A 114639-nucleotide genomic window follows, 5' to 3' on the forward strand; every position below is an offset into this window, starting at 1 on the left:
TGGCCCCCGAGGGACCCGGGATGGCAACATCGCCGTCTCGCCACGGGACACAACGCCATGATCACGGCCCCGGCCGAGCTGGCGGATTTGTTGTTGGGGCTCTGACGAGCGTCGCCATCGTGGGTCGCGATCCCTTTGGTCGCGGCCGCCCCAATCGCCTTCCCGTCGGGCTTCAGAACGGACGGTCGTCGGTCCCGTTACCGTTGTCCGGGCCGTCGGCTTCTGGTTCCTGCTCGGCGAGGGCGGCGGCGAGGCGGGCGCGGGCGCCCTCGAGCCAGCTCTCGCAGGTGGTGGCGAGGCGTTCCCCGCGTTCCCAGAGCTGCATGGTCTGCTCGAGGGTGAGGCCGCCGCTCTCGAGTTGGCGGACGACGTTCGTGAGCTCGTCGCGGGCCCGTTCGTAGCTGAGGTCCTCGTCGCGCGGGGTTTCGGTGGTGTCACTGGCGTCGCTCATGCGTTCTCTGCGTTCTCGTCGTTGGTTACGTCGCCCGTGTCGGCGGTGACGGTCAGGCTGTCGTCGGCGAAGCGCACACGGAGGTGCTCGCCCGCCGAAACCTGGGTGGCGGAGGTGACGACGCCGTCGTCGACGCGTTGCACCACGGCGTACCCCCGAGCCAACGTGGTGTGGGGGGACAGGGCCAGCAGGCGCGCCCGGGTGTGGGTCAGGTCGTCGGAGCCACGGTCCAACCCGACCGTGACACAGCGGCGGGCCCGGTCACGCAGACCCTCGATGTGGTCGGCCAGGCGGTCGATCTCACCGACCGGGCTGGCCAGCGCCGGGCGGGACCGCATTCCCGCGAGCCAGGACAGTTCCCGCTCCAGCCCGCCCCGGACCACGCGTCGGGCCCGGTCCCGGAGCTGGCGAACCTGAACGAGCTGTTCGCCGACGTCGGGGACCGCCTTCTTCGCCGCGTCGGTGGGCGTGGAGGCCCGCAGGTCGGCCACGAGGTCGAGCAGGGGACTGTCCTGTTCGTGGCCGATCGCGCTGATGACCGGGGTACCCGCCGCCGCGACCGCCCGCACGAGCGCCTCGTCGGAGAACGGGAGGAGGTCCTCCAGGGGGCCGCCGCCTCGGGCGATGACGATGACGTCGACGTCCGGGAGCGCGTCCAGTTCCTTCAACGCGTTCGTCACCTCGCCCACCGCGCGGTCACCCTGGACCGCTACCTCCCGCACCTCGAAGCGGACGGCCGGCCACCGACGGCGGCCGTTCTCCAGGACGTCCCGCTCGGCCGCGGAGTCCCGGCCGCAGATCAGGCCGACGGAGGTCGGCAGGAACGGCAGGGCGCGCTTGCGCTCGGTGGAGAAGACGCCCTCCGCGGCGAGGGTCTTGCGAAGCTGCTCCAGCCGCGCCAACAGTTCGCCGAGGCCCACGTGCCGGATCTCCAGCGCCGCCAGGGAGAAGGTGCCGCGCGCGACGTAGAAGTCGGGCTTGGCGTGGATGACCACACGGGTGCCGGCCTCGGGGGTGGGCGTGGTCGCCCGAAGGACCCGCACCGGACACACGACCCGAGCGGACACGTTGGCGACCGTGTCGCGCAGGGTGATGAAGACGGTCCCGCCGCGCTGGTTCAGCTCGGCGATCTGCCCCTCCACCCAGATGCGTCCCAATCGTCCGATCCACCCGCCGACCGCCTGCATCACGGCGCGGACCGACTGTGGTTCCTCCGGGGAGCTCTCCATGCCCATGCAGACGACCCTACGGCAGGACGCCGACACAGCGGGCGCGACCAAGCCGCTGTCGGAGCTCACCGAGTGCGACGTGTGTTCGGTCCCGCGTCGGCAGCGGCGGAACCGGTCCCCGGGCCACCCCCGCGTCACCGCCGTGACCTGTCCCGGGAAAGCCGAAACGGCGTGGAGGAGATCCCCCACGCCGATGACGCGGCCGAGCGTGGTCCGCTGCCCGAGTGAACGTGAGCCCCGGCGACGCCGCGGTTGTTCCGTCGGACGTCGCCAGACGCACCGCGACTGGGCTAGCTGTCGCCTTCGCTCTCGTTCTCCAGCTTGGCGATCCGGTTGTCATACATCTTCAGGAAGTCGGCCCGGTCCTCGTTGGCGGCCTCGTAGCTGCGCATGGTGCGGACGTCGTCCAGAGTGAGCTTGCGCAGCCGTGCCCGCATCGACGGCAGGGTGACGGTGCTGTAGTTCGGCACCGGCAGCTCCGACTCATTGGAGGCGGCGACCGCGCGGTCCAGCGAGTCGCGGCTGGCGGCGACGGTCTTGGTGTCCCCCGCCTTCAGCTCCTCGGCGATGGACTCCTTGTCCTCGTCCGCGACGAGAGGGGCCTCTTCGGTGGTATCCGTGGCCTCGGCGGTGTCGTCCCGCTCCTCGGACTCGTTGGCGGACTCACCGCTCTCCGCCGTGGTGTCAGCGCCGTCGGTGGTCTCGGACGTGGCGTCGGCGGGGGAGTCGGTGTCGACCGGGGCGTCTTCGGTCGAGGTCTCGGGCTTGGCGTCGGAGCTCGACGTGGTGTCGGCGTCCTTCTGCTCGGCCTTCTGATCCTCGGGTGCTCTCTGGCCGAAGATTCCCTTGACGAGGTCGACGATCCTGCCAGTGATCGTTTCGTTGGTCATGGGTTCGGGGGCTTCCTTGTAGTCGCGGGCTGGGGGAAATGTCACCCCATGGACGGTCTCGCTCGGTGCTCGCGCCCGGTCGGGTGTGAATCAAGTATCGGTAATACCCGGAGATTAAGCCACAATAGAGTAGTTTGCCGCTTCTCCTCACCCGGCCAGTGCTTGATTATCCTCATGCGTCCCAGTTGGGAGATGCGCCCGTGAAGCGGTGTGTCAAACCCCGCCGCGCACGACGGCCGTGGGCGTCCTGGTAGCCGAGGTGTTACCGGATCCTAGTATGGATGGTATGACTCAATCCTCGCAGCGTGTCCTGCTCGCCAAACCCCGCGGTTACTGCGCCGGTGTGGACCGGGCGGTTATCGCCGTGGAGAAGGCCCTGGAACGGTACGGCGCACCCGTTTACGTCCGCAAGCAGATCGTGCACAACACATACGTGGTGCGCACCCTGGAGGAACGCGGCGCCATCTTCGTCGAGGAGACCGACGAGGTCCCCGAGGGCGCGGTCGTGGTCTTCTCCGCCCACGGCGTTTCGCCGGCGGTCCACGAGCAGGCGGAGCGCCGCAACCTGCAGACCATCGACGCCACCTGCCCCCTGGTCACCAAGGTGCACAAGGAAGCACAGCGCTTCGCCGCCCAGGACCGCGACATCGTGCTCATCGGTCACGCCGGGCACGAGGAGGTGGAGGGCACCAGCGGCGAGGCCCCCGACCACATCCAGCTCGTGGAACGCCCGGAGGACGTCGCAAACCTCGAGGTGCGCGACCCGGACAACGTCTCCTGGCTGTCGCAGACCACGCTCTCGGTCGACGAGACCATGCAGACGGTGGACGCGCTGCGCCAGAAGTACCCCAACCTGCTCGACCCGCCGAGCGACGACATCTGCTACGCCACGTCCAACCGCCAGGAGGCGGTGAAGGCGATCGCCCCGCAGTGTGACCTGGTGCTGGTGGTGGGTTCGGACAACTCGTCCAACTCGCAGCGACTGGTCGAGGTCGCGCTGGACGCGGGGGCGACGGCGTCGTACCTGATCGACGACGCGTCGCTCATGGACGAGGCGTGGCTGCGGGGAGTGGCCACGGTGGGGGTCACCAGTGGCGCCTCGGTGCCGGAGATCCTGGTCGACCGGCTGCTGGAGCGCCTGGCCGAACACGGCTACGCCGACGTGGAGGAAGTGGAGACGACCCGCGAGTCGTTGACGTTCTCCTTGCCCAAGGAGCTACGTAAGGACGCCCGCGCGAGCTAGCTCCGACGTCGGCCGCTGGGCCGTGCCCTCAGGAGCGGTCCTTGCGCAGGTCCGCCCGGAAGCGACCGATCTGCCGCGGAAGACCGCGGAAGACCGCGATCACCAGCACGGCCGACGTGCCGAAGAACAGCCACGGAGCCGCCCCCGCGAGCAGCATCATCAGCGACAGCAGGGCGCTGCGCGCGCCCTCGTCGCCGCCCGCCGACGTCAGGGCGAGGGCGACCAGAGCGCCACCGAGATAGGCGACCGGAGGGCAGACACACATCGGGAGCAGGTCCTTGACCCGAGTGAAGAAGGCGGCGAACACGCTCGCCACGAAGAACCCCAGGCCACTGACGATCGGGGCCCCGCTCCACACCGAGATCAGGGTCGACACCAGGCTGACCGCGACGATCCCGGTGATGGCGCCCCGCGCGGTCAGACGCAGGGGCTGGTAGGTGGGCGTCGACGGCTTGGCCGCGCGCCGGACATGTGGCGGCTGCTCGCTCCCGCGCCGGATACGCGGGGGAGCGGCGCGTTGCTGTTCGCCCCGCACGGGCGCCGCCCTCCGCTCAGTTACGTAGCTCACAGAAGTTATACTGTCACTCTCTGTACCTAATTTCAGTGTCCTGATCGCGCGTCGCGTCATTGAACCCGTGATCGGTGTTATCCCCCGTGAATGCCGCCCCGAAAAGCTCTGTCCGCATTTGGCGGCTTATGTCCGAAGAATGGCCAACGGAAACAGGCTCGGGTTCGGGATCCGGTTCGGTGACTTCCAACGACTCCGACTCGGTAAGCTCCGGCGCGGCCAGGGGGCGGGCGTGACTCTCCACGGGCGACGGCGTCGCGAGATCGGACTCGGTGAGTCCGAGGTCCTTGAACCGGCGCGCCGACACCAGGACCCGGCTCTCCAACGACCCCACCGTCTGGTTGTAGGCGTCGACAGCCCTGGTCAGCGCCTTGCCGAGTCCATCCACTCGGCTCCCCAGCGTGGTGAGCCGCTCGTGGATCTGCTTGCCGAGCTCGAAGACCTCCCGGGCGTTCTCGCTGAGTGCCCGCTGCTGCCACGCGTACTGCGCCGTGCGCAGCAGCGAGATCAACGTGGTCGGCGTCGCGATGTGGACCCGGCGCCCCATCGCGTACTCCAACAGGCCGGCGTCGTGCTCCAACGCCGGAGCGAGGAACGCCTCCCCCGGGATGAACAGCACCACGAACTCCGGCGTCGCGCTGAACGACGCCCAGTAGGACTTGCTCGCCAGTGAGTCCACGTGCTTGCGCAGGTGCCGCGCGTGGTCGGAGAGCCGGGCCGTGCGCAGGTCCGGATCGTCGGACTCCGCCGCCTCCAGGTACGCCGCCAGCGAGACCTTGGAGTCGACCACGATGCTCTTGCCCCCCGCGAGGCGGATCACCATGTCGGGACGCTGCGTTCCCTGGTTCGAGTCGACGCTGACCTGTTCCTCGAAGTCACAGTAGGCGGCCATCCCCGCGAGCTCGGCCACGCGCCGCAACTGGAGCTCCCCCCAGCGTCCCCGCGCCTCGGGCCGCCGCAGCGCCGTCACCAGCGCCTGGGTCTGGCCGCGCAGTGCCTCGGAGCCCTCGCGCAGCAGGTCGACGTGCTTGGTCAGCTCGGCGTGCGCCGCTCTGCGCCCCGCGTCGGCCTCGCGGAGCTGCGTCTCCATCCGCGTCAACGTGTCGCGCAGCGGCGTCACGAGATGTTCGATCGCCTGCCGGCGCTGTTCCAGCTCGCCCGTCGCGTCGGCGTTCACCGCCTTCAGCCGCCCCTCTGCGAGCTCCAGGAACCGGTGGTTGGTCGCGTCCAACGCCTGTGCCGACAGCTCCCGGAACCGTTCCGCGAGCTGGGTGTCCAAGAGGTTCGCCCGCTCCTCAGCCGCGATGGCCCGCGCCTCGGCGTCCCCGTCCGGACTCCGCTGGCCCCGCGCCAGCAGCCATCCGATCAGCGCCCCCAGCAGCAGACCGATCAGCAACGTCACCACAAGGCTCAGACCATCCATCCCACCATGCTCTCAGGCAACGCCGACGCGCCCCGGGAACCCACGCTGAACCGTGCGCGGGGTGTGTGGGATCACGGTCAAGGGGCGGTCACCGGCGATGGATCGACTGGAAGCCCGCTTCGGTGCCCCGCCCGATGCGGTCACACACCGTAGGGCCTAGGATCCTTCGCGCATCGAAACGATCAACGACTCGAAGGCTGAACAGATGAGCGCAGCTCGCCCCCGATCCCGCCTCGGTCTGCTCACCGTGGCGACGTCCGTCGCTCTGTTTGCCACAGCGTGTGGTTCCGACGGCGAAGTGGACGCTGACCAGGAGCCGCCCGACGAGACCGAAGTCGCCGACGAGAAAGACCCCGAGCCCACGTTGGGGGACCCCGGCATCCTGGCCGTGGACTGTGCGGACAACGCGCTCGTGGCCACCCTGTTCTCCGACGAGGACGGGAACGAGCTCGTGAGTCGTTCCTTCGAAGGGCAAGGTCTGACCGGGGAGGAAGTCCCCGACTTCGCTGGAGGGCGCCCGATGGAGAACCCATCGGTGAGCCTCCCCGTATGCCCGGTGGAAGCGGAACTGCAGGGCATGAACAACACCCAGCAGGTCCTACTTCCCGATGCTGAGCTGCTCCTCGTGACCGCGACCGAGGACGTCGGCGGCACGGAGGTGGAGACCGTCGGAGTCCTCGACGCCGAGGGCAACCTCTCCGCACTCACCGAGGACCAGGAGGTGAGCGACTTCGAGACTCCCGCGGAGTTCACCACTCCGCGCTACGACCCCGCCGATGACAGGATCCTCTACCTGGAGCCCGACCCCGAGGACCACCAGGCCGGCATCTTCCACGAGTTCGCGCTCGATACCGGCGAGGCGACGGAAGCGTTCGCGTGCGAGGACTGCAGGAGCCTGTGGGTGGATCAGGCCAGCGGGCTCCTCTCGGTGCGAGAAAGCCCGCTCGAGGAACTGGCCAACGTCATCCTGTCCCCGGACGGGTCCGTGGCGGCGGGAGTCCGTGACAACGCCTACTGGAGTGTCGACGCACCCTCGGTCATCAGCGTCGTCAATGACGCGACCGAAGACGGACCAGTGGATGACGCGCTGGCCCTCGACACTGATGCCGCGCTCCTCGTCGGAAACCCGGAAGCCGACGGGGAGCCCGCGCTTTTCGTGTCCGAGACCGAGATGGTCCTGTCGGACAACGAACTCTCCGTCATCGAGGTGGGGGAATCGGATCTCGCGGCGATCGAGGAGGACGAGCTCTCCATCGCCGGGACCCCGATCCCCATCGCCTACACGCTGGTGCCGGACGGGCCGCGGACCAACGGCTCCCCGGTGCTCGCTCCGGACGGTGACGAGGTGGCGTTCCTGTCCCAGACAGACGCGGGAGACGCGAGCTGGTACCGAGTCCCCACCGACGGTTCGGAAGATCCAACCGAGATCGGCCCCGTCGACTCCGCCGAGGACGAAACCGCCGACTACGTTCCCCTCAGTTGGAACTGACCCACCGCCTCCGGCCGCGGTGACCCCACCGCGGCCGGAGCGCGTTCAGGAGCCTGCCACGACCTGTGCCACCTCGAGCAGTCCGGCCAGCTCCTGGTGCTCGAACTCGTCCACCACCGTGGTCCGGGGGAAGTGCCAGAGACGTTGGGTGTAGTAGGACGAGTTGGACGCCCCCTGCTCAGCGCAGGGCACCAGGAACTCCGCGTAGACGACCGAGGTGCCGTCGATCGTGACTTCGTCCATGAGTTCGGGCTCGGTCGGATTGTCGTTGGTCTCCGACAGCGGAACGATGGAGTCCTCACAGAACGGCGGCTGCTGGCCCCAGGCCAGAGGGAGATCCGGGGTGAGATCTGTCTGTGCATGGGCAGCCCGCCTCACCTCCGTGCTGAGCAACAGGACATGTTCGCACTTCAGTGGAGAGCGGGACGCGGCCATCTCCCAGTTGCACCGGGTCGCGGGATCTGTCGCGATTACCGCGATTTCCCCGTGGACAGCTTCATGCTCAGGGAAATTCACCTGGCGCTGCATCTCATACTCATCCACGTGCACCTCCCACTCCGCGGGCAGCCAGAGGGTGAGTTCCTGGAACTCCACCCGCTGTGCGTCCGGGTGGTCGGAGAGGTCGACGGCCGCGCCGTCGGCGTCCTCGTCATCGTTCCCGGTGGCCTCCGGGGAGTCCTGGGCGTCGGGTCGGCCGGATTCGGTGTTCGGTGGTGAACCGTCTGGCGCCGTGCCCTCGGCGCACCCGAGAACGGTGAGGAGCGCCGCCACGGTGATCATCAAAGGGGGATGAAACTTCATGGTGCGGTAGCCAATTCCACGGAATTCTCGGTGTCAAGCGCGCCGAAAAACATCGCTCTTCGTCGACTGTCACAATAAGGCACAATAATGCCGAACAATTCTCCCGCGTCCTGGTTATAATCCGGCCATGCCAGCACCCGCGGGATTCAGCTACACGGAGCGCTCCGACGGCAGCGTCGTGATCACACACCGCGGCCGTGCCGCGACCACGCTGCGGGGTGCCCGGGCGGCGGAGTTCCTCTCGGAGGTCGACAGTAACCCCCAACTGGTGATGGCTCGCTGGACCGGCAACTACAAGCGGGGCAACGAACGCCAGGCCCGAAGCCACCCCCGAAACCGGGGCCGGTAGGGGAAAACCCATTGCTCGTCGGGTGAGGGTGTGTGATCGTGCGGCGATGACCGATCAACACCACGACGTCCGTCGCGATCCTCTTCCGCTTCGTGGCCGAGTCGCCCTGATCACCGGGGTCAGCCGGCGCGGGGGGATCGGGTTCGCGATCGCCCGCCGGATGGCGGCCTACGGGGCGAGCCTCTTCCTGCACCACTACGCGCCGCACGACCACGACCAGGCCTACGGCGCCGACAACGTCCCTGAGGTGCTCGACGCCCTCCGCGCCGAACTCGTTGACGGGGCGCGCCTGGCCGACGTCCACGCCGACCTGGCCGACCCGGACGCTCCCCGTGCCGTGCTCGGGGAGGCCGTGCGCGGGTTCGGACACGTGGACGTTCTCGTCTGCAACCACGCCCGCAGCGGCGACGACGGCCAGCTCGGAGAGCTCACGGCGGCGCAGCTCGACGGACACTGGGCCGCCGACGCCCGGTCCTGCATCCTGCTCACCCAGGAGTTCGCGAACCAGCACGACGGACGACCCGGCGGGGCGGTCACCTTCATGACCTCGGGCCAGGGGCTCGGACCGCTTCCCGGCGAGGTGGCCTACGGCGCGGCCAAGGCGGCGCTGGCCGGAATCACCGTCACCCTCGCCGACCAGCTCGCCGACGCGCGGATCCGCCTCAACACCGTCAACCCCGGCCCGGTGGACACCGGGTACTTCACCGAGGAGATGCGGCGAGTCTCCCAGCCCATGTTTCCCTTCGGCCGGATCGGCGAGCCTGACGACCCAGCCCGCCTCATCGCCTGGCTCGCCACGGACGAGGCCGACTGGGTCACCGGCCAGGTGATCAACACCGAGGGCGGATTCGCGCGGTGGCGCCCCCGCGGCACCTGACCACACCCACGCTCCCGGCGCCCGCTCAGTGCCCCTCGGATCCGCCCGGGGGGACACGTCGCAACGCCACCAAGACCATCACGGCTGTCACCGCAAGCGTCACGGCGCTCACGGTCACAGCCCACTGGATTCCGTCGGTGAACGCGTGGAACGCGACACCGCGCAACGCCTCTGCGGCGTGGGCGGGCAACTCCTCGGCGATCGCGACGGTCCCCGGCAGTGTCTCCTTGACGACCTCCGTCACCTCGTCAGGGGCGTCATCGGGAGTGTTGTCCTCGACCGAGGACCGGTACACAGCCATCCCGACGCTGCCCAGGACCGCGACCCCCAGCGCCCCGCCCAGCTCGCCCGCCGCCTCCGACAGCGACGACGCGGCGCCCGCGCGCTCCGGCGGCGCCGCTGCGACCACCAGATCCGTGCACAGCGCCGCGATACCGCCGACGAACAGCCCGACCCCGGCCATACCGACCAGCATCGTGGCGGCGGAGAAGTCGGGGGTGACGCTTCGAAGAACCAGCATGCTCGACGCGCCCACGACCAGGGCACAGGCCACGACATACGCCGGGCGCACGACCGCGACGAGAGTCGAGCACAGGACCGCCCCCACGGTCGCCCCGATCGCCACCGGAAGCGTCCACAGGCCAGCGACGAAAGGCCGCATCTCCACCACGAGCTGCAGGTACTGAGCCACGAAGAACATGAAGCCCAACAACGAGAACATGCCCAACACAAGGGTCAGCAGTGAGACACTCAAAGCCGGCACCGCGAACAGTCGAACGTCGATGAGGGGGTCGGGCAGGCGCCGCTGTCGCAGTACGAACCACACCCCGAGGACCAGCCCCCCGACCAGGGCGACGAGCGGCACCGTCTCCACCCCGTCGTCGACGAGCCGCTTGAGGCCGTAGACCGCGGCCAGGACCGCCGTGAGGGACAGCGCGGCGCTGAACAGGTCGAACCGGCCGGGACTGTCCTTCCGGGACTCCGGGAGGAACAGAGGGCCCGCGACCAACAACAGCACCATCACCGGCACGTTGATGAGGAACACCGACCCCCACCAGAAGAACTCCAGCAGCGCGCCCCCGACCAGCGGACCCAGCGCCGTCCCCGCGGTGAACCCCGCGGTCCACAGCGCGATCGCCAGCCGACGCTGCGCGGCGACGCGGAACATGTCCCGGATCAGCGCCAATGTACTCGGCATGAGCGTCGCGCCACCGATACCGAGCACAGCCCGCGCGGCGATGAGCATCTCCGCCGACTGCGCGAACGCCGCCATCACCGAGGCCCCACCGAACGCGACCGCGCCCAACAGCAACAATCGCCTGCGCCCGATCCGATCCCCGAGTGTCCCCATCGTGATCAGCAGACCGGCGAGCAGGAACGTGTAGATATCCATGATCCACAGCAGTTGCGTACCGCTGGGCACCAGATCCGCGCTGAGCCACGGCAGAGCGAAGTTGAGGACCGTCACGTCCATCGAGATCAGCAGAACCGGCAGCATCAACACCGCCAGCCCCACCCACTCCCGCCACCCCGCCGGCGACGGAGCTTCCTGTGTGGTGGATTCCGTGTGCATACGGCTCAGTCAAGGAACCCGCACGCACCGGCCGCGCACCGCGGGCCACGCGCACGCACCGCCAGAGCACCATGGTGCGCGCGTGCGCTCGTCGGAGGGTGCCGTCTGGTTACAGGCCAGGAGGTGGTGTTCGGTACCAGCTAGTGATGACCTTCACCAGGTGCACCAGGTTCTGCGTGCGCATGATGGGAGCTGAGGCGTTCACTTCGAAGTCGGAGTTCGTCTGTCCCCGGCGCCAAAAGCTGGCGTCAGAGACAGGGGCGTTCATGTGGGGGTTGAGTCGGGCGAAGAATGAGATGATCTCTTCGTCGTCCGCGTTGTGGTTCTCCCGTAGCTCGTGGTAAACCCCGGCAAGGACGCGGAGCATTCCCACCGATCCAAGGAGGGACTGTGACCGAAGCTCGATCGGCTTCAGCGTTCCCTCGGCGACAGCGGACAAGTCGGTGAAACCTTCGGCGAGGCAATCGAAGAACCCGTGGACCAGTTCGACCAGAACCTCGTCCGCCAGCTCACGCTCGCGTTGCTTCCCCATCCTGCCGGCGACACCCACCGCGACACCACGGGTGAGGTCCGCGACGTGTTTCGCTCCCATGAGGTTCGGGTTCTTGGCCGTCATCCGATCCTGCTCCAGGTCAACCTTCCCCTTGAGCAGGGCATGACTGACCACCCGATCGAGAATGCGATTGGCCACCTTGCTGCTGTCGAAGCGGGCGCGCAACGCGCTCGAAATCCCCTTCGCGTTATCCGCCACGTCGACGAACATTTGGCGGGCTTGGACATTGTCCGGCTCGAGGTAGATGTCCACGCCCACCGATTCGTTCTCCAACCGCTGAAGCTGCGTCGCGAGTTTCCCACGGGTGGCCCGTAGGGTCTCGACCCGCTCTGGCTTGACCGCCCGTGCGATTTCCCGTTCGATTTTCTTTATCTCTTCGCCGATAGACTTGATCGTCATGTGGACACCAAGAATGCGGTGCTGTCCGTCGACGTTGTACAGGGGTGAGAGTCCCCCCACGGCCCACGGGATGGTGAGGTAGCCGATCCGCCCTTCCGTTCCCGCGATCTCCTCGAATTCGCATCCGCCGTTGTCCCGGGCGAGGAGCGTTGGGGCGACCCAGTTCTCCTCTTGTCTGATGTAGTCGCCGAACGCTTTGGCATGGCGGCCGTCAACCTTGCGATTGTCTGGGTCGGGCTTATCGGGATCCGGTAGCGGAAGGATTACATCGATACTGGTGAGTGGGATCCGGATGGTGTACACGGTACGGCCGCCCTGAGTGGAACGTTGAGCGATGAAGGTGCTCTCGCGGCGGGGGCCGGTGATCTTGTCGCTCTGGATCTCGATCAACACTGTTCCTTGGCTGGGGGATATTGGGCAGACCATACCATTTGGCTGCTTGTCTCCAAGGAATGGTTCTAGAATTGACGAAGTACGCCAATGTCGACCGGACGACCACAAATGTGTGATGTGTGCCAGGGGGAACCCGACGGACCCTGTGGCGCGGTGAAACCTTCGATCCCCTATCCCCGCAGCGTCTCCACCGCCGCGGCGACGGTGGGGAAGAGATCCGCACGGGGGGTCGTGACTCCGGTGGTGAAGGCGACGGTGAACGCTTCGTCGCCCAGGGCCGCACGGAGCGTCTTGACTGTGGTGCGACCGTCGGCGTCGATCACGTCGGTGGCGCCGCGGGTGGCGACGGTGATGCCCAGCACGATAGCGGCGCGCTCCGGCTCGCCGGCCGCGGCGAGGGCGCTAGCGATGACCTCTCCTGCTCCGACACAGGCGAGCAAGTGTGGAGCCGACTGGGGGTTGGCGAGGGCGACGGCGTGACGGCGCGCCGCCGATCTCGGGCCGTGTTCAGACTCGGCGATCCGGTACCGCTCGATCAACACACGGAACTGTCGCCGCCACGCGGGACCACCGACCGAACCCTCGGTCGCGACGTCGCGGGCGAGATCGCACAGCCGCCGCGCCTTCGCCAGGTCACCACGCAAACGCGCGACGCGTGCCGACCCCGTCCGCGCCCACACCATGACCTCACGGGAACCGGCGCGGCGCCCGAACACGGCGGCACGTTCGTACTCCCGGTCCGACTCCTCGAGGCGGCCAAGGCGCTCCAGGGCGTCCCCCCGCATACACGCCAGTTCCCCGGAGTCCTCGATCGCGTCGATCTCTTCGGCGAGCCGCAGTGCCTCGCTGGTGAGTACGAGCGTGCGCTCCGCGTCTCCCCTGCCCGAATACAGGCCCGCGAGCCCCGCGAGCCCCTGGATCTGTCCCCAGGTGTCGCCGAGCGCGCGGAGTCGGTCGGTTCCCTCGCGCAGGTCGGGCTCCGCCCTGGCCGGCTCGGCGATGTGCATGTGGATGTATCCCCGCACGACCTGTGCGGTCGCGCTGGTCCAAGGTTCGTCACTGGAACGGCAGGCATCGACGAACCGCCAGAGGTGGGGTACCTCCCCCTGGGAGCCGCCGTAGAAGGTGGGCCACAGCAAGGTGAGGATCGGCCAGTGTCGGGGGCCCGTCAGTGAAAGGACGACGTCCGCGACGCGGTCCAGGGTCCCCTCCGCGAGGTCCGGGGCGCCGGGGCCGGCGGCCATGGCGTTGAGCGCGCAGAGGACGTATTCCTCCTCCAAGCCGGTGGGCGGTGTCCCGCCCACCTTCCGCAGCAACGTGGCCCCGAGCGCGTTCCACTCGTGGCGCTGCCCCCGCATCCACATATGCAGGGTGGCCGCCGCGATGAGACGCAGCGCGGTCGCCGTGTCGTGTTCGACCGACCACCGCAGTGCCGCGTGCAGATTCTCCTGCTCCGGGGACAGCGTCCGAAGCCACGTCGCCTGATCGGCGCCGCGCAGGTGCCGTTCGGCCTCGATGGAAAGCGCGAGGAAATGGGCCGCGTGGGCCGAGCGGACGTCCCGTGTCTCCTCGGCCTCCGCGAGTCGTTCCGTCGCGTAGGTCCGGATCGTCTCCAGCATGCGGAACCGATGCCCGCTCACCTGGAGGAACGACTTATCGACCAGGTCGGCGAGAGTGTCGGCGACGTCCGAACCGCCACACGTCGCCTCCACCGCGTCCAGCGTGGCGCCCCCGGAGAAGACGGAGAACCGCCGGGCCAGGCGTTGTTCCTCGTCGTCCAGGAGATCCCAGCTCCACGACACAGCGGCGCGCAGAGTTCTGTGTTTGGGGTGGGCGACCCGGTTCCCACGGGTCAGGACGTCGAACCGGTCGGCCAGTCGCTCCGTGACAGTGCTCAGAGACAGAGCCCGCAGACGTGCCGCCGCGAGCTCTATCGCCAGCGGGAGTCCGTCCAACGTCCGGCAGATCGTGACGACGTCGCCCACGGTGGTGTCATCCACCTGGAATCCGGGCCGTACCGCCCGGGCCCGCTCGGCGAACAGTCGGACCGCTGGGGAGGCGGCCGCCGCCTCGGCCGGGGACCCCACGTCCGGGAGGGCGAGGGGCGAAACGGGGCGCAGCACCTCGCCGGTGACGCCGAGATGCTCCTGACTGGTGGCGAGGACTCGTAGCGCGGGACACGACGTCAGCAGCGTGTGGGCGAGTGAGGCGACGTGGGGGAGTACGTGTTCACAGTTGTCGAAGACCAGGAGCGTTGCCGTGTCCGAGAGAGCGGCCACCAGGCGCGACGTCGGATCGTCGGGCTCCTCGACCGCGCCGCCCGCCGAGGCGCTGAGCCCGCCCGCGCGGATGTCCATCGCGTTCACCACGACCTGGACGACCTCGGCGTCGGTCCGCGCGTCGGCGAACTCCGCGACGCACACCGCCCCCGTCACCCGCGTCGCCACCTCCAACGCGCGCCGGGTCTTGCCGACACCGCTCGGCCCGACCAACGTCACGAGGCGTTCGGTCTTCAGTAGCTCCACCAGGTCATCCAGCTCGGTCACGCCACCGACGAAACGCGTGATCGGTGTGGGTGCCGGACGGGGAAGCTTCGGGCCTCCAGTCGCTGGTGAGGGGACGTGCGGTGAGGGAGCGGGGGCCGACGCCGCACCACGCAGCACCTCCAGGTGCGCCTCCGAGAGCTCCGCGGACGGGTCGGCGCCGAGCTCGTCGGCGAGCCACGCCCGTCCCTCCTCGAACAGTGCCAGTGCCTCCGCCTGGCGCCCTACTGAGGCAAGCGCGCGCATGGTGAGACCACGCAGGCGTTCGCGCGACGGATGTTCGGCCAGCAGGCTCTTCAGCGGTGTGATCAGGTCCGATGGGTCACCGATGGCGAGTCGCGCCGCATAACGGCTCTCCATGGCGGTGAGGCGGGTTTCGTCCAGTCCCTGCCTCCGTGCCGACACGAACGGTGCCTCGCCCACATCCGACAACGCCTCACCTCGCCACAGGGAGAGCGCCTCGTCGAGTACGGGCGCGGCCGTGTGGGGATCCCCGTTGGTCAGGGCGCGCTGGCCCGAGGCGGCGAGGCGTTGGAACAGCAGCGCGTCGACGTCCTCGGGCGCCACCGCGAGCCGATACCCGCCCGGGTGTGACTCCAGCAGATGTCCGCCGTCGACGGACCGCAACGTGGCGCGAATTCGCGAAATCTGGGACTGGAGGGCGTTCGCGGCATACGCTGGTGCCCCCGTGTCGTAGACGTCGTCGAGAAGTCGCCCGACCGGAACGACGCGCCCCGCTTCGACGGCCAGGCGAGCCAACAGCGCTCGGCGGCCAGACCCCCCAGATGGCAGAACCTCGCCATCGTCCGTCCACAACTCGGTGGAGCCGAGGATCCCGATCCGCATCGTTCCATTATCTCTGAGAACCAGGTGGGCCCCGCTGTATGGAGTGTGAGGTGCGCGCGGGCGATCCCGCGCGGCAGGTGGCTGGCCACCGGCGTCCACCGCACGACCCACACCCCTCCACCGCCATTGTGGTCAGTCCGATATCTGGGGAGAAAAGCTCCGGTAAAGAAATTTCCGGGAGCGCTCCCACGAATCGCTTCCCTCACACCGCCCGGGTACTTACGCTAGCGAGAACGCCGACGCGTGCCCCGGTGCGACCCAGAACCGACAAGGAGCCACACGATGGCCGAACAGCCGGCGACCCCTGCTGAGGCCGGGCGGGAACAGTGCGTCACCGAGGCATTGGCGAAGCTTGACCTTCCCGCCAAGATCGCGCTTCTGTCCGGGGCGACCACGTGGAGCCTGCCGGCCGAGCCGGAGATCGGTCTCCGGCCGTTGGTCATGTCCGACGGCCCCGCCGGGGTGCGGGGCGAGCGGTGGGCGCCCGAGGACACCGCCGTCCAGCTCCCCAACGCCTCCGCTCTCGCCGCGACCTGGGATCCCGAGCTCGTGCGTACGGCGGGGCGGCTACTGGCCCAGGAAGCGCGACGCAAGGGCGTCCACCTCCTCCTCGCGCCGACGATCAACCTGCACCGAACGCCGCGCGCCGGCCGGCACTTCGAGTGCTACTCCGAGGACCCCCTGCTGACCGCCGAGATCGGTATCGGCCTCGTCCGCGGGGTCCAGGACGGCGGGGTGGGTGCGACGATCAAGCACTTCGTGGCCAACGACTCAGAGACCGACCGTTTCACCGTGGACGTGCAGATCGACCACCGTACGTTGCGCGAGATCTACCTGGCGCCCTTCGAGGCGATCATCCGCTACGCGTCCCCCTGGGCGGTGATGTCCGCCTACAACGCCGTGAACGGCACCACCATGACGGAGAACGCGGCCCTCAACGCCGTGCTCCGCGAGGAGTGGGGGTTCAGCGGGGTCATCGTCTCCGACTGGCACGCCGCCCGCGACACCGTGCGCGACGCCCTGGCCGGAATGGACGTGGCCATGCCGGGCCCCGACACCGTCTACGGCGACAAACTCCTCGCCGCAGTGAAGGAGGGCGTCGTTCCGGAGCCGCAGATCGACCGGATGGCGACCCGAGTGCTGCGTCTCGCCGCCCGGACCGGGGCTCTCGAGGGGGCGTCGGTCGAGGCCCCCTACGACGGCGTGGTCGACGGGCACGCGTTGTCCAACGAGCTCGCGGCCCGCTCCATGGTGCTGCTGCGCAACCACGTGGAGCCCGGCGGCGGCCCCACCCTCCCGCTCAACCCCAAGGGCCTGCGCCGCGTCGCTGTCCTGGGCGCCGCCGCGGCCCACCCCCGAACCGGTGGCGGGGGAAGCGCTCGGGTGTTCCCCCCGTACCGGATATCCCCGCTCCAAGGACTCCGCGACGCCCTCCCACCCGGAGTGGAGGTGAGCTACGCCGAGGGCTCCAACCCGCGGCTGTCCCTGCCCGTCATCGAGGGCGCGGTCCGGGCCGAACTGTATGACGACGACGGCTCACTGCTCTCCGGGGCGGACCTGTCCCAGGCATCCACCAACGGACTGCCCGAACTGCTCGGGGATGTCGAGGTCGAGGACGTCCGCGCGGTGGAGCTCTCCGGAACGGTCGACGTCGCCGAGCCTGGACGCCACGTCTTCGAGGTGCGCGGTCAAGGCCGCCTCACACTCATCGTCAACGGCAAGGAGCGCTTCAGCGGGACCCTCACCCTGGCCGACCCCGAGAACCCCGGTGCGGCCCTGCTCGCGCCCGCGCGCAAGCGGGTCGAGATGCACCTGGAACCGGGCACGGTGTCGTTCGCACTGGTCAAGACCGACATCGACCCCGCGAACCTCGAGTTCGCCCTGTTCAGCCTCGCCTACAGCGAACCCCTGCCCGACCCGCAGCGGCAACTCGACGAGGCTGAGGACCTCGCCAAGAACGCCGACGTGGCGATCGTCGTGGTGGGGACGTCGGAGGACGTCGAGTCCGAGGGGTTCGACCGCGAGTCCCTTGCCCTCCCCGGTACACAGGACGAGCTGGTACGTCGCGTCGCCAGCGTCAATCCGCGCACCATCGTGGTCCTCAACTGTGGCGCACCGGTCCTCACTCCCTGGCGCGAGGACGTGTCCGGCATCCTGCTGGGCTGGTTCGGCGGGCAGGAGATGGGGGCGGCGGTCGCCGACGTCCTGCTCGGAGTGCGTGAGCCGACCGGCCGTCTTCCCACCACCTGGCCCGACCGTGAGGACGACGCCCCCGTGCTCGCCACCAGGCCGAACTACGGGGAACTCGTCTACGAGGAGGGCGTGTTCGTCGGGTACCGCGCGTGGGAGAGAGCCGGACGCACGCCCGCCTACTGCTTCGGGCACGGACTGGGCTACACCGAGTGGCGCTACGACTCCGTCGCGGCGGGGCCGGGGCTGGACGACACCGAGCTGGCGCGGGTCCGGGTGCGGATCACCAACGTGGGCACGCGCCCGGGGCGGGACGTGGTGCAGGTCTACCTGTCCGCTCCCGACCGCGCCGACGGCCCGGACCGCCCCCGCTTCTGGCTCGCCGGGTTCGCCAGTGTGACGGCGGAGCCCGGCGACGTCGCCCAGGCCGACATCGTCCTGCCGCGCCGCGCGGCCGAAGTGTGGACGGACGAGGGGTGGCGGCTGCCTCCGGGGAGTTACCAGATCCTGGCGGGTGCGTCCTATCGGGACATTCGCCTGGCCGCTGCCCTCCCGATCACCTGACCGGGCGCGTTCCGGGGGCGTGCGGGGTCAGCCCGTGGGCGCGAGCGGTTGGCAGAGCCCGAGCGCGGCCCGCCACTCCTCCACGCGCGACCAGAAGGCGTCGGTGGGCTCCACCGGGGCGAACAGCCAGACGGGTCGTTCGGTGTCGCCGACGATGACGGGCTGTGCGGGGGCCGGGGTGCGCCTGCCGAGGCAGTGCCAGGTGTACTCCAGCGGCTCCAGCAGGGCCATCAGCCGGTCCGCCACGTCGCGCTCCGGGCGGACCTCGCACACCACCCACGGCCGGAACCTGCGGAGTATCTCCAGGGCCCCGGCGACGACGTCGGGTTCGGTCGACTCGGTGTCGATCTTGATCACGGAGGGGGCGATGGTGGCGCGGTCCCGCCAGCGGGCCAGGGTGTCCACCGGCACCTGGAGCCGGCCGATCTCCGGATAGGGTCCCTCCACCAGGGAGTTCGAACCTTCGGTGACTCCGGACAGGCGCAGTGTTCCCGTGCCTGTGTGATTGCTCAACGCGAGCTCGACAACGGTGTAGTTGAGGTCGTTGTCGACCGCGATGTCCCGGGCCACCTGTGCGACCGCCGGGGTGGGTTCGAAGGCGAAGACCGGGCGTTGGGACCGTGCGCTGGCCAGCGCGGCGTAGAGGCCGATGTTCGCGCCGACGTCGAGCACCGCGCCGGGAGGGGAGAGTTCGATGGCCGCGAGGAAACAGGCGATCCCCGACCGTTCGTAACCCACGAGCCCCTCGGCCTGCAGCCGGCTGGGAACCCAGTAGTCTCCGGGGGCCCGGATTCGCAGCGTCGAGCGCTCCGGGGTCTCGGCGTCCGGCCGGTGGGGTAACGCGAGCTCGAACTCGCGCACGCGCGGAGGGATACGTTCGCGGTCCAAACCTCCCCACGACTCGGGAAGTCGGACTCGCAGTTGACGTGCCGCGTAGCGCACAACTGGATGGCGGCGCACAAAAGCCCGCACCGACTCATTGACCACTCTGGATTATCCCCCCCGATGGTGTCCGAGACGCATTAGGGGCTGATCCACGAAACATGCCCCAGAGACGTCCCAGGCGAGACGACGTTACCGCCATAGTGGGTGGTGGGTCCCGTTTTCCCGAATGTTTCCTTCCGTGGAGTTACCCACGGTCCGCGCCCGGGATGTGTCCGAGCCTAGAACGCTTGCCGCTCGGGATAAACGGCCAGGTGGGGCCAGGTAACCGGATTCTTTCGAGCTTCCTACCGACAGCGAGTTCGCCGGCACGGACAGTGGTGTTCCCGGGGGTTCGGTGGCCCCGCCGTGCGCGCAGCGCACGGAAACGAAAGCCCCTCCCACAGCACCTAGACTTGGTCGGCGTGAGTCTCTCCATCGGGATCGTGGGACTGCCCAACGTCGGCAAGTCCACACTGTTCAACGCCCTGACCAAGAACAACGCGCTCGCCGCGAACTACCCCTTCGCGACGATCGAACCCAACGTGGGGGTAGTGAACGTTCCTGACCCCCGGCTCGGCACGCTGGCCGAGGTGTTCGGGTCGGCGAAGATCCTTCCCGCGACCGTGACGTTCGTCGACATCGCCGGCATCGTGCGGGGCGCCTCGGAGGGTGAGGGCCTAGGCAACCAGTTCCTCGCGCACATCCGCGAGAGCGACGCCATCTGCCAGGTCATCCGGGTCTTCGACGACGGCGACGTCACCCACGTGGACGGCGGCATCGGTCCGGAGCGCGATATCGAGACCATCAACACCGAGCTCATCCTCGCCGACCTCCAGACCGTGGAGAAGGCGCTGCCGCGTCTGGAGAAGGACGCCAAGCGTAACGCCAAGGACGCCGCGGCCAAGGAAGCGCTGGAGACCGCGCGCAAGGCGCAGGAGATCCTGAACGAGGGCACCCCACTGTCCACCGGAGCCCCGGCGGCCGGCCTGGACCTGGCGCCGATCCGTGAGCTCAACCTGCTGAGCATCAAGCCGCTGCTGTACGTGTTCAACCTGGACACCGACCAGCTCACCGACGACGCGCTGCGCAAGCAGCTCTCCGAGCTGGTCGCCCCGGCCGAGGCCATCTTCCTCGACGCCAAGATCGAGGCCGAGCTGGTCGAGCTCGACGCCGATGAGGCCGCCGAGCTCCTGGAGTCCATGGGCCAGAGCGAGGCCGGCCTCGACCAACTCGCCCGCGTCGGCTTCAACACCCTCGGCCTGAGCACCTACCTCACCGCCGGCCCCAAGGAAGCCCGCGCCTGGACCATCCCCAAGGGAGCCACCGCCCCCGAGGCGGCCGGCGTGATCCACACCGACTTCCAACGCGGCTTCATCAAGGCCGAGGTCGTGTCCTTCGACGACCTGACCAAGGCCGGCTCCATGAACGACGCCCGCGCCGCCGGCAAGGTCCGCCTGGAGGGCAAGGACTACGTCATGCGCGACGGCGACGTGGTGGAGTTCCGCTTCAACGTGTAGTCACGCGGCGCGAACATCTCCCGCTATTCAGTGGACGAGCCCGGTGAGACGCTCGCTGATGCGGCGCAGCTGCGCGCGTGCATCGGTGTCGTACGCCTGCGGATGCATCCGGCTTCTGCGCGTGCCGTCGAAGTAGTGCCCAGTCGTGTCCGCCAGCGAGGGGTCGGTCGCCAGTCGGTACACGGCCTGCGCTCCTTGGTCTGCCGAGCCGGATGGGGCGATGCCTGCGGCTCGGACCATCGTCGTATCGAGGTGCGTTCCGGGATGCAGGCAGTTCGCGGTCAAGACACTGGTTGCATGCTCCTGGGCGAGATCGAACGTGAGCATGCCGAGTGCGACTTTGCTCTGACCGTAGGCACGAGTGCCGCTATAGCCGCTATTCAGCATGAGGTCATCGAAGCTGATGCTGCTCTGGCCGGCCGAGACGACGTTGACGATGCGGGACGGCCGCGCAGCGCTGAGCGTCGGCAGTAGGAGCCGCGTCATGAGGAACGGTGCGAGGTAGTTCACCGCGAGGTGTCGCTCGAAGCCCTCTGGGGTCTGTTCGCGAGGTCCACCGGGGACCGAGATGCCGGCGTTGTTGACAAGGATGTCCAGCTGGTCGCAGGTGTCGAGGACGGTGTGGGCCAGCACTCGTACGTCGTCGAGCGAAGCGAGGTCGGCGGGCAGAAAGTGTGCCGAAGCGCCCGCCGATTCAGGGCTCATCGCAGTTGAGGGTGTAGCGGCTGGTGGCGGGGTGGGCGCGTCGGTGCAGCGATAGACGTCGAGGTCTCCCGATGATGGAAGTTCTCACGCTCGCCATCTGGAAGACCTCGACATGCCCAACGCTACCTTCTTGTCCCCAGATCTCGATGCTTTCTGTGGGCTGGGCACGCTCGGTCTCACGGCCACCGGCCAGCGCGTCGAGCCCGACCACAGCGTCCTGGAATGTCGGGTCCTCGAGGACGATCGGTGGTGCCATCGCTGCGGTCAGACAGGTGTGCCTCGAGGGACGGTGACCAGGGCGATCGTTCACGTCCCGCTCGGATGGCGGCCGACGATACTGCAGGTCAGAGTGCGCCGCTACCGCTGTCCGGACTGCTGCACGTCGTCCAGTGTCATGAACCGCGCTGGCGAGGTGTTCTGCGCGTGGTGGGTCATCGCTTCGGGGTCCTCTCGTCGGGATGATCGTCGCATGCGCGGGGGTGGGGTGGGTTATCTGCTCTGGTCGAGGTGTGGGCAGGTCGCCCAGGCGCCGGCGCCTGCGGTGCGTGCGGCGAGTGGTGGCGTTACTGCCGCGCCATCGCCAACCAGCCGACCGTTTGCCCGGAGCGCTTCGCGTTGCGCGCTGTGATCACGAGGTTGCACCGAGGTGCCGCCAGGCCCACGCCTCGAAGCTGGTTGTGGGAATCCCGAGCGCGTGCGCATACTCCGGTCGGGCGGGCTGCCCGAAGGCGTTCAGCCATCGGTGGGAGGTTCCCATGGCCGGCATGCCGGCCTCGACCGCTTGCTCCTCGCTCATGTCCGGCGCGGGGATGGTCAGTCCGAGTACGTGCGAGAGGGTCTCCGCGATCTGAGTCATCGACCGGTAGTCGCTGGCCAGTTCCAGCTCTACGCCGTGGAAGCGATCCGCATTGGCGAAGGCAGCCGCCGCCGCGCGGCCGATGTCTTCCACCGCGACGAGGGCGAGGTGAGTGTCCGGCCGGAGCGCGGTGATCAGTCCGCCTTCGAGGCCGCGGGGGAACATGTAGGCGGCGGAGGGCAGAAAGTTCTCCATGAACGTGCCAGGCTTCAGGATTGTCCAGCGATCAAGGCCGGCCGCACGCACCCGGTCTTGGATGGCGCTTTTCGCGTCGAGCGAGTCCGCGGTCATGCCCCAGTCGCCTTCGGCCCACCCAGGCGCCGTGGAGTGCTGTCCGGCTCCGCTCACAGAGGTATGGACGAGCTGCTGCACACCGGCCACCTTGGCGGCCTCGATCAGGTTGACGGCCTGACGCATCTCGCCTTCGAAGTCGACGCCGTCGGCGCTCATGCTCGGCATCTGCACGGAGAAGATGCCGCGGGCGCCTTGGGCGGCCCGGATGACCGATTCGCGATCGTGCAGGTCGCCGACCGCGAGTTCCGCTCCGAGTCGCTCGACCGCGGCGCCTCTCTTCGGATCGCGGACGAAGGCGCGGACCGGGATGCCGGCCTCGATCAGTGCATGGACCGTCGCGCCCCCTTGCTTGCCTGTCGCGCCGGTAACCAGAACGGGGGCTGTGCTCGATGGCGACATGGGTCTCCTTCGCTAGAGTGGGAATGAAACGGCGGAGCCCGCCACTTCTGACAACGACGATACGGCGGACCCCGCCGTTTAGCAACCAGGAGGCCTCGATGCCCGAGCGCCAGCGAGCCGACGCGCGCCGCAACTACGCGCGTATCCTGACGGTGGCCGAGGCAGAAGTAGCTGCACACGGGGCTGAAGCCTCCCTGGAGAAGATTGCTCGGGTGGCCGGCGTCGGCTCCGCCACGGTGCGCCGACACTTCCCGACCCGGCGGGCTCTGATGTATGCCGTCTTCCAGCAGCGCATCGATGGGCTATGCAGCTCGGCCAGGCTCCTCGCCGCGGAGGAGGAAAGCCGCCAGGCGTTGCTGACATTTCTCAGCCAGGTCCTGAGCTACTGCATCGACGCCCGAGGGTTCGCTGCCACTTTGGCTCATGATGACGCCGTCTCCGGCCCCGTCTACGCGAACGGCTGCGCGCGCGAATTGGCAGAGGCGACAGACCCACTCCTCAACCGAGCGGTCGCCGACGGCAGTGTGCGCGAAGGTGTGACCGCTGAGGATCTCATCGCCACGGTCGTCGGTATCGCCCTCGCGACGGAGAACCATCCCGATCCGGCGACCCAGGCGAACCGCCTGTTCTCCCTGGCCATCGAGGGCATCAGCCCGCCGCCCTGATCCGCATCCTCCACCAGCGCGGCGGCCCCAGCGGTTCGCATGGTTGGCAGCGGCGCCGGTGGGCAGGTTGCTTCGGGTATCGACGAATCAGCATGATCAGAGTGTGATCATCCCGAAGGCAGGAGGTCTCACTCGATGAGGCCGCTGCGGAAGCATTCTCATCATGTCGCTGCCGAGTCGATCAGCCAGTGATGGCGCAGTCGGGTGGCTCGTTCGTACCCAGCCAGGATCATTGCGATGTTTGCCCAGGCGGGAAGACTCACCGGTGAGTTGAAGGTGCCGATGTGCTCGGTAACCGGTGGTATCGCGGTGATCGACTCGACACCTTGCAGGATGCTCAGGCTCAGCGCGATGAGCAGAACCACTAGCGAGACCAGCCCCACACCTCTGCTCATCGCAGGATGCCGGTCGGCGAACTTCGCGCGACGTCCTTCTTGGGATCGAGGGTCGGGGTGCAGCATGTGCTCTGCGCCGGTGTCGTCGGGGATGTAGTGCATGCGTTTGACCCCGAATCCGCTGGTGGCGACCTGGATCGTCCCGCTGGGCACGGTGAAGATGGTGGGCACATTGGATCGGGCAATCTGCACCCCGTCCCGGTAGAGCGCGGCGGGAGCTGTGCCTTTGCCCGCTTCATGGTCGGACTTGGACTTGGCATCGGTCATATGGTGAACGTCCACCGCGTAGAGGTGCGGTGTGCCGGTCTGGTCGATCAGCCGGATGTAGAACAGGCACCTGCTGAGCAGTTGCCACCAACGAAAGGGCTTGAGAATGCTTCCGTCGCCGCGCCGAACTTTGCCCATCTGCCACCGGCGCTTGAAGTTCTTGATCACGGGGTGTCCGCTTTCCGAGAGCGTTCGCGCCACCAGACCCCGCCCACGACGGCCACGTTGACGGCTCATCGCATTTGAAGGTGTAGCAGGGGTCTGAATCCGCCGGTGTCGAGGAGAGACCGGAGGATGTGGTGGGCGAGGTTGCGGAAGCCCAGCGCGGCGCCGCGGAGGTGCTCGAGGCGGCCATTGATCGCTTCGGTGGGTCCGTTGCTGGTGCCGGGGCGGTCGAAGTAGGCCAGCACGTCCTCGGCCCGGCGTTTCAGGGTGCGGCCGAGCGTGATGACCTCGGTCAACGAGGCTGGAACGTCGCCTGCGAGGTCCTTGATCACTGCTGCGAGTTGCTGCTTCGCAGCAGCGCGATCAGGGTTGCGGTAAGCCTCCACGATCCGCTGGTAGATGCCCCAGGTGGCGTAGACCGCGGCATGCTCGTCTGCGGCGAACACGCTGTTCAGACGGTCGCACTGGCGATCGCTCAGGAGGCCTGCGCCAGTGCGGAGGACTCGACGTATCCCGTAGAGAGGATCCCCAGAGCGACCGCGGTGCCCGCAGGTGGCCTGTTGGATCCGTTGCCGGCAGCGGTCCAGTGCGTCACCGGCCAGGGCGACGACGTGGAAGGGGTCCATCACCGCTTCGGCCTGTGGGATCTCTTCCGCGGCGGCGGTCTTGAAGCCGGTGAAGCCGTCCATCGCGACGGTCTCGATCCCGTCCCGGAAGGTCTGTTCCTGCTGGTCGAGCCAGGTCTTGAACACCTTCTTCGAGCGTCCTGGGACCATGTCCAGCAGCCTCGAGGGGCCGGTGCCATCGCGGACCGGAGTCAGGTCGATGATTACGGTGACGTACTTGCTGCCGCCTCTGGTGTGGGACCAGACGTGCTCGTCAACGCCGAGCACGCGGACCCCGTCGAGCCGCGCAGGATCGTTGATGAGGAGCTGGGTGCCGGCCTCGAGGACCGCGTTGTTCACGGTGTGCCAGGCAGTGCCGAGGTTCTCGGCGACTCGTGCGATCGACATCCGGTCGATGACCACGCTCTTCAGCGCCCACAGCACTGCGTCGCGTGACAGCTTCGTGCGTGGCGCGGCAGCGGTCGTGGTGTCCTGGCGCCACACGGTGCAGCAGTCCGGACAGCGGTAGCGGCGCACTCTGACCTGCAGTATCGTCGGCCGCCATCCGAGCGGGACGTGAACGATCGCCCTGGTCACCGTCCCTCGAGGCACACCTGTCTGACCGCAGCGATGGCACCACCGATCGTCCTCGAGGACCCGACATTCCAGGACGCTGTGGTCGGGCTCGACGCGCTGGCCGGTGGCCGTGAGACCGAGCGTGCCCAGCCCACAGAAAGCATCGAGATCTGGGGACAAGAAGGTAGCGTTGGGCATGTCGAGGTCTTCCAGATGGCGAGCGTGAGAACTTCCATCATCGGGAGACCTCGACGTCTATCGCTGCACCGACGCGCCCACCCCGCCACCAGCCGCTACACCCTCAACTGCGATGAGCCCGATTCAGCCTCGGCGACCGTGTCAGCTCCTCGACGAGCATCACGGCCGTGGAGGAGCAGGTGGTTCCCGGGGCGCGCGAACCGCGTGGCGAGTCGACGTCCGATGCCGTCTGTTGCTCCAGTGATCAGGACGGTGAGGTCGGGCATGGTGCTCCTGACTCGAAACGGAGGGATACTACGGATTGTGATCCGTAGTGACTCTACGCTTACGCTGGGTCGATGGGAAGCGTTGTGCCATGAGTCCGCCCACTGGCCGTAGGCCGCGCGCCGACGCGCAACGCAACCGGTCTCGGCTCATCGCCGCCGCGCGAGCGGTCGTCGACGAGGACGGCGGTCTCGGCAGCTTGGACCGCGTTGCGCAAGAGGCCGGCGTGAGCATTGCGACGTTGTATCGGCACTTTCCTCAGCGTGACGCGTTGATCGAAGCGATCTACACCGAGGAAGTCGACGCTCTCGTGACCGCGGCCCGAGAGCTTGGAGCCGAACGCGACCCGATCGAGGCACTTCGCGAGTGGTTGCTGCTGTTCGTCGAGTTCCTCGACACCAAGAGGGGGATGTCGGAAGTCCTCGGCACGCTGTTGCGTGGCCCTGACGCGCTCTTCCGTGACTCGACCGAGCGGTTGTCGTCCAGCGTCGCTGAGCTGGTTCTTCAGGCTCAGAGCTCTGGGCAGTTGAGTGCTGGTATTGACCCGGTCGATCTGTTGCGCGCGCTCGGCGGTGTCGCGTCGGTGAATCCCAGCGAAGCGTGGCGGGCCTCTGCGGTCGGACTCGTCGATGTCCTGCTGCGAGGACTTCAGCATCGAGACGACGCCGGGAACGAGACGCGGCCGTGATGGCCGCTTCAGCGGGCTGGGCCAGCTCGCTGTGCTAACTGGATGGCCGGCAAGGCGTGACTCTGCAGATCGAGCCCGGCGTAGCCAGATGGTTCTACGTGCTGGAATTCGGTGGAGTTTAGATTTTCAAATTAACCTCTGAGGTCATCCGCAGGAGAAGGCTTTAGTCCTCGCACGTGAAGTCGCAACGCGTTTGCAGCGAAACTTGCGGCCTCCGGGGTTCCGAAGGCGACATGGAAGTCGGGGTTCGTTTCGTACTGGTCTGCGAGACCACGGATCATGTCGACGGACTTCGCCGTGTCGCCTGCATGGGTAGGAGTTCCCGGAATCTCCTTGAACCACTCCACGTGAACGGCCGCGTGCTCCTGCGCTATCGCGGAGTCCAGTTCATGCCCTTCCTGCTGGATCACACGCCACCGGGTGAGTAGGGCGTCGGCTCTGACTTTCCATGCCTTTTGCTGCTGGACCGATTTCCCGTGCCACCACTGATTCGATGCGTCGAATGCGTCGCGGCCCCAGCGCTCGACGACCTCAACCTCATATCGGTCGTTGAATCCCTCGAGCATGACATCCATGCGAGGTTCGCGGCCCTGGCGACGCATGGACAAGGTGTGCTCCACCGCGTTGATGCGTCGATTCAGAGAGTCGCGTTCCCTAGCTGTGATGTCCAGGGACGTTGTTTCGGCGACACGGCCGTGAACAGCTGAGAGGTGAGGGCCTCCGGTTGTGAAGTGGAGCTGTTGAGTTCAACCGCTTCACGTACCAGGAGGCCCTCGTGTCCCACGCTAACGCTGCCCTGACCCCGCGCGCTCGACTCCGCCTGGCGCGCCTGATCGTCGAGGACGGCTGGTCGCCGCAGGTCGCGGCGAAGATGTTCATGGTCTCTCCCGTCACGGCCCGAAAATGGGCGGCTCGGCTGAGGCTGGAGGGCCCCGCCAGGATGACCGATCGTTCGAGTCGGCCGCGATCGATGCCGACGAAGACGCCACTGCCCGTGGTCAAGCGGATCGTGAAGCGGCGGTGGCGGGGCCGTCTCGGCCCGGCCCAGATCGCCGGTGAACTCGGGCTGCCCGCCTCGACCATCCACGCAGTGCTCGTGCGATGTCGAATCAACAGGCTCAGCCATATCGATCGGGTCACGGGAGAACCCATCCGACGATACGAGCACGACCATCCCGGCTCGCTGATCCATGTCGACGTCACGAAGTTCGGCAACATCCCCGACGGCGGCGGATGGCGGTTCGTCGGCCGCGTCCAGGGCGAACGCAACCGGGAGGCCACCGCGACCCGTCTGCAAAGCAGGAACCACCGCTATGAGCCCCGGTTGGGCACCGCGTTCGTCCACACCGTCATCGACGACCACTCCCGTGTTGCTTACGCTGAGATCTGCTCTGACGAGAAAGCGCAGACGGCGATCGGCGTCCTGCGTCGTGCTGTCTCATGGTTCGCCGCCCGGGGTGTCCCCGTCGAGCGTGTCCTCTCGGACAACGGCTCCGCCTACAAGTCCCACGCCTGGCGCGATGCCTGCGCAGAACTCGGGATCACGGCGAAGAAGACCCGCCCTTACCGGCCGCAGACCAACGGGAAGATCGAACGCTTCCACCGCACCCTCGCCGACGGCTGGGCCTACGCCCGGTTCTACGGATCAGAAGCCGAGCGTCGCATGGCGCTACCAGGCTGGCTGCACTTCTACAATCATCACAGGCACCACTCCGCAATCGGGGCCCCACCCATCAGCAGAATCCAAAACAACCTGCCTGGACATCACACCTAGCGAGATGCTCCAAGTGCCCGGTGAGCGCTTGGACTTCCACCTCAGGAGTTGTGGGCACATCAAGTACGTCCGCGATGTCGGCCAGCGGCATGCCCGTTTCTCGCAACAGCAGGATTCGCTGTAGGCGGGAGACTGCGTCGGGCCCGTAGTACCGGTAACCGTTGGACCCGACGCGGTCTGGCTCGAGCAGCCCAATCTGGTGGTAGTGACGCAGCGTTCGCCCGCTGATGCCCGCACGTTCTGCGAGCTCGTGCACGGTCCACTCCACGGACTGCCTCCAGCTGGTTGACGTCGTTCTCATTCTTCCCGATTGAGGCGCAAGCCCAGTTGAGGCGCGGCGACACGCAGAACCTCGTCCACAGGCACGGCAATGCTCTGTGCCGCGGTGGCTCCTGTGGCATCGAGGTAGGCGCGAACTAGCCGTATGCCGGCTGCGTAGCCAGCACCCGTGGGCAGGCCAACTGGCTCTGCGCCGAGGAGGCGCGCGCTCGCGTCACCATGCACCCACGCCGTGAAGTTCTGCATGCCTGTGACGTGCAGCCCGCTTGCGACCTTCGCAAGGACTTCGGCATCGTTGTGGGTGCTTTCACTGACGAAATGCGTGTACCCGCGGTCGCCGAACAGCTCCGCAGCGAACACGTCCGCAAGCCCTTCCGAGATTACCTGCTCGCCGACGGTGACCGTCATCGGGTCCCATACGACTCCGCCCGGCGAGTACCGCACATTGTGGTGCAGTTCATGAACGGCAATCGCTTCGAGTCGCTCCAGAACCTGGGGCGTGGGCCAGACGGTGATGGTGATGTAGCCGCTGATTCCACCGAATGCGGACAGCCCCTGGATCTCGTCGACGAAGTGCTTGTTGTCGGGATCGCCTAACACGAGGAGCACCTGCAGATCGGGCACCTCGATGCCCGGGGCAGCTGCCCGGAGTGCCGCGGCTCCGGACTCGAGCGCCGTAGTGATGCGGTTCCAGGCGTCTGCCTCGACGAGACGCTCGAGGGCCCCCTGGATCGGTTCGGTTGCGCCCTCCCAGTCGAAGCCGAAGTTCTGTCGGTGCACGTTGGCCATGTCGACCCCTCCCGGGATGAAGTGGTACATCCCAGCCAGGGGAGACCACATCTCACGGACCAGATCGGCGCGGTCATCGGGTGTCGCTGCGAGCACTCGGCGCATGCTCGACGCGCTGTCAATCACTGAAATAGTCATAGCAAGAGACGGTAAACCTTGCCGTTACGACAAGGTCAAACCCGGGGAGTAGCTAACTTCTCCAGAGGTTGGTATCTGCGGCGACGTGGTGGAGTTCCGCTTCAACGTGTAGTCATAGCGATGATCGCCTCGAAGCCTTCACCGGACCCGAGGCGATCTCTCTATCTGTTGTCGGGCCGGCCGCGGGATGCTCAAATGTTCCCGTCGAGCGCGGCTCGTACTCGGCGCTCTTCGGCATCATCGAGGCCTGTCCGCCGTGCGCCACCGCGACGGTTCTCGTATGCGAGGGCGTCGCGCAACGTATCCAGAAGCGGCCGTGTCACCAAACCGTTCGCGCGTGCTCGAGTCGTGTCGAGAGTGGCGAAGCCGCGCCAGTCCGGTTTGTCGATCCACAGGGGCAGTGACGCGGGCCCCATCCAGCACCCGACGCCGAGTTCCGCGAGCCGTGCGGCGGGCACGGGGCGGGCCGGCACCTGACTGCGTGCTGCCTGTGCCGAGACGGCGAGAACTTCCCCCAGGGAGATCGTGGGGCCGGTCGCGTTGAACACCCCGTCGAGGCGCTGTTCGGCCGCGGAGACGATCCACGCGGCCAGGTCGCGGACGTCGATCATGGCGCAGGGGAAGCCCGGGTCGTCCGGCACGATCACGTCGTCGCCGGTTGAGTGCGCGAACCTCCACGGCCAGTACCCGCTTCGGCCGGAGTCGTCGTCCGGTCCGCCGATCAATCCCGAGCGCACGATCGTCGAGGAGGAGCCAGCGGATCGGATCGCCGCCTCGCAGGCGACCTTGGACTCGCCGTAGCTCGACATGTCCTCCATGACGTCACCCTCGAGGGGAGCCCGCACGGCTGATCGTTCGTCCTGTTCCAGCGCGGAGAAGTCAGCGTAGACATTGCCGGACGAGACGAACACCCAGTGCGAGCAGTGGAGGTCCCGCACCGCGCGGCGAACCTGGCCGGGCTGCCGGGAGACATCGATGACCGCATCCCAGTGGTGCCCCCCGACAGGGGCCAAGCCCTGATCCTCGTCCCGGTCGGCCACGACCAGTTCGATCCCGTCAGGTGCGGGGTTGCTGCCGCGCGCTACGCAGGTCACCTCGTGGCCGCGTGCCGCAGCCGCCACGGCGATGTGGCGTCCGAGGAAGGCCGTACCGCCCAATAGAAGAATCTCCATGGGCTCAGCCAACCACGACGACGCGTGTGATGCGGTGCCGTTCTGCCACGGGCAGACAGGCCGAGCCGCGGTGCTGAGCGCACTCACTTCTTCACGTGGAGACGGTGAGATTGCCTCGAGACGGAGAGCGGTGGAGTTCCGCCTCACCGTGTAATATCCCTGTGGCCAGGGGTTTCATTCTCTGGAGTGCGACGGCTGGCGTAGCCGGACATCCGGAGGCGGTGGTACGGCGCAATGGAGGCAAGCAGGATGTCAGAGCACGACAGCTACATTTCCGGGGCGCCCGAGAAGTTCCGCCCGCTGCTCGAGCGGTTGCGCGGGGAACTCGCCGCCGCGCTCCCGGACGCGAGCGAGATCGTGAAGTACGACATGCCGGGGTTCCAGGTGGGGGATTCCATCGTCGCCGGCTATGCGGCCTTCAGCCGCCAGTGCGGCCTCTACGTGTCCCCCGGTGCCATCACGGCGCTCGCTGACGACATCGCCGCGGCCGGACTGAAGGCGACGAAGACCGGAGTCACGTTCACGGTGCGACAGCCGATCCCGGACGACCTCGCCCGCGAGCTCGCCCTCGCGTCTCGGCGCGAACTCGGCGTCTGACGACAATCGCGAGGGCGTCCGACGTGAGTCGCGAACGTGTACCGCTCTGACGTCCAAGTCGATGCTCGTTCCAACCACCAGACCCCTCCTGGAGGCCCCCGATGAGTAGTCCCGCAGCGCACGTCGTTCGGCGCGGCGCGGGTGTCCCACTGGTATTCGTGCACGGGCTTGGCGTCGACCACCGTCTCCTGCTCGACCTCGACGACGTGTTCGCCGAGACGGGGGAGTGGGAGCGGATCTACCTCGACCTGCCGGGTTTCGGGGAGACGCGCCCGCTCACCGGCCGGGGTGGTCTTCCCGATGTCGCGGACTGGCTGGACCAAGCGGTTGATGGGCTGATCGGCTCGACGCCGTTCGCGGTCGTGGGGAACTCGCTGGGTGGGCTGCTCGCGCGCGACCTCGTGGCTCGCCGACGGCGACAGTGCGTCGGTCTCGCGCTGCTCGCGCCGGTCGTCGACCCTCTCCGAGACCGTCGCGTGCTCCCCGAGGTCCGGGCCGTGGGCGAGGATCACGCATTGCTCCGGTCGCTATCGGCCGAGGACGCCGAAACGTACGCGGAGATGGCGGTCATCCAGTCCCGCGCGAACTGGGAACGGTTCCGCGTGGCGGCGCTCCCAGGCATTCGGGCGGCGGACGGCGACGCGATGCGGAGGATCGGGGAGCTGTACGCGTTGTCGGCCACGCCCGACGACACGCTCGACGGGTTCGACCGGTCGACGTTGATCGTGGCGGGCAAGCAGGACACGGTTGTCGGCTACGTGGATCAGTGGACCCTGTCCCAGCGATTCGCCCGGGCCTCCTACGCCGTTCTCGACCAGGCCGGGCACAACGTGCACCTCGACCAGCCGGAAGTCGTGAGGGAGCTACTGCGCGACTGGTCGCGGCGGGTGGCGAGCGAACTGGGCGGTGCGCCGGTGGTCTCCCCGAGCGAGCACTTGCCGGTCTCTTCGTGACCTGCCCTCCACAGGTCCTCGAGTTCCGCCACAGGGCGCGAACCCCCGAGGAGTACGCGCGGTATCGGGAGCGGATCTCGCTCGGGTTTCCGCTCGAAACCGCACCAGACGAACTCGCCGGTGCTCGACATGCAGAGCGCGCTGTGGAACGCGGGGCTGGTGCGGGCGGCTGGAGCGCTCGACATCCTCATCGCCGCCGACGCGTCGTGAACGACGCGACGGTACTGACCGCGACGACGACCACATCGCGAATGCCTTCGACCCGCGGCATGAATACGTCGCCCCATCGAAGTAGACCGACGAAGGGGGAGCACGGGGGTACAGCTCAATTAGGGCGCGCGCTTGGGTTCGCCCAAAGCCGCGGTTGGAGTGTCCGGACCGATGGGGCGGTGCGGTCTACCGGTCCGTCGCCTCTCCGCGCAGCAGGTCGAGCGCCTCGGTGGCGACGAGCTCGGGCTCGGTCAGCGGGATCATGTGCCCGGAGTCGGGGGCGGGTACGAAAGTGGCCTGGCGGTTCCGGGACGCGGTCACACGGTGTGCGGCGACCAACGAACGTCGGATGGACCGATCGAGCCACGTGGACTTCTGCCCCGAGACCACGCGCATCGGGACGTCGTCGAGTGGGAGGGGGTTCTCCCTGAGCTCGCTCAGTCCCGGCGTCACGTGCCGTAACTCCTCGGAGGCGCTTCGCGCCGCGGACACCGAGGACGAGGCCTCCGCCACGGCTCGACCCAAAGCCCCGTCGAGGCCGGCGGCGGCCATCCGTGTGAGGGGCGCGAGCAGTCGGAGGCGAGCGAGCGGAACCATCGATGAGGCCTGCATTCGATCGGTCATCGTGGTGAGCCGCGAGAAGTACAGATCGGAGTGCTCGTCGGCCTGGTCCACGAGAACCACCCCGTGGACGGGTGACCCTCGTCGGGCCAGCCGCGCGGCGACGGTGCGCACGACGGCGCCGCCCCAACTGTGACCGACCAGTACGAGCCGGTGGTGTGGGTACGCGGCGATGACCGATTCGAGGTCGTCGGCGAGACGTGCGAGGTCCCGCGGGGCGCCGTCCGGGTCGCTTCCCCCGAACCCCGCTCTCTCGTAGGCGACGACCCGGACGCGTTCGCCGAGGCGTTCGTGGACCGGCCCCCAGTACAGGCCGCTGAAGCCCAGCCCGGCCTCAAGCACGACCAGGTCGTTCCCCTCACCGCGAACCATCGTTCTGAGGTGACGGCCGTCCGGCGTCGTGACGGACTCGTCGCGACCGAGCAGGTGCCGACCAGGGGGAGTTGGCATCGAACCCCGCGCTTTCACCAAGGAGTACCGGGCAGAACAGCCCAAGACTATTCGGTGGAGCCGTACACGCGACATGTCGGAACTTGTCGTGAGTCGGGAGCCGCGGCGGTATGGCGCGCGACACGGGCGAAGACCACGGTGACGACGGGTGCCTTCTCGACTCCGTCTACGAAGAAGCCCACGCGCAGGGTCGTGGCCCTCATGGAGTGGTGCCCTGTGCGCGCGGTCGGCCACGGCGCAGCCCGTAGGAGCGTCCCACGGCATCGTCGTCGCCCGCCAGCGCGACCAGCGCGTGCGCGAGATCTTCCCGGTGCACGCTCGTCGTGGCGTTGCGCTCGGCCAGCAGGCGGTAGTCGGTCCGGGCGCCGTCGGTGAGGTAGCCCGGCCGCACGATCGTCCACGCGTGCGACGAGGCACTGCTCCGGAGCACGCGCTCCATCGCCTCGATGTCGTCGTAGACGCGGGGAGTGAGCCGGCGGACGAAGCCCCGGAGCGCGCGGAACCACAATGGTTCGCCCGCCCCCGACGTGTACGCGGGGGACGCCGACGTCACGACGATTCTCGGGATCTCTGCGTTGGTCATGGCGGCGAGCAGGTTCGCCGTCCCCGGCTCGCACACCGGCTCACCCGGCCGGTCGGGCCGCATGCCGATGGACGAGACCACCGCGTCCGCACCGTGGGGCAGGACCAGGTCCGCGTCGTTCACCACGTCGGCGATCTGTGCCTCGACGCCTTCGGGCGCTTCGAAGCGCGCGCGGTCGCGGACCAGTGCCGTCACACGATGCCCCGCGACCAGCGCTTGGTTCACCACCCTGCGCCCGGTCGCCCCCGACGCTCCCGCAACCACGATGTGCACGATCGACTCCTTCCAGATTCGCTAGTCAAACTGTACTACGCTGATCATGGGAGTCCCCGGTGGAGGGAGCGAACATGTCAGCCGCCAAGTTGTTGGTGCTCGGGGCGGTGATCGAGCACGGGAGTGCTCACGGGTACCAGGTGCGCAAAGACGTGGAGTCCTGGCGCGCCGACCTCTGGGGCGGCATCGGGCAGGGATCGATCTACCACGCACTCCGACGATTGACGGCCGAAGGACTGCTCGCCCACGCCGGCGAGGAGACGCCGGCGGCGGCCCCGGCGCGCACGATGTATCGCGCGACGTCCGAAGGGCGACGGGCGTTCGTCGAGTTGCTCGAACGGATGCTCGCCAGCGACAGTTGCACCCCCGGCGAGACCATGGCGGCGATCGGGTTCCTCACGACACTGACCCGCCAGAGAGCACTCGAGATCCTCGGGCGCCGCGTCGCGGCATACCGGTCGAAACGGGACCGTATCGCGAAGGAGTACGAGCGTTCACCCGACGCAGAGTGGGGCCACCACATCGAGGCCGTCCGCTTCTGGATCCGCTCCGCCGACGCGGAGGTCGACTTCACGACAGACCTGATCGATCGACTGCGTTCGGGGGAGTACGTGATGGCCGGCGACTAGACGGTGCCGGGCAGACGTCCGGTCCCAGTCGCCGGAAACGACCGCCGGGACCTCGGCCCCGGCCGACGGTCCTGGCCCTCTCCACCATGCTGAGCGGCACTCATGGGTCCCGGACTGGCTCCAGCAGCTCCGGGTGGATGGGGATGCAGCGGCGCCGTTGTCCGTCGGCCCGGACCGGGCTCGGATGAGTCCATGCTCCCGCTGACTCTCTCACTGGCGTTCAGGGTCGACGACCCCGATTGTCGATGCACCCTCACGGAGGGCGTGGTGGGCAGGCGCCCTCGTACGCGTACTCTGTCCGGGGCCACGTCTACGGCGAGAATCGAGGGCGCCCGGTGGTGACGGACTTCGCACGGGACCACGCGTTCTCCATCGCGTGGTTCGGGCTGATGACCATGGTGTGGCTGGGCTGGGCCCAAGAGGATCCCCCCGCCTCGTGGCGATGGCGACTGGGCCTCGGGTCCGGTGTCGGAGTCGTGCTGGCGGGGCTCTTCGGGCTCGCAGTGGCCCTGCGCTGGAGCGAGCCGTCCGCGCTCGACGGCCAGTACCACTGGTTCGGTGTCCTGGTCGCGGCCGAGGTGGTCGCCGCCGGGGTGGGCTGCCTCCTCCTCGCGCTGCGTGGACGGAGCCGCTGGATGGCGTGGTGGGTGGCCGTGGTCGTCGCGGCGCACTTCGTCCCCCTGGCTGCCCTGCTCCAAGACGTGTCGGTCGCGGCCCTGGGACTCGTTCAGGGAGTCGGTCTGGCGTGGTTGGTTCCGCGCCTGCGCGGGAGCGACATCTCGACCAGCCGCTATGTCGGACCGGTCATGGGCGTGGCCCTCCTGGGCTTCGCGCTGGTCTCGGCCGGCGTCTTCCTCGTCGAGTACGGGGTCCCGTGGTCGTCGTAGGTGTCGGAGTGGTGTCGCCCGGGTGAATCCCGGATCCACATCCCCTGTGGTTGCTGGATTTCTCCGCTGTATCGGCCACTCCCGGATATCGTGATCAGTGCTGGTCAACGGGTGGCGGTGGCCGCCCCGTTGGGCTGTGAGACTTCACTCCCGTCCCGCCGCGCCCTGGGAAACTAGTGCGCATTGGGGGTGTTTGGCCCTACCTTGTCCGGGTTGATTCGTGCAGCGCGGCACGATCCGATCTACCTGGAGTACGTACGTCGATGAGCAGCAGACACCCAGCGCAGGACCATCGTGTCGACCCTGGGTGGGGGCTGTTCAACACGGTCGTGATCACCGCGGCGATCACCGGGCTGCTCGCCTACCCGCTCGCGCCGCGCCCCTACGATCTCGGTCGCGAGGTCGTCGGTGACCAGGAGCTCGCGCGCAACGTGTGGGTGGGGATGGAGGGAGACCGGGTCGGCTACCACGGTCTGGCGGTCGCGACTGTGGAACGGCTCCAGGAGGACCAGACCCACGTACGCGGGGCCGGCCTGGGGACCGAGGGAACCGCAGGCGAGCCCGTGGCGCCGGACACGCGCATGGCCGCCAGCCCCATCGCGGGCGTGCTGCCGGGGATGATCCTCGCGGACATGGTCGAGCGCGACGAAGTGGCGCTCGACTCCACCGTGGGGGACCTGCTGCCCGAGCTCGACCCGGCCGATCCCGACCTCACGGACGTCACCATGGAGGAGCTCGGTACGCACACCTCCGGAGTGACCTGGACCGAAGCCCCGCTGCCGAACCAGTTGTGGGACCTGGCGACCAAACAGCCCTCGGACAAACCACGCTCGGTGTCGCACTTCCTGGAACGGGTCTCCACCGAGGCCGAGGTCGACGACGAGCGGCGCGGGGAGCGGGAGTACTCCCACACCGGGCTCAACCTGCTCGGACACGCGCTCGCCGCCGCAGCGGACCAGGAGTACGCCGACCTCGCGCGCGAACGGATCTTCGCCCCGCTCGGGATGGAGGACACCGAGGTGTGGACGACGGCCACCGGTTGGTCACCGCCCCTGGTGCACGACGCCGACGTGGGGCGCCCGATCCGCTTCACCAGCACCGAGGCCGACGGGCCGGCGGAGGGGCTGGTGACCACCGCCGCCGACCTCTCCTCACTGGTGAAGGCGATGATCGACGGCAGCGCCCCGGGCCACTCCGCGGCACTGCCCCGAACCGGCGACCCACGGGAGGGACCACAGCACGGGTTGGGCTGGCAGATCGAGAAGGTCGGCGACCACCTGATCACGACCTACGGTGGGACCGCGTCCCGCAACGGCCACGCGGCCTGGATCGCGTTCTCCGGAAACCGGGGAGCGGTGGTCATGTCCAACACCCACCGCGGGGCGGAGGACATCACGCTGCGGCTGATGGGGGTGCGGGATCCGGACCGCGACGACAACCGGCAGGTGTTGCTCAGCTCCTGGGCCACCGTCCTGCCGACCCTGCTCCCGAGCGTGGCAGTACTCGCCTTCGCGCTGCGCCGGCGCCCAGGAGTCCGCTGGCGTCGCCAGACCGACCGGGCTGGTCTGGTCGCCTACTCGGCCATCGCGTCGTCCATCCTGACCTACACCTACCTGGTGGGATTCTGGCACCGGGTCCCGCCCTGGGTGTGGATCCTCGGCGTGGTCCTGACGGCGCTCGCCATCGCTCTCGGCGTGCGCCGCTGGCCGGATCTCCCCGCCGTCCGAGGACCCCGCCGATGGCTGCGCCGACTCCTCCTCATCCCGATCACACTCGGGGCCCTGGGCGCGGTCCTCCTCCTCGGCCCCATGGCGGCCGACATGACGTCCAGCGTGCCGTAGGAGAGGAGAAGCCCCGAATGGTCAGTCGGGGGTGGCGCCGGCGTACAGCAGGGCGTCGAAGAACGCCTGGGAACCCCAGTCGTCGATGGCGATGACACCCTCGTCCTCGAAGTCGTAGAGGTACTGACTCCACCGCATGGTGCTGGCGTCCTCCGCGCAGCTCAGGGCGTGCTCGTACTGCTCCACGCGGCCGTTGGCGATGTCCAGTCCTTCGCCGGTGGGGACCCCCGGTGGTGCCGGGCCGACGGCGGGCTCGACCGGGACCTCGGGTGCGCAGGGGGAGTCCTCCGTGTGGCCGGGTGGGGCGACGGGTTCCCGCGGGTCGTCGTGGACCGCCTCCGGCAGGATCTTGACGTGGGGACACACGTCGTCGGCGTCGGGGTCGAGCCAGTCGGTGTCCTCGGAGCACGAGTCGTCAGGGTCGGGTACCACCACAAGGAACGCGCCCTCGGCCCCGGAGTCCTCCGGGTCGATCTGGAAGACGTCCCACTCCTCGCGGAACCGCAGCGTGACGTTCCTGATCTCCACCGTTTGGGCATCAAAGGGTGGCTCCACCAGCGGTTCTCTCTCGGGTTCGGTGTCACGGTCCCCCGGGGCTGGGGCCGTGTCGGGTTCGCTGGCGCTCCCGGTTGAGCTGAGGACCAACCAGGCCCCGCCACCGAGCGCCACCAGCCCGAGCAGTCCCAAGACCGCGACCAGGACGATCACCGTAGCGGAGGAGGAACCGCCGCTCGAGGGTCCGCCGGGAGGTGAGTAGATCGGCATGTTGTCTCCGCCGGACACGGTGCCCTCCTCCGGTTGCCCGACTGGCCCGTCGACCGTGGCGAACGGGCCCACTCCGCGTCACCAGTATCGCGCGCACGATCGCCGATCACGGGGGAGTCGCGGGATCGGGAGCCAGATGGCCGGGATCGGCCGCGACCAGGCCGGGGAGAGCGTCGCTCACCCCTCCGTCAGGGGAAGGAAGAAGTCCACGTCGGACAGCAGGATCCGCGTGCGCAGCTCACGGTTCCACGTGACGTGGATGCCGTGCTTGGTGAGGATGGGGATGACCTCGGTGTCCATGAGTTCGGTGACGAGCGCGGTGTAGGTGGTCTCCTGGTCCTCCTCACTCATCGCGAACCACGCGTCCTCGGTGTAGGAGGAGTCCGGGAAGAACCCGTAACCGACGTAGGTGCTGTGGTTCTCCAGCAACTGGTCGGTGTCCTGCGTGTGGAAATACACATACCCGCGCCAGGTTCGCGACTCGTCCCGCTCGCCGCCGATCTCCGCCGCGGCGCAGTTGCCGCAACAGGTGAAGTCCTGGCGGGCGATCACACCGATGGTCTCGAGTTCCCTGAACGCCCGGGTGAGGTTGGTCGTGGGAATCTCGTCCCAGGAGGCCTCCTGCGCTCGACGCAGGTCGATGACCGACGCGAAGAACGCGGCGGCCTCCTCCCGGGGGACCTTGGCCGCGGCCAGTTCGTCCTCGAACAGCTCGAGGTATCGCTCGGCGTCGTCACAACCACGCAGGACGAGCTCCCACGTCCGGCCGTGGATCAGCGCACGGTCCTCAGCCTCGAGCCGCCACTCGGCGGGGATCGCGTAGCCGTCGGGTTTCACGGTGGGGTCCACAGTCATGCCCCGTTCCTACCGCACTGGGACGACACGTCGTCCTCGTTGAGGTGCGGGCGACCGGCTTCGCGCCGGCGGGCTGGTAGCATCCCCGCCGCCGTAGCGACCGCCGCGTTCCTGCGGGACGGCCACCCCGGCCGCGCCTTCGCCCAGTGGGCCGGGACCACGTCGCGGCGTTGTGCTCACTGTCGCCGTGACGGATGTCGAACATCCGTGCGTCATGTCACCGATGATTTGCGGGAACGGGGTAGGTCTTCCCCTGTGGCCACCCACATGAGAGGACCAACCATGAACCGCGTCATCTACTCCGTCTCGTCGTCACTGGACGGGTACATCAAGGACGCCAACGGCGACTTCTCCTGGGCGTACCCCACCGAGGAGGTCATCGACGCCATCACCGCCGACATGAGCGACGTGCGCACATACCTCTACGGCCGACGCATGTACGAGACCATGGCGGTGTGGGAGACCGACCCCTCGGCCGCGGACCAGTCTCCCGCCTCCGCCAGCTTCGCCCGCACCTGGCAGGCCGCGGACAAGGTCGTCTTCTCGACGACGCTCCCGGAGGTGTGGACCAAGCGCACGCGCCTGGAGCGCGAACTCACCGCCGACGCCGTCAACAGGGCCCGCGCCGAGTCCCCCGGCGACCTCACCATCGAGGGCCCCACCCTTGCCCAGAGCGCCCTGAAACTCGGTCTCGTCGACGTCGTCGAGGTCCTGATCTGCCCCGTGGTGATCGGCGAGGGGACCCGCATCTTCCCCGACGACCTGCGCGTCTCCCTCACCCTGACCAGGGAACGCCGCTTCGCCAACGGCATGGTCCAGGTCACCTACGACGTCGGATAGCCACTTCCCTGAGGGGCGCACACGCCGGGAGCTCACGCACCCCCAGGTCGCGGCGTTCACCGCCGGCGTGGTCACGCCCGGGAGCTACCCGGCGGAACCAGGAAGTTCCACGCGCCGGGGCGCGCGGTCCAGGAGCGGTGGGTGACCCCCTCGGTGGTCTCACCGTCGGAGCTGGAGGTGGCCGGAGTCGTGTAGATGGTGACCTGGCGGGCCCGGTGATGGAAGACGTCGTGCTCGGCGATGTGGGAGCCCCTGGCGAGGGCCATCGCGTAGCGGGCGCGGCGCGTCAGGCGCATGGAGCGGGAGATGATGAGGTCGATCGTCCCGTCGTCGAGGTGGCTGCCCGGGGAGAGCTCGGCCCCGCCGCCGATGAAGCGGCCGTTGGCGAGCGCCACCATGAGCACCCGACGGTTGGGCACGACCAACCGGCCGTCCGCCGCGATCCGCATGCGGTGGCCGCTGGTCCGGACCCCCGCCGTCAGCGTGCCCAGGGGGTACCCGAGCGGCCCGAGAGCCTTCTTGTAGGCGGCGGCCGCCACGGTGGCCTCTGCGCTCGCCCCCAGGTGCACGGCGTTCACCGTCACCTCACCGGTGTCGTCGACGATGACGTCCAGGCGCCGGGGCGAGCTCGCCATCAAGGCGCGCGCGGCGTCGATGGGGTCGGAGGGCAGCCCCAGGGTGCGGGCGAAGTCGTTCCCGGTGCCCATGGGGATCAGTCCGACCGTGCGCTGCCCCAACTCCCCGCGCCGGTACAACGCGTTGGCCAGCGCGTGCAGGCTGCCGTCCCCGCCCGCCGCGACCACCGTGTCGTGGCCGTGGTCCAGCGCGGCGTCCAGGTCGCCGGGCGTCGCGGTCTGGGCGATATCGGCGTGGTCGAGTTCGGCGGCCACCGTCTTGACCTTGTCGTCGCGGGTGCCTCCGGCGTCGGAGTTGGTGATGATGAGCACCGAACTCTCCGTTTCCGATGTGTCCGTTCACCTGGTGTGGGGCGGATCTGAGTCGTCCAGATCATAGGGTCTGACAGTCGGATAAGCTCGGAGCTCTCAGTATTTGCGTCGTGTCTTATTGGGGTGTTCACGATCGCCACGGGGCTTCAGTCACTGCAGGCGGACCCGCAGGGGCACTTCCACGGACCGATGGCACACGCCTACGCCTGCGGCGCGCAGATGGCGGTCACCAACGAAGCCCCGTGGAACATCGTGTTCCGCTCGTGCGCCTGTTGTGACGTCGAGCAGAAGCGCGAGATGCTGCGCCGAAGCTGGGGTGTACACGATCCGCAGGGATGGCGAGCCACCCTGGACACCCTCCTCAGTGACCAGAGCAGCGACCAGTGCGCCAGCATCGTCATGGGGATCCGCCGCCAGATGGTCCAGTACTACCGTGGTCTCATCGACCCGGGCACCTGGCAGGGCGCGATCGCCAACTGGTGCGGTCAGAACGGGTGCCAGGACCTCCAACCCGCGTTGATGGAGACCATGGGCCGTATCGTGCGCTACGAGGCCAGCCTGCTGGGCGACGGGGTACTGATGGCGGGCGACTTCGTGCGCGACATGCTCGCCTACGACTTCGGCCGCGCGGTGAACTTCGCCCGCTGGGGCGTCCACGCCCAGTACGTCGACCCCCAGACGGCCGAGGCCCTCATCCTGCACGCCGGAGCCCAGTGCCGCCGCCACTACAACAGTTGGGCGGAGATCTCCGCCGGCTACATCCTGGGCCGGTCCCTGCGGTTCGACAAGGACGAGTACGGGGAGTTCTACACCGAGCCGGTCGCCGCGCACCACACCCTGGTCAACCATCCACAGAGTCCGTGGCGGAACATACCCTTCCACATGTGACGCGCTCGCCCCCGCGCCGGCCACATGGCGGATTTCGCGCACCTACCCCACCGCGACGGAGAGACAACCGCGATGAGCGTCTTCTTCGACGTCGACGGCCAGTCGGTGTGGAACCCGTCGAACACCGTGGCAGAGGTCTACTTGGCCACCGCCGCCGCGCTGCGGGGGCTCGCCGGCACCGAGACCGGGTTGGGTGAGCGACGCGACGACGAGTGCGCCGTCGACGCCCACCAGCTTCGCGACTTCACCACCGCGCTCCTGCGGCGCCGCGGTCAGGCCCCCACAACCCCGTGCTGCACTCGTTGCTGGACGGGTTCCTCGCCACGTCCCTCGTACTGGTGGAGCGAAGCGGTCTTCCGCCGGATCCCCTCGCCGCCCCAACGGTGGACGTCCCGTTCTGGCGTGCCCTGATGGACCGCCATGCCACCGGCATGCCCCGCTGAGCGGCCCCAGACCCGCCGGGCGCCCGAGCGTCCGACCACCACGGAACCCGACCCGCGCAAGGCTCACCCCACATCCCCGGCAGTGAGGGAGAGCCCGCGCCGCGAGCCGACTCCAGCAGGTCAGAAACCGGACTCCGCGCACGCCTGGGTCGCGATCGTCCCTTCCGGTGGCAGGTTGTCCTCGGCGATGCCGAACGGTTCCCCGATCTCCAGCAGCCGTCCGTCGGTGCGCATCTCGTGCACGACGGGGTTGACGTCCCGCAGGATGTCCTCGTCCTCCAGGGCGAAGATCATGCCCGAGTACATGGGCTCCTCGCCGGAGCTCCCTTCGAGGACGAAGGGTTCGGTCAACTCCACGTCGTCGCCACGATCCTGGTCCTCGACCAGCCACCGCAGCCACTGGGAGGAGGAGACGAAGGCGTCCACGTCACCGTCGGCCACCATGTCCAACACCGGCGCGGTGGTTCCCTGTACGAGCTCCAGGTCAGACGTTGAGATGCCCGCCTCCCCCGCGTGGAAGGCGAAGTTGCTCCCCTCGATGACGGCGAGCGTCAGCTCCTCCTCGATCACGTCCTCGAAGCTCTCGATGTCCTCGGGGTTCCCCGACGGGACGACGAAGGTGGTGGGATGCAGCGCGTCCGGATCCGCCGAGGCGAACTGCTCACACGCGGTGGAGTCGTAGACGGCGGAGTTGGCGACGACGTCGACCTCCCCCACGTTCAACGCGGCCTGCAGACTGGGCCAGTCGGCCATCTCTACGACCTCGTGGTCCGGCACGCCGAGCTCGGCGAACACCTCCCGCGCGACCTCGGGCGACGACCCCGTGGCCTCTCCGGACTCACTCCAGGAGAACGGGGGAGACTCGGTGACACCGATCCGGACCATGCCCTCGTCCCGGATCTCCTGCAGCGCCGCGCTTCCGTCCTCCTGCGGAGCGGGTGCCTCGTCCTGACCGACGGGCGGTGGGCCCGAGGGTTCACGAGTCGAGACGACCACGACGGCCACCACCGCGACGAGGACGACGACAACGCCGCCGGCGATCACCGCGATGAGGGCTCCGAGGGGTGCGCCTCCCGGCGACGACGGTGGTTGCCACTGCGGGGTGTTGTTCGGCGGCGGCCCACCGGGTGGTCCTCCGAGGCCCGGTCCCGAGGGTGGAGGCGGAGTGGGTGGGGGGTAGGACATCGAAGCTCCTCAGAGAACGGGGAGCGAGGCATCGACCTCGCTCGTCGTGCGGGACCCCGGCGCGTCCCACCTCCACCACACCGGAGACCTCTCGTGACGCCGAGCGTGAGTGGCGATTGGGACGCGCCGCCGAGGCCGTGGCACGGCCGAAGCGAGTGCGGCGGTCGAGACGCGGTCTCGTGCGGGGGGCTTCGCCACGAACCCTCCAACGTGCTGTCCACCTCACCACGTGTGACCCACGTCCGGCGCGTCGGAACCCCTCCGCGCCTGGTCGCCGGCCACACGCCGTTGTTCGGCAAGGACAGAATAGTCCCGGCGTCGCTCAGGATGAAGGGGCGTCGCGCGATGTGTTCGCGGGCGACATCTGGACAGACGGACCGGTCGCGTCGGAATTCCCGCACGGTCGAGCTCACCCGGCGTCCGAAGGGGAGTCACTCGGCGGAAGCGGGGTGCCGCGCGGGCCGCGCTGGTGGCCGAGCCCCCGGGAGTAACCGCGAAGGTGGGGGTCACAGGGACACGTAGCCGCCGTCGACCACGAACTCCGCCGCGGTGCAGTAGCTGGACGCGTCGCTGGCCAGGAAGACCACCACGTCGGCGACCTCCCGTGGTTCACCCATCCGTCGCAGGGGCAGACCGCGCGCCATCGCGAGCGGGCCCTCCCTGCCGGCGGTCATGGGGGTGTCGATCGGCCCGGGGTGCACGGAGTTCACACGGACCCCCTCGGGGCCGACCTCCTGTGCGACGGACTTCGTCATGCCACGCACCGCCCACTTGGAGGCGACGTACGCGTGGAGCAGCGGATGGGCCACGATGCCGTCCACCGACGACACGTTGACGATGGACCCGCTGCCCGCCCGGCGCATCGTCGGGAGCACCGCCCGCATGCCCAGAAACACGCCCACCTGGTTGACGTCGACGACTCGCTGGTAGTCCACCAGGGTCACGTCCTCGATCCCACACCGGTGGTTGATTCCAGCGTTGTTCACCAACGTGGTGACCGGGCCGAACGCCGCCTCGGTCTCGGCCAGGGCCCGCTCCCATGACTCCTCGACCGTGACGTCCAGCTCGGCGAACCGGGCCCGGTCCCCGAGCTCCTCGGCCAGGTCCCTGCCCGCCCGGTGAGCGACGTCGGCGACGACGACGCGCGCTCCCTCGTGGAGCAGCTGTCGTGCGCACGCGGCGCCGATGCCACCCGCGCCGCCGGTCACGACCACGACCTTGCCCTCGACCCGCCCCATCCGCCCTCCCGATCCCCCAGCGTCGACGCACAACGACGGTGGCCGTCAACCGACCACCGGGCCGATTGTCACACCGGGTGAGGGAGGAATGACGGCTTCCCGCGAGAGTGACCGATTGCGGCTGCGAGAAGGGCGCGTTTCACGTCATGGGGTCCGCGCCGTCGCGGCTCCGGGTCACGTCGGACCGATCGGGCCGCCGGCCCAGCTCTGGAAGATCAGCCGTGTCTGCACGGCCGCGATCTCGCGTCGGGTCGTGAAGTGTTCGAGTACCAATCGCTGCAGGGCGTTGAGGTCCTGGACGGACACGCGCACCATGAAGTCGTCGGGGCCGGTGAGAAGGAAGATCTCCCGCACCCCGGGCCGGCGCAGGGTCTCCTCGATGAATGGCGGGACGAACGCCTGGTTGTGTGGCGTCATCTGGATCGCGAGGAACGCCTCCACCGTGTTGCCGAGTGCCTTCTCGTCGAGGACCACCCGGAACCCGTGGATCACCCCGCGTTGCCGGAGTCGCTGTACCCGCGCCAGACACGTCGAAGGCGCGACTCCCACCCGTGCGGCCAGGTCCTTGTTGCTGATCCGCGCATCGTTCTGCAGTTCTGCCAGAAGAGCAAGATCAACCGAATCCAGTTCGATAGCGGCTGACATGCCCGAATAGTACTCGGCCGACCATCGAAACCGGGTCGCGCGCGGTCAGGATTTGCGGTGTCTGGATGTCCGAACTCCGGGGGAGGGGCTCGTGTCCGCCGATATCTCGTTGTTCGTGGGGCTCGTCGTGGTCGCTCTGGTGGTGCCGGGACCGGACTTCGTCGTGGTCTCCCGGAACACCATCGCTGGTGGCCGAGTCGGTGGCCTGCTCACCGCGCTCGGCATCTGCCTCGGACTGGCGGCGCTGACGACTGTCGCCGCGCTTGGTGTCGCCCTCGTCGTCGCCGAGAACGAGAGCGTGCTGTTCGCGCTCCGGCTCCTCGGTGGCGCCTACCTCGGGACCCTCGGCGCGCTGCTGGTCTGGAAGGCCGGGGGAGAAGCGGGAGACGTCGACCATGGGTCGCCCGACGCGCGGCACGGCGGCGGTTTCCTCTCCCCGGTCGCGCAGGGGTTCCTGACCAACGTGCTCAACCCCAAGGCACTCGTCTTCTACGTCGCCGTGATGCCCCAGTTCCTCGACCCGGCGGACTCCGTGACGCGCCAGACGACGATCCTCGGCGCGGTCATCATCGCGTTGGCGGCCACGTGGTGGGGCCTCTTCGTGTTCACCCTCGCGCGTGTGGTCCCGTGGTTGTCCCGCCCCGCCAACCGGACCCGTCTGGACCGGGCCGCGGGTTTCGTACTGATCGCCTTCGGCCTGTGGGTCGTCTTCGTCGGCACCTGAGCGGTGCTCCCGGCCACGGAGTTCCGCATAACGCCTCCGGAGCTCCCCCAATTGGGCAATAATGACGGACTGACTCCTCAGCGCGTCAATCAAAAGCGCCCTGACGGGGTCATTCGTCCCACCTGTGGGACGCATAAACAAGATCATCGTGAATGCCGGGCAAATCAAGGAAATCGGGGCGCCGAAGGCGATCTTCCTCGCGGCGGAGTGGGATTCCCAGGAGCGGGGTGGGGGATTGGCATCGCCTGGCCCGCAAGGGATGTCGCGCGCGGGGCGGCAACGGTCGCCCATCCGCGTCGAGCGAATGATTTCCCGGAACAATTCACGGCGATCGGCTGGCGACAGACGGTGAACAGGGGTGGACGGGCGGCGGGTGAGTGGTAGACGCATATCCCATTAGTGGATGGCGGCGGCGATATTCCCCCACGTTGATCCCGTCCACGAGGAGAGGCAGCGATAATGGCTGAATTTGAGATCACGTTTCGGTTGGACGGAATCAGTCCGGATGATCACGAGGCGGTCGGGGACCTGAGGACACAGTTCGACGCCGATGTGTCCCTCTCCTCCGGCGCCACCCTGATGACCGTCAACGCGCCCGGTCAGGACGCCTGCGCCGCCGCCGTGGCGTTCGTGGTCCGGGCCCGGGAGGCCATCGGAACGATCCGGTTCATGCACCTCGACCGCGACCTCGTGGGCGTGGCCGAAATCGCCCTGCGCACCCGGGTGACCGCCCAGGAGGTGACCGGCTGGACCGGCGGAACCCTCCGCGAGGCCCCGCCCTTCCCCACACCTGAGGCCAACGTCGGTGACGCCCCGGTCTGGTTGTGGTGTGAGGTCAACGAATGGCTCGAACAAATCGATCGCGGGGACGGCCGCAGACGCCCCAACCGCTACGAACTCAGCGAGATCGACGCCCTCCTCCCCTACGTCCCCGCCACCGGCCACGCCGCCATCCACCACCGCCCCCGAGTCGCCCTGGTAGAACTCATGCTCGACCCCACCCGATCCACCCCCAACTAGGTCGTGTTTTTTGAACCGCTGTGTTGTCTGGGGGTGCTGGGGGCTCGCGACCGCCAGGACGACGTTCGGCTTGCGTCGATCCCTTCAGACAGCCAACCAGGATGCCCATCACGGATCGCCGTACGAGCCGAAGCCCGGGCCCCCGCTGGGGCACAATCGCGAAGCGGCCCCAGTAGGGGCGACGGCCGCTCCCTCATCCGAAAGCCTTCAAAAAACACTCCCTAGGTCGTGCCGCCCTCCAGCCAACCGCCCCCATCCCAGCCGAGGGCAGACGTGGCTGTGGACGGTGGGGCGGAGGGCGGAGGAGTGGCGGTGACGATGTCGGAGTACGAGTTCATCTTCGTCCTGAGTGGCATCAGCCTTGAGGACGACGAGGCTGTCAACACGCTGACCACCGAGCTCGACGCCCTGCTCTCGTCTCAGCGGGGCATGCTGCGGATGACAGTCACCGGCGAGGGGTCCAACGCTGTCTCGGCGGCTATCGCGACCGCGCAAAAGGCCCATGAACTGGTGGACGACGTGCGGTTTGTCCGGCTGGACCGAGATCTGGTGGGTGTCTCCGACATCGCAGACCGCATCGGGCGGTCACGACAGAACGTGGACCAGTGGGTGCGGGGGCAACGCTGTCCCAGCGGACCCTTCCCCGAGCCCGAGGCGATGGTGGGCGCGTCCCCGGTCTGGCTGTGGGCGGACATAAACGCGTGGCTGCGCCCGCTCGGCCTCGATGACGGGGAGCGGCGTCCGACCAGGGAGCAGATGAACCGCATCGACCTCGTCCTGCCGTCCGTCAGGCTGGTGCCCACACACTTCGGGGGCGGGAGAACCGATGGAGGAGCCGAGGTGTCCGCGTTTAACGTCGAGGCACGGCTTGTCCGGTCAGCGTCGCGGACCCGCTCCGCAGCCGCCCGCGCCCTTCATCGCCACCTACTGGCTCGTGCCGGTGAGGCCACAGACGACGAGGCGTTCCTGCGCCTCTAGCGGAGTCGTGGTCGTCGGGGACGTCCCCAACGACCACGACTTCCCACCCCTACGCCTCCGCGTACTCCAGGAACTCGGCGAGGTCCTCGTTCGCCCAGTCGTCGACGAGGAGGACTTCCTCCGTGTCGAACAGGTACGCGTTCTGGGGGTAGAAGACCTGGTCCACCGGTCCGGTCATACAGGTGTTGGAGTGCTGGCGGAAGGTGATCTCGGTGCCCTCGGCCTGGACGGTTCCCTCGTCGAGTGGGGTGGAGTCGGGCGCGTAGTTCTCGGGCACCTCGTCGCCGGTGATGCCTGGAGGACACGGTTGGGGTTCCATCACCGGGGCGTAGACGTCGTTGGGGGTGTAGGGGATCGTGGTCGGTCCGCCGACGGCGATGGCGGCCGGCCCGAGGACCTTGATGTGATCGCACATGTCCGCGGAGTTGTAGGGCTGCCAGTCCGTGTTCTCGTCGCAGTCCGAGTTCGGGTCGGTGGAGAGTACGAGCCATTCCTCAGTCTCGCCGCCTGCCTCCATCGCCGGGGCGAAGAGACTCTCCTGCGGGTAAACGTCCCACTCTTCCGGAATGTGGAACGTGACGCCGCGGAACTCCACCTCCTGGGCCTCGAAGGGCGGGCCGTCGTCCTCCTCCTCGTTCTCACCGGCCTCCGCCTGCGCGGTGGCCTGCGTGTCGGCGGTGGGGTCGGACGCGTCCTCGTTGTTCACCGCGGTGACGGCGATGCCGCCGCCGACCGCGCCCGCGGCGACGACCGCGGTGGCTGTCGCCACCGCCACCGACGTCTTGACGCCCAGAATGGTGCCGCCCGTGGCCACCGGTGCCGCCGCCGCGCCGATCCCGGTGTTGGCGGCCACGAGGCCGACCGCGCCCGCCGCGCCGAGGTGGGCACCGGCCAGGGCGCCCCAGGCGCGGGGGTCGTGTCCCGCGGAGTCGAACCGCACCCACGCACTCCGCAGTGCCTGACGAAGCCGGGCCCGCTGTGGGTCGACTGGGACCGCGCCGCCTTGCTCCATGGGCGCAGCCGGAGCGGGGGCGCCAGGCGGCGGCACGTAGGGCAGGGTGGGCTCTGGTCGGGGTTCCGCCTCGGCCGCCGTGGACTGTGCGACCTCCGGGAACAGGGTGTCCAGCACCTCGGAGTAGGCGTCTCCCGCACTGGGCCTGCTCTCCGGGGTTCGCTCCAGGCCGCGCCGAATCAACGGGAGCAACTCGTCCGGCACGCCGGACAGGTCCTGGGCGCCGGTACGGATCCGGGTGAGGACGGCGTCGGTGGTGTCGCCCGGATAGGGGTGGTGCCCGGTCGCCGCGTACACCACCATGGCCGCCCACGCGAAGACGTCGGCGGCGGGTGTGGATCGTGCGCCGTCCAGTCGTTCCGGCGCGAGATAACCAGGAGTCCCGGCGATGACCTCTTCCCGCCCGGTGTCGTGGACCGACCGTGCGATGCCGAAGTCCAGGACCTTGGGGCCGTTGGGGGACAGGATGACGTTGCCGGGTTTGATGTCCTGGTGGATGACGCCGCGGGCGTGCAACGCGGCGATCGCCTCGGCGGTTCCGGCGGCGAAAAGCACCAGTTCCGGTCCGGTCAGGGGGCCGAACTCGCGGACGTGGGCGCTCAGGGTCCGGCCGGGGACGAACTCGGTGGCGAGCCAGGGCGGACGCGCCGCGGGGTCGGCGCCGAGGAAGGCGGGCGCGCACTCGGCATCCACGCCCCGCACCAGTTCCACCTCGCGGGTGAAGCGGGCGAGATACTCCTCCTGGTCCGCGAAGTGGGCGTGGATGACCTTGACGGCCACACACGTCCCGGCGCTGTCGAGCGCGCCGAACACCGCTCCCATCCCGCCGGCACCGAGACGTCCCACCACTCGGAACGGGCCGATGGCCTCCGGGTCCCCCGCCTCCAGGGCCCGCAACTCCGCCGGTAACGCCGCCTCGGTCACGAAATCCTCCCTCGGTGATCGTCGAGACAGGATTCTCGCACTGCCCGCTCACGCTCCAGGCACCGAGTCAGCGTTCTGTGGCTGGAAGGCTACTCCGGGCTACGCGCGACCAGCGAGAACGTGAGTGGAATTCGTGGACAACCGGGAGGAAGCCGCCACCCTTCCGCGCAGGGCTCCATCTCCGAGAAGGGCCGCCAGTCCATGAACGGGTGTTCTCCCAGCGATTCGACCCGCAGGCCCGCCGCCAGCAGCGACCCGGCGATCTCGGCCAGGTCGTGCCGCCACTCGTGGTTGACGGTCTGGGTGATGCCGTCAGTTGGCCCGTCGGTGTAGGTGCCCTCGGCGTCGTAGACGTTCACGCCACCACCGCTGAGGTAGTCCTGCGTCACCTTCCACGGTTCATAGTCCAGTGCGCCCAGCAGGGGGTGGTCGTCCCTGACCATGAACACCCCGCCGGGTTCCAGGAGGTCGCGGATGGATCGCGCCCAGGACGCGAGTTCAGGCAGCCAGACAATGGCGCCAACGCTGGTGACCACCACCTGGAAGCGCCGGTCAACCGCGTCCGCCGCCTTTCGGGCGTCCCCCTCCACCCAGGTGGCGTCCAGCCCCGCCGCCTCGGTGATCCGCCGCGCGTGGGCGAGCGAGTTGGGGGAGAGGTCGAGTCCGTGCACGTCCACCGCCCCCAGCCGAGCCCAGCTCAGAGTGTCGGTCCCGATGTGGCACTGCAAGTGGAGCAGCGACAAACCCGCCACCGTGCCGCCGGGAAGGTGCGGAGCCAGAACAGCGAGGTCATTGCGTACGACACTGGAGATCCGTCCGGGCTCGGCGATGAACCCATCCACGTCATACATCGCCGACCGCGCGTGCACGTCGGCCCGCTGATCCCAGTTCACCCGATTGTCGGCGAAGGCCTGCTCGAACTCGTCCAATGGTCGCTCCGTTCTCCCCCGAGGAGGTGCCGATCCTACGAAGGCGGGAGCCCGACCGCCTCTCGTTATTTCCGAAGCCGCTTCACAGCGTTCGCCCCAACCGGAAGAATGGGAGCCCGGACTAAAAGAGATATCCGTTATGTCGGAATTTCGAGAAGTGAAGAATTTTGGCACGTGCCGCTGGTAAGTTCGCTGGTCGCGGACTGTCGTCTCCCCGCGCGCGGGGATGGTCCCAATTGCAATGGTCGTGGTATTGGTCGTTACGCGTCGTCTCCCCGCGCGCGGGGATTCTGCCGGGCGGAGGCGTGGGGTGCACGGGTTTGCCCGGCTTCGGTGTCTGATTGCTTCGCTGGTGGGTGGTGACTACTGTCCGGAGGCATGACCGGTCGTGATCCGAAGGACATCGTTCGGTCGGGGTACGACGCGCTGTCGGTGCGCTACTCGGAGGCCTTCGCGCCGGAGCGGTACGCGCCGTGGATCGAGGAGTTGCTCGCGGAGCTCGCTCCGGGCAGTGCGGTCGCGGATGTGGGGTGCGGGAGCGGGATTCCGTTCTCGCGGGCGTTGGCCGAGGCGGGACATCGCGTCACCGGGGTCGACATCAGCGCCGTGCAGATCCGCCGTGCCAGGGAGTACGTGCCGGCGGGCGAGTTCCACCACGGCGACGTGACCACCATGGACTTCCCGCCGAGGTCGTTCGCGGCGATCGTGTGTCTCTACGTCCTCATCCACATCCCGCTGGCCGAACAGCCGGTTTTGCTGCGGTCCATGGCGAGTTGGCTGTCGCCAGGAGGGTCACTCGTGGCCGTCACTGGCCATGAGGCGTTCCGCGGCATCGACGAGGACTGGTTGACCGGTGGCGCCGCGATGTGGTGGGAGCACGCCGACGCCGCCACCTATCGGGCCTGGATCGCCGACGCGGGCCTGGAAATCGAGCGTGAGGAGTTCGTGCCCGAGGGAGATGGTGGACACGTCCTCTTCTGGGCGCGCCGCCCGGGAAACCCACCCAAAAACGGGCGTGGTGATCATCACATTGGGCTTACCTCAGAGTGACATCACTGTTTCTGGATTGTCCGGAATTGCGTCGTGACCTGCGCTTATCCGAGCTGCTCATCGGGGGACCGAGTGGCCGGTGGGCATTGTGCGGCCATTTCCGGGTAGGCCATCGAGCCGAGACGGATCCGGACACCGACAACCCCTGTCCCGCTGCGGTTGTGTGCCGCAGCATGGATGATGGGGTAACACAAGCGTGGGGTCGTTAATCTCTGGCTGCGTTCGTCCCGGCGAGCTGACCAGAGATTTCCAAGGGAGGCGTGAATGGCGCGGAGATCCGCTGGGAAGCGGTCGCCTGCCGAGGCACCCAACGATTCCGTCGACGATGCCTGGGGTCCTGACGATGCGCCCACCCGCACCAAGACCAGGCCCCGCCGGCCGAGTCGTGCCTCGGGCGGACGGTGGTGGGTGTGGGTTGGCCGGTTCGTGTTGTGGACGTTCCTGCTGGTCGTGATCGCCCTCGGTATCCTCTCGCTGGTCCGGGACGGATTCGCTCGACCGTCCGTCGGAGGGGACAGCGCAGAAGAGACGGCCGAGGCCGCGTTCCCCGAGGCGGCGGCCGGCTCCTTCGCCATGGGGTTCGCCCAGGTCTACCTGAACGCGGACGACGAGGACCGCGCCGAGGCCCTGGCCGCGTTCGTCGCCGAGGAGCACATCGACGCCCTGAGCGCGGACGGCGCCGCCCTCAGCGGTTCCAACATCCAACTGTCCGGTGTCGACGCCGAGAACGACCAGCACGGGGTGGTGACCCTGGCCGCGGTCGTCAACGGCGAGCCCATGGGACTGGACGTCCCCATCTACGCTGACCATGACGGCGAATCCCTCGTGGTGTCCGGCCCCCCGGCACTTCTCGCCGCGCCACAGCTCGCGGACCTGGAGGAGGCCGAAGAGGTCGAGACCGACAATGCGGCGCGTGACGAGATCCAGGACGACGTGGAGTCGTTCTTCGATGCCTACGCGGGCGAATCCGACCTACTGGACCGTTTCATCGCCCCCGACGCGCAGGTGACCCCCCTCCCGGAGGATCTGATGACGTTCCAACGCCTGGACGACCTGACCGTGATCTCCGACCCCTCTGGGGAACCTGACGTCCGTGCCGCGCTGGCCACCGTTGTGTGGGGTGTCGCTGCTGATGAGCAGGACGCCCCCGCCGAACTGACACAGAGCTACCGAATCGAGGTGGTTCAGGATGGCTCCAACTGGGTCATCCAGGACCTCCGCGGGGCTCCGCAAACGTTCGGGCGTTGAATCCGAGGAAGCCGACAATGTCCATCCACGTGATGGGGGCGTGACACCGATGCTCCCCGAATCCCTCCAAGCCGCGACCGAAATCTCCAACGTGACATTACTCGCGGACGCCGACATTCCAGACACGGAAGGGTTGGCCGATTGGCTGCGCAGCTTCTTCGGCCCGCTCTTCCTGGTCATCGTCTCCATCGTCGCCATCTTTTTCCTGTTCACCAAGGAGATCACGAGGTTCGCCCAGTTCATCGTTCTGGCGATTTTTATCGGCATCGTCTTTTATGTGCCTGGCATCATTGAGGCGATGGCCCGTGGGATCGCGGCGGCGTTGGGAGTTGGCCCGGAGTAGTTGACACCACATTCCGTAATCGACTCCGGCCGCCATTTCACGCAACGGAATGGATCCCTCCGGCCGCGGGCCGTGTGGGGCGAAGGATAGAAGGGAGGACAGGAAGTGGATCTGCCCACGTACACCAGCATCTGGCGGATCGAAAAGCGGCTGTACAAGCTGTACGACTTCCGTCTCCCGTTCCCCGTGCCCGTCGTCACGCTGGGTGTGACGGTCGCGATCTTCGTGGCGTGGGCCGTGCTGATGCGGCTCATCGGGGTGGAGTTCGCGCCCCCCGTCGGGCACATCGTGTGGATCGTCCCACCGTTGGTGTTGGCCTTCCTCGCCACGCGCACCTTCGTCGAGGGCAAGCGGCCCACTGAGCTGGCGGTCTCCTACGTGCGGTACTCCTCGGAGGCCGCGGTCTACTGCCGACTGGCCCCGGAGCGTGAACCTCGCGAGATCGTGGTGACCACGCGGGTATGGCACCGCCACCCCCAGGCACCCCCGCTCCCTGTGGTCCGCGGCGCGCGGCGACAGGACATCCAGGCGGCGCAGACTCACGAACTCGGCCGCGACCGCCCGCGTCAGATGGAACTCTCACCGGAGTTGGAGGAGTTCCCGCCCCTGGCCGAGCCGGTCGCGCAACCGGTGGGTGCGCTGACGACCCTCCCCGGTGACGGGCCGCCGGCCGAGGACGCCCGCCCCGAAGAGGCTCCGCTCGTCGAGGCCCTGCCCGCCGACGAGGGGGCGGAAGTCGAGGCCCTCGACGCACCCGCCCCCGCGACTCAGGCCGAGGACGTGGCCGAGACGCCTGCCCCCTCGGCCCCCGAACCGCGTGCGCCGATCCGGGCCCGCCTCACCCTGCCCGAGCCCGGGGAGAGTGACGGCCCGGCACCCACCTTCGCTCCGCACGACGCCGAGCTGAGCGCGGAAGACGCCATCGAAGTCGACGGCGAGGCGCCCAGCCAGGGACTCGGGGACGAGGAGCCCGCACCGGAACGTCGACGCCAGCCGTCCATGGTCGTCCGCTCGCTGCGGTACTTCGGCTTCGCCCTTCCCCGCCAGGACGACTCCGGGCCGCTCCCCGCCGCGCAGCGGGACAACCTGGGGACGTCGAAGCGGGGCGAGCAGGCCCCCGACCCGTTCTCCTCCGAGAAGCCCGCTACCGGCGTGACGCCCGCGCGCGGGACCGTCCGCTCAGAACCCCCCGCAGAGAAAGTACGCAGCGCTCCACCCCTGGCGGGTGACGCCGAGGACCTCGCGATCGAGGACGACGACGTCGACAGTGTCGACTGGTTCTCCGACCTGCGCCGCTCCTCCGGTGACACTCCCTGGCGCCTGCGGTCGAAGGGAGCCTACGCTTCCAGCGACACCGCCCCCCTCCCGCCACCGACACCACGGTCGAAAGCCGCGGGGGAGGACACAGGTGTGGAGGAATCCGCGAGGGAACGCGCCCAACGCGCGATCGAAGAGCAGGAACGACGAGAACAGGAAGAGCTGGACCGACGACGACGCTCGGTGGCTGCGCGCCGCCGCGCGGAGGAACTGATGTCGTCGACCCCCGCCGAGGAGCGGGACACGTGGCTTGGCCGCGCCGCGGCCGAGGGCGAGGACGGGGAGGTCGACCTGGGCGGCGAGCGGGCGCGCGCACAGTTGCGGGGCCGTGCCCAGGGGGCCATGACGGCGCGGGAACACCAGCGGGAGATCGAGGCGGTTTCCGAGTCCGAGCCCGCCGAGGACGAGCAGGTTCCCGTCCACGAGCGGGAGCCCGCCACCCCGCCGGCCGTGCGGGAACAGGCGCGCGGGTTGGGTATGCCCGCCGAACCAGAGGCGGCCGAGGCTGCCGACATTGAGGCTGAGGACTCGGGACCGAAGCAGCGACCTCACGCCGCGCCGTGGGAACTGCCGGCGGACTACTGGGACGAGAAGGACCCGGAGAGGGCGGCGCGGCAGCCAGCAGCCAAGCCGGTCCTGGAGCTCGACCACGCCACCGACGAGCAGCAGAGCTTCGCGGAGTCGTCCGGACTTCCGGCGGGTGCCCGGGACACGGACGAGGGAAGCCCCCTGGAGGGGCTGGACACCACCGACGCGGCGGACGACGTCCCGCCATCGTGGGAAACGCATGTGTCCCGTCGGACGCCTGGCCCCGCCGAGGAGCGGGTATCTCGCTCCAGCACCGCCGAGGACCGACAAGAACTCGGCGAGGATGCGGCTCCCGAAGGCGACGTTTCCCAGCTCTCCGTACGCGAGGACGGACGAGAAACCCGCGATGACGAGGTGTCCGTGGGCCGGTCGGTTGCGGGTGCCGACGCTGTCGCGGACACCGTGTCGCCGCCGGAGGATTCGGGTAGCGCGACGGTGACGGGCACCGCGAACGTCGAGAGTAACGGGGCTTCGCCCCGCGCCCAGGAGGATGGCCCGCAAGCCGGCGAGGACCTGGCCCCCGAAGGCGACGTTTCCCAGCTCTCCGTACGCGAGGACGGACGAGAAACCCGCGATGACGAGTCGTCCGCTGGCCGGCCGGTTGCGGGTGCTACGACCGACGGGTCCTCGGCCAGTGCCCAGGACCGACCGGAGACCGCGCACGGCACCGACCACACGCCGCCCACGCACGCGGGGTGGACGGACACGCCAGGCACCGGCGACACCGAGGGTGTCGAGGGGAGTGCTGCGGCGGATTCCGAAGTTGGGCCCCCGGTTTCCAGGGGTAGTCGGGAGGACGCTTCGGCGCATATCGCGGCCGCGGGGTTGGGGACAACCTCCGGTTCCGCTCCCGAAACCGACGCCGAGGACGCGGACCTCCGCCAGTCGTCCACTCGACGCGAGGCCGCCTCGGACCTGCCCGCCGACTCCGGCCCGGCGGCCGAGGTCTCGAGCTCCGCGACACCGGAGCCGAACACGGCCCCCGACGAGGACGCCGCACGCGCGGATGCCTCCCCGTCTGACCACGACGCCGCGTTGACGTCGAGCACCGCCGCCGCCAACACACCGGCAGCGGCTACGGACGCCACCGACGGCGCTGGTGGCGCTGACGGTGCCGAGGCGAGTGCTGTGGCTGATCCCGAAGTTGGGCCCCCGGTTTCTAGGGGTAGTCGGGAGGACGCTTCGGCGCATGTCGCGGACGCGGGGTTGGGGACAACCTCCGGTTCCGCCCCCGAAACCGACGCCGAGGACGCGGACCTCCGCCAGTCGACCGCCGCTGACGAGTCCGCTGCGGACGCGCACCGTAGTCAGGAGGAGGGGCTCGCCGCGTTGCGGAGCCTGGGGGTGGACACTCCCGTCGGGGGGACACCCAGCAGGGCCGAGGCCGACGAGCCGGAGTCCGCGCGCGCTGCCAAGCCGGAGCTGCAACTGGACCATGGGACCGGCGAGCACCTCAGCATGGTGGCGTCCTCCGGGCCGAACCGGTCCGCCGTCGAACCACCCGAGGCCGAGCCCGCCCCTGAGCCCAAGCCTGAGCTCCAACTGGACCACGGAACCGGGGAGCACCACAGCCTGGCCGCCTCCTCCGGCCCCAACCGGGTATCCGGCAGCCAGCCCGAGGCCGACGACGAGAACACCACCGCCGGCCACGAGGCCATGGACCCCGACATCACCCCGATCGCGACCAACGGATTCCCGCGTCGTGGCGGGCCCAGCCGCGAGCAGCACTACCCGCACGTCATGCCGAAGCCGCCGCTGGAGCTGGACCACGCGACCGACGAGCAGCGCAGTTTCGCCGAGTCCATGTCCGCGCCGGACCGCGCGGAGGACTCCGCCCGCCGCACCATCGAGGAGATCGAGGCGGCGGAGAACGCCGCACTGTTGGCCCGACAGAAGGCCGCGAAGTCGGCGGCACCCGCCCCAGCTGACCCCGCCGAGCGGTCCGACCCCGCCCCGACGGAGGCGCCGGAGCGGCCTGCCCGCATCTCGCGCTCGGGTCGACTGTCGCGCGCCATGCGGTCCATGCCCACCGGGCCCCAGTCCGAGGCCCTGCCGCTCGACCCCGCCGAGGTTCTCGCCGCGGAGCAGGCCGCGCGGGCCGCGAACGGGGACACCGGTCCCGATGACGCCCAGCCCGCCGCACCCGCCGAGCGGCCGCCCAGCGCCGACGAGCCCAAGGACGAGCACAAGCCGGCCGTGCGCAAGGACAAGGTCCGTGGCGCGAAGCCCCTGACCCAGCTCGACCACGGAACCGGGGAACAGTCCGCCCTGACCGCGTCGGGCGGCAACAACTCCGCCGCGCGCCCGCCCACCCGCACCAACAGCGCCGCGAACTCCACCGGCCGGCCGGCGACCAACGGGCGCCCCGCGTCGGCAAAGCCGTCCGAGCCGGCCCAGGACCGTCAGGCCGCGGAAACCGGGGGACGCAAGACGCCCACCAGTGGATGGCGGCGCTTCGCCCAAGCGATCACCGGCGCCCGCAACGAACCCACCCTGGACCTGCCGCAGGAGTACGCCGAGCGGCTGCGGGCGCCGATCGCCCGCCCGCAGAGCGTGGTGGTGCTCGGCTGTACCGGGGGAGCGGGCCAGAGCATGACCGCCCTCCTGCTGGGGCACACCCTGGCGTCCTACCGCGACGACCGCGTGGTCGCCGTCGACGCCAACCCGAGCCAGGGCGGGATGTCGCGCCGGGTCCACAACGGCACCGGCGAGACCCTCACCTCCCTGCTCGCCACGGGTGGGGACCTCACCGGTTACCAGTCCATGCGCGGCTTCACCACCGTGACCGCCACCGGGCTGGAAGTGGTGGGCACCAAGGATGATCCCTACGTCCAAACCCTCGATGACGAGGACTACTCCGGGCTGGTCGAACTCCTGGGCCGCTTCTACACCATCAGCCTGGTCGACCCGGCCGCCACCGGAGTCGCCCGGGCGCTCCCGGTGGCGGATGCGCTGGTTCTGGTGGCCCCCGCCAGCACCGACGCCGCCCGCTCCGTGGCGATGACCTTCGAGTGGCTGGACGGCCACGGCTACGGTGGGCTGCGTTCCCGCGCGGTCCTCGTCCTCAACGGCGTCAGCAAACGCACGGTGGACGACGTCGCCGCCGCCGAACGCATGGCCCGTGGCCAGTGCCGCGCCGTGGTGCGCACCCCGTGGGACGAGCACGTCAGCGACGGCCGGGGTGAGGTCGCGGTGAACAGTCTCCGCCCGATCACCCGCAAGGCCTACGGTGCGTTGGGCGGTGTGGTCGTCGCCGGCCTCGCGGCGTCGGAGGAGGCCCGTCGGTGACCACCCCCCAGCCCCACCCCCTCGCCCCGCCTCCATCCGCCACTCGACGGAATCGCCTCGTCCGCCCGGCAGCCCAGCCGAGCGGAGCCGGGGCGTCTCAGGGCGCCGTCAGGTGGCGGGCCGGCACAGCACGCGTTAAACAGGACCTTGGAACCCGCCTCTCCCGCCCCCCGGCGGGGGTATCCACGGAGGAAAACCGATGAACGTCCGGTCGAGAGGCGCCAGCCGTCTGGCGGTGCGCTACTTCGACGACCGCATCCTGCTCAGCGACACCTTCGCCTGGGCGTACTACCGTCTGCCAACGGTTTCCTTCGAGTTCTGTACCCCCACCGAACGCGAGGCCCTGGCCGCCAACATCACCATCGCCCTGGCCGCGATCCGGATGAACGACGCCGAGGTGCACCTGCGGATCGCACACCGCACCTACCCCGCGGTCACCTGGGCGACCCGCCTCAACGACACCTCCGACCAGGGGCCTGGCTGGCACGACTACCTGGACGAGATCTACCGCCACGTGTGGGAGAAGGACTTCTGGACCAAGGAGGTCTACCTGGGGGTCCGTCTCGGTCAGCGTGGCATGCGGGCCCAGCTCGAGGGCGGGGTGTTCGGCCAGTTCGTCAACGCCTACCAGCGCACCGAGCAGGTCCTCGGCCTGGAGGACGACGCGGTGGACGCCCGCGAGATCTCCCGCTGGACCGACCAGTCCGAACGGCTCGGCCGTGCCCTCGCCTCCTCCTCGCTGCGCGCCCGGCACGCCTCGGCGACCGAACTGTCGTGGCTGCTGCGCCACGCCGTCACCGGTCCCATCGAGGAGCCCCGGCGTTCGGCCGCCCGCCGCCGTGCGTGGGGGCAGGGCGAGATCGAGGCACTGGTCGACGGGACGATCGTCAACGGCCGTACGTCCCTGCGGCTGGAGCAGCCCGGCGGCAGCGCCCACGTCGCCTACCTGCCGTTCTCCCGCTTCCCCGAGGTCATGCCCTTCCCCGAGGGCGAGCCCTGGATGCACTACAGCGATCAGCTCCCCTTCCCCGTGGAGTTCAGCCTGCGGATGAAGCTGGTCCCGCCCGCCCAGGCCAGCAAGGACGTCGGCCGGCGCCTCGCCCACGCCCGCGACATGGACGCCCACATCCGCGAGGCCGGGGTGGAGGCCCCCATCGCCCTCGCCGAGCAGATCGACGCCGCCCGCGCGCTCGAACACGGCATCACCAAGGAACGCCTCCCGTTCGTCTACGGGTGGCACCGTCTGATGGTGTCCGCTCCGACCGAGGACCTCCTCACCCAACGCGTGGAAGCCGTCATCGAGCACTACCGCGACATCGGGATCGACGTCGTGAACTCCACCGGTGACCAGTTCGCGTTGTTCTTGGAGTCCCTGCCCGGGGACCGGATCCGACTCAACTCCTACGTCCAACGCCAACCCCTGCGCACTATCGCCGGAGGCATGCCCACCGCCACCGTGCAGTTGGGCGACGGCGTGGACTCCCACGGTGCCGGCTGGGTCGGCCCCTACATCGGCGAGACGTCCGGCCGTTCCCGCTCCGTGGTGCACTTTGACCCGATGCTGGCAGCGGCCCGCAACCGCCCCACCGCCATCGCCATCACCGGCGAACCCGGCGGCGGCAAGACCACCCTCGCGCTGCTGTTGCTCTACCAACTGGCGCTGCGCGGCATCACCGTGGCCGCCATCGACCCCAAGGGCGACGCCGCAGCGCTCGTGGAACTCCTCCAGAGCCGCGGCCGCAACGCCCGCATCATGAGCCTGGACTCCGCCGACGCCGGACTGCTCGACCCGTTCGGCTTCGGCGACGACCTGCCCAGCCGCAAGACCATGGCCACCGAGACCCTGCGCCTCCTCCTGCCCCGCATGAGTGAGGAACGCGAGTCCGCGATGATCCAGGCCGTGGCCGCGGTGGCGAACCAGCCGCGCCCCAGCTTGTTAAAGGTGGTCAACCACCTGGAGCGCTCCCCGGACGCGGCGTCGAAGAACCTCGGCGCGGTCCTGCGCTCCATGGCGGAGATGCGGCTCGCGCGGCTGTGCTTCGACCCCCAGGGCGACGCCCAGATCGACACCGAGGGCTGGACCACTGTGTTCACCCTGGGTGGGCTCACCCTGCCTGACGCCACGATCCACCGCGACGACTACTCCTACGAGCAGCGCCTCAGCGTCGCGCTGCTCTACCTGGTGAGCCAGTTCGCCCGCCGACTCATGAACGGCCTCGACCGGCGCCTGCCCAAGGCGATCTTCCTGGACGAGGCGTGGGCGGTCACCTCCACCCCCGAGGGCGCCAAGCTGGTGCCCGAGGTGTCCCGGATGGGCCGCTCCCGCAACACCGCCCTCATCCTGGTCAGCCAGAATGCCGGTGACCTCCTCAACGAGCAGGTCACCAACTGTCTGTCCAGCGTGTTCGCCTTCCGCTCCTCCGAACGCGGCGAGGTGGAGAACGTGCTGAGCCTGCTCGGGGTGGACTCCAACGACGAACACCGCGGCACGCTGCGCAGTCTGGGTAACGGAGAGTGCATCTTCCGTGACCTGGACGGGCGTGCCGGGCGGGTCGGTGTGGACCTGGTGTCCGACCAGCTACTGCACTGGCTCGACACCAACCCCACCCGTGAACACCCCGACCACCTGACCGGTGCCATCACCGGTGTGAGTCCCGAGGCCCTGGAGTGAAGGCCGCGGGCACGCCGACCCAGCCGTCGCGGCGCGGCCCAACCGGCGCGACCGCGGGGAGTCCCGTTGATGTCCTCTCCTCTCGGGAGGAGGGGGTTCCGCCCCACGCGGGGCGGGTTACCTGTTTCGTCGCCGGTTGCGGAAGGGAGGGACCCGTGCCGTCCGACACCAGCCTCGCGGGCATCGCCCGGGTGCGCTCGGGCCGCGACTGGACCAGCGGCCATGGCGTGGTCCGCGGCGGTCACACCACGGTCGTACCAGGTGCGGCAGACCTGCCACGGCCCCACCGAACGCGTCGAACACACCAACGCAAGCCGGCCGGGACCCGAGGCGTGAGCGAGTCGCGCAGCGGAATCCTCCCTGGCCCGAGGTTCGGGACCATCTCCGGGAGGTTCTGGTGAGCGGGCACGCCAAACGTCGGACGGCGCGTACGAGCGCGCGCCCCGACCGGGACCACACCCCGAGCGCACCGCACGGGCGGGCCGAGCGACCAGCCCGGCGTCGGCTGCGCCGGGGGCTGCTGCTGTGCGTGCTGGCGGCGGGGTTCCTCCTCACCCCCATGGGCGCGGCGCAGGCCCAGCCCAGCATCCCGGGCTGTGAGGGCGAACCCGCCCCCATGCCACAGACAGCCGACTCCGGCTCCGACGGCCTGCTCGTCCCTCCGCAGTCCGCCGCGTCCATCGCCGAGTCCCCGGACGGTCTCCCCCCGGACGCCAGCCTCTACGGCCAGTACGGCACCGCCGGCACTCAGTGGCATACCATCCGCGACTCCTGCGTCGACAAGCTCGGCTCCTCCGCCCAGGCCACCCTCGCCAGCACCGCCTGGGACCTGTCCAAGACCATCAATCAGTCCACGATCACCGTCTACCAAGCCGCCACCTCCGACGGGCTACTCGACAACTTCAACCCGATGGTCGAGAGCGTCATCGTCGAGCTGCGCGAAGGGCTCTGGCGGCCCCTCATCCCCGCGATCGTCGTGCTCGGCGCCCTGTGGCTCGGCTGGTACGGGCTGATCCGCAAGCGGGTCACCCTCACCTTCGAGAGCACCATCTGGATGGTGCTCGCCGTCGCCATGGGCATGTGGGTGCTCGTCCAGCCGGGACAGGTACTCAACCTGGCCGGCACCGCCGTGAACTCCGGCAGCCAACTCGTCAACGCCGCCGTGGGGCAGGTGTCCGTCCCGGGCGTGTCCTCCCAGTGCCCAGCCGGAGCACCGGAGATGGAACGCGCGGACTGGGAGAACGAGAGCGACTTCGCCGTCCGCCAGAACACCCAGATGCTGTGGTCGGGACTGGTCTGCCGCCCCTGGGTCGCGGGGACGTTCGGCAATGGTGATTACGCGGAGGATGCTGCGGCTTCCTACGGTGTGGAGCTCCTCGAGGCCCAGTCCATCAGTCGCATCGAACAGCAACAGATCGCCGATGGAGAACTGGATCAAGCCGAACTCCTAACAGATAAGCAGGAAGCCTACGCGGACATCGCCGACGACATCGAGACGGCCTACCCTGGCGTTTTCCCGCTCTTCTCCGGTGACCAGGCCGGGGAGCGCCTCGGCGTGGCGACCCTCGCGCTGTTCGCCTCGATCTTCGCCGGGGGCCTGATCCTGGCCGGTGCGATCGCGCTGATCGTGCTCAAGATCGGCTTCCTGCTGCTCTTATTGCTGGCACCGGTCTTCCTGCTCATCGGTATCCATCCCGGCTTCGGCAGGGTGATCCTGTTGCGCTGGGTGGAGATGATGTTCGGGCTCCTGCTGAAGCAGGTGTTCGTCATCCTGCTCATCTCGCTGCTGGTGATGGCCTACGGCATGGTGATGGCCACCGGGCTGAGCTGGGGCCTGCAGATGATCCTGCTGTCGCTGTTCACGCTGGCCCTTTTCGTCTACCGCAAGCCGTTCGCGCACCTGTTCGCCTCGGTGAACGCCAACACCTTCACCTCACGCATGGTCAACGACGCCGTGACCAGCTCGGTGCTGAGCCGCAGCGCCTCCGCGCTGCCGCCCGTCGCCTACCTGCGGGCACAGAAGTGGGGCCTGCGGCGCGCTCCACAGCTCGGCGCGGCGGCGGCGGGAGCGGCCGCCGCCACGGGTGCGGTCACGGGCGGCGGTGGCGGCGAGGGAGAGGCGGGCCCACAGGCGGCCCCGGGAGCCGACACCGGCGCGAACGAACCCATGGGGGTCCGGTCCGACGCGCGACGACAACGCGGACAGGCCGGCTACGGGCGGGCACGAGCGGGAGCCGCGCCTCCGCCACTCTTCTCCGGTCAGGGTGCTCGGGTGACCGAGATGCCGGCGGCCGGACGTTCCGGCAAGGACGCTCCCCGACTCAGTGAAGCCGCCTCTGTCGGTTACAACGGCGGTGGCGACAGCGGTCAGGTCCCACCCCGGCCCGCCGGCGGGTGGACCGGGCGCGGTAGTGCCGGTTGGTCGGACCTCTTCGGCGCCCCCAGTGGGGGAGCGGGTGGTTCGGCGGGCCGGCCCGGCGGCGGCTGGAGCGGCGGTGGCGGGGGTGACGCGCCGGCGCCGCGTGACGTTCCCGCCCCACGAGGAGGATCCGACGGTCGTGCCCCGCGCCCCGAGGGCGGCGGATGGGGGCGTGGCGGCCCACGCCGGTATGGCGGTGGGGGGGCCCGCTGGGGCGGTGGCGCGGGGCGCGGTGCTCCTCGTCCGGCGCCGCGCGGCGAGCCCCGCGGATCCGGCGGGGATCGCGGGGGTTCCGGTGGTGGCTGGTTCGCTGGATCCGAGTCCCGCCGGGATCCGCACACCTCCAGCCCCTTCTGGGCCCGCGACGGCAGCCGCCGTGACCGCCCCCGCCGCGACGTGCCGTTCTGGCTGCGAGACGACGATGTGTAGCCACGGGTGGGTTCCCCATCGCCGGCGGGCGCCCGAGCCCCATCGACCCGTAGCCCGCCCCGACGTTGGAAAGTCCCCTCATGGCTAGGCAGATGTCCGAGCGCCAACAGCGGCTTGTGCTCGCCTTGGTCGTCGTCGGCCTGATCGCGTTCGGAGTGTACCTCTACTTCAGCACCATGGCCGAGGACGAGGCGGAGCGGGCCGAGCAGGACGCCGCCGACGACGCGGCCCCCACGCCGATGCAGGTCACCCCAGAGGACGACCTGGACTTCTTCGAGTGGGTCCCCTACTCCGAGGCGGACTTCCACGACGCGGCGCTCACCGCACGCGAGTTCGCCGCCGCCTACGGCACCTACGACGCCACCGAGTCCGACGCGGAGTACGTGGACCGGCTCGCCGCGCTCGCCACCGACGACTTCGCCGAGACGCTGGAGCGCGGGTCCGGCGGTGGCGCGGGCCGCGCCGAACTGGAGGAGCAGGAGACCGAGGCCGAAGGCTACGCCGAGACGGTCGAACTGCGTTCCTTCGACGACGAATCCGTCACCTTCGTGGTGGACGCCCAGTCCATCGCGGAGGACGACGAGGGCTCCCGAGAGAGTCTGGGCGAGTTCGCCGTGACCGTTGTCCCCGACGGTGACGACTGGCAGGTCTACGACTTCCAGCCCGCGGATGCCGGTGACTGGGGGGAGGAGCTCTGACTCAGGCATGACCCTCTTGTCCCCCTTCGTTCGCCCCACGCCCGACGACCGCGGTTCCTGTGCCACCCGACTCGCCATCGGGATCGGCCTGGTGATGGTCGGCACGATCGTGGCCGCGCTGGCCATCGTCTCCGTCAGCACGGTCTCCTCCAACATGCCCGGGCTCCTCACCGGGGGAGTGGAGTGTCGTGCCACCGGCGAGCAGCCGGGAGCCTCCGACTACGCCCAGGACTCCATCCCGGAGAACTACCTGGAGATCTACCAGGAGGCGGGGGAGGACCGCGGAATTCCGTGGAACGTGCTGGCGGCCATCGGCCAGGTGGAGACCCACCACGGCCGATGGGAGGGGCCTGGCGTGACCGAGGGCTGGAACGAGGCCGGTGCGGCCGGTCCGATGCAGTTCGGGACCCAGGCGGATCTCGCGGCCACCAACACCTGGGGCGGCGAACCGGTGATGGCCACCGAGGACCGCCCCGAGCAGGGCTACGGCGTCGACGGCAACGACGACGGGGTCGTGGACGTCTACGACCCCGAGGACGCGATCCCCGCCGCGGCCGACTACCTGATCGCCAACGGAGCCCCGGACGACCTCCCCAACGCGATCTTCGCCTACAACCGGGCGTGGTGGTACGTGGAGGACGTACTGGACTGGGCCGACAGCTACGCCGACGGCGACTTCACGGTCGACGGGCCCACCCAACGGGCGGTGATCTGTACCGAGCGGGAGGACGGCGGCCCGATCGGCGAGGCACCGGACGACCTCTCGCAGGCCGTCGTGGACTGGGCGCTGGCACAGCGCGGCAAACCCTACCTGTGGGGCGGGACCGGGCCGGACGCCTTCGACTGCTCTGGACTCACCCTGAAGGCGTTCGAGCAGGTGGGCGTGACGATTCCCCGGGTGGCGCGGGACCAGTGGGCACACGGGCCGGAGATCCCACAGGGCGAGGAACAGCCGGGGGACCTGGTGTTCTTCGACACCCCGCACCAGGACGGCGGAGCGGGGCCGGGGCACGTCGGCATGGTGGTCGGCGACGGGCTGCAGGTGGAAGCTTGGTGCACGGACTGCGGGCCGATCGCCACCCGGCCCTACGACGACCCGAACCGCTCGGACATACTCGGGTTCACCCGGCCGCTGGAACACGAGAACGCCAAGGCAGAGCTCGGCCTGGACTAATGATCGGCCGACCCGGCCGGGTGAGAGAGAAACGCTGTGGCAGACCCCGACAAGGACACCAACGACGACGCGGGCGAGGACAGGGACGACGAACGTGCACGACCGGAGGCCGAGGAAAGAGAGCCAGCCGATCGTGCGGAGGAGAGCGACCCCGACGGGGATTCGGAGCAGCCGACGTCCCGGCGCTTCCGGCTCCGGGAGCTCTCCGGGCCGCAGGCCTGCCTCTCCATCGTCGGTTGCGGCACCGTGGCTGCTGTGCTTGTGGTCGCCTTGGTCTTTGGGGGGATCCGCCTCGTTGTGGGGTCTCTGTCTGACGATAGTGAGGACAATGCCGCCACTGTTCCGGAACAGTCTGGAGAGCCAATCGATGAAATCGAAGTTGGTGGCTTGAATCTGTGTGATCGAAACATCCCCGGGATTACTGAGCTATCGCTCGAACGAAGTGATTCCGGTGATAGTTACGCTGATTCCGCGGAGGCTGGGTCCAGCGATGCGCGTCGCGTTAGTGACGAATGTTCATGGGTTGTTCGTCCAGGAGGGGACTCGCTGGATGAATGGAATTTCGATTTCGAGTATGTCGCTCTGATTTCCGACGGGGATGGCGCGGATCGTTTTGAGTCGGCCGTGAGCCTTCATGGCCAATGGGTAGACGAACGCTCCTCTGGTTCTGGCGTAGCTGACAGTGGAGAAGTTAGCTTCGGAGATGAAGGCCAGTTTTTTTACTCAACCACAGAAGGGGTTGAGTCCTACTCGATGATCGTGCGCCATAAGAGCGCCGTTTATGTGATCGAATTGGAGAACCGGGTTGAGTCGGGCGCTCAAGAATCCGGTATCGATTCATTTGAGCAAGTAGCGAATCGAATTGCGGACCGAGTTAACATTCGCCTCGATGCTGTGGTTCCAAATTAGATCCTAACTGTTCGATCGGGTGTCCCACGAACTGGACGCTAATTTTCCCGATCCCACTGAGTGCTATCCACAGGATAAGTCCCACGATGTGGCACCACGAAGAGGACGCCCTCATCGACCAGTAGTTTGATCGATCGGCGGACCGTGGTGCGGGCGAGTCCGTACTCCTGCGTTAGCTGTGTTTCGCTCGCGATTGGTCGTCCTGTTGGCCAGTCGCCGCGTTCCAGGCGCGCTCTGATGATGGCCGCGAGCTGCCGATACGGCGTCAGTGGCCCTTCGTGGTCGATGGTGTCATCCGGTCCGAACTCCATGTGCATGAAGCTAGTTGAGCAGCGCTGCGCAAGATCAACGAGATACGTCGCTGTACGTGTCGATACAAGTTAGGTAGTCTTTGGCCAAACAAAACCCCGGCGGGTGCTCCCAACACCCCCGGGTTCGGCCACCAGCTTCAAAGGAGCTGATGACATGGGCATCGTACTGTCCGTTCTGGCCCGGCGATCAACCGGTGGGGTGGTGTCGTCATGACCGCCGACGACCGATTCATCAAGGAGTGCGGACACCCACGGCCGGGCTGGCACCCGGTGAAGGGGCCTGACCACCTGGGGTGCGTGATGCCGGAGTTCCACCACGGTCCGCACCGGAGTGTCTCGGGCTTCTCCTGGCCGCAGGACCCCAAGCTGCCGAACGTGGGCCACCTGCTCTACGGAGTAGTGAGCGAGGACCAGTGGCGGGGCATCGCCGGCCTGGAGGGCGTCTTCCGGCTCCCCGGAACCGCGATCACGTTGGTGAGTCCCACGGGACTCCTCCGCATCATGTCGAGCTGCACCGCCCCCACCCGCTGGCACGGCGGCCGGATGGAACTCACCCTGAACGACGAGCTCGTGCACCTCTGGCCCCTCTGACCACCCCTGCATCAAGGGCGCCCACCTTGACTATCGTCCGAGGTGGGCGCCTCTGTGTCTACTTGTCTGCATCCGCAATGGGTAGATAGCGGCAGGGAGGACGAATCGGGCGACGAGGGGGAGTCGATGAGCGCCACCAGCATGGATCGGGACGACGAGAACCTGACGATGACCCTGGTCGCGGACTTCGACGCGTTGGTACGCACCGTCTGGAAGATGTGGAGGAGTGGTGGGGTCCACACAGCTACCCGGCCACGGTGGAGGAACACGAACTGACCCCTGGCGGCACCGTACCTACTTCATGACCAGCCCCGAGGGAGATGAGTTTCGCGGCTGGTGGCGCGTGATCGCCGTGGACGCCCCCCGGTTCCTGGAGTTCGTCGACGGCTTCGCAGGCCCTAGCGGCGAACCTGCCCGACATGCCCAGCATGCCCACCCGCGTGTCCCTCACCAAGCACGACGGCGGGACCCGCATGGTCATCCAAACCTCCTTCGAGTCCGCCGGGGACATGGACAAACTCGTGATGATGGGCATGGAAGAGGGCCTGACCGAGTCCGTGGGACAGATGGACGAACTGTTGGCTGGCTAGAATTCGGTCGAAACCGTGGCAATACGGGACGTTTTTCGTAGTGTTGTCTACTGAATTATGTAGGCGTATGCTCTCTATATTACCGGTCGGTTTGCTGTGAATGGGAGTGTTCGCGGTAGAGATCATATTTCGGCTCTATGTCACTAGCGCTTTTGGTTGGCTGAATCCATGTTTCGGCGCCCATCACGCCGGTGAGTGAGGGACATCTGACGAAATTGGCCGAACTGGTGCCAGAGGGTCGTTTGACCTTCTACGATGAAAACACGTTCACATATCGAACGTGGGTGGCCGGCGTGTATGCCGGTGCCTAGGAGGTGGGTCGTCGAATATTCCCACCCAGGGCGACCACGATCGTGGCTCTCGCCAGGCGCTCTCCCGAGCACCCTCCGTATCTGATGCTGGGAGGGCGCCTCCTCGTATACGGGGAGGAGGTGACACGTGGATAACAACGGAAGGGGGCATGTGGCGCGGCTGGTTCGGTACGCAATCGCTTGCGAAGACCGAACCAGCCGCTTGGTGCTGCTGATCGTTGTCAGCGGCGCCGTGATCGGGATGATGTTCATCCCTTAGGAGAGTCCGACCTCGGCTACCAAACGTCGTCGAACTCTCCGCTCAACCCAGGGTAAGCGCGAGACCCTCTCTGCGGGCAGGCGGGTGCCCTGGCTGTTGTGGCTGGGCTGTATCTGCTGCGTGCCGATGCAGCCCAGCAAGACTTATGTCGTTGGCCTAGCTCACGGGTCCGGTGCATGTCGGGGCGGCTTGGCTTGCCGGTTACCTGGGGTGACCCGGCGGCCGCGCGTCGATGCTCGGAACTGGTCCCAGTTCACGCCATGGATTGTTGTGAGTTGCGTTAACGATTTTCTGTGTACTGGTCGCTGGTCTGGATCAAAACATACACTTTCGACCGCCGTGTCGAAGCCGAATGACAAATGTCAGGGTATGTCGATGTTTCTGCCTCTGGGGCATGAATTAAATTGGTCACCTATTGACGTTGTTCGGTGAGGTTCCATGTGCACGTGCGTTGGCTCTGAGTTGGCGTGTCAATCCGATCCCTGTGTCGCCGCTGCTCGTTTTCCCTGTTCAGGGCTACTTTAGGATGGCGGTGGCCCCTGGGTCGCGACGTGCGTTGAGTGGGGCCGTCGACGTCGTCACACGTCCTGGCCGTCCACGGCGTTTCCGTGTGATCATTGCCCCACCTTCAACACCTGATGCCTTTGTTCCATGCATTCCGCGCTGTTGGGCAACAAGTTGAATGTCATTCAACAAAAAAGCAACAGGAGTTCGATTCGAAGATCATTCATTGGGCTTGTCCGCCCTTCGCGCTCTCGGTCGACCCCTCGGCCTCATCCGGCGGCACGATGACCCCGCCGAGCAGTGCCAGGACCTGTGCGTGGAGTTCGTCCTGGGTGAGGCGTCCGGAGGGTCGGTACCAGCGACTGATCGACATCAGCATGCCGTTGACCAGGTTGACGATCGCGGGAACGTCCAGGCCGTCGCGGATCACTCCGGCTTTGGCGCAGTCGTGCAGCAGGTTCTCGGCCGCGTGGTTCACGTCTCGTGCCCAGGAGCGGTAGTCGCGTAGGGCCTGGGGGGACAGTTGGTGTTCGTCGGCGACGAGTACCCGGTAGTAGGTCCTGTAGCGGACCGCGGAGTCGGTGTGGAGGCGCAGGTAGGCCTCCAGCTTCTCGCGCTCGGTGCGGTCGCTGGTGAGGATCGCGTCGATACCGTCTCGGAGTGGGTAGATGACCTGTTCGACGATCGTCTCCAGCAGCCACCGCTTGGACGACACGTACTGGTACACCGTGGGTTTGCTGACCTCGGCCTCGGTCGCGATGTCGCTGATCGTGGACTCGGCGTACCCCTGACGTTCGAAGACACGGGCCGCTGCGTCCACCAGTTCCTGGACGCTCGTCACACGATGGCGCGCCATACCCACCTCATCTCTGTGGCGGTTGCCCGCCGCTCCGGTCTCGGTCCGACCAGCCAGTCGACCACGGTAGCCGGGTTGGCGCACCCGCGTGTACGGGGCGCACCAACCCGGACGACGGCATGGCAGGACGATTGGGCGGGGGCGGGGTCCGCGCTGTCCGCTCGCGGCATGCCGAGTCCGCGTCGGCGTGGCACCGATCGGACAGCACCGTCGGTTCACGTCATTCGCCGACGAACTCCGGTTCGCGGCGGGCGGAGAACGCGTGCAGACCTTCGGCGAAGTCCTTGCTGGTCGCGTAGTTCAGGCAGGTGTTGAGCTCGTGGGTGATGCCTCGGGAGACGGAGAGGTCCGCCCCCGCCTCGACGACCTGCTTCATCTCCGACAGCCCGAGCGGGCTGAACCGGCCGATGCGTTGCGTGAGCGAGGTCACCGTGGCGGGCAGTTCGTCGTCGTCGACGACCTCACTGACCAGACCGACGCTTCGCATGCGTTCGGCGCTCCAGCTCTCGGCCGTGAACATCAGCCGTTTCGCGTTGTTCACGCCGATGCGGCGGGGGAGTCGGATCGACGCTCCGCCGGCCGGGAACATGCCGTAGCGGGCGTGGCCGTCGGCGAACGTCGCAGAGCGGGCCGCCACCACAACGTCGCAGGCGAGCACCAGTTCCAGGCCGCCCGCGATCGCGGCTCCGTGCACGGCCGCGACCACCGGTTGGGGGTGGGCGGCGATCTTGTCGAACAGGGTCGACGCCGAACGCAGGAACCGCCTCAGTGCGGCACCGTCGGAGCCGTCGAGGTCACCCAGTACGTTCTTGAGGTCGGCGCCCGCGCAGAACATCGGGCCGTTGGCGGCGAAGACGACCGAACGCACCGCCGCCGCCCTCCGCGCGGTGTCGAGCGCGCGGGACACCCCGTCGATCACCTCCGCCGACAGGGCGTTGCGCTGGTCGGGCCGGTTGAGCGTGATCCACGCGGCCGTCCCCTTCACCTCGTACTCGACGGACTTACCCATCATTGGCCCTTCCACATGACGCACCGCTGCGGTGTCGTCCTCGTCAAACATCAGTCCGCACCGGCCAGGACGGTGATCGCGGCGACCGCGGCGTCCGGGCCGATGTAGCCACCGGCGTTCTCGGCGATGGCGTGGCGCGCGCCCTCGACCTGGCGGTTCTCCGCGCGGCCCCGCAGTTGGTCGGTCAGTTCGACGATCTGGGCGAGGCCGGTGGCGCCCAGCGGATGCCCCTTCGACACCAGACCACCGCTGGGGTTCACCGGGAGCCGGCCCCCCAGCCGGGTCGCGCCGGCCCGCAGCAGGGACGGAGCCTCGCCCGCCCCGCACAGGCCGAGCTGTTCCAGCACGATCAGTTCCGCGGGTGCGGCCGCGTCATGACACTCCACGACGTCGATGTCGCCGGGGCCGATGCCCGCGGTCTCGTACGCTCGGGTCGCCAACGACGGAACGAGCTCGCCGTAGACGCCGGGCCGCCCCGATCCGACGACCGTGGCCAGGACCCGGACCGGGGAAGCTTGTGCGTGTCGGGCCAGCTCGGGTGTGGTCAGCACCACCGCGGCGGCGCCGTCGCTGAGTGGCGCGCACATCGGTACGGTGAGCGGGCCGCTCACCTGGCGTGCCGCCAGTACCTCGTCCACCGTGAGCTCGCGGCCGTACTGTGCCTTCGGGTTCGCCGCGCCGTGGCCAGCGTTCTTCACCGACACCTGGGCGAAGTCCTCGGGTGTGGCGTCGCTCGACTCCTGGTACCAGGTGGCGAACCGGGCGTAGATGTCCATGAAGACCGACCCGGTGTCCCGGCTGCCCAGGTCGGCGCGGACCTCCTCGAGTCGTTCCTGGTCGAGCACCGATGTCAGGGAGGCGAGTGCCTTGCCGCGTTCCGCGACGATCAGTTTCTCGGCGCCGATCGCCACCGCGATGTCGACCTGGCCGGACCCGACGGCCAGCCACGCCTGGTTCAGCGCCGTCGCGCCGGAGGCGCAGGCGTTCTCCACGTTGATCAGGGGGACCCCAGTCAACGCGGTATCGCGCACCGCGTGCTGGCCACGCACCGACTCCTGCCCCTGGAGCAGCCCGCCGAGCACGTTGCCGTAGTAGACAGCCCCGATCTCCGATGCTCCCTCGGGGATCCCGGCGTCGGTGAGCGCCTCGCCGACCGCCTCGGCCGCGAGTGAGGAGACCGGCCGCTCCGGGTGCTTCCCGAAGGCCGTCATCCCGACGCCACTGATCACAACATCACGCATGACTCACTCCTGACTCGGTCGGCGTGTGGTGCCGCGGTTCGCGGCGCCCCGTTCGGTGTCGACCGCCGGCGCGGCCGACACCGAACGGGTGGGTGTACGGCGATCGCCCATCCCCGCCAGCGCGTGTCACCAGCGGGGATGGGGTGACGCCAGATCTCCGTCACGCGCCACTGATCCCCTGGCCCCCGCCGGAGTACTGCTCACGGACCCGCTTGCGCAACAGTTTCCCCAAGGGGGTGCGCGGTAGTTCCTCGGCGAAGTGGACCAGCGTGACCTTCTTGTGTGACCCGACGTGCTCCCTGCTCCACGCCACGATCTCTTCCTCGGTGACGGTGCTGCCCTCCCGTGGGACGACGATCGCCACCGGCGTCTCGCCCCACTTGGGATGTGCCGTCCCGACCACCGCCACCTCGCGTACCGCCGGATGCGCGGCGATCGCCGACTCCAGCTCCGCGGGCCAGATGTTGAAGCCACCCGAGACGATCATGTCTTCCATGCGGTCGACCAGATACAGGAATCCGTCCTCGGAGACGTAACCCATGTCACGGGTGCGCACCCACCCATCCGCGGTGACCCGGTCCGCGACCGCGGCGTCATCGCCCCAGATCCCGGACATCATGCAGGGAGACCGTGCCACGATCTCCCCGACCTCTCCGACGGGCAGCTCCGCGTCGCCGTCACCGATGATGCGCACGGAGGCGTTCGGGGTGGGCCTCCCCGCGGAGGCGAGCTTCCGCCGGTCGGCCTCCGGCCCGTCGACGTGGTGGTCGTCGGGCGTGAGCACGGTGATCGGTACGGCTTCGCTCTGCCCGTAGAGCTGGAACATGATGTTGCCCCACAGGGCGATCGCCTTCACCATCGTCGGCGCGGTGATGGGGGCCGCCCCGTACATCACGGCACGGAGACTGCTCAGGTCCCGCGACCGCGCGTCGGGGTGGTCGACGATCATCTGGATCATCGTCGGTACGACGAGCGTCGAGGTGATGCGCTCTCGTTCGACCACGTCGAGGAACGTCGCCGGGTCGAACTTCGGGAGCACCACGGTCGCCGCCCCCGCGGCCAGGAGGGGGTAGACGAACATGCTCGCGGCGTGGGTCAACGGCCCGGCCGCGAGGTAGCGGTCGTTCTCGTCGAACCGGGGGAGGACGAGGGCGAGTTCGTCGCCCATCGCCATCGTCGCCCCGACGGACATCACGATCCCCTTGGGGAACCCGGTCGTGCCGGCCGAGAACTTGATGACGTCGGGATCGGAGTCCGCGAGCTCGACGGGTGGGGGAGCGGGCGACGCCGTGGCGAGCCACTCTTCGTATCCGACCGTCGGCACGCTGTGGGGGACAGCGGGCGTCTCTCCGAGCACGACGACGAGATCCACCGTGGACCCCTCGAGCTCCGCCGCGAGCGGGCCGTAGTACTTGTCCTGGACCAGGAGGACACGCGACCCGGTGAGGTCGAGCAGGTAGCGGTGCCGGCCAGGAGTGTCGTGGGCGTGCAACGAACACCGGACGAACCCGCTGATGCCGAGGCCGATGATCTGCTCCAGCGACTCCAGACAGTTGTCGCCGAGCATCGCGACCCGGTCCCCCCGGGACAGCCCGGCGGCGGCGAGGCCATTCGCCAGCCGGTTCGCGCGTTCGGCGAACCGGGCATAGGTCAGACTGCGATCGCCGCAGGTCACCGCCACGCGGTCGGCGTAGTCGACTGCCGCTCCGCGCAGCAGCGTCGCCGGAGTCGCGGACGGCCCGGTCACCGCGTGGCGGGCACCTCGACCTGCGTCGTCACCAACGCCGCGGTGCCCGTCACCCCCTGCGCGGCCTCGAAGAACCCGGCGGCGGCGGCGAGCATCAGCGTCCGGCCGTCCGGACCGCCCAGGGCACAGCTGTAGACGGGGGTCTCGTCCGGGTGGGAGACCTCCTCCACGATCTTCCCCTCCGGGGACACCCGAACGACGCGGTGGCCCGCCGCGTCGGCGGCCCAGACGTGGTCCTCGGCGTCGATCGCGAGTCCGTCCGGGGCGAGCTCCGCGGCGCCGAGCATCTCGGCGGCGCCGCCGGGCTCAGGCTGGGGGCCGAACTGGGCGAGCACCCGGCGCTCACTCAACGTGCCGTCGTCACCGATGGTGAACGCCGTCAGGCGTGCGGCGAAGGACTCGGCGACGATCAGCGTCCGGCCGTCGGCGGTGACCACACATCCGTTGGGGCACCAGAGGTCGTCGGCCACGACGACGGCGGTGCCGTCGGGGTCGACGCGGAATAGCTGCCCGGGCTCGGGGTCGGCGCCGTCGACGATCGCGAAGCCGATGGTTCCCACCCAGGAGCGGCCCCGCTGGTCGACGATCATGTCGTTGATCCAGTGCGGCGAGAGGGCGGAGAGGTCGGCGTGCTTGGTGACGGTCCCGTCCGGGCTACGCCGCAGCAGCGACCGGTCCTTCATGGACACCACGATCAGGGAGCCGTCCGGAAGCCAGCCGAGACCCGAGCACAGCGCGTCGACCTGCATCAGGTCGGTACGCTCGCCATTCGGGTCCCACGACGCCACGATGCCCTGGAACGCGTCGGACGCGTACCAGTGGCCGTCGCGCCACCGGACCCCCTCGAAATAGTGGCCGCCCTCAGTGATCGTTGCGAAAGACCTACCCACGTCGAATCCTCCTGTTGTGATTGCGTTGGGACTCAGAGCCCATAGGACTTGCCGATGATGTCCCGTTGGATCTCGCTCGTACCGGCGTACACGGTCGACACGATGGTCTGGCGCAGATGCCGCTGCATGTCGTGCTCCAGCGTGTAGCCGGCCCCACCCATGAGCTGCATACCTTCGATGGCGACGCGCTTCGCCGTCTCGGTGACCTTGAGCTTGACCATGGAGGCCTCGCGTGGCACCTGCCGATCCGGGTCCCGGTCGAGTTTCCGGGCGGCGTCGGTGACGAGCAGCCGGCAGCACTCGAGTTCCGTGGCGAGGTCGGCCATCCGGTGGCGGATCGCCTGGAAACTCCCAACCGGCCGGCCGAACTGCTCCCGCTCACGGATGTACTCCAGGGCGTCGTCGAACGCCCGACGCGCGTGGCCGAGGAACATCGTTCCGCACATCAGGCGGTCGGTGTTGAGGCAGCGCATGATCTGGGTCCAGGCCGCGCCTTCGGCGCCAATGACCCGGCTCTCGTCCACCTCGACGTCGGTGAAGAAGACGTCGTTGACCTCGTCGCCGCCCATCGTGGCGATCGGACGAACCTCGAGGCCCGGAGCGTCGGCCGGAACGTCGATCATGGTGATCCCGCCGTGCTTTCCGACGGTGGAGTCGGTCCGGCACAGTACGAGGATCCGGGTGGCGATGTGGGCGCAGGAGATCCACGTCTTCTGGCCGTTGATGACGAACTTCCCGTTCCGGCGCTCCGCCCGGCAGGTCATCGACCCGGCGTCCGAGCCGGTGTCCGGTTCGCTGATCGCGGTGGCCAGCACGTCGCCACGGCAGACGCCACCGAGAATGTCCCGGCGCTGCTCCTCCGTACCGAACCGCTCGACCACGGTCGCGCTCACGAGGGAGACCGCGAGACCGAACAGCGGGGCCTTGCCGTACGCCATCTCCTCGATGAGGCGACAGACGTCGCTCGTCGTGCCGCCGCCCCCGCCGTACTCCTCCGGAATCGCGCAGCCGATCCAGCCCAGGTCGGCGAGCTTGCGATACAGCTCCTGATTGTGGGTAACCCGGTCGTCGTCGGTCAGTGCACGACGCTGTTCCCGGGTTCCGCATTCCCGTCGCGTGAACTCCCGGATCGACTCGACGAACTCTCGCCGATCCGAATCCATGTCGGCCGTCGTGACCATGTTCATCGTCCCGTCCTCGTCACGTCAGAAAACGCCTGCGGAGTTGTCGATCGAATACACAAGACCGGAGGTGAACGACGACTCGTCGCTCACCAGGTGGACCGCCGCACGCGCCACCTCGTCGGTTTCGCCCCACCGTCCCTGGCGCCGGTCGAAGAACTCCGGGAGGTCCATGCCGACCCCGCGGGAGAGGGCCTCACCCCCCGACTCGGCGGCGGCGGTACGTATCAGGCCCGGCGCGATCGCGTTGACTCGAATGTGCACCGGACGCAGCTCGGCCGCGGCGCTCCTGGTCAACGCCTCCACCCCGGCCTTCGCGGCGGAGTACGCGCCCATGCCCGGCATCGCCCGGCGGGCCGCGAGGGAGGAGAGGTTGAGGATCGCGCCGCCGCCGCGCCGGGTGAGCGCCGGCGCCGCGGACCGGATGCCGTGGAAGGTGCCGGTCAGGCACACTCCGATGACGCGGGACCACTCCTCGTCGCTCAGCTCGGTCAGATCGGCCGCCGCACCCAGACCAGCGTTGTTCACCATGATGTCGAGCCCACCGAACTCGGCTTCGGTGAACTCCACGGCGGTCGTGAGGTCGTCGGGGGCGGTGACGTCGCACTGGACGAACCGGCTGTGATCCCCGGGACGTTCGCGTAGGTCAGCCGCGACGACTGTGGCGCCCTCCGCGGCGAAACGTGTCGTCAGGGCCGCGCCGATTCCGCGGGTGGCGCCGGTGACGAGGGCGATCCTGCCCTCCAGTCGGCCGGTCATCCCCGAGGCCTTCCGGTCGTGGCACATCCGGGGTGCGGCGCAGTCGAGTTCAATTGACCGGCGGTTAGCGCGACCGGGTTCCGCTCTGTGTTTCGCTTGCCCAGGTGCCATGTCATCGTACGGAGGGCCTCCAGTTTTAACTAACCGGTTAGAATAATTTTTACTACGGGCACCCCGTGTGGTCAAGAGATTCCACGAATGTGATGGCGGTTCCGTGGCTTCACATCGAACTGACGACGGTGTCACTCTTTACGGGACGTGAAATCCACCAGGATCTCCTGTGGGTCCACGGCGCTGCCAAGCCCCCTAAGCGCCAATACGGTCGCGTGCCCAACGACGAGGTCACGTCGGCCGGGCAGGGATCCGATCCGGCCCGCCTGCCCCAGCATGGCCGTCAGCACCTCGACCTCCAGGGAACGGTCGAGACCAGGACGGTGGGGCACGTCGCCCACGGCGTCGAAGAGTCGCGCCTCGACGGCGGCGCGGACCTGGCCCTGTAGCACCGCCGCGAGGGGATCGTCCGGCCCCAGTTCCTGGAGCAGCAGCCACAGATCGCGATCCGCCTCGATCCGGTGGGCGTGCCCCGCGAACACGTGGTGAACCGCGGTCGCGCACGGACCGCTCGGCCCAGTGCGAGGGGCCTCGGTCGTGGGACGCGCCAAACCGCGCAGCAGCACCGAGTAGATGGCCCGCTTGTTCCCGAAGTGCCGATAGAACGTGCCGTGGGCCCGTCCGGCCCGCGCCGTGATGTCGGCGACGGTCGCCCCGGCGTATCCCTTCTCGGCGAGGACCTCCCGAGCGGCCACCAAGAGTGCGTCTCTCGAACGGCGGACGCGCTGGGCCTGTGTGCCTTCGTCCGCCGTGGCGCCGGGGATCCCGTCTCCCGGTCCGGACAGTCCGATGGAGCCGAGCCAGACGCTCGTGACATGGCGTACGACCTCGTCGACGTCGTGGCGGCGTCGTTCCAGCAAGGTCGCCCGGCACATGTCCTCGAGCATCGACGAGAGCAGGTGGGCCACGACCGTGACGTCCAACCCGGCGAGCCCCGGCGCGCCCGACCGTTCGAGCCCCCGCCGGACCTGGGCGACGTACTCGTCCCACCAGCGCCGCCTGATCCGTTCGAAGCCGGGCTGTGTCGCGGCGAGCTGGTCGAGGATCGCCCACATCCACCGGTCCGGTTCGAACAGCTCGAAGAACCGTCGGATGTGCGAGCTGATGCTCCGTTCGACGTCGTGCGAACGCCAGAGGTCGCGCGCCTCCTCGCGCATCCGTCGCTCCGCCTCGGTGACCAACGCCGCGAAGACCGCTTCCTTGCCCTCGAAGTGCAGGTAGAAGGTTCCGTGCGCCTTACCGGCGGCCGTGGCGATGTCGGTGATCGTCGCTGGACCGTACCCCTTGTCGCCGAACACCCTCCGCGCCGCGGCCACGAGCTCGCCGCGGGTGCGGCTCGGCCGGTCGGCGCGTGGGGTCGGCGGCGTCGTCATCAGTGGGCCACCTCGGGATCCGGTGGGGGCGGGGCTTGTGGACGTTCCGAAGGACGGCGGGTGGACTCACGTGCCAGTGAACTCCGGCGGCCGGCCCGCGGCGAACGCCGTGACCGCCTCACGGTGGTCGTTGCTGCGCATCGTCGCGCGCTCCAGCTCCAGACCCTTCTCCAACACGATGTCGGCCGAGCGAAGGACCAGCGCGTTGAGTGCCTCCTTGGTTCCGCTGATCGCCAGCGCGGGCCCCTCGGCCAGGCGGACGGCGAATGCGTGAGCCCGCTCGACGACCTCGGCGTCGGGCACGACGTGGTTCACCAGCCCGATCCGCTCGGCCTCGACCGCGGGAACCTTGTCGCCGGTCAGCAGGTACTCCTTGGCGCGCGACATTCCGACCAACGCGGGCCAGATCATCGCGCCGCCGTCCCCCGCGACCACACCCATGCGCACGTGCGGGTCCGCGAACACCGCCGACTCCGCCGCGAAGACGACATCGCAGCACAGCGCGATCGTCGCCCCAAGACCGACCGCCGGACCGTTGACCGCGGCGACGATCGGCATCCGCGCCGCCAGCAGGTTCCGGATGAGCGGCGCACCCTCGTCGAACAACGCCTCCACCTCCGCCGGCGTGGCGCTCTCGAACCAGCGCGCGTCACCCCCGGCACTGAACCCTCGGCCATGACCGGTGAGCACCACCGCGCGGATTCCACCAGCGGAGCCGAGCCACTCCATCAGCTCAGTGAGCTCGTGGTGCATCCGCCCGTTGATCGCGTTCAGCACCTCGGGACGGTCCAGTGTCACGGTGAGCACGGCATCGGCCAGGTCGAGCGTGAGGTGCTCGTAGTCCGGCAACTTTGGCGGGGGCTGGGGGGTGGATCCGTTGGGCACCGTCACGACGACTGCTCCGATCTCCGCTCTTAAACTGACACAGATATCAGTACTTTTTCCGGCGTTTGTCAACAGTGATCAACGGGCCACCGAGGGGTAAATACTGGAAAGGAGGACGAATCGGTCGGCGAGGGGGAGTCGATGAGCGTCACCAGCATGGATCGGGACGACGAGAACCTCACCATGACCCTGGTCGCGGATTTCGCCGCACCAGTGCGCACCGTATGGAAGATGTGGAGCGACCCCCGTCAACTGGAGGAATGGTGGGGCCCACCCACCTACCCCGCCACCGTCGAGGAACACGAACTCACCCCCGGCGGTATGGTCACCTACTTCATGACCAGCCCCGAAGGCGACGAGTTCCGCGGCTGGTGGCGCGTGGTCGCCGTGGACGCCCCCAGCTCCCTGGAGTTCGTGGACGGTTTCGCCGGCCCAAGCGGGGAACCGCTGCCCGACATGCCCAGCATGCCCACCAAGGTGACGCTCTCCAAGCACAACGGCGGAACCCAGATGGTCATCCACACGACCTTCGCCTCCGCCGAGGACATGGACAAGCTCGTGAAGATGGGCATGGAGGAAGGTCTCACCGAGGCCGTGGGCCAGATCGACGAGTTGTTGGACGCCTCCTGAGCCACCTGCGTCGAGGAGCCGAGGCGGGGGTGGCCGCTAGGAAACCGGCGCAGCGCCCGCCAGCTCGTCCACACTCCCACTCATGATCTCGGTGAGGTGCGCGGTGATGTGCTCCAGCGGCCAGTCCCACCAGGCGATCGCGAGCAGACGGTCAACGTCATGGTCGTCGAAGCGCCGCCGAATCAACTCGGCGGGGTTGCCGCCAACGATTCCGTAGTCGGGAACGTCGCTGGTGACCACAGACCTGGCGGCGACGATCGCCCCGTTCCCGATGCGCACCCCGGGCATCACCATCGCCTCGTAGCCGAGCCAGACATCGTTGCCGATCACGGTATCCCCCCGCACCGGCAGGTCCGTCAGCAGGTCGAAGCGCTCACCCCACGTCCCGCCCATCATGGGGAAGGGGAAGGTGGACGGGCCATCCATCCGGTGGTTGGCACCGTTCATGATGAAGCGCACGCCGGTGCCGAAGGCGCAGAACTTCCCGATCACCAGCTTCTCCGGCCCGTAGTGGTAGAGAACGTTCCGGCTCTCGAAGGCGGTGGGGTCATCCGGGTCGTCGTAGTAGGAGAACTCCCCAGCCTCGATCAGCGGGGACTCCACCAGCGGTTTGAGCAACGCCACCCGCGGCTGCTCGGGCCAGGGATGCAGCACGTTCGGGTCAGGAAGCGACACGGTGAGTCCTCTCAGACGGTCAGGATGGGGGCGGCCTCCGGGATGCTAGCGGTTGCGTGGCAGGCGATCGAGCGGATTTCCCGGGTCATGTTGCGCGGGGGGCCGGCTATCGGGACTCGTGCTGGGCGAGAACACGGGTGAGCAGGTCGGTCAACGCCTGGCGCTCCTCCCCGGACAGGGGTTCGAGCAGGGTGTCCTGCATCTGGTCGAGTGCGTCGTCCAACCGCCGAAGCTGTTGGGCACCGCCGCTGGTGAGGATCACCCTGTTGCGTCGCCCGTGCTCGGGGTCGGGCAGGCGTTCGACGAACCCTCGCTCCACGAGTTCGTTGACCGCCGTGACGACATCACTGCGGTCGATCCGGCCCCGGCGCCCGAGCTCCGCCTGACTCGCGGGGCCGACCTCCGCCAGCACCGCCAGGATGCGGTAGTGGTACCCGCGCGCGCCGACGGAGTCGAAACTGGCGAACGCGAGCCGGCGGACATGCACGGCCAGTTGGCTGATCAGCCAATCCGACCTCGCTGCCATGCGGCGGGGGACATCGTCCATGGGCAGCATCCTATTTGTGTTGGTCTCACCAACACTCGTCCCTTAATGTTGGTGAGACCAACACAAACCGACTAGTGGAGATGTCATGACCGTCGTTGCCACCACCGACCGCGCTGAGGTCACCGACCTGTTCGCCCGCCTGGCCAACCTGTTGGACGAGAAGCGTCACCACGACGCCTCCAGCGTCTACCACGACGACATCATGGTGCGCTCCCCACGAGCCGAGCTGAGCGGTATCGCCGAGGTGACCGCCCACCTGAAGCACAGCGAGGTCGAGGGGGAGCACACCCACCACGTCCACGGCGACGTCCTCGTCCACCTGGACGGCGACCGCGCCGAAGCCACGGCGAACCAGCTCGCCTACTTCTACCGAACCGGCGAACCCCCACACCGCACCAGCGGCCTCCGCCTGTCAACCACGGCCGTGCGAACCACCGAAGGATGGCGATTCACCGAAATGAACATCGCCATCACCTGGATGCGCGAATAACGACACCAGGTCCACCCGCCGAGCAGTGCTCCACTGGGTGCCCCTGTGATGGCACGATGGTGTGGTCGGTCCGTGGGTTCGGGGTGGTGTCCGTTATGTCGGAATTTCGAGAAGTGAAGAAATTCGCAGCTTGCCAGCGGTAAGTCCGCTGGTCGCCAAGTGTCCGCTCCCCGCGCGCGGGGATGGCCCCTTCGAGTGCCCGCAGGCGCCGAGACGCGTCCGGTCCGCTCCCCGCGCGCGGGGATGGCCCCACGCGCGAGTCATCATCCTGGACTTCTTGGTCGTCCGCTCCCCGCGCGCGGGGATGGCCCCCGTCCGCCATCGGCCAGGAGCACCGCGAGCACGTCCGCTCCCCGCGCGCGGGGATGGCCCCTCCTCGCGGGGGTATTTCTCGGTCATCCACACGTCCGCTCCCCGCGCGCGGGGATGGCCCACCGGCGCGAAAACCGCCCAGTAACAGTCACCCGTCCGCTCCCCGCACGCGGGGGTTGTTCTCTGCCGGGGCGCGTCCGATGGCACCGCCGCCTGGGGCGTGAGCGGTGACCGTCGCCGGGCACGGGTGCGGTCGCTCCTAGGATCGGGGGGCTGGTGTCGATCTGTGGGGAACGGTGACGAATGTGGTGACGCGGGGAGTCTCGTGGGACGCGTTGCGGGTGTTCGTCGCTGTTTACCGGGTGGGGTCGATCACTGGGGCGGCCGACGAGTTGGGGATGGCGCAGGCTTCGGTGTCGGGGCAGGTCGCCGGGTTGGAGCGGCGCTTGGGGTATCCGCTCTTCGAGCGTTCCCACGCCGGGGTGACCGCGACGAACCGGGGGCGTGAGCTCGCCGCCGGCCTGGCCGAGCCCATCGATCGGCTCCATGCCGCCACGGCCGCCAGTCTCGGCACCGGCGACGCCCGGGTGCGCACCCTGTTTCTCGGTGGTCCGGCGGAGTTCCTGTCCGAGGTCGTTCTTCCTGGATTGGCCGATCGGCTACCGACCGACGTCCGGTTGAACGTGACCTTCGGGATGGCGGACGAACTCCTCGCCGGGCTCAGCTCGGGTGCGCTGGACGCGGTCGTCAGCTCCGTCCGGCCGCACCAGGCCGGCGTTTCCTTCGCGCCGATCTGTGACGAGGAGTTCGTGCTGGTCGGGCATCCCCGGTGGCGTGGGCACGATATCGACACGATCCCCGTTCTCACCTACGGCACGGAGTTCCCGATCATCCGCCGCTACTGGCGTGGTGTCTTCGGGCGGCCACCGACCGGCCTCCGCGTCGCCACTGTCGCGCCCGACCTGCGCGCCCTCCTGCGGCTGGCCGTGGCGGGACACGGGATGACCGTGCTGCCCAACTACCTGACCGGCGCCCACCTCCACACCGGCGAACTCGTCAGTCTGCACCAGCCACACGTCGCCCCCCTGAACACCCTGTACGTCGCCACCCGGCGCTCGGACACCGCGCGGTCCCCGGAAACCGACGCGCTACGTACCGCTGTCGCCGAGGTCGCCCGGCGCCGGGCCGACTGACCGGTTGAAATCGGCTGGGGCGATCACCATTCCGATGGCGGGCATCGGTGGCGTGATTCCCCGGGGTGCGCATCTCCCTTCTAGCGTGACCACCGGCCACGCCGTCACACAAGGAGGCACCCATGACCGAGAACAAGCGCGTCCTGCTCGTCCTCACCAGCCACGACGACCTGGGTGGGCTACGGTCGACCGGGTTTTACGTCGGTGAGGCCGCCGATCCGTGGCAGGTCTTCATCAAGGCCGGACACGCCGTCGACCTCGCCTCCATCGCCGGCGGCGCGCCGCCCGCCGACGGCCTGGACGAGCGGAATCCCGTCCAGGCCGCGTTCCTCGCCGACCCGCACATCGCCGCCCAGCTCGCCGACACCCCCAAGCTCGCCGCCGTCGACCCGAGCGTCTACGACGCGGTGTACTTCGTCGGCGGGCACGGAACCATGTGGGACTTCCCGACTGAGGCCGCGGTGAACACCGTGGGACGCGCGATCTATGAGAACGGGGGCGTGGTGGCCGCCGTCTGCCACGGGCCGGCCGCGCTGGTCAACATCACGCTCTCCGACGGCACACCCCTGGTCCGGGGCAAGCGTCTCGCGAGTTTCACCAACGACGAGGAGGCGGCGGTCGGGTTGACCGATACGGTTCCGTTCCTGCTGGCCGACGCGTTGGCGGAGCGGGGAGCGGTTCCCGTGCCCGCGCCAAACTTCACCGAGAACGTCGTCACCGACGGTCGACTGGTCACCGGTCAGAACCCGCAGTCGGCCGCAGGTGTCGCCACGGCGACGTTGGCCGCCCTGGGATCCTGACGCGGCTCGGGACCATGAGGTCGGGTTCCCCGCCACCCCCGGAGGGATGGGGAACCCGCCGGGCCCTCACGCCGACAGGCTCGCCTCCCGCCCGGGCTCGGTACGCCGCGTCCGGATGCTGTCCGCGATCAACAAGCCCGCCGGGACGAAGCCGAACATGAACCCGCTGGGCCCCACGAACCACAGCCCCACCGCGCACCAGCCGGCGAGGACCCAGCCCATGTAGGCCGGCAGCGTCTCGCCTCGCTTTCCCAACCGGGACACCAACAACCCGAGCAGGATCAGCACTGGAACGAAACTCCCCGGCAGTGCCCAGAAGACGATGTGCGCCTCGTCGGGCAGTTCCACACCACGCCAGGCGCTCCCCGACAACCAGTCCGTCCAGTACGGGTGGGGCAGGAACACCAGGGTGTGCAGCACCCCGATCGCCACCATCGTCCGCCCGGCCCACACGGTCAACCTGTTGCTCGTCATAAGGCCATCGTCTACGCACGGCCCGCCGCCGCGGATCCCTCGCAGGAGCGGGAGACCTCCCCCGCGCGGGGGAGCGTGGTGAAACCGCCCGTCTGGCGGCCAATAGGATTCCCGGGTGTCGATCTTGGACTTCGCGCTCATGGCCGTCGTGCTGGCCGGTCTCCTCGTCTTGGGCTGGTGGGCCGGAGCCCGCCGTGAGCTGGGGCTGAAGCTCGGCGCGACGCTCTGGGCGGCCATCCCCCTCTACCATGCCCTGGAGTTCGCCGTCCTGCGCGCGACGGGCGGCTCCCACGACCCCCTACGGCAGCCGATCAGCGACCTCGCGGTCACCATCTGTGGACCGGAAACCTACCCGCTGTCCACCGACTACATCTGCTCCCCGTGGCACATGCAGATGAACTGGGGGTTCGTCGTCCTGGGGGGCCTGCTCGCCGCCGGCGCCCTCAGCCTGCGCCGCGTGTGGCCACGGCGGCGCTCCGCCACCGTGACTACCGTGGCGTTGGTCGTGTTCGGACTCTCCTGGGCCGCCTCCGGCCTGTTCCCCGCGGACGTCGCCTTCACGACGCACACACTGCTGTCCCTGCCGGGAATGTTCGCCCCGACCGTCGCCCTGCTCGCCCTGTGGGTCGCCCTTCGGGGAAAGCGCCGTGGAATGGCGACGTGGTCACTCACCGCCGGCATCACCGCCGTGGTGACTCTGGTGCTGATGACCACCGCCATCCTGTGGGGCATCCCGCCCGGCGGGCTCGCCCAGCGTCTGCTCTACGCCGTCCCCCACGTCGCCCTCACCGGTATCGGCCTTGGCCTCCTGCTACGAGGCGGTCGGCACGCCTAGACCCACGCGCGGCCGCACCCGCACCGTGGGCCTCGATTGGCGGGAACGAGGCGGGATCGGTGACCCATCACCCGTCCACTGAGGCGCTGACACCGAACCCGTGGCACAGGTCGGGCCGCGCCGCGAGGAGTGCGGCGCGGAGTTGGGCTCCGGGCAGGGTGTGGGGGCCCGGGGCGCCACTGCGCACCGCGTCCCACTGGCCGGCGCTTCGGCGCTCGGCCGCCGGGACGTGGGGGAAGCGCAGCCGCAGGGCGGGGAAGGTGGCCAAGGTACCGAGGTAGGCGGAGGTTGGCCGGCTCTGGGCGGTGACTTCGAGGGAAAGCCCGGTCCCTGGTCGTTGGAAGCCGCCGTCGTTCACCCGGAGGTAGACGTCGGTGGCGGTCTTCTTCTGTGCGCGCCGCAGCCCGTGTTCGTCCATCGCCGCGGAGCCGCGCGCGACGATGGCCTGGACGTCGTCCCACGGGATCCGACGACGGTCAAGGCCCTGGAGCAGGCCTCGCTTCTCCACCAACTCCAGCCCCTCGGCGTCGAGCCGGATGCCACACCGCGCGAGGGACACGGGCAGGGCGATGACGGATGTGATCGCACCGATGAGTCCGAGGAGGAAAATGGCCACGAGCACCAGGCCGAGCAATCCCAACAGGACGCCACCCTCGGTCTCGTTGAGCCTCACGACGCCGAGGAAGGTCACCGCCGCCAACGCTGGCAGACCCACCAGGGCACCGACGGTGTGCATCAGTGGCGGGCGAAAGTCCAACCACAGGTCGGTGGGCAGGGCGTATCCGCCGTCGGGGCGTGGAGTCGGGAGCGGAGCCACGTTCTCCCCGCTCGCCTCCCGCGGTGCGTGACCGTCAGCCGTCTCTTCGGCCGCGAGCGCCTCGGTCATGGGCGGGGTCGGCGCGAACCACTGGTCCACCGCGACACCCTGGTAGAAGAGGTCCGGCCGGATCTCACCCAGCACCGGGGCGACGGCCTGGACGGACGCGGCGAGCTCCTCACCCGCACGCCCCCCGACGCGGACCCGTTGAGCGGGGGGCTCAACTCCGTCCACAGGCGGCTCGGTGACCGTCTTCGCGGTGGCGAAGAAGGGGAGGCCCCCGACGTCCCGGTAGAGGTAGAAGTCCAGGACCTCACGAGCCACGCGCTGTGTGGATCTGCCTCTCGCCTCCCGCACGACGGTGTGCTGCGCGCTGATCACCTGGATGTTGTCCCACTCCAACAGCGTGCGGGTTCCCCGGTACCACCACTTGGCTTCGGAGCAGAGCTCCACTCCGTCGGGCCCAACCCGTACCTCCTGCACGGTGTTCCGGCGCGGCGACCCCGCCACCATGGAGACGATGGCGCAGATCAGTACGATCCAGCTCACGGTGGCGACGATCGTGGTCGGACGGGTTTCGTCCCTGAACAGGGCCTCACCAAGACTCAGCCCGTAGCGTCCCATCGACCACGTGACCGAGTTGTACAGGAACACCCCGAACAGCACCGCCACGAACCCGGAACCGACCAGAACGTTCCCGAGTGCACGGCGCCTGACGTGTCTCGCGGCGATCCGCACAGTCTCTGATCTCATGCCCCTGCCCCGCCCATCCCGCCGTCCATGACATCCAACCCGACCATCGGCCACAACGACCGGTCCGCCACCCTCGCGGAACGCCGGCCCGCCCCGCAACGGTACGGTTCCGCCCCGTTCTCCCGTCGCGTGGCATCGAGGAAGTGAGCCCGTGCCGTCGCTCGGATCCCGTCATGTGCCCGCCGGCTGCCGTGCATCGAAGCCATGACACAGGTCGGGGCGTGCGGCGAACAACGCCGCGCGGAGTTGTGCGCCGGAGAGGGTGTATGTATCGGAAGAGTCGTCTCCCACTGCCTTCCACTGTTCCGTGCTTCCACGCTCGGCTTTGGGTGAGTGGGGGAAGCGCAGCCGCCGTGCGGGGAAGGTGGCCAGAGACGACAGGTAGATGGAAGTCGGCTGTGTCAACGAGGTGACGTCGAGAGATAGCCCGGTCCCCGGTCTTTGGAAGGACGAGTCGCCCCGTAGATAGATGTCGGTGACCGGCCGCTTCCTGGAGTGCCGGATCCCCCGCTCATCGAGGGCGGCGGAGCCGCGCGCAACGATGGCCTGGACGTCGCTCCATGCGACGCGGCTGCTGGCGACGCCGCGACCGAACAGGGTGCGCTTCTCGACCACCTCGAGTCCTGCGGCGTCGATCCGAACGCCGCACCGCGCGAGCGCCACAGGCAGACCAAGTACCGCTGCGAGGGTTCCTATCGCTCCACCGACACACAGAATCGTGAAGACTATGCCGAGCAGCGCCGGCAGCATGCCACCGTCCCCAGCGTTGACGCCGAAGATGACGGCGAGGCCCACGACCGCGAGAGTCACCGGACCCACCAGGGTCACGAGGGTGCGACGCGTCGACGGACGGAAGTCCAGCCACAGGGGGGAGGGCAGGGCGTAACCTGCCTCGGAGTCCGAGTTTGGTGGGGTGACGGTCTCCTCGGGCGCCCCCTCCGGCCGGCCACCGCTGCCGATTGGTCCCTCGGCGGTGGGCGACGTGGGCGGCGGCGCGTACCACTGGTCGACCGCGACGCCCTGATAGAAGAGGTCGGGACGGGCCGCGCCCACCGCCGCGGCGACAGCGCGGACGGAACGCGAGAGTCGCTCGCCGATACCACCGCCGATGCGCACCCGATGCGCCGGGGCGACCACACCCTCCAACGGCGGGTCACTTACCGCGGCCTGAGACGCGAAGCCCGGCAGGTTTCCGACCTCGCGGAACAGGTAGAGATCCAGGACCTCCCGGGCGACATGGCGAGTGACCCTGCGCTCCCTCTCCGCCACGATGGTGTGCTGGGCACTGATCACCTGGATGTCGTCCCAGTGCAACAGGATTCGACTCCCTCGATGCCACAGTTTGGGCTCGGAGTGGAGTTCCAGGCCGTCGGGACCGATCCGTACTTCCTGCAATGTCCGTCGTCGTGGCGCTGGGATCGTGAGGAAGGCGAGGGCACCGAGAACGACTGACCAGCAGAGGACGGTCGATGTCGTCATCAGGCGGACACCGTCCTCCAGCAGTGTGGCACCGAGCCCGAGGTCCTGGCCTTGCATCGTCCAACGGATCGAGTTGTACAACCCGCCCGAGAGCATAAGTGCCAAGAGCCCGCCATAGATCAGCACCCCCCAGAGAATCAGGCGTGTGACCTGCCCCGGCATGACCCGCACCGTCGATGTCCGCACGTTCCCCATCTTCCTGTCTCGCCTGGCAGCGCAGGGCCCAGCGATCTATGATCCGCCCTCGCCCTGACCACCCGCTCGCCTTCGGCTCTCATCTGACCCGCCAGTCGGGCGAATGGTTCCACCGCCCCTCCCCGTCGGGCATCCCGACCGCACTGGCGATCAGCCGAGCCCCGATCGCGTCCCTGTTCCCAGGACGTTTGCCCTCACGCGGGCAATGAGGTTAGGCTCATCTAACCTGAACGTTTGACCTGGAACGTCGGCGTCGACCCTGTCGCGTGGAGTACGACGGTGGCGCCGGTTCCGCGTAGGAAGGTCCTTCCGAGCCCATGGCCCTGCGGCAGCACCCGATTCAGACGCTGGTGGACGACTGCGCCCCGCTGGCGTTCGCTCCGCTGCCGGATATCCGCGTCGCGGACGCCTCGGGGAGTCAGGAAGACCCGCCGGACGTGTGCTGGCACCGCGCCGACCTGGTGGTGGAGCGCGGGGAGCTGGGCCCGATCTTCGATCGGTACGCGTCCCTACACGGCCCCGGGCACCGACTGGCGGACACCACGCACTTCCTGCGCGCACTGCTGCGCGAACCCGTGTTCATGGTGTCCTCGAGCATCTACCTGACCGGCCGTGCCCCCCTCCTGGACCCCGAACACCTCTGGTTCCCCGTCCACGCCGACGGAACGATCGGCGTACCCACCATCACCGCCGCGAAGACCGCCGTACTCCCGGACGACCCGGCGAGCGACCACCCCGACTGTGTCGTCGTCCCGGACACCGAAGCCCTGGACCAGATCGCCGCCGAGCACATGGTCCGGACGTTCGCCCCGCTGTTGCAGGCGGTCTCCCAGCACACCCGCGCCGGTCTGCGCACCCTGTGGGGGTGGGTGCTGGACATCACGCACTTCTACATGCTCAACCCGGCCCGGTTCCTCGGCCGGGACGCCAACGCCGCCTGGGAACGCGCGCACAGCCTGGGCGACGCGTTGGTCACCGCCGGTGCGCTGGTCCGTGCCCGGCCACGGCTCTTCCCCTTCTCCCCGGAGCACCCCCGAGGCACCTGGGCGGTACGGGGTACCTGCTGTTTCGACTACAAGGCCGACGCGGAACACGGCTACTGCGTCACCTGCCCGCTCCGGTCCGACGCCGACCGGATGCCGGAGTTCCACTCCTGGCTGCGTGACCCCGCCCTCGCTCCCTGATCCGCGCCGACGTGCGTTGATCGTGTAGCTGTCGACACATCGGGCGCCTGGAGTGTGAATAGCAGCAAGATCAACGGTGGGTGGGATGCTCCACGTCCCGGTGCCGCCGCCCCGCGTCGGGAATGACGAGCGGTGTGGCGGTGACCGGGTCGGGGATGATGACCGCCTCCAGGTCGAACACGTCGCGGACCAGGTCCGCGGACACCACGTCCGAGGGCGGGCCCTCGGCCAGCACCCGCCCGTCCCGCATCGCGACGATGCGGTGCGCGTAGCGGCAGGCCTCGTTGAGCTCGTGCAGCACCATGACGATCGTCCGGCCACGGGTTTCGTTCAGTTCCGCGAGCAGCTCCAGTACGTCCACCCGGTGGGCGAGATCGAGGTAGGTGGTGGGCTCGTCCAGGAGGAGGATGTCGGTCTCCTGGGCCAACGCCATCGCGATCCACGCCCGCTGGCGCTGCCCGCCGGACAGTTCGTCGACCGTCCGCCCACGCAGCTCCGCCATGTGCGTCATGTTCAGCGCGGACTCGACCGCGTTCTCGTCCTCGTCGCTCCACTGTCGAAACAGCCGTTGGTGCGGAAACCGCCCCCGAGCCACGAGATCCTCGACCGTGATCCCCTCGGGCTGGGTCGGGGACTGTGGCAGCAGGCCCAACCGGGTCGCCACCACCTTCGTCGGCAGCGTCGCGATCTCTTGGCCGTCAAGATGCACCGACCCGCGCCTGGGCCGCAACAACCTCGCCAACGCCCGCAGCAGGGTTGACTTGCCGCACGCGTTCGGGCCGCACAGCACGGTGATCCGCCCGTCGGCGATCTGGAGCGACAGGTCGGACACCACCAACCCCGTCCCGGAGTAGGAGAGGTCGAGAGACGAGGTGCTCAGCCGGTCGATCGGATCCATCACAGTCCCACGTTCGTCATGCCCGGTTCGTGCGGGCCAGTAGATACAGGAAGTAGGGCGCGCCGACCGCGGCCGTCAGCACCCCAACCGGAACCGCGACGGGAAACGCGGTCCGCGCCACCAGGTCCGAGACAGAAACCACGCACGCCCCGATGCCCCCGGCGAGCAACAACACCCCACCCGTCATCGGACCGGCGAGCATGCGGGCGATGTGCGGACTGATGAGCGCGACGAACCCGATCGGCCCCGCCGCGGCGACAGCTACGGCGGCACACCCCGCGGCGGCGAGCAGCAGCAGCGCGCGAGACCGTTCCGCCCGCACCCCCAACGCCCGGGCCGCGTCGTCCCCGAACTGCAACACCGCCGCGTGGCGAACGAACCACAGCACGATCGGCAACAGCACGCCGGCCCCGACGAGCAGTACGGTCACGTCGGCCCACTCCGCGCCCTGCAGCGTCCCGGCCTGCCACCACACCGCCAGTGACACCCGGTCCACCGGGAACCGAACGATGAGCAGGGTGGTCAGCGCGGTGGCGATCGCGTTCACCCCGATCCCGACCAACACGAGCCGGGTCCCGGAGATCCCCGCCCGCCACGTCAGGGCGTAGACCAGGAAGGCGGTCGCGACGGCACCGGCGAAGGCGCCGAACGGGATCACCGCCGCCGGCGCGGAGGTGACGATGGCGAACACCACGACGAGGCCGGCGCCGCTGTTCACCCCGATGATGTCCGGTGACGCCAACGGGTTGCGCACCAGGGCCTGCAGTACCGCGCCGGCGACAGCCAGCACGGCTCCGACCAGCGCCGCCGCCAACGCGCGCGGGAGCCGCACCGAGTGCACGATGAAGGTGTGCGCCGGTTCGGCGGGCGCTCCGACAAGCGCGCGAACCACATCCACCGGACCGAGGTCCTCCGAGCCCAGTGTCATCGACCAGACGGTCGCCAGCACGGCCGCGAGGACCGCGACGATCGTCAACACGACGGTCCGGGCGTGGATCCGGGTGCTCACCCCGAGCCGGGTCCAGCGGACGATCGTCCACCGGGACCCACGTGAGGTTTTAGGACGGGTCGAGGTCATAGCGCGGCCGCTCTTCCTCGGCGGACGAGGTGGATGAGGAACGGGGCTCCAACGAGGGCGGTGATGATGCCGACCTGGAGCTCCGCGGGGCGGGCGACGACGCGGGCCACGATGTCGGCGGCGAGGAGGAGGGTCGGACCGAGGAGAAGGCAGTAGGGGAGGATCCAGCGGTAGTCGGGGCCGGTGATCGCGCGGGCGAGGTGGGGGACGGCGAGGCCGACGAAGCCGATGGGGCCCGCGGCCGCTACGGCTCCACCGGCGAGGACCACCACAACGATGCCGGACGTCACCCGGATGCGGGTCGTACGTTGGCCCAGCGCGGTGGCCACCTGGTCACCGAGGCTCAGGGCGTTGAGCTGGCGTGCCATGAACAGCGCCACGACGAGGACGCCGAGGACGAGCGGAGCGACGTGGGTGAGGGCGGGGCCGTCGCGGCCCGCGAGGGAACCGGCGAGCCAGAACCGCACCTCGTCGAGTGTCCGCTGGTTGAACACCAGCAGCAGCGTGATCCACGCGTCGAGGAGCATCGTGACCACGACACCGGCGAGGGCGAGCTTCACGGGGGAGGCCCCCGACCGTCCCGCGGTGCCCAGCAGGTAGACGACGACGGCCGCGACGGCCGCCCCGGTGAACGCGAACCACACGTAACCCGCCGGGCTGACGACCCCAAGCGCGTACACGGCGGTGACGATGCCGAAGGCCGCACCCGCGTTGACGCCCAGGATCCCCGGCTCCGCCAGGGGGTTCCTGGTGACGGCCTGCATGAGCGCGCCCGCTACGCCCAGGGCGGCCCCCACCACGAGGCCGACGACGGTCCGCGGCAGCCGCATGTCCCGAACGACGATGTGGTCCTGGGAGCCGTCGAACGCCCGCAACGCCTCGAGCGTGGTTCCCAGCGGGATGGGGACCGAACCGACGGCGAGGCTGGCGACACAGACGACGACCAGAGTCACCCCCACGCCGGCGAGACCGAGGATGAGACCCGGGCCTCTGAGCCGCCCCCCGCGGTGTTCCGCGCGGGGGGCGGCCGCGACCTGTTTCACCCCAGGGCCTCTTCGAGGTCGTCCAGGACGCCGTGCGCGCCGATGTAGTTGGCGGAGATCCACTTCATGTAGTCGACGGTGTGCACGTTGTCCTCCCGCACGGCGTCGAGCTCGTCCCACAGTGGGTTGTCGCGGGCGTCCTCCAGCAGGTTGGGGGCCTCGTCGTCGTTGTCGGCGACGGTGAAGGCGAACAGCGCGTCCCCGTCGGCGTCAGGGAGACGCTCGAGGCTGACGGGCAGGTACCCGGACCCCTCCTCCTCCACGTCCTGCACCTCGGGCCGGGCCAGGCCCACGTCCTGCGCGATGTCGCCCGCGAACGAGTTGAGAACCTCCAGGCGCAGCTCCTCGGCGTGGAACCGCACGATCGACACCTCGACCTCGGCCGGCTCCCCGATCGCCTCGGCGACCTCCGCGACCCGGTCGTCGTACTCCGCGACGACCTCCTCGGCGGCGTCCGTCGCGTTCAGCACGTCGGCGACGTCGGTCAGGTGGTCCTTCCACGCCCCGGTGCCGCCCCAGTCCAACACCACGGTGGGGGCGATCTCCGACAGTTGGTCGTAGGACTCCTCGTGCACGTCGGTGGCGAGGATGAGGTCCGGCCCGGCCCCCGCGATCCGTTCCAGGTCAAGTTCCAGGGAGTGCCCGAGGTAGTCGATGGCCTCCAGGTCGTAGCCCTCCGGAACGTCGACCCCCTCGATCGGATCCTCGTTGAAGGCGTACCCCGCCGGCTCCACGCCCAGGGAGAGCGCCGCCGACAGCGTTGAGGACCACAGCGTCACCACGTTCTCGGGCTCGACCGGAATCTCCGTCTCCCCCAACGCGTGCTCGACCGTACGAGTCTCCCCATCCCCGGCGGTGTCCTCACTGTCCCCACCACCACAGGCGGTGACGGGCAGAACGACCGCGGCCAGTAAGACGATCCATCGGCGCATGGGGGCCTCTCGACACAAGGGGGTACACGAGTCCCCAACCACCAAAGATCAGGGCGAGGGTAGCCTAACCTAACTGGAGTGGCGCGGTAAAGGCGGGATGAGGCAAACGAGGGACAGGCCCGCTCCAAGCCTCCACCCCCACCAAGATTTCTCCACCCCCATCAGGGTTCCTCCACACTCAGCAGGAGGGTGTGCACACCCACCTGCTATAGCGGGGCGATCGGCACATCTGGATGGCCGAGCAGCCGTAGCGCGTCAGCGGACCTCGCGTCGTTCGCGGTGTACACCTCGAGACGATGGTCGGGGCTTTCGGGCTGGAGCCACACCTGGTAGTCGACGCTGAGGTCGCCAACGGCTGGGTGTTGTAGGTGCATGGTCCCCACGGTGCAGTCGGCGACGTCTCCCGCCGCCCACAGCGACGCGAACTCGCTGTTGCGCATGGTGAGTTCACCGATCAGCGCGGCGAGGTGTGCGTCGGTGGGGTATCGGCCGGCTGTGAGGCGCAGATAGGCGACGTGGATCTCGGCGAGTTCGTGCCAGTTGAGGTGGAGGTCCCGGGTGAGGCGGTCGAGGAAGAACCTGCGCGGGATGGAGGGCCGGCGTTCGGGGTCATGGGGTGCGTCGAAGTCGACGTCCTCGGCGAACAGGGCGTTGCCGGTGCGGTTCCAGGCCAGGACGTCGCCGCGTCGGCCCAGCACGATGGCGGGCGTGGTTTCCCCCAACGAGTGCATGAGGGCCAGCACCCGTGGGTGGGCGTGTTCGGTGGGTGGTTCGCTGAGGCCGGGCCTGGTGGGTCGCCGGCCGAGGTTGCGCAGATGCGCCGTCTCGACGTCGTCCAGTCGCAACGCGCGGGCGAGCGCGTCCAGAACCTGGGCGGACGCGGATTCGGCCTGCCCCTGCTCCAGGCGTGTGTAGTAACCGGCGCTCACTCCGGCGAGAAGGGCGAGTTCCTCGCGACGCAGGCCGGGGACACGGCGGGAGGCCCCGTACGTCCGTAGACCGATGCCTTCTGGGGTGACACGATCCCGGCGGTTCTTCAGAAATGTACCCAGACTCTCCATGGCTCCGACATTACGGCGTTGTCACAGGTCGTAGGTATCCCTGCCAGGTGTACCCACGCCAGGGGGATGGTTGTGCCGCATGGATTCGCACCATCGTCGGGGGCATGACGAAACACTCGCGACCCATCACTCCGTGGCGGGCCAGGCTCGGGCTCCTCGTGGTCCTCGGGCCGGTCCTTCTCGTGTCGATGGACGGATCGATCCTGTTCCTGGCGATGCCGCGCGTCAGCGAGGCCCTCGCGCCAACCGCCGACCAGGCCCTCTGGATTCTGGACATCTACGGATTCCTCGTCGGCTCATTCCTCATCGCGTTTGGAAACGTCGGCGACCGATTCGGTCGACTCCGGCTGCTGATGATCGGGGCCGCTCTTTTCGGCGTCGCCTCGGCGAGCGCGGCTTTCGCCCCCAGCGCGGAGTTCCTCATCGCTTCCCGCGCACTCATGGGCCTCGCCGGCGCGACTCTTCTTCCATCAGCGCTGGCGGTGCTCAGCGAACTGTTCCCGGACCCGCGCAAGCGCGCCCAAGCGATCGGGATCTTCGCGGCCGCTTTCGCGGCGGGATTCGCGATCGGCCCCGTCCTCGGTGGCGTACTACTGGAGTCGTTCTGGTGGGGATCGGTCTTCCTCGTGAACGTGCCAGTCATCGTGCTGTTCCTCGTGTCCGCCCCGATTCTGTTGGGGGAGGTCAGATCCACCGCGCCCGGCCGTGTCGACGCTCTGAGCGTCGTTCTCTCCGCGTCGGGGCTGCTGCTCGCGATCTACGGAGTCAAGAACGCCGCCGCGGAGGGAGTCTCTCCGTTTCCAGTGGTCGCGATGGTCACGGGAGTGCTCATCCTGACATGGTTCACTCGCCGGCAGTCGCGCCTGACGCAACCCCTGATCCAGTTTTCCCTGTTCCGGGACCGGGTCTTCACCATCGCGATTATCACCGGACTGTTGCCGTTGGCGGCCTGGTCATCGATCGCGTACCTGGCGGGCATGTACTTGCAGTCCGTCCTCGGCCTCGAGGTCCTGTTCGCCGCCCTACTTGCCCTGCCGGGAGCGGCGGTGCTGACAGCCACCTGCGTCATCACGCCGGCTGTCGTGGGACGAATTGGGAAGCGGACCGCGCTGATCCTGACCCACTTCTCCATCGCCGGAGGGCTGCTGCTGATGATTCCGGCCGGAGTCGGAGGCGGAACAGGCTGGTACGTCGCCTCCACCGCGGTCGCGGGCGTCGGGTACGGCATTTCCTTCGCCGTCGTCGCTGACACGGCTGTCGGAGCGGTTCCGGTCGAGCGGGCGGGTGCGGCGGGCGCGCTCGCCGAGACCAGCAACGAACTCGGAAACGCCCTGGGCATCGCGCTTCTCGGATCTCTCGCCGCCGTCATCTTCCGGATCCAGGGGCCGGAGCTCGCGCCCACGCTCGTCGACACGCTCCAGCTCCCGAGTCTCACCCCAGCCGCGGCGGCTCAGGCGAAGGCGGCCTTCGTCGCCGGGCTCCACACGGTCGTGGTGGTGGCCAGCCTGCTGCACCTCGCCCTCGGCCTCGTGTCCCTTCGGTGGTTGCCTCGACGGACCGGCGTGGCGGAACAGTCGGGTGCGTCGGAGGTACGACCGGAGCGGGGCCGGCGGTCGGTCACCGAAACGATGGGACGCCCGGCTGGTTGACGGAGGGGATTTCGCCTGGGATTGCCCCCTCGGGGCGCGAGACACCACGAAGCCGCCAGCGCGGCCCCCGGAATACGAGTGGAACAGTGGTGTTGACGAGACTGTGAAGAACATCGGATTCCTGTCTTTCGGTCATTGGACACCGTCGCCGCAGTCCCAGGTGCGTTCGGCCTCCGACGCGCTGCTGCAGTCGATCGAACTGGCGGTCGCCGCCGAGGAGGTGGGGGCGGACGGGGCGTACTTCCGGGTGCACCACTTCGCCCGGCAGTTGGCCTCACCGTTCCCGTTGCTCGCCGCGGTCGGCGCCCGCACCAGCCGGATCGAGATCGGTACCGGCGTGATCGACATGCGCTACGAGAACCCCCTGTACATGGCGGAGGACGCCGGCGCCGCCGACCTCATCGCCGGGGGACGGCTCCAGCTCGGGATCAGCCGTGGCTCTCCCGAGCAGGTCATCAAGGGCTACGAGTACTTCGGCCACGTGCCCGCGGAGGGCTCCACCGACGCCGACATGGCCCGCCAGCACACGGCCCGCTTCCTCGAGGTCCTCGACGGAGAGGGATTCGCGCGGCCGAACCCGCGGCCGATGTTCCCCAACCCGCCTGGGCTGTTGCGTGTCGAACCGCACTCCCCGGGGCTGCGGGAACGGATCTGGTGGGGCGCCGGCAGCCGGGCCACCGCGCAGTGGACCGGCACGCAGGGGATGAACCTGATGAGCTCCACCCTCCTCACCGAGGACACCGGTGTTCCGTTCCACCAGCTCCAGGCCGAGCAGATCCACCTCTACCGCGAGGCGTGGCGGGAGGCCGGACACACACGCGAACCCCGCGTCTCGGTCAGTCGCAGCATCTTCCCGCTGGTGAGCGACCTGGATCGGCAACTCTTCGGGCGCGAGACCCGGAGCACCGACCAGGTGGGCCACCTGGAGGAGGGCCTCGCCCGGTTCGGCAAGACTTATGCCGCCGAACCCGACAAGCTCGTCGAGGACCTCGCCCAGGACGAGGCCATCGCCGCCGCGGACACGCTCCTGCTCACCGTGCCCAACCAGCTCGGTGTCGACTACAACGCACACGTCCTCGACAGTCTGCTGCGTCACGTCGCCCCGGAACTCGGCTGGCGGTGACGCACGAGGGTCGTCCCCATTCCCTCAATGTACCCCCAGGGGGTACATTGAGGGAATGGGGACAGCGATTCGCCGCAGCGTCCGACAGGGCCGCGATCACCGACGCTACTGGGACCGACCACAGCGAGGTGAGCTCACCTACCTGGCGTTGGGGGACTCGGCGGCGGTGGGCGTCGGCGTCGGTGATCCCCGGCGCGGGTACGTGGGCGTGCTCGCGGACCGACTGGCGAAGGACACCGGGCGTACCGTGCGCACGGTCAACCTCGCCGTCAGCGGTGCCACCGCGGCGACGCTGCTCCGCGACCAGATCCCCCAACTCGCCGACGTCCCCAACCCCGACTTCGTCACCTGCGTGATCGGCGGAAACGACGTCGCCTGGGAGTGGTGGCGTCGATCCCACACGTTCGCCGACCCGCTACGGCGGATCGCGAGGCGGCTCCCGGCCGGCTCGGTCCTGGGGACGGTGCCCAGCTTCGGACACTGGCCCTACGAGGGATGGGCGCGCCGCGCCAACGGCGTGATCCACGAGGAGGCATACAGCAACGGCCACCTGGTCGCCGACCTGTACACCCCGACCCGGCGCCTGTGGCCCTGGCGGTACCGACACATTCTCGCCGGAGACCTCTTCCACCCCAACGCCGCCGGCCACACCCTGTGGGCCGACGCCATCTGGCCGCTGCTGAGCCCCCACCAAGCCGCCACCCACTGACCCGCGGCGCCGGCTACCCCCGCGAAACCCCCGGTCGGAGGACGTCGACACACGTCGCCAGTGCCGCTGAGGCGTGCAGCATCGCCACCCCCCGGTCCGTCAGCTTCGCCTGCCACGAGGCCAGCGCACCGGCCAGGGCGGTCGTGCCGCCCGCCCGCCGCACCTCCTGCACCACCGTGGTGATGTGCTCCAACGGGTAGCTTCCCCGCCGCAGTAGATGAGCCAGTTCCGCGTCGCGGACGTCGTCCGGGTGGAAGAGCCGGTGGCCACTGCCAGAATCCCGCTCTGGGACGAGGATCCCCGCCCGCTCCCAGTTGCGCAGCGTCGCCGGCGTGACCCCCAACCGGTGTGCGACGACCCGAATGGTGCGGGGCGGCGCGTCATGGCGGGGCGGCGGGGTGCCAGCGGAGTGGTCGGGACTCTCGGAGGTGAGGTCCCCGATCGCGACCTTGACCGCGTCGAGGGTCTCCCTGTCCCGAAGAAGCTGCGCGTGGCCCTCGTCGACCACCCGCATCGCCGCGTCGAGGTCGCCGCCGACAATCGCACGCATGATCCGCCCGCTCCGCGCGTAGCCGTGTGCGGGGACGAGCGCGAGGTAGGCGGCGAGAGCGGCGGCGTGCTCGTCGGTGTAGATCCGGTATCCGGCGGCTGTGCGTTCCGCGAGGGGGATGAAGCCGTCCCGCTCGTAGTTGCGGATCGCCTGGGTCGACACCTGGTGCCGGTGGGCGAGGTCTGACGGCCGCAACCTGTTCATCGGTTTGAGACTTTACCCGACTCACCCCAGGAAGTTTCCGAAAAAGCTTCAATCGATCTTTCAAGGATACGCTTAATAGGCATGACACAGGAGATTCATGACCTCGTCCCCGCTTCCGACCTGGTCGCTCTGGGGGAGCCGACTCACAGGGAACCGGCGTTTGGTGTCGTCCGCAACCACCTCTTCGCCCGATTGGTGGAGCGCGGGTTCCGCTCCATCGCGCTGGAGACCGACCGCGTGGCCGCGCTCGCCGTGCAGGCGTACGTCACCCACGGGGCCGGATCCCTGGACGCCGCGATGACCACCGGCTTCACGCACGGGTTCGGGGAGCTGGCGGCCAACCGACGACTCGTCACCTGGATACACCACCACAACGCGTCCCGCCCGGCCGAGGACCACGTGCACTTCTACGGATTCGACGTCCCCACCGAGATGATGAGTTACCCGAGCCCGCGCACCTGTCTGGAGTACGTGCGTGACTACCTGGGGGCGCGGGTCGAGCTCACCGGGCTGCTCGGGGACGACGACCGGTGGGGCCGCACCGAGGCCGTCCTCGACCCGCGTGCCTCCATAGGAGCCACGGCCGACGCCCACGCCCTGCACTCGATCGCCGACGACCTGCTCACCAGCCTCCACGCCCGCGCCCCGGAACTCGTCGCCACCACATCCCTGACCCGGTGGCGCGCCGCGAAGGTCCACGCCACCGCCGCACTCGACCTGCTGCGTATGCACCGACAGGCGGCCAAACCCGCGGACCCGAGCCTGCGACTGGAGGGGCTCAGTGCGGTCCGGGACGCGATCATGGCGCGGCACCTCGTGGACATCCGGACCTTGGAGGCCCGTCGCGGCCCCACGCTCGTCTTCGCGCACAACCGGCACCTCCAACGTCACCCCTCGACCTGGACCACGGAAGACGCAGCCATGCGCTGGTCCGGCGCGGGCGCCATCGTGACCACGGTGTGGGACGGCGGCTACACCTTCGTTCCGGGCAGCCTCGGCTCCAGCTCCGAGGTCGGCCTGGTGGAGCCCGCCCCCCACACCTTCGAAGGACGGCTACGGTCCGCCACCACACCCTGGAGCCTCACCAAACCCACCAACCTCGACGGCGCCGACGTCCGCACCGACACCACGCCCGACTACTTCCCCCTGGACCAGCAGACCGTCGACGCCGCCGACGCGCTGCTACACATCTCCGACGGCGCGGCGGCGGTGGCGGAGGTCGGGGCATAGGGGTCGACCCATCGCGCGCAGGACGTCAGGCAGGCCGGTAGGTCAGCAGGACGTTGCCGGAGCGAAAGCTTGTCGTCCGCCACAGCTCGAGCGGGATGCGCCGGCTCACTGTGGAGTACAGAGAACGTCCTTCGCCCAGGATGATCGGACTCACCAGGATCCGCAGCTCGTCGACCAGCCCGAGTTCCAGCAGGCTGGCGGTCAGGGTGACGCTGCCGAACAGCGCGATCTCCCTGCCCGGCCGTCGCTTCAACTCCGTGATCGTGGCGGTCAGGTCCTGGCCCCGGTCGATCGTCGTGTTGTTCCACTCGGCCTTGTCCAGAGTGGAGGACACGACGACCTTCTCCACACTGTTCATGAACGTGGTGACCTCGGGGTCCGCCTCGGTGGCGGTCGGCCAGTACGACGCCATGAACTCATACCCCACCCGGCCGAAGAGCAACGTGTCGATGTAGGCATCGCTCTGGTTGGCGAACTGGAAGTATTCCGCGTCGACGTTCGCCCAGTCGAACTCGCCGTTCGGTCCCGTGTAGTAGCCGTCGAGGCTGGTGACGACGTAGGAGTACAGCGTGCGCAAGATGATCACCGGTTTCTGTGTCAGTACGGGTCAGGTGCTGCTCGACATACTGATGTTCGAGTTCCTCTGTCTGGTTTGTAGACCTCGAACAGACCGGAAAGTGAGCGGCGCGCCGTGCGGAATCTTCCTCCGACAGCGTCAGGAGTTGAGAACCACCAGGTTGACGATGGCGTTGAGCGTGACACCGATACCGATGGCACCGACGGTCCATCCCACGGCCTTGGCGCTGTTGCGGGCGAAGAAGTCACTGATCCGCCGCAGGGTCGGCTCCACCCGCTCGTGCCCGACGACCCGGAGAATCGTGAGGGCGACCGCGGGCAGGCACATCACGACGCAGTAGCCGGCGAGCCCGAGCGCGAACCGCGGGGCGCCGAGGTCGGCGCTCGCGAGGATGCCGATGGCGACCAGGTAGGGCAGCATCGTGAGGACCTCCAGCGTGGCCGCGATCACGGCGAGCCGGGTCATCCCACCACCGGACCCGGTCTCGGTCATGGCCCGATCCCGCCACTGCGCGAGTCGTCCCGGCTGTCCTTGGGTCCTCTTGGCGCGGGCTTCGAGCCAGTAGCTCAGCGCCACGACGCCCAGACCGATGACCAACTGCGCGACCCGCATCGGTTGTTCCGGGAGGCCGTCGAACGTGCCCTGGAGCGTATCCAACGCGGTGGTGGCTCCTGCGGCGATGGCCACCCCGGCCACGAAGTAGAAGGCGCCGATGGTCACGAGGTACCGAGCCACGTTGCCGACTCGGACGCGTCCCGGGGTGAGCAGGAGCCAGAGTGGGATCAGCAGCGTGCCGAAGCTGGTGCTGTCGAGGAGCGAGAGCCCGAGCAGGCCCGCGACTATCGTCAGAGTCATGAGGGCATCTCCGGGGCAGTGAACAGACGGTCGAGGTAGGTGCGTAGTGCGGCCGTGAGCATGTCCCGGTCGAAGCCATCGGTCGTGATGACGGCGTGGAGGGAGAGCCCGTCGACGTACGCCATCAGGCAGCGCGACTCGAACTCCGGATCGATCCCCTTGGGCAGCTCGCCATGGCTGATGGCGCCGCCGAGCACCCGCGTGAGCCCGTCCATCAGTTCCTGGCTGCTCTCGCGTTGGATCCGCCCTATCTCCGGGTCGTGCAGGGATGCCTGCAGGAACGCCAACCACACCTGGAACTCTTGCTCGCGATCCTCGTCTACGGGGAACAGCGTGGTGACGAGTTGGCTGGCGAAGTCGCGCAGCGGAGCCTGAACTGGCACGTCCTGGATGCGTCGCGAGGCGCGTTCGTACACCACCTGCATGCCGAACCGTAGGAGCTCGGCGCGGGTGCGGAAGTAGCGCTGGACCAAGCCGACCGACACTCCGGCTTTGGCGGCCACGTCGCGCAGAGTCGTCGCGGCGAAGCCACGCTCGGCGATGGTGGCGAGCAGCGCGTCCGCCACCTGCTGCCGGCGAACTTCGGGGCTCTCGTGTTTGGCCATATAAAAATAATACACACTGCTTTTTTTGACGCAAGGCGCGTCGACAGGGACCGAACTCCCGCGGCGCTACCCTCGCCCAGCCCCTTGTGCGGTGCGTCGGGGGACCTGGGCGCTCTTCGTTCTCCGTGCCCGCGCCTGCGGGCGCCGTCCGATCAACCGACGGCCGCGACCTTGGTGTCCTTCGCGTCGTGTTGGTCGCCCTGGTTGGTCTGGCTGGTGAAGTGTGGCCGCAGCACGAAGAACCCCACGGTGAGGACACTGACCGCGATGATCAGCATGTTCTGGACCGTCATGCTGGACAGCGTGAACGCCACTCCGAGCGTCCCCAGGACGACGACGGTTCCCAGCACGTACGCGATCTTCTTCTGCTGCTCGGTCATGGTTCCAACCTTCGTTGTCGGCTCTCCGTCTGTGTCTCCAATACTTCCGGAGCCGGTGGGATCCCAGTAGACACAGCCGTCACCGGCGGACCGAATGTTGTGCACCGGTCGCACGTGACAGGTGTCATGGGGTCAGGGCTCGCGAAGTCGCGCGTTGACCAGCGACACCAGTTGTTCGGCCGCGGTCACGGTGTCGTAGGCGGGGTCGTTGAGTTGCTCGCCGACGATGGCGTCGACGGCGCCACCGATGATGATGGCCAGGGTGCGCGAATCCTCCAGGGGGCGGCCGACGGTGGCGTCTCGGGCGGCGTCGAGGATCTGGGCCAGGGCCTGCCAGCGTTGGGGCGGTTCGGCCGCGGTTCCCTCCTCGATCATCGACTCCACGATCATGCGGGTGTGGCGGGGGTTCTCGTTGAGGTACCCGACCATTGACCGGATGTAGGCCGCGGGGCCGTCGGCGACCGGGGCGGCTTCGACGGCACTGGCGATGCTCCCCGTGAGTGCGGTCAGGACGTGCTCGTAGGCGGCTTCCACCACGGCCGCCTTGGACGAGAAGTGGTACAGCACGGCCGCCTTGGTAATGCCGGCGCGCTCCGCGATCCGGGCGAGGGACGCGCCCGCGTATCCACGGTCGGCCACCAGCTCGATCGTCACCTCGACCAACTGTGCCCGCCGGGCCCGTTCCGTCAGCGTGCCCTGCCCCTCCGGAGCGGGCGTTGAACGCTTCGTGTTTGCCATGTCCCGAATTCTACCGTACGGTCAGATTATTAACCGATCGGTTAGCAGGCCAGGTAGGGGGAGTCATGGAAGACGAGAAGCAGAGTAGGCCGACGGGGCGACGGCGTCGGCGGTTGTTCATCGCCCTGGGGGTGTGCGTGGTGTTAGTGCTGGCCATGAGCTACGCCTCGCGGACACCATCACCCGTGGGGCACTGGACGAGCGCTGAGGGGCGCGAGGCCTTCCTGGCCCACTACGACGAGACGTTCGCGGACATGCCCAGCCCCGACGAGGCGCTCGACATCCGTACCGACTACGGGCTCGTTCGCGCCTACCACTTCGCCGGCACGGGTGACGCGGAGGCGCCGTTGGTGATGCTGCCGGGCCGGTCCTCCGCCTCACCAGTGTGGGGCGAAACCCTGAATCCGCTGTTGGAGATCGGTGACGTGTACACCATCGACCTGTTGGGCGAACCAGGGCTGAGCATCCAGGATCGGCCCATCGCATCCGATGAGGAGCAGGCCGAGTGGCTGGAGCAAACGCTCGAAGGACTTCCCGAGGACACGTTCAACGTGGTCGGGCTGTCCATCGGCGGATGGACGGCCGCGAACCTCGCCGTCCACACAACTGACCAGTTGGCCTCGATGACCCTCATCGATCCGGTCTTCGTCTTCGACGGAATGCCGCTGAAGACCATCTTCCGGTCCATCCCGGCGGCGAGTTCGTGGATGCCGAAGTCCTGGCGGGACGGCTTCAACTCCTACACCGCCGGTGGCGCGCCCGTCGAGGACGAACCCGTCGCCGAGATGATCGAGGCGGGAATGAAGCACTACGCGCTCAAGCTGCCGCAACCCACCCTGATCGCCGAGGACCAGCTCGCCGACCTCGACATCCCCGTCCTGGCGATCCTCGCGGGCGAGTCCGTGATGCACGACTCCGAGAGCGCCATCGCCACCGCCGAACGCGTGCTTCCCAACGGCACGGTCCAGGTCTATCCCGACGCCTCACACGCGGTGCACGGCGAATACCCAGAAGAGGTCGCCGCCGACATCGCGGAGTTCGTCCGCGCCCAGACGTAGCGACACCGAACTTCCGGTGTCCCACCAGGCACCCGTCCCGCCTGGTGGGACACCGGAGTCGGCATCAGCGGTTGGCGTGGGACCTCCGGCCGTAGACCAGGGTCCGCAGCAGCACCTCGGCAGGGCCGCGCCGATTGTGTCTGCGCTGGACCTCGGCAAGGAGCACCGACGCCGACCATGTGGTCACCGCCACGACCACGGCGGTCGCCGCCGTCGCGTGCGCACCGAGGCCGAGGCCGTACGGCGCGAACACGATGGTGAACACGACGCTCTGGAACAGGTAGCAGCTCAGAGACCGTTCACCCACCGCCGCGATCGCCGACGTCACCGGACCGGTCGAGGAGGCGGGACTGGCGTCAGTCTCGTCGTCCGTCCGTCGCGTCAGCCACATCGTCGACAGGGCGATGAGGGCCGTCCAACCCGCACCTCCCACCCAGCCCGAGAGGTCGTGCACGACCCACAACATGCCCTCCAGCACGGGCGAGGGCGCTGGTACGAGTCCGGCCCCCACGAGCGCCACCGGAACACCACCGACGATCGCCGTTGCGATCCCAACCGTCCCCGTCCAGGTGAGCAGAGTCCGGTGGTCGTTCGGGCGCTCGAGGATCTGGCGGCGGCCGGCCCACATGCCCACCAGCAGGGGCGGCATGACAGTCATCAGCAGAGTCACGGGGGTGTAGAGCGTCCACTCTCCCAGTCGCTGCGTGCTCGCGGCGAGGAAGCTGCCCTCCACCAGGGACGGCGCGGCGGCAGCGGCCTCTTCCGGAGTCTCGGACGTGGCGGACGCGGCGTCGGCGAGCGTGAGCACGACGAGTGCCACCGTCGACACCACGGCGAACCCTCCCGCGGACCACAGCAGGACTCGGTCGCTGGCCCGGAGGAACCCGACGAACAGGAGCAGCCCGAGGCCGTAGGCGCCCACGATGTCGACCGGCAGGAACACGACGCCGTGGACCAGGCCGATCAGGAGCATCCAGAATCCGCGGCGACGCAGTACCGCACGCGCGTCGGCCCACTCGCCCCCCGCGTCCATTGTTCGACGCAGGATCCATGCCGTGCCGTATCCGAACAACAGGGAGAACAGCGGTATAGCACGCCCGTTCACGAGTGTGCGCTGCACGAACAGCAGGATCTGGTCGACACCTCCCTGGATGGTGTCGACGTGCGTGAGGAAGAACTGGGCGTTCACCAGTGCGATGAAGAGCAACATGAACCCCCGAGCGAGATCGGGGATGACGGCGCGCTGTCGGCGAATGGGACCGTGCGTCGGTGCGGGCGGGGACATTGGTTTCCTCCGGGGCATCATGGGGATGACGGGAAACCTACGCAGTCCGCGCCATACCGCCCATCCCCCTAACCCGAATCCTCAGGTGGGCCCAGCACCACCCCCACACCCGCCCGAACATGCGAGTGGGCCTCCTCGTCAGGTTTTCTCCACCCCCATCAGTGCTTCGCCGCCCTCATGGTTTGGGGTGCACAACCACGGGCTGCGGTGGGGGTGAATCCACCCATGGGTGGAGACGAGAAGCGAGAAGGCGACGGGCGCTCCCCAGAGTCGTCCTCTAGTAACCGCTAGTAGCGAAGTCGCGCGGACGGTTGCGATTCGTGGGGAAGCTTGGCGAAATTTCACGGAATGTGGTTCGTCTGAAGGGGTTTTCATTCGATTTGATTTCCGTAGTTGACTTCTCGAGGGAATGCACCTTTTTCGTTGGCGGTGAGGGGGTGGCGTCCGTCGCTGAAAAATGATCATTTGTCGAAGATCGTTGGTGGGGTGTGTGGTGGTTTCCCCTGGTTACTTGGGTGATGGGTGTGAATGATCGAATGGTCTGTCGGTTCTTGATCGTCGCTGGGTGTGGTTGGGAATAGTCAGGAGTTTGAGCTGGGTCTCAATGTCCCTGAGTGGCGCTAGTGTTCGGCATATTCGGTCGATGATGACGAAATATTGGAGATTCTTGTGGGTCTCACTTCCCCTGACCTGCGCCACAAGGGAAAAGAACGCGGCCTGAAGGGTGCGCACTATCCGGCCCTCTGCCATGGTGCGGACGTCGCCGCGGTGGCGATCGTGGTGTGGCGGCGTTTCGTCGCTCCCGGGTTACGCGCCACCATCGCCGGGGCGATGGGGGTGACGGAACGCGAGGCCGAGAGGATCATCGCGTTCTGGGCCGCGCTACATGATGTCGGGAAGGTCGAGCCGCACATGCAGCGCAAGCTGAAGGCGCGGCTCCCGTCCAGCTATCCGGCTCCAGCCGGAAAACCCGTCCCGCACGACAGGGTCGGCTGTCTCTGGCTGACGGTAGCGCTGGTCGAGGCCGGGTACCCGTCGCCGACCTCCGATGACCCGCTGACTCACCTGGTCGCGCAGATGCTGGGCGGCCATCACGGGCGATATACCGCACAGGTCTCTTCTCGCGGTGATCTGCGTACCACCATCGACCTGCCCGAGGACATCTGGGACGAGCAACGGTTCGCCTACCTGGCCGCCATGCGCGACCTCCTAGGCGACCCACCGCGTCCGCCGGCACTCGACCCGACGACCGCAGTGCTCGTCACCGGCATTGTCGTGCTGTCCGACTGGCTGGCGAGCCAGGAGCACTTCATCCTGGAGCGCGTCCCCGCCTCACTCGACGACTTCGACCTGCGGACCCACTTCGAAGGAGTTCTGCGGCGAGCCCCCAGTCTTCTGACCGAGGCGGGACTGGACCGCCTTCGTACTCCGCCGGCGAGCTTCGCGGAGACGTTCCCGGACATCTCCATCCCCCACGCCTTGCAGCAGTCCATCGCCACGCACCTGCCAAGGCTCGTCACAGACACGCCGGGCTTGTTGATCGTCACCGCCCCCACCGGTGAAGGCAAGACCGAGGTCGGGCTCTTCGCCTCTGACCACATGGGGGAGGCGTGCGGTCGCCCCGGACGCACCTTCCTCCTGCCGACCATGGCCACCGCGAACAGCATGCACACTCGGGTGCGGGACTTCGTGAGGCGGCGCGCCGACGCCCCTGCCCCGTTGATGAAACTGCACTCGATGGCGTGGCTCGACCAGGAGTTTCTTCCGGCGTCTCCCAGACCCGACTCCGCCATCCTCAGCAGCGACGAGTTCGACGCTGCCCTGGCGCCCACCCAGTGGCTCTATGGGGGACTCCGGGCGCTCCTGGCCTCCTGGGGTATCGGAACGTTCGACCAGGCCCTGCTCGGAATCCTCCCCACCCGGCACAACGCGGTGCGGCTGTTCGGCCTGGCCGGGGGATCCGTGGTCGTCGACGAGGCGCACGCCGTTGACCCTTACATGCGGTTGGAGATGGAGCAGCTCCTGCGCTGGTTCGGCCGGTTCGGCGTCCCGGTCGTGTTGCTGTCCGCGACGCTGCACCGTTCCGTTGCGGATGCCTACGCACGGGCCTACCTCGAGGGCCAAGAGGCGAAACTGCCACGCTCGCTGCCGGGGCGGCGGGGAAAGAAGTCGGGTCGCGAACCCGTGGTGGGCCACCTCAACTATCCCGGCTGGGTGTGCGTCACCACAGAGGACAACACTCCGGTGGTGACGCACAACCCCGAACCGATCACCGTCACTGAACGACCGGCACTCACCGTCACCACCACATTCGTCCCGCTCCGCGAGCACCCCAGCCCCTACGGCAACAAGACCGACCACGAACTCGATCGCGTCGCCGCACTCGGTGAGCAGCTCGCCCCGGTGTTCACGTCCGGGGGCTGTGCCGCGGTGATCTGCACGACCGTGGCGGAAGCGCAAGCCACCTACGAGCTCGTGAAGCAACTTCGCCAAGACGTGGGCGCGAGTACCACCGAGCTGCGGCTGCTACACGCACGGTTTCCGCAACGGCAGCGGGACCGCATCACAGAGGAATTGGTCTACCGCCTGGGCCGTGATGGAGCAAAGGATCGGCCCGCATCGATGGTTCTGGTGGCGACGGCGATCATCGAACAGTCTCTCGATATCGATGTCGACCACATGATTACTGACCTCGCCCCGCTCGCGCTGCTCCTCCAGCGGGCGGGGCGGTGTTGGCGGCATGAGGCCTGGCGTGTGGCCGACAAGGACGTGCCGGTGTTCACCCGTGGCCCCTTTACCGAGCCTCGGGTCAGTGTGCTCACACCTGAGGAATTCGTGGACAAGGAAGAGCTCCCCGGTGCATGGCGCGCCATTCACGGTACGTCGCTGCTGGTCCGAACCACCAATCTGCTACGCGAACACGGGGAGAAGGTCCGAATCCCCGAGGACGTCCAGGATCTGGTGGAACAGGTCTACGACGCCGATCGCATCCGGGCGAGGGACGAGGCGGAGTATGAGCGTATGGCCAAGGAGACGGCTGAGCGTCAGCAGGGAGAGGAAGCGATCGTGCCCACGCCGGCCGCCCTGGACTATGGTGCTGACCTGCTGCGTATGAACAACGGAACGCTCTCCGACGAGGCGGTCACCACCCGCCTCGGTGCCGACTCGGTCCGCGTCGTGTGCTGCTTCCGAGACCCCGATGGGACGCTGTGGGCGGACCCAGAGGCCACCCAGCTCCTCCCTGGAGCCGAGCCCGAACGCACCCGCCCCCTCACCCGCGACGAGGCCGCGACCGTGATGAGCCTCAGCATTCCGGTGCGCGGCGGCAAATGGCAGACGCGGCTCAGCGACGCGGACCTGACAGTTCCCACCCCGTGGCAGAACCGCCCGCAACTCGAACGCGTACTCCTCCTCCCCCATCCCGTGACCGAACCCGGCCATCCCACCCCCGCCTCCCTCGGCGGAAGGTCCTGGTTTCTCGACCCTGAGCTGGGGCTCAGGGTCGATGTTCCCGAGCGTCAACGACACTGAGGCGCCGTGGGTCCACCCGTCGCCTTGCGAATAAATGGTCGGGCGGCTATGGTCTGTGACGCTGGACTCCTCATCCAGAAAGGAGCGGCGTGGTGCGAGGCGTCATCACCACACATGACCTGGTGGTCTGGGGTGCTGGAGGTAGCGGGGGATTGCTACTGGGGGTGATTATCGGCTTCCTGGCGGCTTTGGCGATGCTGTGAGCTGTGCTCCGCCCCCAGGGGCGGAGCACAGACCACCCCCACGTGCGTGGGACTCGCTCCCGGGTCAGGTCGTATGTGCCGCCCGTCGCCGGTCCATCACCGCGTGCGCGGTGCCCTCAAGGTTAGCAAGACCTTACTGGTGGCACGGAAGAAGCGACAGCTCAATTCGGGTCTCTTCGCGTGGCGGCCAATCTGGACCGGGTGAATCGGTGGAGATTTCCCCAATCTCCTGACAGTGCCACCGGTTTCGCGATATCGTGAAATGAATTAACAAGATCCACCCCACGATGAGCCCCTCCTGCTCTCGTCCCGAGATTCTCACCCCTTGAGTCACTGCCAGGGAGAGACACCCGATGTTCAATCTCGCCACATCCGGATTCGTGACCCCGCAGGGGCTCGATGGCACGGTCGACGCTCCGATCGGCCTGGAGGCACTGCTTCGCGACGCCCACAACTACTCGGGAATGGAGCTCCCGCTTCCCCCGGCGATGGCCGGTTTGTACCGGATCCTCGCGCTACTCGCCGCTCGCGTCACCGGATTGGACGACTACGACCGGGAGCACGAGTGGCAGGTCGCGCGCGACCAGGTATTGGCCGAAGGGGCGTTTGACGCCGAGGCGATCACCGCCTACTTCGATGACTACCGGGACCGATTCGAGCTCTTCGACGCGAAGCGTCCGTGGGGACAGGACCCGCGCTTGCGGGATGAGTGTGACAAGTCGTCCGGCATCAACAAGCTGGTGTGGGGAAGACCAGCCGGGCGGACCCAGGTGTGGCTTCGCCACGTTGACGACCGAGAGGCCCGGCCCGTGCCCGCGGCAGAGGCTGTGCACCACCTGATCGCCACGCTTTACTACGGCCCTTCCGGTCTGTGCTCCCGGCGAACCGCGAACGGTGTGACCGCGGGTAATTCCGCCGCCGGACCACTACGGGGCGCGCTGTCCATCCATCCGGTCGGACGCACGCTGTTCGAGACGATCGTGCTCAACATCCCCTTCGTCAGCAGCGAGATCGAGGGCGATCCCGCGTTCTGGGAGCGAGACGAGCTCCGTGATCCCACCTTCGCCCCCGACCCCGGCAACGGTCTCGCCGGCGTTCTCACCAACCAGGTACAGCACGCCGTCCTGCTGTATCCCTCCGATGATGGGCAAAGCGTCGTCGACGCGACCGTCACCTGGGGGGCGCGCCCCCCGCGAGACGGTGCCACCCCCAAGAATCCCGATCCATTCCAGGTGTACGTGACCACCAAGGACGGCCGAGAGTTCGCGCGGTCCGCGGACGCCAGCCGTGCGGTGTGGCGGGATGTGGACCCGATCCTCCAGGACACCGAGCGCGACGCCGGCAGGACCACCCGACCGAAGATCATCACGACCTTCAGCCGCGCCCTGCGCGGACGCCCCGACCTCCGCATCCAGGTCTTCGGCTTCGACCAGGACCGTCAGGCGCGGGACAAGGCGTGGTTCACCGCCGAAACACCACCGGTACTCCACTGGCTTAGCGCTGAACCCGAGCAGGCGGGCGATGACAAGAAAGTTAGTCGGGTCCTCAATCACCTCCGTGCGGCCACCGACGCCGCTGAGGACACAGGTTGGCAACTGGAACGCACCCTGACACAGGTGGGGCGGGAGTGCGGGTTGGTCGGCGGATCCACCGGTGGCGACCGCGCCCCGTGGAACGAACTCAGTATGGCCCGGTACTGGCGCAGGGCGGAGGCAGTGTTCTGGGACGCGGTCACCGGTGACGCTCCCGTGACCCCGAATCGGTTCATCTCTGTGGCGCTTCAGGTCTACGACACGGCCACCGACGACTACCGACACCGTCCACGGGTGGCTCGCGCGGTGGCTCGCAACGTCGGCTCCCTTTACCGCAACTGGGTTACCGAACCCACCATTAGCAGCGAAGCGACGGAAGGGCGGAACGAATGAGTCAACCTCCGGAACGCGAGGTGTTTCAGCGGCGGATCAAGACCTTCGTGGAGGACATTAGTGAGGTCGTGGAGCACCGTTCGCGAGAGCGCGCCGCGCTGCGTCGTTCCCTGGGCGGTGACCCCAGCAAGATCGACGAGGTGCATCCGATCGCACGTCGAGTGGTCGTCCCACACATCGCCTCTGATGACTGGCGCCCGCGTGAACGCGCGTTTTACACCGTGGCTTCCTTGATCGCCGCGCAACCTCGCAAGCGTCAGCTGGACCTGAAGTCCGACGGCGACGAGGCCGTGCCGATGGGGGAGGTACCGCCGGAGCAAGAGGAAACACCGGTTGACACATCGCGCGGGGAGGACGGAACGCCCGAGCGCGAAAAGCGCCTCAGACGGAACCTCGGCGCCGCACTCGCCAACGCGGCGGTGGATCGTGCGAAGGCCGCGCACGGTATCCGCCTTGATGACGATCCGAAAGCAGTTCGCTCCCCTGAGGAGGACCGGCTCCATCTCCTTTGTCGGCAGGACAACGACGGTCTGCACCGATTCATCCCCAAGGTGACGCGCCTCTTGCGTGCCCGGGACCGGACTCCCGACTGGGAGGTCCTCACAGAGGACCTCGCCTATTGGAGTGGTCGTGGCCGGGACATCGTGGCCAAGAACTGGCTCGACGGCTTCTACCGAACCCTCGAGGCCAGGAAGCGGTACGAGCTGAAGAAGAACGACGACACCAAACAGACGACGACCCCCGAAGAGGACAACACATGAGCAGCGCCGCGTATCTCGACATTCACGCCCTGCAGACTCTCCCGTACTCCAACGTCAATAGAGATGATCTTGGTGCCCCGAAGACACTTGTCCTGGGCGGCAAGGAACGAACCCGTGTCTCCAGCCAGAGCTGGAAGCGCGTGGTGCGCCACCAGGTGGAGGAACGACTCGCCGATCCCACCTACCGCACGCGTCGCTTGATCGCCGCAGTCGCTGAATGTCTGGGAGAGAAGCACGAGTGGTCGGAGGAGCTCGCGCTCCAGGGCGGGGTTGAGGTCGTGCGCGCCATGGGATCGAAGGGGGTGAAGATCGAACCGCCGAAGAAGAACAGTGACGGCAAGCCCGATCTCACGATCCCGCGCGACACCTCGGTGTTGTTCTTCGTCCCCCCATCGGCGGTGGAGGCACTCGCTCACCTCGCGTCCGAGCACCCGGACGAGATCACGGCGCAGTTGAACGCCAAGAAGCCCAGCTCCAAGGGTGTACTCCCCACCGCGGAGATCGAGGAAATCCTCGCAACGCGCAACGCCTCGGTCCGGCTGTTCGGGCGGATGATGGCCGAGCTCCCCTCCAGCCACGTCGACGGCGCGGTGCAGTTCGCGCACGCGTTCACGGTGCACAGCACCAACATCGACGTCGACTTCTTCACCGCCGTTGACGATCTCCTTGGGGAGGGGGAGACGGGCAGCGGTCACATGAATGAGGGCATGTTCGCCGCCGGCACGTTCTACCGTTATGCCAACATCAACCTGTCCCAGCTCGCCGCCAACTCCGACGGCGACATCGGCACCGTGAAACAACTCGCTGGTGAGTTTCTGCGGGCGTTCATCGACACCGTCCCTAGCGGGAAGCAGAACGCCACCGGCGCCACTACCGTCCCCGAACTGGTGCACATTGCGGTGCGCGGCGACCGACCGGTGTCCTTCGCCGGTGCCTTCGAGCAGACGGTCGAGGGGCACCGGGGCCACATGGCCGATGCCCAAGGGGTGCTCAGCTCCTACGCCGCTGACCTCGCCAAGGTGTGGTGGCCGGACACCGTCCTGTTCAGCGGACACAGCCGGTTTGGTGAGGCCATGGAGCTCTCCGGGCTGGGCCAGGAAGTCGACGGCTACCCACAACTGATCCAGGCGGCGCTCGGCGCGATCACCGACGGTGGACCGCGGGGAGCGTCCCGGTGACCGGGCTGCTGCTGCGCCTCGCGGGACCCATGCAGAGCTGGGGCGAGGACCGCGTCTTCGGCCGGCGAAACACCTTGCGGCACCCTACCCGCTCCGGACTGATCGGTTTGTTCGGAGCGGTGCGGGGGGTCCCTCGGGGCGGCAGCTTCGCCGAGTACGACGACATCACCGTCACGGTGCGGATCGACCGTGATGGCCTCTACATGTCGGACTATCAGACGGCCGGGGGCGGCCTCCCTGCGAACAGGACCGCCCCCATGGCTGGCGGCGGGTACCGTGACCGCAGCACCGCAACGATCCAGACCTGGCGTCCCTTCCTCGCGGACGCGGTCTTCACGGTGGCGGTGACCGGCCCGGAGTCGGTCATCCGGCCCACGGCCGAAGCCCTGGAGGCTCCCTTCTGGCAGCCTTACCTGGGGCGGCGCTCCTATCTGCCGGAGCA

General features: G+C 68.3%; 105 protein-coding genes, 1 pseudogene and 1 CRISPR repeat array (2 of these 107 running past the window's edge). Of the genes and pseudogenes, 49 read left to right on the forward strand and 57 right to left on the reverse strand.

Annotated features, from left to right (window positions below; genetic code table 11):
- A protein-coding gene (locus J4H86_RS22215; protein ID WP_236540010.1) for an alpha/beta fold hydrolase crosses the window boundary here: on the forward strand, positions 1 to 105 show its end. 639 nt of this gene lie to the left of the window's left edge; the window shows 105 of its 744 coding nt (coding positions 640–744); the start codon falls outside the window, past its left edge; it ends in the stop codon at positions 103 to 105.
- A 67-nt stretch (positions 106 to 172) separates the two neighbouring features.
- On the opposite strand, the gene J4H86_RS22220 is transcribed toward J4H86_RS22215, so the two are convergent.
- The 3 genes from J4H86_RS22220 to J4H86_RS22230 all read right to left on the reverse strand — a co-directional run bounded on the left by J4H86_RS22220 (position 173) and on the right by J4H86_RS22230 (position 2615).
- Positions 173 to 451, reverse strand: a complete 279-nt coding sequence (locus J4H86_RS22220; RefSeq protein ID WP_236540012.1) for an exodeoxyribonuclease VII small subunit — start codon at positions 449 to 451, stop codon at positions 173 to 175.
- Entirely contained in the window at positions 448 to 1686 is a 1239-nt protein-coding gene (xseA, locus tag J4H86_RS22225; protein WP_236540013.1) for an exodeoxyribonuclease VII large subunit, read from the reverse strand. The genes J4H86_RS22220 and xseA overlap by 4 nt, the downstream gene beginning before the upstream one ends.
- A 284-nt stretch (positions 1687 to 1970) precedes the next feature.
- Complete coding sequence (locus J4H86_RS22230; RefSeq protein WP_236540014.1) at positions 1971 to 2615, reverse strand: hypothetical protein; 645 nt, start codon at positions 2613 to 2615, stop codon at positions 1971 to 1973.
- A 241-nt stretch (positions 2616 to 2856) separates the two neighbouring features.
- On the opposite strand from J4H86_RS22230, the gene J4H86_RS22235 reads away from it, so the two are divergent.
- A complete protein-coding gene (locus J4H86_RS22235) occupies positions 2857 to 3813 on the forward strand; it encodes a 4-hydroxy-3-methylbut-2-enyl diphosphate reductase (RefSeq protein ID WP_236540016.1) in 957 nt (318 codons plus the stop codon).
- A gap of 28 nt (positions 3814 to 3841) precedes the next feature.
- Here the strand turns inward: J4H86_RS22235 and J4H86_RS22240 are convergent, their stop codons facing one another.
- Complete coding sequence (locus tag J4H86_RS22240; protein ID WP_236540018.1) at positions 3842 to 4381, reverse strand: DUF6542 domain-containing protein; 540 nt, start codon at positions 4379 to 4381, stop codon at positions 3842 to 3844.
- A 13-nt stretch (positions 4382 to 4394) separates the two neighbouring features.
- Positions 4395 to 5804, reverse strand: coding sequence for a DNA recombination protein RmuC (locus J4H86_RS22245; protein WP_236540020.1), 1410 nt, complete (start codon positions 5802 to 5804; stop codon positions 4395 to 4397).
- A gap of 205 nt (positions 5805 to 6009) precedes the next feature.
- On the opposite strand from J4H86_RS22245, the gene J4H86_RS22250 reads away from it, so the two are divergent.
- Complete coding sequence (locus tag J4H86_RS22250; protein ID WP_236540022.1) at positions 6010 to 7293, forward strand: hypothetical protein; 1284 nt, start codon at positions 6010 to 6012, stop codon at positions 7291 to 7293.
- A 45-nt stretch (positions 7294 to 7338) separates the two neighbouring features.
- On the opposite strand, the gene J4H86_RS22255 is transcribed toward J4H86_RS22250, so the two are convergent.
- Positions 7339 to 8094, reverse strand: a complete 756-nt coding sequence (locus J4H86_RS22255) for a hypothetical protein (RefSeq protein ID WP_236540023.1) — start codon at positions 8092 to 8094, stop codon at positions 7339 to 7341.
- Between the two features lie 127 nt (positions 8095 to 8221).
- On the opposite strand from J4H86_RS22255, the gene J4H86_RS22260 reads away from it, so the two are divergent.
- Positions 8222 to 8443: a hypothetical protein gene (locus tag J4H86_RS22260; RefSeq protein WP_236540025.1), complete on the forward strand. Its 222-nt coding sequence runs from the start codon at positions 8222 to 8224 to the stop codon at positions 8441 to 8443.
- Positions 8444 to 8489: 46 nt separating this feature from the next.
- Positions 8490 to 9320 (forward strand): SDR family oxidoreductase, encoded by an 831-nt coding sequence (locus J4H86_RS22265; RefSeq protein ID WP_236540027.1) that lies wholly within the window; start codon positions 8490 to 8492, stop codon positions 9318 to 9320.
- Between the two features lie 25 nt (positions 9321 to 9345).
- Here the strand turns inward: J4H86_RS22265 and J4H86_RS22270 are convergent, their stop codons facing one another.
- From J4H86_RS22270 to J4H86_RS22280, 3 genes are all read right to left on the reverse strand, one after another.
- Positions 9346 to 10893 (reverse strand): MFS transporter, encoded by a 1548-nt coding sequence (locus J4H86_RS22270; RefSeq protein ID WP_236540028.1) that lies wholly within the window; start codon positions 10891 to 10893, stop codon positions 9346 to 9348.
- Positions 10894 to 11002: 109 nt separating this feature from the next.
- A complete protein-coding gene (locus J4H86_RS22275; protein WP_236540030.1) occupies positions 11003 to 12238 on the reverse strand; it encodes a DNA sulfur modification protein DndB in 1236 nt (411 codons plus the stop codon).
- Between the two features lie 170 nt (positions 12239 to 12408).
- A complete protein-coding gene (locus J4H86_RS22280; protein ID WP_236540033.1) occupies positions 12409 to 15627 on the reverse strand; it encodes a BTAD domain-containing putative transcriptional regulator in 3219 nt (1072 codons plus the stop codon).
- Between the two features lie 282 nt (positions 15628 to 15909).
- Between J4H86_RS22280 and J4H86_RS22285 the strand changes: the two genes are divergently transcribed.
- Positions 15910 to 18381, forward strand: a complete 2472-nt coding sequence (locus J4H86_RS22285; protein ID WP_236540035.1) for a beta-glucosidase family protein — start codon at positions 15910 to 15912, stop codon at positions 18379 to 18381.
- A 27-nt stretch (positions 18382 to 18408) separates the two neighbouring features.
- Here J4H86_RS22285 and J4H86_RS22290 read toward each other — a convergent pair whose 3' ends face one another.
- Positions 18409 to 19242, reverse strand: a complete 834-nt coding sequence (locus J4H86_RS22290; RefSeq protein ID WP_236540037.1) for an FkbM family methyltransferase — start codon at positions 19240 to 19242, stop codon at positions 18409 to 18411.
- 485 nt (positions 19243 to 19727) lie between these two features.
- On the opposite strand from J4H86_RS22290, the gene ychF reads away from it, so the two are divergent.
- A complete protein-coding gene (gene ychF, locus J4H86_RS22295) occupies positions 19728 to 20822 on the forward strand; it encodes a redox-regulated ATPase YchF (protein ID WP_236540039.1) in 1095 nt (364 codons plus the stop codon).
- A gap of 27 nt (positions 20823 to 20849) precedes the next feature.
- Here ychF and J4H86_RS22300 read toward each other — a convergent pair whose 3' ends face one another.
- Both J4H86_RS22300 and J4H86_RS22305 read right to left on the reverse strand, forming a co-directional pair.
- The gene (locus tag J4H86_RS22300; protein ID WP_236540041.1) at positions 20850 to 21527 is read right to left on the reverse strand and encodes an SDR family NAD(P)-dependent oxidoreductase; all 678 of its coding nucleotides are present in this window, start codon (positions 21525 to 21527) and stop codon (positions 20850 to 20852) included.
- Positions 21517 to 21783 carry a hypothetical protein gene (locus tag J4H86_RS22305; protein WP_236544206.1) on the reverse strand — a complete coding sequence of 89 codons (267 nt, stop codon included), beginning with the start codon at positions 21781 to 21783 and terminating at the stop codon, positions 21517 to 21519. Before J4H86_RS22305 ends, J4H86_RS22300 begins: the two co-directional genes overlap by 11 nt.
- Here J4H86_RS22305 and J4H86_RS22310 point away from each other — a divergent pair.
- Positions 21688 to 21909, forward strand: a pseudogene (locus J4H86_RS22310) (transposase family protein); the annotation flags it as partial. The gene J4H86_RS22305 and the pseudogene J4H86_RS22310 sit on opposite strands and share 96 nt — an antisense overlap.
- A gap of 246 nt (positions 21910 to 22155) precedes the next feature.
- Here the strand turns inward: J4H86_RS22310 and J4H86_RS22315 are convergent.
- Complete coding sequence (locus J4H86_RS22315; RefSeq protein ID WP_236540043.1) at positions 22156 to 23076, reverse strand: NmrA family NAD(P)-binding protein; 921 nt, start codon at positions 23074 to 23076, stop codon at positions 22156 to 22158.
- 98 nt (positions 23077 to 23174) lie between these two features.
- Between J4H86_RS22315 and J4H86_RS22320 the strand changes: the two genes are divergently transcribed.
- Positions 23175 to 23741 (forward strand): TetR/AcrR family transcriptional regulator, encoded by a 567-nt coding sequence (locus J4H86_RS22320; protein WP_236540045.1) that lies wholly within the window; start codon positions 23175 to 23177, stop codon positions 23739 to 23741.
- 161 nt (positions 23742 to 23902) lie between these two features.
- Here the strand turns inward: J4H86_RS22320 and J4H86_RS22325 are convergent, their stop codons facing one another.
- From J4H86_RS22325 to J4H86_RS22335, 3 genes are all read right to left on the reverse strand, one after another.
- Positions 23903 to 24571, reverse strand: a complete 669-nt coding sequence (locus J4H86_RS22325) for a hypothetical protein (RefSeq protein WP_236540046.1) — start codon at positions 24569 to 24571, stop codon at positions 23903 to 23905.
- A gap of 65 nt (positions 24572 to 24636) precedes the next feature.
- Complete coding sequence (locus J4H86_RS22330; RefSeq protein WP_236540048.1) at positions 24637 to 25947, reverse strand: ISL3 family transposase; 1311 nt, start codon at positions 25945 to 25947, stop codon at positions 24637 to 24639.
- A 95-nt stretch (positions 25948 to 26042) separates the two neighbouring features.
- Entirely contained in the window at positions 26043 to 26213 is a 171-nt protein-coding gene (locus tag J4H86_RS22335) for an SDR family NAD(P)-dependent oxidoreductase (protein WP_236540049.1), read from the reverse strand.
- A gap of 89 nt (positions 26214 to 26302) precedes the next feature.
- Here J4H86_RS22335 and J4H86_RS22340 point away from each other — a divergent pair, with 89 nt between their 5' ends.
- Positions 26303 to 26899: a TetR/AcrR family transcriptional regulator gene (locus J4H86_RS22340; RefSeq protein ID WP_141784290.1), complete on the forward strand. Its 597-nt coding sequence runs from the start codon at positions 26303 to 26305 to the stop codon at positions 26897 to 26899.
- Between the two features lie 131 nt (positions 26900 to 27030).
- On the opposite strand, the gene J4H86_RS22345 is transcribed toward J4H86_RS22340, so the two are convergent.
- On the reverse strand, positions 27031 to 27465 hold the full coding sequence (locus J4H86_RS22345) for a TipAS antibiotic-recognition domain-containing protein (RefSeq protein ID WP_236540051.1): 435 nt from the start codon (positions 27463 to 27465) through the stop codon (positions 27031 to 27033).
- A 209-nt stretch (positions 27466 to 27674) separates the two neighbouring features.
- Here J4H86_RS22345 and J4H86_RS22350 point away from each other — a divergent pair, with 209 nt between their 5' ends.
- Positions 27675 to 28673, forward strand: coding sequence for an IS481 family transposase (locus J4H86_RS22350; protein WP_236540053.1), 999 nt, complete (start codon positions 27675 to 27677; stop codon positions 28671 to 28673).
- Here the strand turns inward: J4H86_RS22350 and J4H86_RS22355 are convergent.
- The 3 genes from J4H86_RS22355 to J4H86_RS22365 all read right to left on the reverse strand — a co-directional run bounded on the left by J4H86_RS22355 (position 28633) and on the right by J4H86_RS22365 (position 31051).
- A complete protein-coding gene (locus J4H86_RS22355) occupies positions 28633 to 28974 on the reverse strand; it encodes a MerR family transcriptional regulator (protein WP_236540055.1) in 342 nt (113 codons plus the stop codon). The genes J4H86_RS22350 and J4H86_RS22355 overlap by 41 nt on opposite strands.
- Positions 28971 to 29879 carry a DUF2268 domain-containing protein gene (locus J4H86_RS22360; RefSeq protein WP_236540056.1) on the reverse strand — a complete coding sequence of 303 codons (909 nt, stop codon included), beginning with the start codon at positions 29877 to 29879 and terminating at the stop codon, positions 28971 to 28973. Before J4H86_RS22360 ends, J4H86_RS22355 begins: the two co-directional genes overlap by 4 nt.
- A gap of 191 nt (positions 29880 to 30070) precedes the next feature.
- Entirely contained in the window at positions 30071 to 31051 is a 981-nt protein-coding gene (locus J4H86_RS22365) for an NAD-dependent epimerase/dehydratase family protein (protein ID WP_236540058.1), read from the reverse strand.
- A 249-nt stretch (positions 31052 to 31300) separates the two neighbouring features.
- Here J4H86_RS22365 and J4H86_RS22370 point away from each other — a divergent pair, with 249 nt between their 5' ends.
- Entirely contained in the window at positions 31301 to 31648 is a 348-nt protein-coding gene (locus J4H86_RS22370) for an iron chaperone (protein WP_236540060.1), read from the forward strand.
- A gap of 101 nt (positions 31649 to 31749) precedes the next feature.
- Positions 31750 to 32601, forward strand: a complete 852-nt coding sequence (locus tag J4H86_RS22375) for an alpha/beta fold hydrolase (RefSeq protein ID WP_236540062.1) — start codon at positions 31750 to 31752, stop codon at positions 32599 to 32601.
- A gap of 396 nt (positions 32602 to 32997) precedes the next feature.
- Here the strand turns inward: J4H86_RS22375 and J4H86_RS22380 are convergent, their stop codons facing one another.
- Together J4H86_RS22380 and J4H86_RS22385 are read right to left on the reverse strand one after the other, a co-directional pair.
- Positions 32998 to 33882: an alpha/beta fold hydrolase gene (locus J4H86_RS22380; RefSeq protein ID WP_236540064.1), complete on the reverse strand. Its 885-nt coding sequence runs from the start codon at positions 33880 to 33882 to the stop codon at positions 32998 to 33000.
- A gap of 199 nt (positions 33883 to 34081) precedes the next feature.
- The gene (locus J4H86_RS22385) at positions 34082 to 34738 is read right to left on the reverse strand and encodes an NAD(P)-dependent oxidoreductase (protein WP_236540065.1); all 657 of its coding nucleotides are present in this window, start codon (positions 34736 to 34738) and stop codon (positions 34082 to 34084) included.
- A 74-nt stretch (positions 34739 to 34812) separates the two neighbouring features.
- Between J4H86_RS22385 and J4H86_RS22390 the strand changes: the two genes are divergently transcribed.
- From J4H86_RS22390 to J4H86_RS22400, 3 genes are all read left to right on the forward strand, one after another.
- A complete protein-coding gene (locus J4H86_RS22390; RefSeq protein ID WP_236540066.1) occupies positions 34813 to 35367 on the forward strand; it encodes a PadR family transcriptional regulator in 555 nt (184 codons plus the stop codon).
- 338 nt (positions 35368 to 35705) lie between these two features.
- Complete coding sequence (locus tag J4H86_RS22395) at positions 35706 to 36254, forward strand: hypothetical protein (RefSeq protein WP_236540069.1); 549 nt, start codon at positions 35706 to 35708, stop codon at positions 36252 to 36254.
- 263 nt (positions 36255 to 36517) lie between these two features.
- On the forward strand, positions 36518 to 38095 hold the full coding sequence (locus J4H86_RS22400; RefSeq protein WP_236540070.1) for a serine hydrolase domain-containing protein: 1578 nt from the start codon (positions 36518 to 36520) through the stop codon (positions 38093 to 38095).
- A 21-nt stretch (positions 38096 to 38116) separates the two neighbouring features.
- Here the strand turns inward: J4H86_RS22400 and J4H86_RS22405 are convergent, their stop codons facing one another.
- Both J4H86_RS22405 and J4H86_RS22410 read right to left on the reverse strand, forming a co-directional pair.
- The gene (locus J4H86_RS22405; protein ID WP_236540072.1) at positions 38117 to 38878 is read right to left on the reverse strand and encodes a hypothetical protein; all 762 of its coding nucleotides are present in this window, start codon (positions 38876 to 38878) and stop codon (positions 38117 to 38119) included.
- Positions 38879 to 39037: 159 nt separating this feature from the next.
- Positions 39038 to 39715 (reverse strand): DUF6891 domain-containing protein, encoded by a 678-nt coding sequence (locus J4H86_RS22410; protein ID WP_236540074.1) that lies wholly within the window; start codon positions 39713 to 39715, stop codon positions 39038 to 39040.
- A gap of 282 nt (positions 39716 to 39997) precedes the next feature.
- Between J4H86_RS22410 and J4H86_RS22415 the strand changes: the two genes are divergently transcribed.
- A complete protein-coding gene (locus J4H86_RS22415) occupies positions 39998 to 40555 on the forward strand; it encodes a dihydrofolate reductase family protein (protein WP_236540077.1) in 558 nt (185 codons plus the stop codon).
- 71 nt (positions 40556 to 40626) lie between these two features.
- Here J4H86_RS22415 and J4H86_RS22420 read toward each other — a convergent pair whose 3' ends face one another.
- Complete coding sequence (locus tag J4H86_RS22420; protein ID WP_236540079.1) at positions 40627 to 41502, reverse strand: diacylglycerol/lipid kinase family protein; 876 nt, start codon at positions 41500 to 41502, stop codon at positions 40627 to 40629.
- A gap of 123 nt (positions 41503 to 41625) precedes the next feature.
- Here J4H86_RS22420 and J4H86_RS22425 point away from each other — a divergent pair, with 123 nt between their 5' ends.
- The gene (locus J4H86_RS22425; RefSeq protein WP_236540080.1) at positions 41626 to 42390 is read left to right on the forward strand and encodes a DUF1266 domain-containing protein; all 765 of its coding nucleotides are present in this window, start codon (positions 41626 to 41628) and stop codon (positions 42388 to 42390) included.
- A 72-nt stretch (positions 42391 to 42462) separates the two neighbouring features.
- On the forward strand, positions 42463 to 42801 hold the full coding sequence (locus tag J4H86_RS22430; RefSeq protein WP_236540082.1) for a DUF6086 family protein: 339 nt from the start codon (positions 42463 to 42465) through the stop codon (positions 42799 to 42801).
- 152 nt (positions 42802 to 42953) lie between these two features.
- Here J4H86_RS22430 and J4H86_RS22435 read toward each other — a convergent pair whose 3' ends face one another.
- The 3 genes from J4H86_RS22435 to J4H86_RS22445 form a co-directional block, all read right to left on the reverse strand.
- On the reverse strand, positions 42954 to 44018 hold the full coding sequence (locus J4H86_RS22435) for a transporter substrate-binding domain-containing protein (protein ID WP_236540084.1): 1065 nt from the start codon (positions 44016 to 44018) through the stop codon (positions 42954 to 42956).
- Between the two features lie 506 nt (positions 44019 to 44524).
- Positions 44525 to 45256, reverse strand: coding sequence for a glucose 1-dehydrogenase (locus tag J4H86_RS22440; RefSeq protein WP_236540086.1), 732 nt, complete (start codon positions 45254 to 45256; stop codon positions 44525 to 44527).
- 174 nt (positions 45257 to 45430) lie between these two features.
- On the reverse strand, positions 45431 to 45901 hold the full coding sequence (locus J4H86_RS22445) for an Lrp/AsnC family transcriptional regulator (RefSeq protein ID WP_236540087.1): 471 nt from the start codon (positions 45899 to 45901) through the stop codon (positions 45431 to 45433).
- A 91-nt stretch (positions 45902 to 45992) separates the two neighbouring features.
- Between J4H86_RS22445 and J4H86_RS22450 the strand changes: the two genes are divergently transcribed.
- The 3 genes from J4H86_RS22450 (at position 45993) to J4H86_RS22460 (ending at position 48623) form a co-directional block, all read left to right on the forward strand.
- Positions 45993 to 46625 carry a LysE family translocator gene (locus tag J4H86_RS22450; protein WP_236540089.1) on the forward strand — a complete coding sequence of 211 codons (633 nt, stop codon included), beginning with the start codon at positions 45993 to 45995 and terminating at the stop codon, positions 46623 to 46625.
- Positions 46626 to 47084: 459 nt separating this feature from the next.
- Positions 47085 to 47645 carry a hypothetical protein gene (locus tag J4H86_RS22455; RefSeq protein WP_236540090.1) on the forward strand — a complete coding sequence of 187 codons (561 nt, stop codon included), beginning with the start codon at positions 47085 to 47087 and terminating at the stop codon, positions 47643 to 47645.
- Between the two features lie 312 nt (positions 47646 to 47957).
- Positions 47958 to 48623 (forward strand): helix-turn-helix transcriptional regulator, encoded by a 666-nt coding sequence (locus J4H86_RS22460; RefSeq protein WP_236540092.1) that lies wholly within the window; start codon positions 47958 to 47960, stop codon positions 48621 to 48623.
- Positions 48624 to 48672: 49 nt separating this feature from the next.
- On the opposite strand, the gene J4H86_RS22465 is transcribed toward J4H86_RS22460, so the two are convergent.
- Entirely contained in the window at positions 48673 to 50559 is a 1887-nt protein-coding gene (locus tag J4H86_RS22465; protein ID WP_236540093.1) for a serine/threonine protein kinase, read from the reverse strand.
- Between the two features lie 89 nt (positions 50560 to 50648).
- Positions 50649 to 51488 carry a class I SAM-dependent methyltransferase gene (locus tag J4H86_RS22470; protein ID WP_236540095.1) on the reverse strand — a complete coding sequence of 280 codons (840 nt, stop codon included), beginning with the start codon at positions 51486 to 51488 and terminating at the stop codon, positions 50649 to 50651.
- Positions 51489 to 51866: 378 nt separating this feature from the next.
- On the opposite strand from J4H86_RS22470, the gene J4H86_RS22475 reads away from it, so the two are divergent.
- The 9 genes from J4H86_RS22475 (at position 51867) to J4H86_RS22515 (ending at position 67622) form a co-directional block, all read left to right on the forward strand.
- A complete protein-coding gene (locus tag J4H86_RS22475; RefSeq protein ID WP_236540096.1) occupies positions 51867 to 52538 on the forward strand; it encodes a class I SAM-dependent methyltransferase in 672 nt (223 codons plus the stop codon).
- A 408-nt stretch (positions 52539 to 52946) separates the two neighbouring features.
- Entirely contained in the window at positions 52947 to 53786 is an 840-nt protein-coding gene (locus tag J4H86_RS22480; RefSeq protein WP_236540098.1) for a conjugal transfer protein, read from the forward strand.
- Positions 53787 to 53826: 40 nt separating this feature from the next.
- Positions 53827 to 54129 carry a hypothetical protein gene (locus J4H86_RS22485; protein ID WP_236540099.1) on the forward strand — a complete coding sequence of 101 codons (303 nt, stop codon included), beginning with the start codon at positions 53827 to 53829 and terminating at the stop codon, positions 54127 to 54129.
- Between the two features lie 105 nt (positions 54130 to 54234).
- A complete protein-coding gene (locus J4H86_RS22490; protein WP_236540101.1) occupies positions 54235 to 59322 on the forward strand; it encodes a TcpE family conjugal transfer membrane protein in 5088 nt (1695 codons plus the stop codon).
- A 199-nt stretch (positions 59323 to 59521) separates the two neighbouring features.
- Positions 59522 to 61993: an ATP-binding protein gene (locus J4H86_RS22495; RefSeq protein ID WP_236540103.1), complete on the forward strand. Its 2472-nt coding sequence runs from the start codon at positions 59522 to 59524 to the stop codon at positions 61991 to 61993.
- Between the two features lie 397 nt (positions 61994 to 62390).
- The gene (locus J4H86_RS22500; protein ID WP_330932446.1) at positions 62391 to 64841 is read left to right on the forward strand and encodes a type IV secretion system protein; all 2451 of its coding nucleotides are present in this window, start codon (positions 62391 to 62393) and stop codon (positions 64839 to 64841) included.
- Positions 64842 to 64921: 80 nt separating this feature from the next.
- Positions 64922 to 65539: a hypothetical protein gene (locus tag J4H86_RS22505; protein ID WP_236540105.1), complete on the forward strand. Its 618-nt coding sequence runs from the start codon at positions 64922 to 64924 to the stop codon at positions 65537 to 65539.
- Between the two features lie 7 nt (positions 65540 to 65546).
- A complete protein-coding gene (locus tag J4H86_RS22510) occupies positions 65547 to 66713 on the forward strand; it encodes a C40 family peptidase (protein WP_236540107.1) in 1167 nt (388 codons plus the stop codon).
- A 36-nt stretch (positions 66714 to 66749) separates the two neighbouring features.
- A complete protein-coding gene (locus J4H86_RS22515) occupies positions 66750 to 67622 on the forward strand; it encodes a hypothetical protein (protein ID WP_236540108.1) in 873 nt (290 codons plus the stop codon).
- Between the two features lie 38 nt (positions 67623 to 67660).
- On the opposite strand, the gene J4H86_RS22520 is transcribed toward J4H86_RS22515, so the two are convergent.
- Complete coding sequence (locus tag J4H86_RS22520; RefSeq protein WP_330932447.1) at positions 67661 to 67939, reverse strand: GntR family transcriptional regulator; 279 nt, start codon at positions 67937 to 67939, stop codon at positions 67661 to 67663.
- Between the two features lie 204 nt (positions 67940 to 68143).
- Between J4H86_RS22520 and J4H86_RS22525 the strand changes: the two genes are divergently transcribed.
- Both J4H86_RS22525 and J4H86_RS22530 read left to right on the forward strand, forming a co-directional pair.
- Positions 68144 to 68524 (forward strand): hypothetical protein, encoded by a 381-nt coding sequence (locus J4H86_RS22525; RefSeq protein WP_236540111.1) that lies wholly within the window; start codon positions 68144 to 68146, stop codon positions 68522 to 68524.
- A 419-nt stretch (positions 68525 to 68943) separates the two neighbouring features.
- Entirely contained in the window at positions 68944 to 69114 is a 171-nt protein-coding gene (locus J4H86_RS22530; RefSeq protein ID WP_236540113.1) for an SRPBCC family protein, read from the forward strand.
- 1297 nt (positions 69115 to 70411) lie between these two features.
- Here J4H86_RS22530 and J4H86_RS22535 read toward each other — a convergent pair.
- The 9 genes from J4H86_RS22535 to J4H86_RS22575 form a co-directional block, all read right to left on the reverse strand.
- The gene (locus J4H86_RS22535; RefSeq protein WP_236540115.1) at positions 70412 to 71044 is read right to left on the reverse strand and encodes a TetR/AcrR family transcriptional regulator; all 633 of its coding nucleotides are present in this window, start codon (positions 71042 to 71044) and stop codon (positions 70412 to 70414) included.
- Positions 71045 to 71264: 220 nt separating this feature from the next.
- Positions 71265 to 72056: an enoyl-CoA hydratase/isomerase family protein gene (locus tag J4H86_RS22540; protein WP_236540116.1), complete on the reverse strand. Its 792-nt coding sequence runs from the start codon at positions 72054 to 72056 to the stop codon at positions 71265 to 71267.
- A gap of 47 nt (positions 72057 to 72103) precedes the next feature.
- Positions 72104 to 73294 carry a thiolase family protein gene (locus tag J4H86_RS22545; protein ID WP_236540117.1) on the reverse strand — a complete coding sequence of 397 codons (1191 nt, stop codon included), beginning with the start codon at positions 73292 to 73294 and terminating at the stop codon, positions 72104 to 72106.
- Positions 73295 to 73454: 160 nt separating this feature from the next.
- Positions 73455 to 75041 (reverse strand): class I adenylate-forming enzyme family protein, encoded by a 1587-nt coding sequence (locus J4H86_RS22550; RefSeq protein ID WP_236540118.1) that lies wholly within the window; start codon positions 75039 to 75041, stop codon positions 73455 to 73457.
- The gene (locus J4H86_RS22555; RefSeq protein WP_236540119.1) at positions 75038 to 75931 is read right to left on the reverse strand and encodes an SMP-30/gluconolactonase/LRE family protein; all 894 of its coding nucleotides are present in this window, start codon (positions 75929 to 75931) and stop codon (positions 75038 to 75040) included. The genes J4H86_RS22550 and J4H86_RS22555 overlap by 4 nt, the downstream gene beginning before the upstream one ends.
- Before the next feature lie 32 nt (positions 75932 to 75963).
- A complete protein-coding gene (locus tag J4H86_RS22560; RefSeq protein WP_236540121.1) occupies positions 75964 to 77118 on the reverse strand; it encodes an acyl-CoA dehydrogenase family protein in 1155 nt (384 codons plus the stop codon).
- A gap of 18 nt (positions 77119 to 77136) precedes the next feature.
- Positions 77137 to 77871, reverse strand: a complete 735-nt coding sequence (locus J4H86_RS22565; RefSeq protein WP_236540123.1) for an SDR family NAD(P)-dependent oxidoreductase — start codon at positions 77869 to 77871, stop codon at positions 77137 to 77139.
- A gap of 242 nt (positions 77872 to 78113) precedes the next feature.
- Complete coding sequence (locus tag J4H86_RS22570) at positions 78114 to 79355, reverse strand: TetR/AcrR family transcriptional regulator (protein ID WP_236540125.1); 1242 nt, start codon at positions 79353 to 79355, stop codon at positions 78114 to 78116.
- A gap of 66 nt (positions 79356 to 79421) precedes the next feature.
- Positions 79422 to 80246 carry an enoyl-CoA hydratase/isomerase family protein gene (locus J4H86_RS22575; protein WP_236540127.1) on the reverse strand — a complete coding sequence of 275 codons (825 nt, stop codon included), beginning with the start codon at positions 80244 to 80246 and terminating at the stop codon, positions 79422 to 79424.
- Between the two features lie 135 nt (positions 80247 to 80381).
- Between J4H86_RS22575 and J4H86_RS22580 the strand changes: the two genes are divergently transcribed.
- The gene (locus tag J4H86_RS22580; protein WP_236540129.1) at positions 80382 to 80870 is read left to right on the forward strand and encodes an SRPBCC family protein; all 489 of its coding nucleotides are present in this window, start codon (positions 80382 to 80384) and stop codon (positions 80868 to 80870) included.
- A 36-nt stretch (positions 80871 to 80906) separates the two neighbouring features.
- Here J4H86_RS22580 and J4H86_RS22585 read toward each other — a convergent pair whose 3' ends face one another.
- Both J4H86_RS22585 and J4H86_RS22590 read right to left on the reverse strand, forming a co-directional pair.
- Complete coding sequence (locus J4H86_RS22585) at positions 80907 to 81545, reverse strand: CatB-related O-acetyltransferase (protein WP_236540131.1); 639 nt, start codon at positions 81543 to 81545, stop codon at positions 80907 to 80909.
- A gap of 106 nt (positions 81546 to 81651) precedes the next feature.
- Positions 81652 to 82092 (reverse strand): MarR family winged helix-turn-helix transcriptional regulator, encoded by a 441-nt coding sequence (locus J4H86_RS22590; protein ID WP_236540133.1) that lies wholly within the window; start codon positions 82090 to 82092, stop codon positions 81652 to 81654.
- An 85-nt stretch (positions 82093 to 82177) separates the two neighbouring features.
- Here J4H86_RS22590 and J4H86_RS22595 point away from each other — a divergent pair, with 85 nt between their 5' ends.
- From J4H86_RS22595 to J4H86_RS22605, 3 genes are all read left to right on the forward strand, one after another.
- Positions 82178 to 82582 carry a nuclear transport factor 2 family protein gene (locus tag J4H86_RS22595; RefSeq protein ID WP_236540135.1) on the forward strand — a complete coding sequence of 135 codons (405 nt, stop codon included), beginning with the start codon at positions 82178 to 82180 and terminating at the stop codon, positions 82580 to 82582.
- A 161-nt stretch (positions 82583 to 82743) separates the two neighbouring features.
- Positions 82744 to 83016: a CRISPR direct-repeat array (repeat unit 29 nt; unit sequence GTCCGCTCCCCGCGCGCGGGGATGGCCCC).
- A gap of 174 nt (positions 83017 to 83190) precedes the next feature.
- The gene (locus J4H86_RS22600; protein ID WP_236540136.1) at positions 83191 to 84087 is read left to right on the forward strand and encodes a LysR family transcriptional regulator; all 897 of its coding nucleotides are present in this window, start codon (positions 83191 to 83193) and stop codon (positions 84085 to 84087) included.
- Between the two features lie 122 nt (positions 84088 to 84209).
- On the forward strand, positions 84210 to 84887 hold the full coding sequence (locus J4H86_RS22605; RefSeq protein ID WP_236540138.1) for a type 1 glutamine amidotransferase domain-containing protein: 678 nt from the start codon (positions 84210 to 84212) through the stop codon (positions 84885 to 84887).
- A gap of 66 nt (positions 84888 to 84953) precedes the next feature.
- Here J4H86_RS22605 and J4H86_RS22610 read toward each other — a convergent pair whose 3' ends face one another.
- Positions 84954 to 85361: a DUF6463 family protein gene (locus J4H86_RS22610; RefSeq protein WP_236540140.1), complete on the reverse strand. Its 408-nt coding sequence runs from the start codon at positions 85359 to 85361 to the stop codon at positions 84954 to 84956.
- Between the two features lie 115 nt (positions 85362 to 85476).
- Between J4H86_RS22610 and J4H86_RS22615 the strand changes: the two genes are divergently transcribed.
- Positions 85477 to 86196, forward strand: coding sequence for a DUF998 domain-containing protein (locus J4H86_RS22615; protein ID WP_236540142.1), 720 nt, complete (start codon positions 85477 to 85479; stop codon positions 86194 to 86196).
- Positions 86197 to 86263: 67 nt separating this feature from the next.
- On the opposite strand, the gene J4H86_RS22620 is transcribed toward J4H86_RS22615, so the two are convergent.
- Positions 86264 to 87766 (reverse strand): hypothetical protein, encoded by a 1503-nt coding sequence (locus J4H86_RS22620; RefSeq protein WP_236540144.1) that lies wholly within the window; start codon positions 87764 to 87766, stop codon positions 86264 to 86266.
- Between the two features lie 171 nt (positions 87767 to 87937).
- On the reverse strand, positions 87938 to 89431 hold the full coding sequence (locus J4H86_RS22625) for a hypothetical protein (RefSeq protein WP_236540146.1): 1494 nt from the start codon (positions 89429 to 89431) through the stop codon (positions 87938 to 87940).
- A 326-nt stretch (positions 89432 to 89757) separates the two neighbouring features.
- Between J4H86_RS22625 and J4H86_RS22630 the strand changes: the two genes are divergently transcribed.
- The gene (locus J4H86_RS22630; RefSeq protein ID WP_236540147.1) at positions 89758 to 90624 is read left to right on the forward strand and encodes a (2Fe-2S)-binding protein; all 867 of its coding nucleotides are present in this window, start codon (positions 89758 to 89760) and stop codon (positions 90622 to 90624) included.
- A 70-nt stretch (positions 90625 to 90694) separates the two neighbouring features.
- Here J4H86_RS22630 and J4H86_RS22635 read toward each other — a convergent pair whose 3' ends face one another.
- From J4H86_RS22635 to J4H86_RS22655, 5 genes are all read right to left on the reverse strand, one after another.
- On the reverse strand, positions 90695 to 91522 hold the full coding sequence (locus J4H86_RS22635) for an ABC transporter ATP-binding protein (RefSeq protein ID WP_330932541.1): 828 nt from the start codon (positions 91520 to 91522) through the stop codon (positions 90695 to 90697).
- A 16-nt stretch (positions 91523 to 91538) separates the two neighbouring features.
- Complete coding sequence (locus J4H86_RS22640) at positions 91539 to 92531, reverse strand: FecCD family ABC transporter permease (protein ID WP_236540149.1); 993 nt, start codon at positions 92529 to 92531, stop codon at positions 91539 to 91541.
- Between the two features lie 65 nt (positions 92532 to 92596).
- Entirely contained in the window at positions 92597 to 93643 is a 1047-nt protein-coding gene (locus tag J4H86_RS22645) for a FecCD family ABC transporter permease (protein WP_236540151.1), read from the reverse strand.
- A complete protein-coding gene (locus tag J4H86_RS22650; protein ID WP_236540153.1) occupies positions 93640 to 94575 on the reverse strand; it encodes an ABC transporter substrate-binding protein in 936 nt (311 codons plus the stop codon). Before J4H86_RS22650 ends, J4H86_RS22645 begins: the two co-directional genes overlap by 4 nt.
- Before the next feature lie 206 nt (positions 94576 to 94781).
- A complete protein-coding gene (locus tag J4H86_RS22655) occupies positions 94782 to 95636 on the reverse strand; it encodes a helix-turn-helix domain-containing protein (RefSeq protein WP_236540156.1) in 855 nt (284 codons plus the stop codon).
- 104 nt (positions 95637 to 95740) lie between these two features.
- Between J4H86_RS22655 and J4H86_RS22660 the strand changes: the two genes are divergently transcribed.
- From J4H86_RS22660 to J4H86_RS22670, 3 genes are all read left to right on the forward strand, one after another.
- On the forward strand, positions 95741 to 97285 hold the full coding sequence (locus tag J4H86_RS22660; protein ID WP_236540158.1) for an MFS transporter: 1545 nt from the start codon (positions 95741 to 95743) through the stop codon (positions 97283 to 97285).
- A gap of 103 nt (positions 97286 to 97388) precedes the next feature.
- Complete coding sequence (locus tag J4H86_RS22665) at positions 97389 to 98408, forward strand: LLM class flavin-dependent oxidoreductase (RefSeq protein WP_236540159.1); 1020 nt, start codon at positions 97389 to 97391, stop codon at positions 98406 to 98408.
- Positions 98409 to 98463: 55 nt separating this feature from the next.
- Positions 98464 to 99117, forward strand: coding sequence for an SGNH/GDSL hydrolase family protein (locus tag J4H86_RS22670; RefSeq protein WP_236540161.1), 654 nt, complete (start codon positions 98464 to 98466; stop codon positions 99115 to 99117).
- Positions 99118 to 99130: 13 nt separating this feature from the next.
- On the opposite strand, the gene J4H86_RS22675 is transcribed toward J4H86_RS22670, so the two are convergent.
- Positions 99131 to 99871: a TioE family transcriptional regulator gene (locus J4H86_RS22675; protein ID WP_236540162.1), complete on the reverse strand. Its 741-nt coding sequence runs from the start codon at positions 99869 to 99871 to the stop codon at positions 99131 to 99133.
- Positions 99872 to 99952: 81 nt separating this feature from the next.
- On the opposite strand from J4H86_RS22675, the gene J4H86_RS22680 reads away from it, so the two are divergent.
- Positions 99953 to 101101, forward strand: coding sequence for an erythromycin esterase family protein (locus J4H86_RS22680; protein ID WP_236540163.1), 1149 nt, complete (start codon positions 99953 to 99955; stop codon positions 101099 to 101101).
- Positions 101102 to 101126: 25 nt separating this feature from the next.
- On the opposite strand, the gene J4H86_RS22685 is transcribed toward J4H86_RS22680, so the two are convergent.
- The 5 genes from J4H86_RS22685 to J4H86_RS22705 form a co-directional block, all read right to left on the reverse strand.
- Positions 101127 to 101687 carry a dihydrofolate reductase family protein gene (locus tag J4H86_RS22685; protein ID WP_236540165.1) on the reverse strand — a complete coding sequence of 187 codons (561 nt, stop codon included), beginning with the start codon at positions 101685 to 101687 and terminating at the stop codon, positions 101127 to 101129.
- A gap of 129 nt (positions 101688 to 101816) precedes the next feature.
- A complete protein-coding gene (locus J4H86_RS22690; RefSeq protein WP_236540167.1) occupies positions 101817 to 102533 on the reverse strand; it encodes a GAP family protein in 717 nt (238 codons plus the stop codon).
- Positions 102530 to 103138 (reverse strand): TetR/AcrR family transcriptional regulator, encoded by a 609-nt coding sequence (locus J4H86_RS22695; protein WP_236540170.1) that lies wholly within the window; start codon positions 103136 to 103138, stop codon positions 102530 to 102532. The genes J4H86_RS22690 and J4H86_RS22695 overlap by 4 nt, the downstream gene beginning before the upstream one ends.
- A 152-nt stretch (positions 103139 to 103290) precedes the next feature.
- Complete coding sequence (locus J4H86_RS22700; RefSeq protein ID WP_236540172.1) at positions 103291 to 103518, reverse strand: hypothetical protein; 228 nt, start codon at positions 103516 to 103518, stop codon at positions 103291 to 103293.
- A 132-nt stretch (positions 103519 to 103650) separates the two neighbouring features.
- Entirely contained in the window at positions 103651 to 104256 is a 606-nt protein-coding gene (locus J4H86_RS22705) for a TetR/AcrR family transcriptional regulator (RefSeq protein WP_236540174.1), read from the reverse strand.
- A gap of 65 nt (positions 104257 to 104321) precedes the next feature.
- Between J4H86_RS22705 and J4H86_RS22710 the strand changes: the two genes are divergently transcribed.
- Positions 104322 to 105314, forward strand: a complete 993-nt coding sequence (locus tag J4H86_RS22710) for an alpha/beta fold hydrolase (RefSeq protein ID WP_236540176.1) — start codon at positions 104322 to 104324, stop codon at positions 105312 to 105314.
- Between the two features lie 64 nt (positions 105315 to 105378).
- Here the strand turns inward: J4H86_RS22710 and J4H86_RS22715 are convergent, their stop codons facing one another.
- The gene (locus J4H86_RS22715; RefSeq protein ID WP_236540178.1) at positions 105379 to 106599 is read right to left on the reverse strand and encodes a DUF418 domain-containing protein; all 1221 of its coding nucleotides are present in this window, start codon (positions 106597 to 106599) and stop codon (positions 105379 to 105381) included.
- A gap of 669 nt (positions 106600 to 107268) precedes the next feature.
- Here J4H86_RS22715 and J4H86_RS22720 point away from each other — a divergent pair.
- The 5 genes from J4H86_RS22720 to cas5e form a co-directional block, all read left to right on the forward strand.
- The gene (locus tag J4H86_RS22720) at positions 107269 to 110130 is read left to right on the forward strand and encodes a CRISPR-associated endonuclease Cas3'' (RefSeq protein WP_236540180.1); all 2862 of its coding nucleotides are present in this window, start codon (positions 107269 to 107271) and stop codon (positions 110128 to 110130) included.
- Between the two features lie 556 nt (positions 110131 to 110686).
- Positions 110687 to 112258, forward strand: a complete 1572-nt coding sequence (gene casA, locus J4H86_RS22725) for a type I-E CRISPR-associated protein Cse1/CasA (protein WP_236540181.1) — start codon at positions 110687 to 110689, stop codon at positions 112256 to 112258.
- The gene (gene casB / locus J4H86_RS22730) at positions 112255 to 113019 is read left to right on the forward strand and encodes a type I-E CRISPR-associated protein Cse2/CasB (RefSeq protein ID WP_236540183.1); all 765 of its coding nucleotides are present in this window, start codon (positions 112255 to 112257) and stop codon (positions 113017 to 113019) included. The genes casA and casB overlap by 4 nt, the downstream gene beginning before the upstream one ends.
- Positions 113016 to 114197: a type I-E CRISPR-associated protein Cas7/Cse4/CasC gene (gene cas7e / locus J4H86_RS22735; protein WP_236540186.1), complete on the forward strand. Its 1182-nt coding sequence runs from the start codon at positions 113016 to 113018 to the stop codon at positions 114195 to 114197. Before casB ends, cas7e begins: the two co-directional genes overlap by 4 nt.
- Positions 114194 to 114639, forward strand: partial view of a type I-E CRISPR-associated protein Cas5/CasD gene (cas5e, locus tag J4H86_RS22740; protein WP_236540188.1) — the 5' portion only. The gene runs 316 nt beyond the window's last position; the window shows 446 of its 762 coding nt (coding positions 1–446); its start codon is at positions 114194 to 114196; its stop codon lies off the right edge, out of view. The genes cas7e and cas5e overlap by 4 nt, the downstream gene beginning before the upstream one ends.

This window comes from Spiractinospora alimapuensis (assembly GCF_018437505.1).
GTDB lineage: Bacteria > Actinomycetota > Actinomycetes > Streptosporangiales > Streptosporangiaceae > Spiractinospora > Spiractinospora alimapuensis.

What these genes read in the sequence shown, in the direction of transcription:
- J4H86_RS22270 (WP_236540028.1), bottom strand. Translation starts at nt 10,893, where the DNA reads ATGCACACGGAATCCACCACACAGGAAGCTCCGTCGCCGGCGGGGTGG.
- J4H86_RS22445 (WP_236540087.1), bottom strand. Translation starts at nt 45,901, where the DNA reads ATGTCAGCCGCTATCGAACTGGATTCGGTTGATCTTGCTCTTCTGGCA.
- J4H86_RS22410 (WP_236540074.1), bottom strand. Translation starts at nt 39,715, where the DNA reads ATGACTGTGGACCCCACCGTGAAACCCGACGGCTACGCGATCCCCGCC.
- J4H86_RS22680 (WP_236540163.1), top strand. Translation starts at nt 99,953, where the DNA reads ATGACACAGGAGATTCATGACCTCGTCCCCGCTTCCGACCTGGTCGCT.
- J4H86_RS22655 (WP_236540156.1), bottom strand. Translation starts at nt 95,636, where the DNA reads ATGGAGAGTCTGGGTACATTTCTGAAGAACCGCCGGGATCGTGTCACC.
- J4H86_RS22315 (WP_236540043.1), bottom strand. Translation starts at nt 23,076, where the DNA reads ATGTCGCCATCGAGCACAGCCCCCGTTCTGGTTACCGGCGCGACAGGC.
- J4H86_RS22375 (WP_236540062.1), top strand. Translation starts at nt 31,750, where the DNA reads ATGAGTAGTCCCGCAGCGCACGTCGTTCGGCGCGGCGCGGGTGTCCCA.
- J4H86_RS22335 (WP_236540049.1), bottom strand. Translation starts at nt 26,213, where the DNA reads ATGCCCGACCTCACCGTCCTGATCACTGGAGCAACAGACGGCATCGGA.
- J4H86_RS22415 (WP_236540077.1), top strand. Translation starts at nt 39,998, where the DNA reads ATGAACCGCGTCATCTACTCCGTCTCGTCGTCACTGGACGGGTACATC.
- J4H86_RS22280 (WP_236540033.1), bottom strand. Translation starts at nt 15,627, where the DNA reads ATGCGGATCGGGATCCTCGGCTCCACCGAGTTGTGGACGGACGATGGC.
- J4H86_RS22435 (WP_236540084.1), bottom strand. Translation starts at nt 44,018, where the DNA reads ATGTCCTACCCCCCACCCACTCCGCCTCCACCCTCGGGACCGGGCCTC.
- casA (WP_236540181.1), top strand. Translation starts at nt 110,687, where the DNA reads ATGTTCAATCTCGCCACATCCGGATTCGTGACCCCGCAGGGGCTCGAT.
- J4H86_RS22495 (WP_236540103.1), top strand. Translation starts at nt 59,522, where the DNA reads ATGAACGTCCGGTCGAGAGGCGCCAGCCGTCTGGCGGTGCGCTACTTC.
- J4H86_RS22430 (WP_236540082.1), top strand. Translation starts at nt 42,463, where the DNA reads ATGAGCGTCTTCTTCGACGTCGACGGCCAGTCGGTGTGGAACCCGTCG.
- J4H86_RS22670 (WP_236540161.1), top strand. Translation starts at nt 98,464, where the DNA reads ATGGGGACAGCGATTCGCCGCAGCGTCCGACAGGGCCGCGATCACCGA.
- J4H86_RS22510 (WP_236540107.1), top strand. Translation starts at nt 65,547, where the DNA reads ATGACCCTCTTGTCCCCCTTCGTTCGCCCCACGCCCGACGACCGCGGT.
- J4H86_RS22560 (WP_236540121.1), bottom strand. Translation starts at nt 77,118, where the DNA reads ATGAACATGGTCACGACGGCCGACATGGATTCGGATCGGCGAGAGTTC.
- J4H86_RS22505 (WP_236540105.1), top strand. Translation starts at nt 64,922, where the DNA reads ATGGCTAGGCAGATGTCCGAGCGCCAACAGCGGCTTGTGCTCGCCTTG.
- J4H86_RS22380 (WP_236540064.1), bottom strand. Translation starts at nt 33,882, where the DNA reads ATGCCAACTCCCCCTGGTCGGCACCTGCTCGGTCGCGACGAGTCCGTC.
- J4H86_RS22300 (WP_236540041.1), bottom strand. Translation starts at nt 21,527, where the DNA reads ATGAGCCCTGAATCGGCGGGCGCTTCGGCACACTTTCTGCCCGCCGAC.
- J4H86_RS22440 (WP_236540086.1), bottom strand. Translation starts at nt 45,256, where the DNA reads ATGGGGCGGGTCGAGGGCAAGGTCGTGGTCGTGACCGGCGGCGCGGGT.
- J4H86_RS22690 (WP_236540167.1), bottom strand. Translation starts at nt 102,533, where the DNA reads ATGACTCTGACGATAGTCGCGGGCCTGCTCGGGCTCTCGCTCCTCGAC.
- J4H86_RS22540 (WP_236540116.1), bottom strand. Translation starts at nt 72,056, where the DNA reads ATGATGGGTAAGTCCGTCGAGTACGAGGTGAAGGGGACGGCCGCGTGG.
- J4H86_RS22370 (WP_236540060.1), top strand. Translation starts at nt 31,301, where the DNA reads ATGTCAGAGCACGACAGCTACATTTCCGGGGCGCCCGAGAAGTTCCGC.
- J4H86_RS22700 (WP_236540172.1), bottom strand. Translation starts at nt 103,518, where the DNA reads ATGACCGAGCAGCAGAAGAAGATCGCGTACGTGCTGGGAACCGTCGTC.
- J4H86_RS22715 (WP_236540178.1), bottom strand. Translation starts at nt 106,599, where the DNA reads ATGTCCCCGCCCGCACCGACGCACGGTCCCATTCGCCGACAGCGCGCC.
- J4H86_RS22355 (WP_236540055.1), bottom strand. Translation starts at nt 28,974, where the DNA reads ATGAGAACGACGTCAACCAGCTGGAGGCAGTCCGTGGAGTGGACCGTG.
- J4H86_RS22565 (WP_236540123.1), bottom strand. Translation starts at nt 77,871, where the DNA reads ATGACCGGCCGACTGGAGGGCAGGATCGCCCTCGTCACCGGCGCCACC.
- J4H86_RS22590 (WP_236540133.1), bottom strand. Translation starts at nt 82,092, where the DNA reads ATGGACGATGTCCCCCGCCGCATGGCAGCGAGGTCGGATTGGCTGATC.
- J4H86_RS22660 (WP_236540158.1), top strand. Translation starts at nt 95,741, where the DNA reads ATGACGAAACACTCGCGACCCATCACTCCGTGGCGGGCCAGGCTCGGG.
- J4H86_RS22260 (WP_236540025.1), top strand. Translation starts at nt 8,222, where the DNA reads ATGCCAGCACCCGCGGGATTCAGCTACACGGAGCGCTCCGACGGCAGC.
- J4H86_RS22255 (WP_236540023.1), bottom strand. Translation starts at nt 8,094, where the DNA reads ATGAAGTTTCATCCCCCTTTGATGATCACCGTGGCGGCGCTCCTCACC.
- J4H86_RS22675 (WP_236540162.1), bottom strand. Translation starts at nt 99,871, where the DNA reads ATGAACAGGTTGCGGCCGTCAGACCTCGCCCACCGGCACCAGGTGTCG.
- J4H86_RS22605 (WP_236540138.1), top strand. Translation starts at nt 84,210, where the DNA reads ATGACCGAGAACAAGCGCGTCCTGCTCGTCCTCACCAGCCACGACGAC.
- J4H86_RS22250 (WP_236540022.1), top strand. Translation starts at nt 6,010, where the DNA reads ATGAGCGCAGCTCGCCCCCGATCCCGCCTCGGTCTGCTCACCGTGGCG.
- J4H86_RS22525 (WP_236540111.1), top strand. Translation starts at nt 68,144, where the DNA reads ATGACCGCCGACGACCGATTCATCAAGGAGTGCGGACACCCACGGCCG.
- xseA (WP_236540013.1), bottom strand. Translation starts at nt 1,686, where the DNA reads ATGGGCATGGAGAGCTCCCCGGAGGAACCACAGTCGGTCCGCGCCGTG.
- J4H86_RS22220 (WP_236540012.1), bottom strand. Translation starts at nt 451, where the DNA reads ATGAGCGACGCCAGTGACACCACCGAAACCCCGCGCGACGAGGACCTC.
- J4H86_RS22305 (WP_236544206.1), bottom strand. Translation starts at nt 21,783, where the DNA reads ATGGCACCACCGATCGTCCTCGAGGACCCGACATTCCAGGACGCTGTG.
- J4H86_RS22620 (WP_236540144.1), bottom strand. Translation starts at nt 87,766, where the DNA reads ATGAGATCAGAGACTGTGCGGATCGCCGCGAGACACGTCAGGCGCCGT.
- J4H86_RS22360 (WP_236540056.1), bottom strand. Translation starts at nt 29,879, where the DNA reads ATGACTATTTCAGTGATTGACAGCGCGTCGAGCATGCGCCGAGTGCTC.
- J4H86_RS22570 (WP_236540125.1), bottom strand. Translation starts at nt 79,355, where the DNA reads ATGACGACGCCGCCGACCCCACGCGCCGACCGGCCGAGCCGCACCCGC.
- J4H86_RS22345 (WP_236540051.1), bottom strand. Translation starts at nt 27,465, where the DNA reads ATGCTCGAGGGATTCAACGACCGATATGAGGTTGAGGTCGTCGAGCGC.
- J4H86_RS22705 (WP_236540174.1), bottom strand. Translation starts at nt 104,256, where the DNA reads ATGGCAAACACGAAGCGTTCAACGCCCGCTCCGGAGGGGCAGGGCACG.
- J4H86_RS22610 (WP_236540140.1), bottom strand. Translation starts at nt 85,361, where the DNA reads ATGACGAGCAACAGGTTGACCGTGTGGGCCGGGCGGACGATGGTGGCG.
- J4H86_RS22285 (WP_236540035.1), top strand. Translation starts at nt 15,910, where the DNA reads ATGGCCGAACAGCCGGCGACCCCTGCTGAGGCCGGGCGGGAACAGTGC.
- J4H86_RS22455 (WP_236540090.1), top strand. Translation starts at nt 47,085, where the DNA reads ATGGCTGAATTTGAGATCACGTTTCGGTTGGACGGAATCAGTCCGGAT.
- J4H86_RS22390 (WP_236540066.1), top strand. Translation starts at nt 34,813, where the DNA reads ATGTCAGCCGCCAAGTTGTTGGTGCTCGGGGCGGTGATCGAGCACGGG.
- J4H86_RS22630 (WP_236540147.1), top strand. Translation starts at nt 89,758, where the DNA reads ATGGCCCTGCGGCAGCACCCGATTCAGACGCTGGTGGACGACTGCGCC.
- J4H86_RS22650 (WP_236540153.1), bottom strand. Translation starts at nt 94,575, where the DNA reads ATGCGCCGATGGATCGTCTTACTGGCCGCGGTCGTTCTGCCCGTCACC.
- J4H86_RS22635 (WP_330932541.1), bottom strand. Translation starts at nt 91,522, where the DNA reads ATGGATCCGATCGACCGGCTGAGCACCTCGTCTCTCGACCTCTCCTAC.
- J4H86_RS22475 (WP_236540096.1), top strand. Translation starts at nt 51,867, where the DNA reads ATGACCGGTCGTGATCCGAAGGACATCGTTCGGTCGGGGTACGACGCG.
- J4H86_RS22545 (WP_236540117.1), bottom strand. Translation starts at nt 73,294, where the DNA reads ATGCGTGATGTTGTGATCAGTGGCGTCGGGATGACGGCCTTCGGGAAG.
- casB (WP_236540183.1), top strand. Translation starts at nt 112,255, where the DNA reads ATGAGTCAACCTCCGGAACGCGAGGTGTTTCAGCGGCGGATCAAGACC.
- cas7e (WP_236540186.1), top strand. Translation starts at nt 113,016, where the DNA reads ATGAGCAGCGCCGCGTATCTCGACATTCACGCCCTGCAGACTCTCCCG.
- J4H86_RS22595 (WP_236540135.1), top strand. Translation starts at nt 82,178, where the DNA reads ATGACCGTCGTTGCCACCACCGACCGCGCTGAGGTCACCGACCTGTTC.
- J4H86_RS22265 (WP_236540027.1), top strand. Translation starts at nt 8,490, where the DNA reads ATGACCGATCAACACCACGACGTCCGTCGCGATCCTCTTCCGCTTCGT.
- J4H86_RS22535 (WP_236540115.1), bottom strand. Translation starts at nt 71,044, where the DNA reads ATGGCGCGCCATCGTGTGACGAGCGTCCAGGAACTGGTGGACGCAGCG.
- J4H86_RS22400 (WP_236540070.1), top strand. Translation starts at nt 36,518, where the DNA reads ATGAGCAGCAGACACCCAGCGCAGGACCATCGTGTCGACCCTGGGTGG.
- J4H86_RS22580 (WP_236540129.1), top strand. Translation starts at nt 80,382, where the DNA reads ATGAGCGTCACCAGCATGGATCGGGACGACGAGAACCTCACCATGACC.
- J4H86_RS22530 (WP_236540113.1), top strand. Translation starts at nt 68,944, where the DNA reads ATGCCCAGCATGCCCACCCGCGTGTCCCTCACCAAGCACGACGGCGGG.
- J4H86_RS22710 (WP_236540176.1), top strand. Translation starts at nt 104,322, where the DNA reads ATGGAAGACGAGAAGCAGAGTAGGCCGACGGGGCGACGGCGTCGGCGG.
- J4H86_RS22695 (WP_236540170.1), bottom strand. Translation starts at nt 103,138, where the DNA reads ATGGCCAAACACGAGAGCCCCGAAGTTCGCCGGCAGCAGGTGGCGGAC.
- J4H86_RS22340 (WP_141784290.1), top strand. Translation starts at nt 26,303, where the DNA reads ATGAGTCCGCCCACTGGCCGTAGGCCGCGCGCCGACGCGCAACGCAAC.
- J4H86_RS22320 (WP_236540045.1), top strand. Translation starts at nt 23,175, where the DNA reads ATGCCCGAGCGCCAGCGAGCCGACGCGCGCCGCAACTACGCGCGTATC.
- J4H86_RS22520 (WP_330932447.1), bottom strand. Translation starts at nt 67,939, where the DNA reads ATGCACATGGAGTTCGGACCGGATGACACCATCGACCACGAAGGGCCA.
- J4H86_RS22330 (WP_236540048.1), bottom strand. Translation starts at nt 25,947, where the DNA reads ATGCCCAACGCTACCTTCTTGTCCCCAGATCTCGATGCTTTCTGTGGG.
- J4H86_RS22365 (WP_236540058.1), bottom strand. Translation starts at nt 31,051, where the DNA reads ATGGAGATTCTTCTATTGGGCGGTACGGCCTTCCTCGGACGCCACATC.
- J4H86_RS22245 (WP_236540020.1), bottom strand. Translation starts at nt 5,804, where the DNA reads ATGGATGGTCTGAGCCTTGTGGTGACGTTGCTGATCGGTCTGCTGCTG.
- J4H86_RS22235 (WP_236540016.1), top strand. Translation starts at nt 2,857, where the DNA reads ATGACTCAATCCTCGCAGCGTGTCCTGCTCGCCAAACCCCGCGGTTAC.